Here is an 87139-nt window from a genome sequence, read left to right as displayed (position 1 = left end):
ACCTTGTACGTGACCTTGAGCACCGGCGAGTAGATCGAGTCGACCGGGATCCGGCCGATCTCCTGGCCGACCTGCTTGTTCTGGACGGCGGAGACATAGCCGCGACCGCGCTCGACGGTCAGCTCCAACTCCAGCTTGCCCTTGCCGTTCAGCGTGGCCAGGACCAGGTCGGGGTTGTGCACCTCGACACCGGCCGGCGGCGCGATGTCCGCGGCGGTGACCAGGCCGGGCCCCTGCTTGCGCAGGTACATCACGACCGGCTCGTCCTGCTCGGACGACACCACCAACTGCTTGATGTTGAGGATCAGGTCGGTGACGTCTTCCTTCACGCCGGGCACGGTGGTGAACTCGTGCAGCACGCCGTCGATGCGGATGGACGTGACCGCCGCACCCGGGATCGAGGAGAGCAGGGTCCGTCGCAGGGAGTTGCCCAGCGTGTAACCGAAGCCGGGCTCCAACGGTTCGATCACGAACCGGGAACGACATTCCTCCACGATCTCCTCGGTCAACGAGGGTCGCTGAGCGATCAGCATGAGGTATTGCCTCCAGTCTTCGCCACCCACAATTTGATGCCGTACCACCGGACGGCAACCCGATGTCGGTAGGACCTAGAGTACGGGCGATGCGGATCACTGGCCGCATGCCTCGCGCAGACTGTGGACGACACTGCGTCGACCGGCAGGTCGGCCTGGTAGTCGTCGTTGGTGAGCGCGTCGTCAAGCACAGCAATGTCCAGCGGACGAATGAGTTCACGCGTGCGGATGTTGACGACGGAGCCCACCCCCTGGAGTCGCGGCCGTAACGCATCGCTCAGCACCGTGGCGGCCGGTGGCACGGCCAGCCCCAGCCCTGTCGACGGCAGTGTGCCACTCGGACCGACGAAATGCCGTGGAAATGCGGCCGCCCGAACCCGGCAACGCCCTGGGCTGCAGCCCGTCCGCACGCTCCCGGGGACTCCGCACGTGACGCAGCGCCGCGCCGATCGCAACCCGGGCAGGGACCGGCGAGCCGGTGCGCTACTTGCGGGGTTCGGTGGGGGCGTGCGCGGGTCTCCGGAAGTCGGAGGACGGCGCGGGCCGGCGCAGCTCCCACGCGACGGTGGGCGGCGCGGCCGCGGCGAGGACGAGCAGGGGGATCCACGCGATGTGCGGCAGGTCCGTGAGGAAGACGACCAGGACGGTCATCGACACGGCGAAGCCGAGCATGCCGGGGAGATCGATCCGGGCGGCGAGTCGAGCCCGGCCTCCGAGGCCGATCCGACCGAACAGCACGCGGATCCTGCCCCGCACGGCGACGATTCACTGACCGACGCCGATCCCGACACCGCAAACGAGGCTGACCTGGCCGAGCAGGCGCGCGTCGGCACACTGGACGAAGACGATGACCGCCCACAGCCGGTCAGCGGCCACTGCTTCGCGCGGGACCGGCGCCCCGCCCGCCGTCCACCGTCAACTCCGCTCCCCCGCCCGCGGATCGGCCGTGCTCGCGGCCAAGCAAAAGAGCAGGCACCGCTCCACGTCCCGTGACGGGTGCGCATCGCCGGTGCGGCAGTAGGCTGAAACGGTGACTCCCCTACCGGAAGGCTCGTCGCCACGGATCGGCGAGGACGACCGCGATGCGGCCGTGCGGCGCCTGCAGCAGGCGTACACCGAACAGCTCATCTCCCATGAGGAGTTGGACGAACGCCTCGACCAGGTGCTCTCCGCCAGGACGCGCAGCGAGCTCGTGTCGGCCCTGGCTTCGCTCCCGGAGGAGGACCCGGGCACCGCGTCGGCGATCGGCGCCATCAGCGGACGGATCAAGCGGCGCGGCGCATGGCGGGTACCGCGGAACCTCAAGGTCGATTCCGCCTTCGGAAAGGTGCGTCTGGATCTGTCCCGGGCGATCATCGAGCATCCGGTCGTCGACATCGAGCTGCAACTCGGCACTGGTGGGGCCAGGATCACGGTGCCCCGCGACGCGGTCGTTGACGTCGAGGGTTTGCAGACCACGTGGAAGGACCTGCGCTACAAGGCCCCGCGGGATCAGCGACCCGGCGGGCCGCGGATCCGGATCTCCGGGGCCCTGGGGTTCGGACGGTTGGAGATCCGCCACGCGCGGCGTTGAGCTCTCTGAGGGGCCGCCGGGCTGCGCTCCCGCGCCTAGGGCGCTTCTGACGGATCTCCGCGGAGGCAGGAGCGGCGTCTGGTGCGTGCGATCGCAAGGCGCCGGGATGTCTTCATAGCGGAGCTATGGGGGCATTTCGGCAACGCCGCGGGGGCCCCCGCGCCCTTAAGGCGTGGGGGAGTGCGTGCCGGACGCCGCGACGCCGCGGAGATCCGTCAGAAGCGCCCTAAGGTCGAGGCATGCGCATCGTCTCCCTGTTGCCGGCGGCCACCGACATCGTGGCCGAACTCGGTCTGGCTGCCGACCTGGTGGGCCGCACCCATGAATGCGACTGGCCGCCGGAGGCCGTCGCCGGGGTTCCCGTCGTCACGGCCGCCGACTTCTCCGCGGACGACATGACCAGCCGGGAGATCTCCGACGCGGTGGGCGGCGCCTCCCACTCGGGTTCCTCGCTCTACGCCCTCGACGCCCAGGCCCTCGGCGCCCTCGCTCCGGAGGTGGTCCTCACACAGGACCTCTGCGAGGTGTGTGCGGTGTCGTACGGCAGCGTCTCCCGGGCCGTCCGGGTGCTGGAGGCCGACACCAAGGTACTGAGCCTGGAACCACGCACCCTGGGCGACGTGTTGGACTGTCTGGTCACCGTCGGCACGCTGTTGGGTGTTCCCGAGCGCGCCGAGCGGCGGCGGGAGGAACTGCGCGCGCGTCTGACGAAGGTGGAGCGACTGACCGCCGGCCGACCGCGACCGCGTGTGGTGGCCATCGAGTGGCTCGACCCGCTCTGGCCCGCGGGACACTGGGTGCCGGAGCAGATCACCTGCGCGGGCGGCTCGCCGCTGCTCGCGGCGCCGGGCGAGCACACCAGGCCGATGGAGTGGAGTGCGGTACGCGCCGCGCGCCCGGACGTCCTCCTCGTCTTGCCCTGCGGCTTCAGTCCCGAACGCACGTTGCGGGAGCGCGGTCTGCTCACCGAGCTGCCTGGCTGGGACGCGTTGCCCGCCGTGCGCGGGGATGCCGTCTGGGTGCTCGACGGTCCCGCCTACTTCAACCGGCCGGGCCCCAGGGTGGTCAGAGGTGCGGAGGTCCTGGCCCACGTGCTGCACTCCGTTGAGGCGGGTGCTCCCGTGACGGCGGGTGAGGCGATCCGTCTGTCCGCAGCCGGGACCGCCCGCTCCGGCACGTGAACCGACCCGACCGGCCCGTATCGTTGCCTTCCCGCTCGCAGCCCGCACCCCGAACCGAGGAGGACCGATGCCGCAGGAGCCGATGACGGCGGTCCTCCGCCGCGCCGCCGCCGTGGGACCGTTCTTCGCCGTGCGGACTGACGCCGGCACGCCGCGGGACCAGGGCTTCCTCCCGCTGTCGGAGCTGTATCCCGGGGGCTCCGTACCGGCGTTGCGCAACCGGGTGGAGGCGGTGGCCGCGCGGCTCGGTACGGCGGAGCGTCGGGTCGCGGCGTCCCTCGTCTACCAGGGGCTCGCCGGTCGCCTGTGGTCGATCGCCCTCGCACCGGCGGTGCTGGCGGGGCGTGTCCCCGATCTCGGCGGCGATGCCCTGTGGTGGCATCCGGAGCGGAGCACTCCGGACGAACTCTGGCTCCCCTCCCCGTCCGCGCTGCCGTCGGCCTCTGCGGAAGCCCGGGAGGAAGACCTGAAGGGGGGCTTGGGGGAAGGCGTGGCGGAGGAACTGGCGGGGCGGCTGCGGGGAGCCGTTCTGCACGGTCATCTGGTTCCGCTGCAACGGGCCGTCATCGCGGTGTCCCCGATCTCTTCCCCTCTGCTGTGGGGCAACGCGGCCTCGGCACTGGTCGGTACCCTCCGGGTGTTGATGGGCTGGTGCCGCCAGGAAGGCGACGGGGAGGCGGCGGAGCGGGCCGTGACGCTGACCGCATCCCTGCTGGATGATCCGCTGTTGCGCGACACGGGCACGCTGGATCCCGTCGGTCCCGGGTTCTCCCGACGGAGTTGTTGCCTGTACTACCGCGTTCCGGGCGGAGGATTGTGCGGAGACTGCGTGCTGCGGCGGAGCGTTCGGTAGGGCGGCGGCCCCCGCCGAGCCCGGCTCGTCGGCCCCCGCGCCGGCCCGCCCGCCAGCGGGTTGGACCGCCGGCGATAATCGACCGATGACCACCATCGAACGCCCCGTTCCGCCCCTGAACGTCGACGAGCGCACCACGCTCGAAGGTTGGCTCGACTTCCACCGCACGACGCTCGCCATGAAGTGCGAGGGTCTGGACGATGAGCAAGGCGCCGTCGCTTCGGTGCCGCCGTCCGGCTTTACTCTGACGGGCCTCGTCCAGCACATGGCGGAGGTGGAACGGAACTGGTTCCGACGGGTGTTCGCCGGCGAAGAGGCCCCGCCCCTCTACGACCCGCAGGCGGATCCGAACGGGCCCGACGGCGGCTTCGAGTTGGCCGAGGGCGCCACTTTGCGCGACGCTCTCGCCACCTGGCGTGCGGAAATCGCCCGCACCCGCGAGCTCTGCGCCGGCCGCGCCCTGACGGACACCGGTCGCTTCATGGGACAGGACGTCAACCTCCGCTGGACCTACGTCCACATGATCGAGGAGTACGCCCGCCACAACGGCCACGCCGACCTGCTCCGGGAGCGCATCGACGGCGCCACCGGGGTGTAGCTCCGATCAGACCGCGTTGCCAGGCACGCCGCCAGCGACCGGCTACGGGAGCCGGTCGACGGGGCGAAGGTCGTCTGGCGCGGCGCTGTCGTCGACGGCGTGAGCGAGACAGCCAAGTCCCGTCCTGTGGAGGTCAATGTGCAACTGTCCGACCTGCGGGTCTACTTGGCCGTCGCGCGCACTGGCGGCATCACCAGAGCCGCTCAGGAACTGCACACCGTGCAGTCGAACGTCAGCGCCCGGATCCATGCGTTGGAGAAGGAGCTCGGTGCTCCGCTGTTCCGTCGGCATGCTCGGGGCGTGGCGCTGACGAGCGTGGGCGAGCGGCTGCTGCCGTACGCGGAGCGCATCGTCAGACTGGTCGAGGAGGCGCGGCACGTCATCGGGGACGAGGCGGATCCCAGTGGGCCGTTGCGGATCGGGTCCATGGAGACCACGGCGAGCCTGCGGCTGCCCGGTGCCCTCGCCGCGTTCATCGAGGACTGCCCGCGCGTCGACCTGTCGCTGGCCACCGGGTCGACCGAGCGGCTCGTACGGGACGTGTTGGCGTACCGTCTCGACGGCGCGCTGGTCAGCGGGCCGGTGCGGCAGCCCGGCCTGGTGGAGACGCCGCTGTTCGAGGAGCGCCTGGTCCTGCTCACGGCCCCTCGGGCCACCGACCTGGACGCCGTGCTGACCGATCCCAAGATCCTTGTCTTTCGGACCGGTTGCTCCTATCGGCGGCGGTTGGAGAGTGTCCTGCGGGCGCGGGGCGCGGTTGGCGTTCGCTGTATGGAATTGGGGACGCTGGACGGCATCCTCGGCTGTGTCGGGGCGGGTATGGGAATCAGTCTGCTGCCCGCCTCCGTCGTCGAGCGGCACGCCGCCCGCGACCAGGTCCGGGTGCACGAGCTGCCGGAGGAGGAGGCGGGCGCGCAGACCGTCTTCGTCCGGCGCGCCGACGCGCCGCCCCTGCCCGCGCTGGCACGGTTCCTCACGCATGTGCAGGCGGTGGATCCGGGGCCGCCCGTCCTGCGCGCGGTCGGGAGCCCGCAGCAGCGGGTGGTGCGCCGGCCCGATTCCCGTTGAGCACAGGAGAGTTCACTTCGGGCGATGGCTCCCATCACCAGCAATCGTTGGATCTGAAGTCCCGGCGAACCTACTGTCCCTCTTGACGCCGCATCGCCCGCCGCGCGGCCAACGGGCCGCCGCCCGACCAAAGGGGATTTCGCCTTGCTGACGACGCGCTTCACCAACGCCCTCGGAATCGAGCACCCGGTGGTGCTCGCCCCCATGGACTTCGTCGCCGGGGCCCGGCTCGCCGTGGCGGTGTCCGCCGCGGGCGGGCTCGGCCTCCTCGGCGGCGGCTACGGCGACGAGCGGTGGTTGGAGGACCAGTTCGCCGCCGCGGCCGGCACCCGGGTGGGGTGCGGCTTCATCACCTGGAGCCTGGCCCGCCGTCCCGGACTCCTCGACGTCGCCCTGGAACACCGACCCGCCGCCATGATGCTGTCGTTCGGCGACCCGGCGCCGTTCGCCGACCGGATCCGCGCCGCCGGCGTGCCACTGGTCTGCCAGGTCCACACGCTCGACCAGGCCCGGCAGGTCCTCGATGCCGGCGCGGATGTCGTCGTCGCGCAGGGCGGCGAGGCCGGCGGGCACGGCGTGGGCACGCGCTCGACGTTCACCCTCGTACCCGATGTCGCGGACCTGATCGCCGACCGCTCCCCCGACACACTGCTGTTGGGCGCCGGTGGCGTGGTGGACGGCCGCGGGCTCGCCGCCGCGCTCGCCCTCGGCGCGGACGGCGTCCTGGTCGGAACCCGGTTCTGGGCGACGGAGGAGGCGGTGGTCTCCGATGGCGCCCAGGCCCGCGCGTTGGCGGCCGGCGGCGACGACACCGTGCGCACCAGGGTCTACGACATCGTGCGGCAGTACGACTGGCCGGCCGAGTACGACGGGCGCCTGTTGCGCAACCAGTTCATCGACCGGTGGCACGGCCGGGAGTCCGCGCTCGACGCTCATCTTGCCGAGGCCGCCGCGGAGTTCAGGTCCGGCGTCTCGCAGGAGGACTACGACATCGCGGGGGTGATCGTCGGCGAGGGGGTGGGCCGGGTCGGGGAAATCCTGCCCGCGGGAGAGGTGGTGCGCCGGATGACGCGGGATGCCGCCGCCCGGCTGGGCCGCTAGGCCCACGGGCCGCGCGGTCACTGCGTCCGCACCGCCCCACGCCCCGGACCGGATGCCTACGGATACGCACGCGACTGTCAGGGAGCCTGGCGGTCTCGCCGCAACGGGTGCCCGGAGCCGCGCTACTGTGCCCGGGTGAGTCTTTACGTCGTCATAGGATTCGGGCCCGCGGGGGCGGCCACGGCGCGGCTGTTGGTCGAACGGGGTCACAAGGTACGGGTCATCACCGCGTCGGGCCGGGCCGCCGAGCCAGGCATCGAGCACCTCGCGTTGGACGCGTCGGAGCCTGAGCGGCTCGCCGAGGCCGTGCGGGGCGCCGCCGCGGTCTTCGGTTGTGCCGCGCCTCCTCTGCCCCGTTGGGCGAGTGACTGGCCGCCGCTGGCCTCGGCGTTGTGCGCGGCGGCCGAGGCGACCGGGGCCGTTCTGGTCATGTTGGGCAACCTCTACGGCTACGGCCCGGTGGACCGGCCCCTGACGGAGGAGCTGCCGCTGGCCGCGACCGGCCCCAAGGGGCGGGTGCGCGCGGCCGTTTGGGAGCAGGCGCGGGCGCTGCACGAGCAGGGCCGGATCAAGGCGGTCGAGGTGCGGGCCTCGGACTTCTTCGGGCCCGGGGTGACCGACGGCGGGCACCTGGCCGCGCGGGTCATGCCACGCCTGCTGCGCGGCAGGCCGGTCTCCACGTTGGGGGATCCGAACGCCCCGCACGGCTGGACCTATCTCCCCGACGTGGCGCGGGCGTTGGTCGAGATCGCGGGCGAGGAGCGGGCGTGGGGGCGTGCCTGGCACGTCCCCACGGCGCCCGCGCTGTCCGTCCGGGAGATGGTCGACCGCCTCGCGGCCCGCGCGGAGACGGGCCCGGTCGCGGTGCGCCCGCTGTCCCCGGCCGTGTTGGGCCTGGTGGGCGTGTTCTCCCCGCTGATCCGCGAACTCAAGGAAACCCGCTACCAGTTCGACCGCCCGTTCGTGGTGGACGCCAGCGCCTACGAGGCGGAGTTCACGGTCCGCGCCACCCCCTTCGACGAGCAGATCCGGGCAACGGTGGACTGGTGGCGCGCCCGCGTGGCTGCCGCAACCACCTGATCGCCCACGCGCTGGCCCAGGCGGCGGGCACCGCCTGGGCCTGTTCGCCGTCCCCGGCCGGCAGGCAATGCTCGCTCAGGCTTGCCCGGTCTCGAAGCGGGAGATCTTGTCGCCGGCGACCGTGAAGCGCCATGCGGTCCGCATGGCGCCCCAGCGGTCGTTGGTGTAGTTGGCCACCAGGGCGGTGCCGCCGTCCGCCACGGATTCGACGTCCATCCGGCCGTTGCTGCCGAATGCCTCGCTCTGGAGCCAGTTGCGCAGGTCGCGGTCGGTGCCGTCGTCGCTCATGGTCGCGTCCGGTGTGAGCAGGTCGAAGAGGCCGTTGCTGTCACCGGTGTTGAGCGCATCGACGAACTTCGCGACGACCGGGTCCAAGTCGTTGAGGGGCATGATGCCGTGCCTCCAAGGGTGCGGAAATTGGCGCCCTCCTTAACGAACGCCTGACCGCGAGGTCACCCGGCGTCGCCCTATTCGGTGGCGTCACCGAAAGTGGATACCTTCGTCTGAAAAGTGATAAGCCGCCGCCCCCCGACCCCTCGGCCGACTACCGTACGGATACGTCCTGCTGCCCAGTGCAGTCATCCGAGGAGGAATCCGTGTCTTCGCTCTACGACCCCCAACACGCTCCCGTCGGCGATGTGGGCACGGCACTCATGATGATCGACTCTCGACTGAAGAGCATCCACGACGGCAAGACCGGGACCGATCCCGAGCAGCAGGAGCTGATCGACCAGTTCACCGCGTCGCTGGGCCCCCAGGGGGCCCATGACGTGTTGGACGGCGCGTGCACGCTCATCTACGTGTTCATGACGTGGCTGCAAAAGGCACACCAGGACCACGACAAGGACGTCATCGAGTACGTGGTGCCCAGCCTCGTGGCCACGATGCGCATGATGCCCAAGAGCGTCCGCCCGGAGGCCATTCCCACCATGGCGGGCCTGGTCATCGCGGCGGGCACCGGTCTGAGCCCCAACCTGTGGCGCAGTCAGTACGGTCACTGGACCGAGGCGGAGATGACTCCCCTGGAAGTCACCGCCTTCCTGCTCGCGGAGCACATCAACCGCATCACCGACGACCCCGACTTCGCCACCCGCATGGTCACCGAGGCACTGTCCAGTGCGGACGAAGCGGACGAAGACGAAGACTGACGCAGGGTTCAGGACGCCTGCCGGCGCGGGGTTCAGATGGTCAGCTCTGTCTGGGCCGGGGGCGTCGCCTTCGTGGGGACGGGGGTGTGGCGGATGTACCACTCGGTGGCCAGCAGTTGTTCCCGGTCGGACGGGGGCAGGGCGGCGAGCCGACCCGGCAGGGCACCGCGCGCCACCTCGGAGCGGTGGGCCAGGACGGCACCGATCTTCTGTTCCGTCCACGGGCGGACGTCGACGGTCGCGCTGATCCACTCGTCCGGGACGCTGAGCGTCGGTCGGCCCTCCCGGACCAGGCGGGGGCCCAACGCCCGTGCGGCAGAGTGCGGATGGGTGGCCAGATAGAGGGCGCTCGGTCGCCAGGGGGCGCCGGCCTCCGGGTAGAGCCGGTCCAACCCGGCGGCGTGCACGGCCAGTACGGCCACCCGGTGGGTGTGGACGTGGTCCGGGTGGCCGGTCATTCCCCCGTAGGCGTCGTGGGTGACGACGATTTCCGGGCGGAACTCCCGGATGTGCCCGACCAGTCGGCGCACCACCTCGTCGAGCGGGGCGTCGCAGAAGCGGGGGCTGTTCGGGGCGGATGCGGGCACCTTCGCGTCGGCGTAGCCGAGCAGTCGGGGTGCGCCGGCGCCCAGGATGCGCAGCGCATCGGCCAGTTCCGCGGCACGCCGACTGCCTTCCGTCCAGGTCGCGGTGACGACCGCGGTGCGGGCTCCGCCGGCCGCGTGGCGGGCCAGCACACCGCCCGCCGACAGGGACTCGTCGTCCGGGTGCGCGAAGACCGCCAGGAGGCTGGGAGGACGCATGGCCGGATCAGCTCCCTCTTTCTGCTGCTCGACCTGCGAATCAGGTTGACCTTGGGGCAGGTTGACCTTCGGACCAGGCCAAGCTGTGGGCCTGGTCAGGCTACCTCCCCTCCCCTCGGGCGATCGTTGTGAACGCTGTCCATGCCCGATGCGGATGGTGATTCCCGGGTGGGGGAGCCACAATTGGGGTGGACGGGATCGATGGCGCCGGACGGCTCGGGGACGGTACCGGCGGGGTGTGCGGATGGCGCGGACGGTCGTCGCGGGGACTGTGAGGGGAGCGGGGCGTTCCCGAACCCGCTCCCGTCTCCCTGAGGGAGGGACAGCCGCATGACTGCCGAAGCAGCCGCCCGGCGCATTCTGGCGCAGGTGCAACGGGTCGAGAGCGATGCCGAAGCCCTGCGGTGGTTCCTCGGTCCGGAGGCGGCTACGGCCGTCGACGCCGTGCGGGCCGATGCGGTGTTACCGGACGGCTCGGTCCGGGCGTTGGCGGTCTTCGCGCTGGCCTACGCCGACTGGTGCCGCTTTCTCGCGGGTGGCGGGCGGGATCGGGCGGCGCTCGGCTCGGCCGTGGTGTCCTTCGCGGGGCTGGGCACGCCCGAGCACGCGCCCCCGGCGCTGCATCCGCTCCTGGACGCGCTCGCCGGCCGGCCCGTGGATGCCGACCCGCTCCTGGCGTACGAGGCCGGTGTCGGGGCCCTGATGGTGCATGAACAGGGCCGGCACCCCATGGCGTTGCAGGTGGCCGAGACGCTGTTGCGGCAGGCCGTCGCCGGTTTTCCGGCCGGGAGCGCCGAGCAGGGCACCTGCCTGTCGGACCTCGGGCTGGCGCTTGTGCACTCCTTCCGGGCGGGTGCCGGGCGGGAGGTGCTGGCCGAGGGCATCGAGCGGAGCCGGGCGGCGGTGGCGGCGGCTCCCGTCGAAGGGGCCGAACAGGCCCGTAGGCACGGCAACTTGGGGTTCGGGCTCCGGTTCCTGGCCACTGCCGCCCATGACCGGGAGGCGGCGCGGGAGAGCGTGACGGAATTGCGGACGGCGGTGCGGCTGAGCACTCCGCAGGACCCGCACGGCCTGTTGCACCGCGCCGCGCTGGGGTCGACGCTGTCCACCACCGCGCCGATCCTCGACGACCCGTCCGTGCTGCCGGAGGCGGTCGCACTGCTGCGGGAGGCGGTCGCCACGGCGGAGCCGAACCCTTCCGCCGCCGTCCTGGCCGATCTCGGCATGGCGTTGATCATGCGCGCCATGGAGGGCGGCGACGACGCGGCCCTGTACGACGAGGGCATCACCGTCTGCCGCCGGGCCGCGGACGCGGCGCCGAACCCGGTCGAGCGCGCCGCGTACCTCACCAACCTCGGCCTGGCCCTCAGGGGGCGGGCCGTCCGCACCGACGGCACCGATGTGCTGGCCGACGCGTACGCGGCCGCCCGCGATGCCGTCGAGGCCGCGCCGCCGGGCCATCCGGTGTACGCCCAGGCGTGCTTCGTGCTCTCCGGTGTGCTGCGTTCCCGCAACGTGACCAGCGGTCGGCTCGCCGAGTTGGACGAGGCCGCGGAGCTGGCGCGGCGGGCGTTCGAGGCCACGGCGGAGCAGGACGTGCGCCAACGAGTGCTGCGTGGCGCGGAGTTGGCGGACCTGATGCGGTTGCGGGCGCTCGCGGGTGGTGTGCCCGGCGGGGTTGCCGACCTCGCCGGGCCGATCGCGCTGCTGCGCGGCCTCGCCGGGGAGGTCCCTGGGCATCCGGAGGAGCGGGCCGAGGTCCTGCTCCAGCTCGGCCGGTGCCTGAGGACCACCGGCCGCAACGGCGGTGCGGTGACGGACGGCTGGAGCACGGTCACCCCGGGCTCCGGCGCTGGCTCCGACCTGGACGAGGCGATCGACTGCTTCCGCGCCTGTCTGACCCTGCCGTCGCCGGGCAGCGGCTTCGAGGCCGCGGTGCGCTTCGACCTGGGGGCGACCCTCGCCAGCCGCGCCGCTCTTGGCGACGCGGCCGCCTGGCAGGAGGGGGCCGACGAGATGCACCGGGGCGTCGCCCTGCTCCCGGAGGGCGATCTGCGCCGCTCGGAGTTCCTCTCCGACCTCGGCGGCATCCACCTCGGGCGGGCCGTCGCCACCGGCACCCCGCGGCTCTACGAGGAGGGGGTGCGCCTGCTGCGCGCGGCGCTGGCCTGCGCGCCCCGCACCAGCCCGTCCGAACGGGCCGTGCGGCACTCGAACCTCGGCGCCGCCCTGGCCACGCTCGGCCGGCGCGACGGGGACGTGGAACTGCTGGCCGAGGCGGTGCGGGCGCATCGCGCGGCCGTCGAACTCACCCCGCCGGACGACCACTTCCGGGTGCACCGGATGGGCAACCTCGGCGATGCGCTGCAACACGTGGCGGAGGTCCGCTCGGACCGGTCCCTGCTGGCGGAGGCCGTCACCGTGCTGCGCGATGCGGTGGTGGCGGCCGGCCCGGGCACGCCCGGTGGGGCCGACACCCTCACCCGTCTCGGGCACGCCCTGCGTTCCCTGGCCCGCTTCACCGGGGAGGCCGGTCCGTTGCGGGAGGCCGTCCAGCGGCACCGGGAGGCGTGCGCGGTGCCGCCCGGGCCGCCGGCTCCCAGGGCGTTGACGGGCCTCGCCAACGGGCTGGTGGAGCTGTTCCGGCACACCCACGACGAGCGGGACCGCGAGGAGGCGTTGGGGCACTATGCCGCCGCCCTCGCCGCCACTCCCGAGGCGTCCGACGAGCGCTGCCTCGTCCTCACGAGTTTCGGGCACGCCGCGTGGGGCCGTGCGGCCGCCACCGGCGACGAGGCGCTGATGGACACGGCCGTCGACCGGCTCCGTGAGGCGGCCGCCACGGTGCCCGCGGGCCATGCGTCACACGGCAACGTGCTGACCAATCTGGGCGCCGTTCTGGCCCAGCGCGCTCAGCTCACCGGCGACCGCACCTGGCAGGCGGAGGCCGTGGCGGTGCTGCGGCGGGCCGTGGACGAGGGTCCGCCGGACGCCTTCGACCGGGCGGGGCTGTTGAACAACCTCGCCGAGGCGCTGCGCGGTTGGTACGAGATCACCGGCGACGCGGCCGCGGCCGACGAGGCGGCCGAGCTGTTGCGCCGGGCGCGGGTGCGGGAGCACGGCGAGCGGTCCGGCCCGCAGTTCGCCGCGCTCAACCTGGGCCTGCTGCTGCAGAGTCGGGCCCTCGCCGGGGAGGGCCCCGGCGGACCGACGATCGCCGAGGCCCAACGCGCCCTCGACGAGGCGGTGTCCGGGTTCGGTGCGGACCATCCCTGGCGCGCGTTCGCCCTGGTCAATCTGGCCGCGACCCATCTGCTCGGCGCCCAGGCCGCCGAGGACGGTGCCGATCCCGCGGTGGCGCGCATGCTCCACCGGGCGGTCACCGCGGCCCGGGAGGCCCTCGGCGGGCTCTCCGAGGGCCACCCCGATCAGGCCCGCGCCCAGTGGATCCTGGCGGCCGCGCAGGAGCGGCTGGCCTTCGTCGGTGCGGACGTCGATCTGGCCGAGGCGGTCCGCCTCGCGCGGGAGTCGGCGCGGAATCCGGCCTCCCCGCTGACCGTCCGGCTGTTGGCGGCCCGTACGTGGGGCCAGGCCGCCGCGCACGCGGGCGCGGACGCCGAGGCGCTCGACGGCCACGCGTACGCCGTGGAGTTGCTGCCGCGCCTGGCGCCGCGCAGCCTCGCCCGCGCCGATCAGGAGGAGCGGTTGCGCGCCAGTGCGGGCCTGGCCGGCGATGCCGCGGCGCTCGCCCTGCGCGCCGGCGACCCCGGCCGGGCCCTGACGCTGCTGGAGCAGGGCCGGGGTGTGCTGCTGGCCCAGGGGGTGGAGGACCGCGCGGACGCCTCGCGGTTGCGGGCCGTCGCGCCCGCGCTCGCGGCCGAGTTCGAGGAGCTCCGCGAGCGGCTGAGCACGCCCGCCGCGCGCCCGCCGGCGCTGCTCGGCCCCTCCGGGCCACCCGCCGTCCCATCCGCCGCGCCGCCGGTCGGGGGCGCGACCGAGAACCGGCACGCCCTGGCCCGCCGCTGGGACGAACTCCTCGCCGAGATCCGGGCGTTGCCAAACTTCGCGGACTTCCTCCGTCCGCCGGCGCTGACCGAGCTGCTCACCGCGGCCGCCGGCGGCCCGGTCGTGATCCTCAACGTCAGCGCCTACCGCTCCGACGCCCTCCTCCTGACCCCCGACGCCGGCATCGAGGTGCTGCCCCTGCCCGGCCTCACACCGGACGCCGTGCTGACCCGGGCCACGGACTTCGTCCAGGGCGTCGACGCGGCGTACGGGGAGCAGGGGGTGCCGCGGGCGGTGGCCGCGATGCGCACCCTCACCGGGGTCCTGGCATGGCTGTGGGACACCGTCGCCGCCCCCGTGCTCGACCGGCTCGGCCTGCGGACCGTACCGGGCGACGGCGAGCCGTGGCCCCGGGTGTGGTGGTGCCCCACGGGCTGGTTGTCCTTCCTGCCGCTGCACGCCGCCGGGCGCGGCGCGCCGGACTCCGGCACCTGGGTCGTGGACCGCGTCGTCTCCTCGTACACGCCCACGGTGCGCGCCCTCCTCCGGGCGCGCGGCCGTCTGGGCCGCGGTGCCCGACAGCGCCCGGCCCCGCTGGTCGTCGCCCTCGCCGACACGCCGGGCGCCCCGCCGTTGCCCGGCGCCTCGGACGAGGCCGCCCTGCTGGCCGAACTGTTCCCCGACGGGCGGCTGTTGGCCGGCGACGCCGCCACCGTCTCGGCCGTTGCCGAGGCACTGCCCGCGCACCCCTGGGTGCACTTCAGTTGCCACGGCGTCAGCGACCTGCTCAGCCCGTCGGAGAGCGGGCTGGTCCTGCACGACGGCAGGTTGACCGCGCAGCAGGCCGCCGCCCAGCGCCCGGGCAGTCCGGAGTTGGCCGTGCTGTCCGCCTGCTCCACCTCCCAGGGCGGCATCATGCTGCCCGACGAGGCGGTGCAGTTGGCGTCGTCCTTCCAACTGGCCGGCTACCCGCATGTGATCGGCACCCTGTGGACCGTCTCCGACACCCTGGCGACCGGCCTCACCGAGGAGTTCTACGCGGCGCTGGCCGAGGACGTGGCCCGACTGCGCCCGCTGGATCCGGCCCTGGCCCTGCACCACCCGGTGCGATCGCTGCGCGACCGCTTCGCGCAGGCGCCGCACCTCTGGGCCGCGCACATCCACACCGGAGCCTGACGCGCCACGCACCCCACACTCAGGGCGCGTCCACTTCCCCGCCTCCCGGTCCGGTCGCCGAGGTGTCCCCCATGGCCGTCCCCGAGGACCCCTGCGGCGGCTCCTCGGGCTCGCTCACCCCGTCCGTGGGCCGATAGGTCCGGCGGGCCGAGAACTGTCTGACCAGGTCCTCCAGCGCCGCGTCATCATTCCTGTCGCTCCCGCTGCTCCCGTTGCTCTCCTTGCTCCCGTTGTTCCCGCTCTCCCGACGCTCCGCCATCGCCATCTCCCTCCCTCTCCCCCACCGCCGGCGGCAGCAGGACTTCCAGCACTTCGACATCGGCGGCCCGTACGTAGACCCCGCCCGTGGCGGGTATCCGCCCGAGGAACCTCCCGTCGGCCCCCATCCGGTACTGCGCCTGCAAGTAGAGGTCGCCCGACTGGGGATAGGCCGACACCGCCGACCGCGAACCCAGCCAACCCCCCACCCACAGCCCGCTCTTGAGCCGCACCCGCACGAAGCAGGACCCGCGGTCGTGGAACAGCGCGTCCCAGGCGGTCGGCGTGGGGTCGTACGTGGCGACCGCGCGCCGGCTCCGCCAGGCACTCTCCGCCCAGGCCGCGGCGGACGGCACGGCGACGATCAACAACAGCGCGGCTGTCCCCGCCCGCCGAGGATGCGCCAACACCCCCGCAACGGGCCCGTGCCCGCCCCCGGCCAACACGTCGACCAGCCACGGTCCGATCGTCAGGGCGTACAGAGCATCAAGCAGCGCGCCCACGGCAACGGCGCGCACCAATCGATTCTGCGGCTCCTGCTCGGCGGCCACACTGCCCAGCAGCCGCTCCCGCACGGCCTGATAGAAGACCCCCGGCAACACCAGCACCAACAGGGTCGTCAGCTGTGCCACCGTCCCCGGAACCATCGGACCCCCGCCCTGGCGTCATCCGCCCCGCTGCACCCGCCTATTGCTCCCAGCATGACGCACACCACTGACACCCGTCATGGCGGACGGGTGAACTGCCCTGACACGTTGACGACTTCCGCACGTCGTCGGCGGGCGGCACGGCAACCACGGGGCTGCCGCCCCGGCCGTCCCGACGCCTGGCCGACTTCGGTGACACCGAGGTCGGCTCCCGCACGATCGGCGCCCTCCGGCTGCCTGACGCGGACGGAAGGAGGCGTATCTTCCCGACGGACCGATCGACAGGTCATCGAGCAAGGCCGACGTTGCCGGGTCGGCCGGAAAGGCACACGCCGGATGCTCCAAGTCCGTCGCAGCACAAACCCACTCGACGCCCAGGCCATCAGCACAAGGCGGCTGGACCTGCTGCCGCTGCGCGTTGGGCACGCCGAGGAGATGGCCACCGTACTTTCCGATCCGGCCCTGCACACCTTCGTCGGCGGCATGCCCGACACCCCGCACACCCTGCGCTCGCGCTACCAGCGCATCACCGCAGGCTCGCCCGACCCGGCCGTCTCGTGGCTGAACTGGGTGATCCGGCTCCGCGCTGAGTCCTGCCTGACAGGCACCGTGCAGGCCACGGTCGGCCCCTCCGGCCCAGGCGCCGTCGCCGAGATCGCCTGGGTGGTGGGGAGTCCGTGGCAGGGAAGAGGCATCGCCACCGAAGCAGCTCAGGGACTCGTCGGATGGCTCGACCGGCAGCCGGTGCACACCGTCATCGCCCACATCCACCCCGAACATCGGGCATCCGCTGCCGTCGCCACTGTCGCCGGGCTCACCCCCACCGACGAATGGCGCGAAGGCGAGATCCGATGGCACCGGAACACCAGACGGAGTCGTCAAGACAACCCGTAGGGCAGGCGGAACGAAACGCGCTTCTCGCGCGCACCTCCTCCAATCCCCCAGTACTGACGGTCACCACGACCGATGACATCACCGACCCGAGACGAGCTCGGCCAAGTGCTGCAGGGAGTTGGTGAGATGCTCAGGGTCGAAGGGCGGGAACTGGATGCGCTCCCGGACGGGCGGCGGCACCGCAGACCAGTCGTAGGTGAGCGTGACCTCGGTCTCTGAGGGACCGAGCGGCGCGAGGTCGTAACGCCAGAACCAGCCGGCGAACTCCAGGCGACCGTCCTCCTTCTCCTGACCCGTCAACCAGCTGATGGCACGCGGCGGGTCGAGCACCTGGACCTTGTTGGCCACCTGGTAGTCGCCATCGGGATGCTTGGCGTGGTGCATGTCCATCCGGAAGACCTGCCCTGCTTCGGTCAACGGCGCCCGGTCGGCGGGTTCCTGGATCCAGCCGGTGCCGTCGATCGCGGCGTGGGTCGTCGGGTCCGCCAGCACCGCGAACACCTTCGCGGCGGGCGCGGCGACAATCAGAGTGGCGCTGAGGTTCTCCTGGTCCACGGTGGGCACGCTCCTTCTCGTCTCATCTGGGACTCCTGCGGGCGCGGAACCGTCGGATCCCCCGCTCCGGCGACAACCTCCCGGCCACGCCCGCCTGTTGATCCCCAGCATGACGCACACCACTGACAACCGCGGTGGCGGCCGACGAGCCGCCCGGGCCTCCGGCCCGGCGCACCGTGCGGCGACGCGGCCGTGCGCCGGGCGACTCGGGCGGGCGGTTAGTGGGGGTAGGCGTCGGTGATGCAGGTGTCGGAGTCGCGGACGGCCCACTCCAACACCTTGGTGCCGTCGATCCGTTCCAGGACGAAGGTGTCGTCCCGGTACCAGATGGCCTCGCTCATCCGCTTGCCGGACGGGTAGCTGCGGGAGACGGTCTCGGTGCGCTGAGTGGATTCCGAGGTGCTGGAGCTGGTGGTGACCTGAAGTTGGTGGCTGACGGTCGCGCTCAGCGAGGCGGTGAAGCCGTGGAAGCTGAAGCCGGCATTGGCGGTGACCGAGATGCCCGTGGTCGACTTCACCTCGCTGGCGTTGGTGGTGGTCAGACCGACCTTGATCTCCTGGGACTTGGTGTACGTCGAGGCGCCGCTGTGCTCGTAGTAGTAGACCAACTTCCAGGAGCCGTACCGCTTGAGGAGGTAGTAGGGCGAGCGCCGGGCCCGCTCCTCTCGGCTCATGCCGGGGTCGTCGACCATGGGGAACGGCAGGGCCACCTGGCCGATCAGGACGCGGTCGGTCGTCGACTTGGTGGGCCGACGGAAGTCGGTGAGACGGATGATGTCGCCGATGTCGTCGGGGTCGGTGTCGACCTGGTCGAGATCGAGGATGGTCTTGTTCTCGTCCTCGACCTCCAGGTCCCACACCTGGCAGGCGGCCGGGTTGTCCTGAAGGTAGTACTGGTCGGCCTTGGCTCCGCTGTCGCTGTTGTTGCCGGCGAGGTTCACATACAGGCCGCTGCGCTTGTTGACGATGTGGTAGCCGCCTCCGGGCGCGTCACGGAGCATCCAGGACTGGGCTCCCAGGCGGTCCGCCTGGAGGGGGTACTGCTCGATCCTCTTGGACGGGTCGGTGCTGTTGTCCCGGACGCTGACGACCTGACCGCTGTTCTTGTTGGCCAGGAGGACGCTGCCCTGGTCCAAGGGGAACAGATGCCAGGTCTGGCTGGCCCGGTAGTTGTTCGTTTGGAGCGTCCAGGTATCCAGGTCGGCTCCTTGGTTGGTGCCGTTGCCCGCGACGTTCAGCACCAGCCCGGAGCGCCTGTTCCTGATCACATAGCTGCGGCCGGCCGTGAAACCCATCAGGTACCTCCTCGTTTCGCCCTCCCGCCCGACGGAACGCGCCGGGCGCAGCCAATCACTCCCCTGCTCACCCGCACCACAAAGAGCTAAATCGCGCCAATCGCAAAATTGAACACATATAGGGTGCGACTGTCTGGATTCGAACCGGAGAGCCTCCACCGGGGCTGGATGGCTCGGGCATCGCCTCCACTGCGTCGTCCACGGGCTCCGCGGCCGACTCCAACTCCGCAGGTTGCGGTGCCACCACGGTGAACGAGCGGTCAGGGACCGTGGCCCGCTTCCGGGTGTTCTCCGCGCTCCGGCGCGACGGTCCGGGAGTCCTGATGACTGGCGCGGGCCGGTCGGCCGACACCCACGCCCACGCCGGGCACCGTTCCCCCGTCCCGTCGCCGGACGAGTCCGCGACGTCGTTCAGGGCCTGCGGCCGTGGAAGGTGCGGCGCAGGTCGTTGACCCAGGCGTCGGGGTTCTCCCAGGGGATGAAGTGGCCACCGTGGTCGTGGGCGTTGACGTTGACGTGGTTGAACCAAGCGGCCTGCGGGCCGGTCCTGAACGCCCGCACGCGGTCGTCGGCGGTGTGGATGCCGGGCGGGTTCTCGTATGTGACGAAGGTGAGGCCGACCGGGGCCTGCACGACCGGGGCGCGGTCGTGGGCGGGGGTCCAGGGGTAGCGGTTGGCGTTGGCGTAGTAACGCATCGACGTGGCGATGGAGTTGTTCACCCAGTAGATCGTGGCGTGGGTGAGCAGGTCGTCCCTGGTGAAGACGGACTCGATGTCGCCGCCGTGGTCGCTCCAGGCGTTCCAGCGCTCCAGCAGCCAGGCGAGCAGCCCGGCGGGTGAGTCGCTCAACGCGTGGGCCAGGGTGGCGCCGTCGAGCATGTGCACGGCGAGGTGGGACGCCGAGCGGTGGTCCATCTCGATGATGCGGGCGCGGACGTCGGCGGGCTGGTCGTCGGTGAGGGGCCGTTTCTGGGCGAGGTCCCAGGCGCGGGGGCCGTTGAAGAAGTCGAGCGGCAGCCCGGAGCCGATGTGGATGCCGTACAGCTCGTCGGCGTACTTGTGGCCGAGCTGGCTGGAGACGATCCCGCCGATGTCGCAGCCCCCGGCGGCGTACTTCTCGTATCCCAGGGTCTCGGTCATCAGGGTGTGCCAAAGGTCGGACACCTTCCAGAAGTTGACGTCCGGGAAGCCGGTGAGCGGGCCGGGGAATCCGAAGCCGGGCAGGGACGGCACGATGACGTCGAACGCGTCGGCGGGGTCACCGCCGAACGCGGCCGGGTCGGCGAGCGGGTCGATCACCTTCGACCAGTGCCAGAACGTCCAGGGCCAGCCGTGGGTGAGGATCAGCGGGATCGGGCGGGGACCGTGACCGGGCTTGCGTAGGAAGTGCACCGGGACGCCGGCGACGGTCACCTGGTAGTGCTCGTAGGCGTTGATGGCGGACTCGGCCCCGCGCCAGTCGTAGCCGTCCCGCCAGTAGGCGACCAGCTCGCGAAGATAGCTGTTCGGGACGCCGTAGGACCAGTCCTCGTTCCCCTCGTCCAGCGGCGGACGGGTCAGCGCGAGGCGTGCGCGCAGGTCGTCGAGGACCTCGTCGGCCACATGGATGGGGGTGGGCTCCAGGGGGGAGGGGAAAGCGCGCGGGGTGGTCATGGCGTGGCGTGGTTCCTTACTGGACGGGGGGAAGTGGTGCCGTTGGCCTGCTGAAGGGGACAACTCCCGCCTCAGCGCCCTGAATTCCGACGTGGAGCTGATCGCGTTCACGCGATGCTACGTCGATACGTGGCTACGCCGACCGTGCCCCGTGCGTCCTTGAGGACGACGTAGCCCCGTTACGCCCCGTCAGGGCGCCATCGGCTTCGACCTGTTCAGTGGTGGTTCGGGCGCGCGAAGTGCGCGGTGCGTGCCGGTCCGGCGTAGCGCAGCAGTGCGCCCAGCCCGTCGTTCAGGGCGAGTTGGTGCTGCGGTACCACCACGAGGTTCGCGCCGGTGCGTACCGCGGCCCGGATCACGGCGGCGCGTGCGGGCCCGGCGTGGAAGCCGAGCGCGCCGTAGGGCTCCCGGGCGGCCTCGGGCAGGTCGCTCGGCGTCGCCCCAGCGTCGGCCTGGGCTTGTGCCGGGAAGCTCATGGGCTCGTTGACCAGTAGGGCGCCGACTTGGGAGCGCCGTAGGGCGGTCACGACGTCGGTCAGGCCCTCGACGGCGCCGTGTCCGCTGGTCCGCCGGGCCAGGAACAGGTCGAGCCGGGCCAGGTCCGCGGAGCGCAGCTTCCCCTGGAACACCTCGGCCAGTGCCGTCTCCATCAGTGCCCTACCGGGCGGGGCCGGATATCCGTCGCCGTCGGTGGTGACCAGGCGCCGGCGCCACCGTTCGGCCAGCCGGTCGGCCAGCACGTTACGGGCCCAGGGGATGCCGCCGAGCACGATCGCCTCGGCGTCGCCGCGCCTGGCCAGTTCGGCGATGCGGTCGGCGATGGGCCGGGCCCCGTCCAGCCAGCCGACGGCCGGTCCGCGCATACGGTGGCAGTCTCCGGGCGCGACGGCGCTGCTCGGCCACGCTCCGGCCTGGAACACCACTTCCAGCCGGTCCGGGGGCTCGTCCTGCGGGCCCGGCAGGCTGTGCACGGTGGCGGCCACGTACCGGATGTCCGGAGCACACTGCAGCGCCAACGGCATCAGGTCGGGCAGCGCACCGAAGGTGGCCTGGTCGCGCGCCGGTGGCTCGGGCAGCTCCTCGGTGAGTACCACCTGCCCGCCGTGGGCGACGATGGCCTGCCCGTGCCGTCCGGCGATTTCTCCGTCACAGCCGGCGACCGCGGCCACGGCGTCCACCGTGGCGGCGTCCGCGCCCTGCTGTGTGAGTTCCGCGCAGACCTGCCGTCGGCGGAGCGCCAGCGTCCGTTCCGATGCCTCGGTGTCCCGCGAGGTGTCGAGATAGGCACAGGCATACGGTCCCCCGGTCGCGTACACCGTGTTCAGGAAGCCCAGTTCCACGATGCCTCTCCGTACTGTGCTCTGCCGCTACCTGCCGTTTCGTCCCTCCCAGTACAGCCCTGGGACCGCGGGCTCGCGCGCCGAGGCGGCTCGTGCCTGGTGAGGGGGCTTCGGGCCCTCGGGCCGGGTGGCCGCCGAGATGCTCCGTCACCGTCCGTGAGAACATTCCCGGCGGTGTGCTTTGATTCCTGTGCGTTGCCTCTTCGCCGGGCCTCCGCGCACCCGCATGGGTTTGTCCGCTTACCTTCGCTTGTGTTTCTTTCTCCGCTCGCTTCTGTGCTTGAACTCTGTACTCGATGTACTCGATGCCCATCCTGGAGGGGACGATGTTCGCGATTTGCCTGGGTGACGACGGCGCGGAGCTGCGTCGGCTGGAACCGTGGCACGCCGAGGAGTTCCTGACCCACATAAACCGGGGCCGGGAGCACATCGGTCAGCACATCGGGATGCCGGACGCTGTCACGGACCTCACCACGAGCCACTCGTACCTCCAGGCGTACGCCGAGAAGGCGGCGGCCGACGCGGGGCGGATCTACGGCATCTGGACCGAGGGCAAGCTGGTGGGCGGCGTCCTTTTCCGGACGATGGACGTCGCGCTCGGCACCGCCGAGGCGGGCTGCTGGCTGGAGCCCTCGGCGGTCGGCAAGGGGCTGGTGACCCGGGCCGCCCGCGTGATCATCGACTGGGCCGTCGAGGAGCGGGGCATCCACCGCGTGGAGTGGCTGGTCGCGACGGCGAACGAGGCCAGCATCGCCGTGGCGCGACGCCTGGGAATGACCAAGGAGGGCGTGCTACGGGAGGTCTATCCGTACCGGGGCAAGCGGCACGACATGGAGGTCTGGTCGGTGCTCGCGCCCGAGTGGCAGGCGGGCAAACAGGCGCGTTGAGGTGCGTCCGGGCCATGGTGCGAGCCCTTGGCGCCGGTCATGAACGGCGGGCCCGGATCAGGGCGTTCAGCAGCCCCGCCGGGTCGTGCAGGGGGCGGGCGCCGTCGGTGACGACGCGACGCGTGCCGGGGTCGACCGGGTCGGTCCGCGCCCACTCGGAAGAGCCGATGTTGACCTCCACTTCCAGTCCGGAGGCCAGCGCGTAACGCCGTTCGCTGATGGGCCCCCAGGCCCGCGTCCGCACCAACTCCCCGAGGGCGAGCCCGTCGGCCCAGGTGTCTTCGACGTATCGCGACCGGTCCGTCGTGAGCAGGACGATGTCGACGTCGGAGTCGGCACGCGCGGCGTTGCGGGCGTGCGACCCGACGAGGAGCAGGCCGACGATGTCGGGGCGACCCGTGGCCCAACGCGTGATGCGGTCGGCGATCTCCCGCATTTCGGCGGCGCGTTGCGGGGCGGGCGCGCTCCGGTCGCCCTCTGATCGTTCGGCGCGGTACGTCACTCGGGCTCCCGGGTCCTGGTCCTTCCTGAGGTCGACCTCCACCGCATACAACCACGGGTTGACGAGGGACCAACCCGAGGTCTGACGACGAACCGGAACGTCAACGACGCCGTCACGACCTACGCCGATCGTCCGGTTTGGAACTGCGCACCAGCAGCAAGCCGACCCACCATCGACCGTAGTCGGAGCCGACCCTAAATGGCCGCTGCAGCCCCGTGGGTGGCACATCGAGGAAGATCGCGCCCGGCTACGAACCCGCCACCCGCACATATCGACACACGCACCCGCGCCAGATCCCTGCTCATTCGCTTCCCCCGCCTGCAGTTCAACTCAACGTGACCCGCCACCGAGGGCTTCTGTCCCGGAACGTCCCGCAACGCGTGACCGCGCTGTCGATGCGCTGGTCATTCCAGCCGAGCCTGTCTGCCAACGACGACATCGGCCACGGCTGCCTGACGTTCCACGGGCCGGGCACCTACACCTTCAACGGCGATGACGGCTCCGTCACCGTGAAGGTACGAGACTAACGATTAAAGGGTCGCTCAACGACCCTTGGGGGCTGGGGTGTTAAACACGCGCCCCAGCTCCTGCACGTCCCCACTTCCGCAAGGGGTGAGCCAGTAAACTCACGCTTCCACACGGGAATGGAACCAACCGTCATCAGTGGTGGATTACCGAGCACGGCCAAAATCGCGGATGATTTCCTTCATTCCAGAGAAGTTCGCCTCTCTTCTACAGGCTCCACACCGACTTCCCCCCTCTCCATCGCCATATATTGCTCACCCTGCAATCCGTCACGCTGCGCGATCCAGAAATGTTGATCAGGGCCCTTCTCGGTGGCCGCTGCCCCGGCGACTTGTAGCAGCCTTCGCAGGCCGGGCCGTCGCTACCGATCGGCTCCACCGACCTCCTCAGTAGTCGCCTCGGACTCCTGGCTCTGACCTCGGCCAACGAGTAGCACCCGGTGTCTTGCGAGCGCGCCCTTCGTGAACTGTCGCGGCACGGTCTCGCCTCGGTCCAGGTGCAGGTACACCGTCGGGCGCGGCACGCCGAACAGGTCGGCGATCTGCTGGGCGGCCTTCTCTCGTACGCCGCACAGCTGTTGGGCAGGTGCGGCCTGGTCCTCGGTGAACTTCGGGCGGCGTCCGCCGACCCGGCCCGGGATCGTCAGACCACCAGGCGATCAGGCACGACGTGCCCAGAACAGGGCGTGCCCGCCGTCGCCCTCCGGTAGGAAGTCCTCCCGTTCGACCGTGAGGCCGGCGCCGGAGATCCACTGACGGTAGGTGGGGGCGTCCGCGTGGCTCCACCACAAGTGCCGCCGCTGCCGAGCCAGTTGCCCTCGGTGCCCGTCCAGTCGTCGGATCCGGTGGGGGCCACGAAGCACCCTCCGGGGCGGAGCCACTCGGCAGTGCTGCGTAGCAAAGGGGGTTGCTCGGCCAGCGGGATGTGGATCAGCGCGTAGAAGGAGACGACGGCGCCGTACGCCTCGTCATAGCGGTGGGACGCGGCGTCGTAGCCGCGCCGCACGATCTCCTTGGGGTCTTCGCTTGCCATCCGCGAGACGTTAGTTGCCGCCCGCCGCCACTGCTTTGAGTTCTTCGAGCAACTCCCGGATGAGGTCCGCGATTTCCCGGTCCGTGTCTTCGCTGATCCACCGTTCGAAGGCGACCTTGAAGACCGCCATTCCCGTTTCTGCGGTCAGGCTGGCAGTGGGGTCCTTGACACCGCGCTGACGCAGGGTGTCGGCCAGGGCGGCGGACAACGAGGCCAGTTTGATCAGCTCGCGCTCCTGGAGCTCCGGGTTGGCGACGATGACGGACTGCCGCCGCAGGACGCCGTCCCGTCGCCCTCGGAACTGCGCGGCGACGGCATCGAGGGCCGCGGCCATCGCGTCGATCGGCGCCGCGGTGTCGGGCGCTTCGGCGACGGCGTGCACGAAGAGATCTTGCAGGGAGCCGGCGTTGGCGAACAGGACCTCGCGCTTGTCGGCGAAGTGCCGGAAGAACGTCCGCTCCGTCAGTCCCGCGCGCTTGGCGATCTCCGCCACGGTGGTCTGTTCGTAACCGTGCTCGTTGTAGAGATCCAATGCCGCCTGTTCAAGCCTGCCGCGTGCGTTGGGCTCCCATCGACTCATGTTCCGCATCCTACGTGATCACAGCGAGGCAATGACAGTGACTGACATCGGTGCTACTGTCGATGTCAGTGACTGACATCGATCCGTCCCGTGGCCGCTCCTGCGTGCCTCGGGGCGATTGAGCACCAGGAGGTCTTCTCATGCGCGTATTCGTCACCGGCGCTTCCGGCTTCATCGGTTCCGCCGTCGTTCCCGAGCTCATCGGCGCGGGCCATCAGGTCGTCGGACTCGCACGTTCGGACGCCTCGGCCGAAGCGTTGACTGCCGCCGGTGCCGCGGTGCACCGCGGCTCCCTTGAGGATCTCGACAGCCTGCGCGCCGGCGCCGCGGCCGCCGACGGAGTCATCCATCTCGCCTTCATCCACGATTTCTCGCAGCACGAGAACGCCGCGCGCATCGACCTGCGCGCCATCGAGACGATCGGGGCCGTACTGGAAGGGTCGGCCCGACCGCTGGTCATCGCGTCCGGAACGGTCGGCTTGCCCTCGGGACGCGTGGCGACCGAAGAGGACTTCCCCGTACCGGGTTCCGTCGCGTCGGCACGAGGGGCCGCGGCGCAAACCACCCTCGCCCTCGCCGAGCGCGGCGTCCGCTCCTCGGTGCTACGGCTCCCCCCGTCGGTCCACGACGAGGGGGATCACGGCTTCATCCCGACGCTGATCGGCATCGCCCGCGAGAAGGGCGTCTCCGGATACATCGGCGACGGCTCCAACCGCTGGTGCACCGTTCACCGACGCGACGCCGCACGGCTGTTCCGTCTCGCGGTGGAGCAAGCGCCGGCAGGGTCGGTGCTGCACGGGACCGCGGAGGAGGGCGTGCCGGTCCGCACGATCGCCGAGCTCATCGGGCGGCATCTCGGCGTCCCGACGACCTCCGTGGCCCCCGACGACGCGGAGCGGCACTTCGGCTGGCTGGGGAGGTTTCTCACGGCCGACGTGCCGACGTCGAGCGACAAGACCCGCGCACTCCTGGGATGGCAGCCGACCCACCCCGAGCTGATAGCCGACCTCGAACAGGGCCACTACTTCCGGACCGACCGCCCGTCTCCGCAGTAGCGATAGGGACAGGCGGCGCCTCGACGGCCGGGTTCATCGCCTCCCACGCGGCCCGAGCCCCTTGGGGTGCGTGGGAGGCGGATCGTGGCGTGGTGCGTCAGTTGGTGCAGGTGTCGAGCATGGAGGACACGGCCTTCTTCTCTGCGTCGGTCGTGGTGAGCTTCCAGATCGACTTGATGTGGGTGTAGTCCTTGGCGTAGGTGCACCAGAAGGCGTGGTTGGTCGGCTTCCAGTCAGCCGGACCGCTGTCGCTCTTGGAGCTGTTGGAGGACTCCGAGGCGATCAGCAGCTGGGGGTCCTTCAAGTCGTTGCCGAACGCCTTGCGTTGGTCGGCGGTCCAGCCGTCGGCGCCGGAGCGCCAGGCTTCGGCGAGCGGGACCATGTGGTCGATGGTGGCCTGGGCGACGTTGGTGACGGTGGCATCGTCGTACGCGGAGTACCACGAGCCGCTCGACGGCTGACAGCTACCGGGCTTGTCCTGGACGTCCTTGCCGTCGCGGGCGAGGACCTCTTGGCGGGTGGTGCAGCCGTCGGGCTGCTTGGCCCATATGGAGAACTTGTCGCGGGCGTAACCGTCCATGGAGTGCGGGGCGGCCACCTTCAGGGCGGCCAATTCGGCGCGGATCGTCGACGTCGACGGCGGGGCCGGCGGATCAGCCAGCGCCGGAGCGGCGGTCACACCGACAATGATCACGGCAGCGGCCGACAGGCCCAGGGCAGCGCGGGGCATCAACGTCTCCTGAAATGTGGGGGGTTGGAGAGACACTCTTCGAGGAAAGCGCAGCGGCCACGCCCAGCGCTACGCGCGTTGAATGGACATGACAACACCTTTTCCTTTTCATTACCTTCCCTTGAACAACTGGTCGGTGTCGTGGGCGAGTCTCGGCCACCCCAACTCGTTGTACGGTGGCAACCGTTGAGTGGCACCGAAAGCCCCCGCAACGACCTTCCCGACGGACAGACGCACCCGGACCATTGACGCATCGAAGGGAGTGGGCCCGAGCCATCAACTACCGCATCGGCAGAAGCTCTTCCGGTGGCAGTTCCCTGCCGAAGCCTGCGACCGGAGAGAGCCACGCCGCACCGTGCTCCGGCGGCGGGCGGTCAGCTCGGCACCCTGGTACGGGCGGGGTGGCCTCGGTACGGGCGGTACGGGCGGGGTAGCCTGCTCACCCAAGGGGCGTCGACGCCCAGCCACCACCTCCGCCTTACCTCCACTCCTGAAGCCTCAAGGCCCTGAGCACGGCCGGCAGGGTTCGCGGCACTCTTCATCGCGGGGGATCACCAGCGACCACCAGGCACCGCCAGTCTTCACAGGCCGGCATCGGAGCAAGTTCAAGTTCCGTGGAGTTACGGTCGGTTGCCTGACGATCGATCCTCGGGAGTCGCGAGCACGGGCGTGGGCCGGACCCTTGCTCGTTGCTCCGCCGCGGACCGGCCGAAAGGGTACTCAGGACTTCGGCTCCCCCTCGCGTGAACCGCCAAGATCAACGACCGGGTCGTCCGCCACGCAGGGCCCTCACGGCATCGGCCAGGTCGGTAGTGAGGCGCCTGGCCAGGGCGGGTGAGAAGTCGCGGCGGATGACCAGGCGGGCGACGGCGAGGTCGGTGCGGTTCGGGGGCAGGGTGTAGGCGGGAACGAGCCAGCCGCGGCGACTCAGTTGGTCGGTGACCTCCGCCACGGTGAACGGGGCGTCGTCCCGCGTGGTGAAGGCGACCACGGGCAGTTGGGTGCCGCGGGTGACCGTGCGCAGGCCGTCGAGTTCGTCGATGCGGTCGGCGAGGGCGCCCGCGAGGTCGCGACAGTGCTGCATGATCTCGCGGTAGCCCTCCTGCCCCAGCCGCAGGAACTGGTAGTACTGCACGGCGATTTGGGCCGCGGGCTGGGTGAAGGTGAGGGTCTGGCTGGCCACCGCCCCGCCGGTGTAGTCGACCTCGAAGCCCAGCGCTGCGGGGACGGCCGCGGCGTCGCGCCAGACCAGCCAGCCCAGCCCCGGGTAGACCAGCCCGTACTTGTGTCCGGAGGTGTTGATCGACACCACTCGGGGCAATCGGAAGTCCCACGGCAACTGCGGTTCCAGGAACGGAGCCACCATGCCGCCGGAGGCCGCGTCCACGTGCACCGGTACCGCGACACCGTCCCGCTCTTCCCGGGCGTCCAGAGCCGCGCACACCGCCTGCACCGGTTCGTAGGCGCCGTCGAAGGTGGTGCCCAGCACGGTGACGACGCCGATGGTGTTCTCGTCGCAGAGGTCCGCCGCGGCCTGCGGGTCGATGACGAACCGGTCACCCTCCAGCGGCACCTTCCGGGCCTCTACGTCCCAGTAGGCGCAGAACTTCGTCCAGCAGACATGGACCGCGGTCCCCATCACCAGGTTCGGCCGTTCCCCTCGTTCGCCACGACGGGCCCGCCACTGCATCAGCATCGCCAGGCCCGCGAGCATGCACGCCTCACTGGACCCACCCGTCGCCACGCCGGGTGCCACATCCGGATCGGGCGCGTGCCACAGGTCGGCGAGCACGGCGATGCAGCGCCGTGACAGCTCGGCCGTGCGCAGCGGCTTCACCCCGTCGACGGTGTTGCGGTTGGCGTACTCGGCCATCAGCGCGTCGGCCTCTGGCTCCATCCACGTGGTGATGAACGTCGCCATGTTCAACTGCGGGTCCACGTCCGGCCGCAGCTCGTCCCGCACCGTACGGCTGGCTTCGGCGGCCGACATCGGCTCCTTCGCGAGACGGCCGCCCGGGAGCTCTCCCAACGCGGCAGCAGAGGGGAACGACGACAGACCATTAAGCACGGCGGTGCCTCCTACACAGGAACACAGGAACCCAGGAACAACAGACGTGGACGCGGGGGGATGGAAACGGGGATGAGGATGAGGATCGAGGGGCGAGGGATTCGATGCGGACGGCTGCCTGGGTGGCCCCGAGGAGGCCCGTGCCGAGGTCGGGGCGACCTTCGACGGGCGGGACCGGTGGCGGGCCTCATCCGCATTTCGCCCGCCGATCATAGGAGGCGCGCGATGCGTGAATGAACAAAAAGGGCCAAAGCGCGCATTGGCGGCACGAACCGCTCGTCAGGCGGCACTTCGGCGCGCGGTCACCTCGATCTCGATCTTCATGCGGGGGTCTGCGAGGCCGCACACCTGCATCGTGGCGGCCGGCCGCACCGGACCGAAGTGGCGGCGGAGTACCGGCCAGCAGGGCTCGAAGTCCTCGCGTTCGGGGAGCAGGTAGCGCACCCGCACCACGTCGGCGAGGGTGCCGCCGGCCTCCGCCAGTGCGGCTTCGATGTTGCGCAGGCACTGCTCGGCCTGCGTCACCACGTCGTCGGAGATGGTCATCGTGGGGTAGTCGAAGCCGGTCGTCCCGGACACGTGCACCCAGTCTCCGTCGACCACGGCGCGGGCGTAGCCGATCTGTTCCTCAAAGGTCGAGCCGCTGAGGATCGCACGTCGTCGCTCTGTCATGTGCCAAACCGTAGTGGGACCCGCCGACGGCGCCGCGGGCGACCCCTCTCGTGCGAGCGCGAGCCTGCCGCACGTGACGGGCCGGCCACTTCGGCGACGTCGCTTCAGGGATGCGCGGATTCAGGGATTCGGGGGTTCAGTGATTCGGGGGTTCGGGAAGTTGGAGATTCGGAGAGAGCTCCGGCGCTGATCACGGCGACATAGAGGTATAGAGGTATATCGAGATATGCCGAACCCCCGCCGGAAGACTGGCCCGGCGGGGGTTCGGTAGGCGTTCCAGCGGTGCGATCAGGGGCGCTTCGCGGGAGTGCGGACCGCGCCCTCGCCGCCGGCGAGTTTCCATTCGTGGTTGAGCGGGCCGAGCGGGATGCTGCGTTCGAAGAGGGGGGTGCCGAAGATGTTCAGGTGGGCCCACAGGTCGCCGGAGAGGTCGACACCGCCGTAGGCCGCCCACTTTCCGACGAGGGAGCCGGTGCCGTTCGACGATCCGGTGGCCGTGCCCGAGATTTCGGCGCGCAGGTAGGGGGCCAGTTTGCCGGTGACGCCGACGGTGCCGTACAGGCCGACGCTGGCCTCCGCACCGAGGGCCGCCTTGACCTGTCCGGCGGCTGTCGCGGTGGCCGTCAGCGGGGTGCCGTGCATGTCGGCTTGGGCGAGGGGGGCCCAGCCCTTGGCGTGACTGTAGGAGCCGCCGACCTGGAAGTGACCCTTGATGTCCTGCTTGACGTCGACGCTTGCCTTGCCGTCGGCGTCGATTTGGAGGTAGCAGGTGAGGTCGAGGTTGACCACGACGGGGACGACGCCGCCGATCCAGACGACGGGGTCGGAGTGGAGCTTGGCGAACGGCAGTCGGATGGTTTTGCCGCCGGCTGCCTGGCCCTTGAGCTCCCATTGTGAGGCCCAGTTGCCGGTCAGGCCCACCGACGCGGTGCCGGGGGTGCCGGTGGTGGTGCCCTTGCCGTCGTAGGAGAAGTCGACTTCGGGCTTGAGTTGGACGAAGCCGGTGGCGGAGGCGTCGGCGGTGCCCGCGGGCGTCTGGACGGTGGGCAGGGCGGCGCTCACGTCAAGGCGCAGGTTGCCCAGCGGCAGGTGGGCGCCTTCGGGGCCGAAGCGGACGTTGCCGGTCTTCGCCCAGGAGACCTGCACGTGCGGGGCGATGGGTTCGACCTTCATGGTCGAGGGGTCGACGGGTATCCGGCCCTTGGCGGCGGAGCCGCCGAGCAGGGCGCCGAGCGTGGCCGGCGTGGTCTTGACCTCCGTGCCCTGCTCGGTCTTGCCCACCACCTCGGTGACCTTGGCCAACGCGCCGCGCGGCGCACCGGGAACGGGGGCGCTGGCGAAGACGTCACCGACCGCAACGGGCGCCGGAGGCTTGGAGGTTGAGGGCGACGGGGTGGAGGGCTTGGGCGTCGGGGTCTCCCCCTGGCCCTTCCCGTGGCCCCCGTCCCGGTTTCCGTTTCCGTGCCCTGTTTCGTCGGTGCCCTTCGGCGGGGTGCCGTGAGCCGGCCCGGCGATGACGGCGCGGCCGCTCTTCGCGTCGAAGGTGACGATCTTCAACGACGACTTGGCCGCCGGTCGGCCACGCATGCCCGGCTTCGCCACGGCGCTGGGCGCGCCCGAACCGGTGGGCGCCGCCGCGTCGGTGGGCGCCGCGGCCACCGCGAGCGGCGAATCGGCGTCCGCGCTCTCGGCGGTGATCGACGAGTCCCTGCCGTCGCCCTTGCCTGCCGCGGGGGTGTCGGACGACCCCTGCGAACACCCGGTGACGACGAGCAAGGACGTGGCAGCCAGGGCCGGCAAAACGGCACGTCTGACGGTCTTGAGCACAGTTGGCCCCTCAGGAGCATGGTGTGGGGGAGGCCGGAGGAAAGCGACACTCCGGCCACGCGATCACTCGCGGGATAGTTGGCATGATCGTGGCACAACTCGCATGCACACAAGATCAATCAGCCGGCCATCTCGCGATGATCTTGGTCACATCGGCGCTGAGGGGAAGCGCTCCGATGAGCCCCCGAAGGCACCACGGCTCGGGGTCCGCACGGTGCCGCCCGGCGCGGGCGGGCTTCCCCGCCCGCGCCGGGCACTGCGTCACGCCCGTCGGTGTCGCATCACGTCACGGCACCAGGAGCACCGTCAACCGCCGTGGTCCATGGACGCCTTGGACCCGGATCATCTCGATGTCGGCGGTGGCGGAGGGGCCGCTGATCCAGGTCAGCGGCTTGGACGGGTCGAGGTGACCGATGGCCTCGGGCATCGCGGAGTGCACCTGGGACTCGCGGACGACGCAGACATGGAGGTCGGGCAGCAGGGTGGGGGCGCGCCTGCCCTGGCCGGGGCCGCCGTCCAGGACGAGGGTGCCGGACTCGGCGATGGCGGCCGCGCAGGTGGTCACCACCGCGTCGGTGGCGTCGAGTTCGGCGTGCGTGAGCGGCGGGGCGTCGCGGCGGACCAGGCCGTACCACTGGGCGAGCCAGGCGTCGGGCAGTCCGGCGGGGGCGACGGTGGAGCGCGCCGCCGTCAGAGCGTGGGCCACGGCCGCCGACAGGTCCGCGTCGGCGACGCGGCGCACCTCCGCCCCGTATTCCGTCAGTCGCTCGATCAGCAGCGCGAGGACGCCTTCGTGCTCCCCGGGTGCCACCGTGGGAGCGTGGCGCAGATAGGAGCGGGGGGTGGGGGTGGGGTCTCGGGGCAGGTCGGCGGTGGCCTGGCGGATGCGGCGCAATACGTTCTCGCGCGAGCTCACTTGGTGCCTCCTTCGGTCCGCTTCCACCAACTGCGGAAGGACTCCTTGGGGATGTCGGGCAGGGTGCGGCTGTCGGTCCAACCGTGCAGCGGGCCGGGCAGGTTCATGTCCTTGGGCAGGAGACGGCCCGCGGTGCCCGCGGCCTTGACGGCGGCGTTCCACAGCGGGCCGTGGTCCATGACGCCCTCGACGGCCTTCAGGGCGACCCTCTCCGCGCGGTGCTTGACCTTCGCATCGCCCTCGGCGACGTCGTGGCGCAGCTTGAGGAGGACGTCGGTGAAGCGGATCTTGACCGGGCAGACCTCGTTGCAGGCGCCGCACAGCGAGGAGGCGTACGGCAGGGAGGCGGTCTGCGGGTCGTCCGCGCCCTTGAGCAGGGGGTTGAGGATCGCGCCGATCGGACCCGGGTAGACCGAGCCGTAGGTCTGGCCGCCGGTGCGCTCGTAGACGGGGCAGATGTTCATGCAGGCGCCGCAGCGGATGCAGCGCAGTGCCTGGCGGCCGACCGGGTCGGCGAGCGCGCGGGTGCGGCCGTTGTCGACGAGCACCAGGTGGAAGGCGCGCGGACCGTCGCCGTCGGTGACGCCGGTCCAGGCGCTGGTGTAGGGCGCCATTCGCTCGCCGGTGGCGCTGCGGGCCAGGAGTTGGAGGTAGACCTCCAGGTCCCGCCAGGTGGGGACGACCTTCTCGATGCCGACGACGGAGATCAGGGTGTCGGCGAGGGTGAGGCACATCCGGCCGTTGCCCTCAGATTCGACGATGCACAGGGTGCCGGTCTCGGCGACCATGAAGTTCGCGCCGGAGACGGCGACCTTGGCCTTGAGGAACTTCTCGCGCATGTGCAGCCGGGCGGCCTCGGCGAGTTCCTCGGGTTCGTCGGTGAGGTTCTCGGGAGCGGGTCGGCCGTGCTTTCCCATCTCGCGCGCGAAGATGTCGCGGATCTCGCTGCGGTTGCGGTGCAGCGCCGGGACCACGACGTGGGAGGGCAGGTCGTCGCCGAGTTGCACGATGGTCGCGGCGAGGTCGGTCTCGCGGGCGCTGATGCCGGCCTCCTCCAAGGCGCCGTCGAGCCCGATCTCCTCCGTCAGCATCGACTTGACCTTGACGATCTCGGTCTCGCCGGTGTCCTGGACGAGGCCGGTGACGATGCGGTTGGCCTCCTCGGCGTCGGCGGCCCAGTGGACGGTCCCGCCGGCCGCGGTGATCTTCTCCTCGATCCGCTCCAGGTACGTGTCGAGGTGGGCGAGCACGTCGTCCTTGAGGGCGGCCGCGGTGTCCCGCAAGTCCTGCCAGTCCGGGCGCTCTTCGACCAGTGCGGCGCGTTTGGTGCGGATGGTGTGGGTGGCGCGGCGCACGTTCGCGCGCAGTTGTTCGTCGGCGGTGGCGGTCTCGGCGGCCTTGGGGAAGGTGGGCCAGCCCATGAAGGTCCTGCTCATCGCAGTGCTCCGTGCTGTGCCACCGGCACGTCCGCGAGCGGGCCGTCGGCCTCGGTGCGGGCCAGGATCTCGACCAGGTGCATGGTGCGGACGGCGTGGCCGTCCTTGGTGAGCCGGCCGCCGATGTTCATCAGGCACGAGTTGTCGACCGCGGCCAGGACGTGGGCCCCGGTCTCCAGTACGTGCCGGGCCTTGTCGCCGTTCATCGCGCCGGAGACGGCCCCGTTCTTGACCGAGAAGGTGCCGCCGAACCCGCAGCACTCCTCCTGCGCGGGCAGTTCGACGAAGTCGATGCCCCCGACCGCGCGCAGCAGGCGGTAGGGGCGGTCGCCCAGGCCCATCGCCCGCAGGCTGTGGCAGGTGGGGTGGTAGGTGACACGGTGCGGGAAGTGGGCGCCCACGTCCTCCACGCCGAGGGTGTCGGTGAGGTACTGGGTCAACTCGTGGACGCGCGGGGCGATTTCGCGCACGTCGCGGAGCAGTCCGGCGTCCCCGGCCGCCTCGGCCGCGCTCTCGTACGCCTCGGAGGGGAGCCCGCCGCAGGAGGCGGAGGGCACGACGATCTCGTCGTACTCGCCGAAGACCTCCACGAAGTGGCGGGCCAGCTTCGCGGTCTCCTTGCGGTAGCCGGTGTTGTAGTGCATCTGCCCGCAGCAGCTCTGGTTCGGGGGGAAGTCCACCGCCACGCCGAGCCGCCGCAGGAGGGTCACGGCCGCCTGGCCGGTGCCTGGATAGAGCGTGTCATTGAGACAGGTCACGAAGAGGGCGGTGGGCATCGCGTCTCCTTGTTCAGCGGGGGCGGGGAATCGGGTATCGGGGGCGGCTTTCGTGGGGTGCGGTGGCTGTGGGGGCCTCCGGAGGTCAGGGCGATCGCGGCTCGACAAGGGCGTTCTCGGGCTGGCCAGCGGCTCCGGCCAGCCCGTGCCCGCCAGGCGCCACGCCCGCCGCCCCGCTCCCCGGCCAGCGGGCCGGCGAGGGAGCGGAGGGGCGGACATTCACCATGATGGACGTAAGCATAGACGGAAGGTTAGGTGGATGCATGCGGCGAGGGGGCACAATGGGGGCCATGACACCGTCGAAGCCGACAGCCGACCGCGCATACGCCCACGTCAGGGAGCGTCTCCTGGACGGCCGCTACCCGGGCGGCGAGCTGCTCTCCGAACGCGGCGTCGCCACCGAGCTGGGCCTGTCCAACACCCCCGTGCGCGAGGCGTTCCTGCGCTTGCAGGCCGAGGGGTTCCTGCGCCTCTACCCCAAGCGCGGCGCACTGGTCGTCCCCGTGACGCCCGGCGAGGCGCACTCCGTCCTCCAGGCCCGGCTGCTGATGGAGCTCTTCGCGCTGGACGCGCTGGCGGCGCGCGGGCCGGAGGCGATGCGCGCGGCCGCCGAGGCGCTGCCGCAGGCCGGGGACGCCGCCTCGGACGACGCCTCGCCCAAGCGGGCGCTGGACGTCGCCCGCGCCTTCCACACCCAGCTCGTGCAGGCCGGCGGCAACCCCGTCCTGGCCCGGCTCTACGAGAGCCTCTGGGACCAACAGATCCGCATCGCGGCCGCCTCGACCGCGGGCCCCGGCCACGCCGCCGACGACCTCGGCGAGCACGCCGCCATCACCGAGGCCATCCGCGCGGGCGACGGCCCCGCCGCCCGCGAACTGCTCACCCGCCACGTCTCGGCGGTCCTCCAACGCATCGGCCTCACCGGCGGCTCGACCCTGCTGCCCCCTGTGGCGTGGTCCGCCGCCGGGCGGCCGGCGCGTACGTGACGGGCCCGGCCGGATCATGAGCGGGCCGGGCAGCCCCGCGGCAGCGAAAGACAGCCCCTTGCGCGACCCATTACGCGTCCCTCGGACACGTCCTAAATTGGAGGGAGGGAAATACTTGGTTGAGGGCAAGCACATATCTCCCGTTGGGAGTGAGGTCCTGTGGAACACAAATGGGTCGCCCTGTCGAACACCACGCTGGGCGTGCTGATCGCCTCCATCAACATGTCGATCATGCTGATCGCGCTGCCGGACATCTTCCGCGGCATCGGTGTGGATCCGCTGAACCCCGGCAACACCGGGCTGCTGCTCTGGTTGATCATGAGCTACCTGGTGGTCACCGCCGTCCTGGTGGTCAGCTTCGGCCGGCTCGGCGACATGTACGGCCGGACCCGGATGTACAACCTGGGCTTCGCGGTCTTCACCTTCTTCTCCGTGCTGCTGGCGGTCACCTGGCAGCACGGCACCGCGGGCGCCCTCTGGCTGATCGCGATGCGGCTGTGCCAGGGCGTCGGCGGCGCGATGCTGATGGCCAACTCCAGCGCGATCCTCACCGACGCCTTCCCGCCCTCCCAGCGCGGGTTGGCGCTCGGCCTGAACCAAGTCGCCGGGATCGCCGGCTCGTTCGCCGGGCTGGTGCTGGGCGGGCTGCTCGGGCCGCTGAACTGGCGGCTGGTGTTCCTGGTGTCGGTGCCGTTCGGCCTGTTCGGCACGGTCTGGGCGTACCTGAAGCTGCGGGACACCGGTATCCGCACCCCGGCCCGGCCCGACTGGTGGGGCAACCTCACCTTCGCCGCCGGGCTCATCGCCGTGCTGACCGGGATCACCTACGGGATCCAGCCCTACGCCGGGCACACGATGGGCTGGACCAACCCGGCCGTGCTCGCCGCGCTGATCGGCGGGGTCGCCCTGCTGGGGCTCTTCTGCTTCGTCGAAACCCGGGTCCCGGAACCGATGTTCCGGCTCGGGCTGTTCCGGATCCGCGCCTTCACCGCCGGGAACCTCGCCAGCCTGCTCGCCTCCCTGGGCCGCGGCGGCCTGATGTTCATCCTCATCATCTGGCTCCAGGGCATCTGGCTACCCCGGCACGGCTACGGCTTCACCGAGACCCCGCTGTGGGCCGGCATCTACATGCTGCCGCTGACGCTGGGCTTCCTGGTGGCCGGGCCGGTCTCGGGCTGGGCCTCGGACCGCTTCGGGGCCCGCACCTTCGCCACCGGCGGCATGCTGCTGGCGGCCGGCACCTTCGCCGCCCTCCAGGCCCTGCCGGTCGACTTCGGCTACCCGGCCTTCGCGGTGATCCTGCTGCTCAACGGCGTCGGCATGGGGCTGTTCGCGGCGCCCAACCGGGCCGCCATCATGAACAGCCTGCCCCCGGACCAGCGCGGCGTCGGCGCCGGTATCAGCACCACCTTCCAGAACTCCGCCATGGTGCTGTCCATCGGGATCTTCTTCTCCCTGATGATCACCGGCCTGGCCAGCTCGCTGCCCACCACGCTCACCAACGGCCTGACCACACAGGGCGTCCCGGCCACGGATGCCGCCCGGATCGCCGCGCTGCCACCGGTCGGCGTGCTCTTCGCCGCCCTGCTCGGCTACAACCCGGTCCAGACCCTGCTCGGCCCGCAGGTCCTCGGCCGGCTCGCACCGGACCACGCCGCGTACCTCACCGGCCGGGACTTCTTCCCCCAGTTGATCTCCCAGCCGTTCGCTCACGGGCTGGCCATCGCCTTCGACTTCGCCATCGCCGCCTGCCTGATCGCCGCGTTCGCCTCCCTGCTGCGCGGCGACCGGTACGTCCACGACGACCGCACCCGGGCGAACGCCCGCGCCCCGCGCCCGGAAACCGCCGGCGCCACGGCGGCGGCCACGGCTACGGGCAGGGCCACTGCCGCCGAACGCCCCGCAGCGCCGCCACCGGACCCCGGCGGGCCACCAGTTACCCCGTCTCCTCCCCCGCCCCCACACGACACCGGGAGACCGGGATGACCGACAACCTGCCTGCCCCCGGGGCCACTTCGGCTGAATCGACCGAAGCCGCCGAACCCGCGGAACTGGCCGGCCGGTTGCGCGCCGTCCTCCAACAACTCCTCCCGCTGCTCCGCGGCCAGACGACGCACCCCGACCTCACCCCCAGCCGGCACGCCGCGCTGGCCGTGCTCGCCGCCCACGGCCCGCTGCGCATCAGCGAAGTCGCCACCCGGATGAACATCACCGTCTCCACCGCCTCCCGGATGGTGGACCTCCTCGGCGGCAGCGGCTGGATCACCCGCCGCCCCGACCCCGCCGACCAACGCGCCAGCCTGATCAGCCTCAACGCCACCGGGGAGGTGCTGCTCACCGCCGTACGCCGCGAGACGGCCGGCGTCCTCGCCGAGGAACTCGCCCACATGGCACCCGACGAGCGGCGCCTCCTCCATGACGCGCTCCCAGTGCTGGAGGGACTGACCGAGTCCCTGCGCCAGCGTCCCGCATCGAGGTGATCGGGGCGCCGTGCATCCGCATGCCGTCCTCGTGGCGGGTCAGAACGCACGTGATGCCGCGCGGCTTCCGGTGACAGCCGTCGTCGTCACCGCACCCGACGGACGTCACCCAGTCCGGTCGTTGGGCGTCGTACATCGCAATGAAGGCGTCGAAGATCGTCTCCGGTGCGGCGTCGATGACACGCTCGACGCTCAGCGCGTGCCCGTCGTGGTGAGGTGCCGATGCCCGCTGGTCACTGCTCACGAGAACCCCCCTGTCTCAGTACGTGTTCACCCGTGTCCCTGCCGGTCCAAGAGATCGGACTCCGCACGACGGCACTACTCATCGCCGCTGGCGAGCCCACATTCGGCGAGCCTCGGAGACGCGGCCCGCCGCGAAGAACCGGCCGATCCCCCAATCCCGCCTGGAGATCGGTCGGATCGAGCCATGAACCCGCGCATCCGTCGATCCCTGCGGCGCCGATCGCTCCCGGCCTCCTCCCCTCGTGATCAAGCTCACCACACTCGGCGGGGCACGGCCCCGCTGGCAGCGCGGTGCGCGGGTAGCCTCCACGGCAACGCGTACCGGGTGGGCACCCGCCGCCCGTAGGAAGGGAGCACCAACGTGCGTATCGCGGTTCTCGGCGCCGGCGGCGTCGGCGGCTACTTCGGGGCCCGGCTCGCGGCGGCGGGCGCCGACGTCACCTTCGTGGCCCGTGGCCGGCATCTCGAAGCCATCCGGCGCGACGGGCTGTTGGTCCGCAGCTCGTTGGGTGACGTCCGCACCGCGCCGGACCGTGTGGTGGGCGGCGTCGACGAACTCGGGCCCACGGACCTGGTCCTGATCGCCGTCAAGCTCTGGGACACCGAGGAGGTGGCCCAGCAGCTCGCGCCCCTGGTCGCCCGGGGGACGGCCGTGCTGTCCCTGCAGAACGGGGTGCAGAAGGACACCGTGCTGCGGCGTCATCTCCCCGAGCGGGACATCGTCGGCGGCGCCTGTTTCATCGCCGCCCACATCGAGGAGCCCGGCGTCGTCGCGCACACCGGCACGCTCCAGAAGATGGTGTTCGGCCCCTACCACTCCGACCGGCGGCCCCTGGCCGAGGAGTTGCTCGCCGCCTGCCGTGCCGCCGGTGTCGAGGCCGAGGTCAGCGACGACATCGCCCGGGTGATCTGGCAGAAGTTCGTGTTCCTGATCGGCCTCTCCGCCACCACGGCGGCCGTGCGCCGGCCGATCGGCGTCATTCGGGACGATCCGCGCACCCGGGCCCTGCTTCGTGACGTCATGGCCGAGACGGTGGCGGTGGCCCGGGCGTCGGGGGTGGCGCTGGACGAGGGGTTCGTCGACGACCGGTTGGCCTTCGTCGACACCCTGCCCGCGGGCATGACCGCGTCCATGCACCACGACCTGGAGAGCGGCAACCGCCTGGAACTGCCCTGGCTCAGCGGTGGAGTTGCCGACATGGCCGCCGCACTGGGCATCGCGGTGCCCCGCAACCAGACCATCGCCGATGTGCTCGCCCCCTACGTGCTCGGGACGCCGCGGGGCTGACGTGGCCCGGCGCGGCGGAGTGCCGGCGGCTCAAGCGGTCTGCTTCCGGGCCGGATTGAGGCGGTCGGGGCGCAGGAGCCCGGGCGGGCTCGGGCCGCCGCTGAGGTAGCGGTGGCCTGGTTGTTCAGGTGGCGTGCCAGCCGGACCAGCGGGTCACCGTCACCGCCACGACGGGGCCTTCCGGCGGGCGTTCCGCGTACTGCGTGCGGTACTTCTCCGTCAGGAGTCGCACGTGGCGGGCGGAGGGTTCCGCGTCGGCGGCCGGCGGCAGCACGGTGGCCGTGCCGTCGGCCCGTGCCCACCACAGATGGTCCCAGTCCTCGTCGTATTCGTCGACGAGCAGGGAGACCGCGGGGTTGGTGCGGAGGTTGGCCAGGCGTTTGAGCGCGGTGGTGCGCTTGGGTTTGTGGTCGACGGCGAAGGCGAGGGTGTTGCCGGTGAGGGCGAACACCACCGGCACCAGGTGTGGGCGGCCCTCGGCGTCGACGGTGGCGAGGCGGGCGACGCGGGAGTCCACGAAGCGCTCCCGGGCCCGCTCGGCCGTCATCGTCGGCACGACTGCCCCGTCCGCTCCCCCGTCCGTCTCACCGGAAGCGCCCCGCGACCTCGGCGAACCGGTCGAGGTGTCCCAGGGTCTCCGGCTCGGGGACCGTCGGTAGGTAGAACAGCAGGCGTTCGACGTCGAGTTGGGTGTAGCGCTCGATGACGTCGGGGTCCGAGGGGACCGCGTAGACGGTCACCGGCACGTCGCGGCCCGCGGTGCTGCGCAACCGCTCGATCTGCGGCCCCAGTTGGTCGGGCGAGGCGCTGTTGGCCAGCCAGGCGTCGCCGAGGGCGGCCACCCTGGGGAAGGCGCCCTCGCCGCCGCCCACGTAGATGGGTGGGTGGGGCCGTTGGACCGGCTTCGGCCAGGAGTAGACGGGGGCGAAGTCGACGAACTCCCCGTGGAACTCGGCCTTCTCCTGTGTCCACAGTTCCCGGACGGCCTGCAGTCGTTCGTCGACCAGGTGGCCGCGGGTGCGCGGGTCGGTGCCGTGGTTGGCCATCTCCTCGCGGTTCCAGCCGATGCCGACGCCGAAGATCGCCCGCCCGCCGGAGACCAGGTCCAGCGAGGCCACTTCCTTGGCGGTGGTGATCGGGTCCCGCTGGACCACCAGCGCGATGCCGGTACCCAACAGGAGCCGCTCGGTGACCGCGGCGACCGCGGCGAGCGCCACGAACGGGTCGAGGGTGCGGTAGTAGATCTCGGGGAGCTCGCCGCCGCCCGGGTACGGGGTGCGGCGGTCCACGGGGATGTGGGTGTGTTCGGCGATGAACAGGGAGTCCAGTCCCCGCTCCTCCAGGGCGGGCCCCAGCGCGGTCGGCGCGATGCCCTGGTCGGTGAGGAAGGTCGAGACACCGAACTTCACAGCGGCTCCTTCGGTTTGCGGATCCTCGGGGCGCGGTGCGCGGCCCCTGGCGAGGTACCCCGGCCCGGCCCCGGGCCAACAGCCCGCCCCGCCAACCGGGCGATCGGCGTCGAGGGGCGAGGAGCGGTGTGGCGCCCCGTCGGCGAGGCCGTGTGGTCAGTCCGTGAGGTAGTCGTGGACGGGGTGTACGGGGGCGAGGGTGAGGTCGGTGAGGATGTGGCTGGCCGAGACGACCTCCAGGACGGGCAGGTCGGCCAGCGGCGCCATGACGTGGGCGTTGAGTTGGAGGCGGGCGGGACCGGTCCAGGCGCCCTTGACGGTGATGTCGGTGATCTCGGTGCGGACCAGGTCGCAGACCCGTAGCGCGCCGGTGTAGTCGGGGACGATCTTGACGGCGTAGGTGGGGACGGTGATCTGTTCGCGGGCCTGTGCCGGGTCGAGGGGCTCCCACTTGTAGGGCGTGGTCGCGGTGGCGACGCGCTGGCTGCCGTAGTCCAGGGTGCCGACGAGAGTGCCGTGTTCGACGAAGAGGGCGGGGCTGCCGGTGGTCTTGGGGTAGGCGCTGAGCTCCCGGCCCGCGGCGGTGGCGCCGAAGTTGTCCAGGTGCATGGCGTGCAGGTATTCGCCGTGTTCGGCGCCGTGGCAGACGGGGATGGCCTGTCCGCACTCCAGGTAGGGGCCGAAGCCCTCGACGTCGCCCATCTTCATGATCTCGAAGCGGACCAGTGGTTCGTCGATCTCCAGCGGTTCGGGTACCGCGGCGCGCAGCGCGTCGGGGTCGGTGCGGTAGACGACGTTGAAGTATTCGCGGTCGGTGAAGCGAGTGGCGCGGGGCGGGTAGACGGGCGTGGTCAGCGGGGTGCCGAGGTGGCGGCGGACGTCTGCGGGGCGCATCGGGACTCTCCTGGGTCGGTGGCGGGGTGGGCCGCCAATTTGCATACACTATGTATCGGATACATTGTGTATCCGATGGCCGGTTGCCGCAAACCCCGTGGCGGCCCGCCCCGGAACGGCGCCGTCGGCGCCACCGCACAGGAGGAAAAGCCATGTCGTTCACGCTTCCCACGGACATCCACCATCGGCCGGTCGCCGTCATCGGGGCGGGCACGCTGGGCCGGCGCATCGCCTTGATGTTCGCCACCCGCGGCGGTCGGGTCCGCGTCTACGACCCGTCGGCGGAGGCCGGGCAGGCAGCCCGGGAGTACGTCGCGCAGCACGTGGCCACCACCGCCGCCGGCGTCGAGGGCGGTGAGCCGGGTACGGCGAGCGCCACCACGGATCTGGCCGCGGCCCTGGCCGGTGCCTGGCTGGTGGTCGAGGCGGTGCCCGAGCGCCTGGAGCTGAAGAAGCAGATATTCGCGGAGCTGGAGGCGCTCGCGGACGCCGATGCGATCCTGGCGAGCAACTCCTCGTCGTACCCGGCCAGTCAGTTCACGGACCGGGTGACCCGCCCCGAGCGCGTGCTGAACATGCACTTCTACATGCCGCCCCGCCAGCCGGCGGTGGACCTGATGTCCAGCGGCCACACGGACCGGGCGGTGATGGACCTGCTCCTGGCGGAACTGCCGCACTACGGCGTCTTCCCCTTCGAGGCGCGCCGCGAGAGCACCGGCTTCATCTTCAACCGCGTCTGGGCGGCCATCAAGCGCGAGTCCCTGTCCGTCGTCGCCGAGGGGGTGTCCACGCCGCAGGAGGTGGATGCGATGTGGCGGATCAACACCGGCCTGTCCGCGGGCCCGTTCCGGGCGATGGACCAGGTCGGTCTGGACGTCGTCCTGGACATCGAGAACCACTACGCGGCGGAGAACCCCGCCCTGCCCGCCGGGCCGCGCGAGCTGCTCCGGCGGTACGTGGACGCCGGCCACCTGGGCGTGAAGTCCGGGCGCGGCTTCTACGACGACTACGCTCGGCAGGACTGACCGCGATCGACCGCCGCCCCGAGGGCGGCACCGAAGGACCCCGCCGTGCCCAAGTCACCCACCAAGCGCCGCCCGCTGACGCGCGCCGCCCTCACCGAGAGCGCCTGGGCGCTGTTCACCGAGAAGGGGTTCCACGCCACGTCGATCAGCGACATCGTGGAGCGCGCGGGGCTGACCCGGGGTGCCTTCTACTCCAACTACCGCGACAAGGAAGAGCTCTTCCTCACCCTGTACGACACCCACACCGACCGGCTGTTGGCGGAGCTGAAGGACGCCGCGGAGCATCCGGAGGCGGGCAAACACCCGCTGGTCCAGCTCCAAGAGCGGATCGCGGGGCGGACCCGGCAGGAGCGGCAGTGGTTCCTGGTCTCCATGGAGTTCACCCTGCACGCGGCGCGCAACCCCGCGGTCGCCGAGCAGCTCGCGGTCCATGAGGAGCGTCTCACCGAGGGCCTGACCGAGGTGCTGTCCGCGGCGCTGGCCCGGACCGGTGCCCGGCCGGCCGTTCCCGCCGAGGAGTTGACCCGCCTGCTCGTCGCCCTCTTCGAGGGTCTGACCGCCCAACGACTCATCCACGGCACCGCACATCGCACCGACGACCTCGTCCCGCGCGTCATCCACGCGCTCACCAGCCCCGCGCAGCCCGCCGGGAGTGGCGGCGAGGACGCCGGGACATGACGGGCGGGGTCGAGCCCCAACGGCGCCTGGGCGGCGGCGTGTACGCCAAGTCGGTGCCCGCGCACCAGGATTGAGGGGCCCGCGCGCCGTCGCGGCCGCCGACCGGCGCATTTTCGTGCGAACACGCCGGGGCACACGACGGGTTCACAAGCGCACAACCTCGTAAGCTCTTACGTAACGCAAGATTGCGGCTCCCCCAGTGGAACCGCCAGTTCTCCGCGTTTCACGAGAGGGGCTCCAGATGCAGACCATGGAGGAGCGTCCGCCAACACCCCGCCGATTCCCCAACCCGTGGCGCCGTTACGGCCGGCTCGTCGCCACCAACTTCCTGCGCGGCGCGTCCTACACGCTGGGCACCGCGGTCATCGGCCTGGCGATGTGGTGGGCGCAGAACCGCTAGTGCGGTAGCCCGGCCCGGGTCGGTCAGTTCACCCGCCGGTCCTCCAACGGGGCCGCGCACAGCCCCGTTTCGGCGGTCTGGGGCAGGTGCGGGGTGTGGTTGACCAGCCGGGCGGAGTTGCCGACCACCGCGATGCTGCTGGTGTTGTGGAGCAGCGCGGCGAGCACCGGATTCACGGTGCCGCCGGCGCCGGCGATCAGACCGAGGAGGTTGACGCCGATGGCGAGACCGTAGTTCTGGCGGACCACCCGCAGGGTGTGGCGGCTGAGTTCGACGACCGCGGCGACCTGCCGCAGGTCGTCGCCGGGCAGGGCGATGTCGGCGGTCTCCAGCGCCACATGGGACGAGTGCGCGCCCATGGCGATGCCGACGTCGGCGAGGGCCAGGGCGGGGGCGTCGTTGGTGCCGTCGCCCACCATCGCGACGGTGTGGCCCTCCGCCTGGAGGTCGCGGATCAGTTGGAGCTTGCCCTCGGGCAGGGCGTGCGCGTGCACCTCGGTGATACCGAGGGTGTCAGCGACGACCTGGGCGGTCTCGGGCGCGTCGCCGGTGAGCAGGACGAGCCGGGCGACGCCGAGTTCGGTGAGCTGCCGGACCACGGTGGCGGCGCCGGAGCGCACCGCGTCGGAGACGCCGAGCAGGCCGATCAACTCCTCGTCGTGGGCGATGCAGATGACCGTCTCGCCACCGGCGCGCAACTGTTCCGTCCAGCCGTGGGCCTCGTCGGTGAGCGCGACGCCGTGCCGGCGCAGCAGGGCCGGGCTGCCCACCAGCAGCCGGGTGCCGTCGAGTTCGGCGCGCATGCCCATGCCGAGGACGACCTCGCACGCCTGGTGGAGGGGCGCGCGCAGGTGCTGCTGCTCGGTGTGCGCGACGATGGCCTGGGCCAGCGGGTGGCGGGCGTGCAGCTCGCCGGAGGCGGCCAGGCTCAGGACCTGGTCGGCGGTGTGGCGGGCGCTGAGGGTGACCACGCTGGTGACCAGTGGGCGGCCGAAGGTGAGGGTGCCGGTCTTGTCGAAGACGACGGCGGTGACCCGGCCGACGCCCTCCAGGTGGGTGCCGCCCTTGATCAGGGTGCCGCGCCGGGCGCCGTTGCCGATGGCGGCGCTGATCGCGGTGGGGGTGGCCAACCCGGCGGCGCACGGGCAGGCGACCAGCAGCATGGTCATGGCGCGGCGGGCGTCGCGGGTGACGGCGTAGGTCAGCGCGGCCAGGGCGAAGGAGACCGGGACGAAGCGGCGGGTGAAGCGGGTGGCGACGGTCTGGATCGGCGCCCGGTCGGACTGGGCCTCCTCGACCCGACTGATGATCCGGCCGACGGTGGTGTCCGCGCCGACCGAGGCGGCCCGCACCGTCAACGACCCGGAGGTGACGATCGTCCCCGCGTACACCTCGGCGCCCGCGCGGGCGTAGACGGGCAGCGCCTCGCCGGTGATCGCGGCCTGGTCCACGAGGGCTTCACCACCGGTGACTTGGCCGTCGACCGGGATGCGGTGGTGCTCGTAGACGGCGACGACATCGCCGGGGGCGACCTCCTCCAGCGCCGCCTCGACCTCGACGCCCGCCTCCCGCACCAGCCAGACCCGCTCCTCGCCGACGGTGAGCAGGTCCGCGATGGCGCGCCGGGTGCGGCGCAGGGTCAGGGTCTGGAGGAACTCGCCGATGTTGAGGAGCCAGAGGACGGTCAGGGCGACCACGTTCTCGCGCAGCACCAGCGAGATCACGGTCGCGGCGGTGACGAGGGTGTCCGTCCCCGGGTGGCCGCGGCCGCGCAGGGTCCGCAGGGCGCCGCGGAAGAACGGGACGCCGGTGAACAGGGTGATCGCGCTGAGGAGTCCGGAGGATCCGACGGCGAGGCGGGGGCGGCGCAGCAGTCTGCGCACCGCCACGGCGGCGAGGACGGCGCCGCCGACCACGAGCCGGGCCAGTTCGCCGGTGGAGGAGTCGGGGGTGGAGCGGGTGGGTCTGGCGGGCGCGGCGGCGGGCGGGGCGTCTTGCAGGGCGGCGACCAGGCGGTCGACGTCCAGCAGGTCCGGGGTCATCCAGATCACCACGCTGCCGGTGCGCGGGAAGATCCGCAGGGCCCGGAATCCGCGCAGACCGGCCAGCCGCTCGTCGACCAGGCCGGCGCTGCCGGGCCGGGCCCGCACCCACGGCACGGTCAGCCGCGCCCTGCCCGCGGCGACGGAGCAGACCTCCACCCCGGACATGGTCAGTGCTCGTGCCCGTGGTCGGGCTCGGGTCCCTCGGTGGCGACCGCGGACGGCGGCGGGACCTCCTCGCCCAGTGACGTGCGTGCCTCGGCCAGGACGTCACCGGCCTTGAGGCGGGCCTCCTCGGCTGCCGCCGCCAACCACCGCCCCGCGACGATCCCGCCGGCCACGGAACCCACAACTGCCTTGCGGACGGCGGGCTTCGCCCCGGGCAGGTGCTTGGCGGCGCCCTTGACGATCAGGGCGCCCACCACTCCGGAGACCGCGTGGTGCGCGAGGCGTCCGGCGACGGTACCGGCGAGCGCGGCGGGGTGCATCTGGGGACTCCTTCCGTCCGTACCGGGTCCTTCAAGTGTGCGACCGGACGGCGTCGCGCGGCGAGCCGGGCCCCCTCGCCCCCGGCCGGCGCGCGGTGCGCCGGGCCGCCACCAGGCGGCAGCCGAGGTAGAGGGCGAAGGCGATGGTGGTGACGTAGGGGCTGACGGGGACGGTGCCGCCGAGCGAGAGCAGGATGCCGCCCTCCATCGCGCACAGCGCGAAGACCACGCTCAACACGGGCAGCAGCAGCGGCGAGGCGGTGATCCGGGCCGCCGCGGCCGCCGGGGTCACCAGGAGGGACAGCACCAGCAAGGCCCCCACGATCTGTACACACAGCGCCACGGCCAGTCCCAACACCAGCATGAACGCCAGGGACAGGGCCCGGACCGGAACGCCCCGCGCCGCTGCCACTTCGGGGTCCACGCTGGCGAAGGTCAGCGGCCGCCAGACGATCGCCAGCGCGAGCAGCACCACCAGCGAGGTGCCGAGCAGCCAGGCGGTCTCGGGTGTGCTGACGGCGATGATCTGGCCGGTCAGGATGCCGAACTTGTTGGCCGCACGGCCCTTGTAGAGCGACAGGAACAGCACGCCGAGGCCGAGGCCGAACGGCATGATGATGCCGATCACGGCGTTCCGGTCGCGGGCGCGGACGCCCAGCAGGCCGATCGCCCCGGCCGCGATCAGGGAGCCGGCGATCGATCCGGCGACGATGTTCACCCCGGCCAGCAGCGCCGCGGAGGCGCCGGCGAACGACAGCTCGCTGATCCCGTGCACCGCGAACGGCAGGTCCCGCATGACGACGAAGACGCCGGCGAGCCCGCCGACCAGTCCGAGCAACACCCCGGCGAACAGGGAGTTCTGGACCAGCCCGAGCAGTTCGCCGTAGTGGTCGAAGTTGATGATCTGTGACCAGAACCCGGTGCCGCCCGCCCCGTCGGCGAGCAGCGCGCATCCGGCCACCGGCCCGCTCACGACTCCGCTCCCCCGCCCGCCGCGGTAGGCCCGTCGCAGTGCACGTGCCCCGCGCCCTCCTCGGGCGCCCCGACCACCACGATCCGGCCCCCGGCCCGGACCACGTCGATCCGGGTGCCGTAGAGCTCGGTCAGCGCGTGGGAGGTCATCACCTCGTCCGGCGGCCCGATCCGGTGCCCACCGCGGGCCAGGTAGAGGACCCGATCCACCAGCCCCAGCACGGGGTTGATCTCGTGCGTCACGAAGACCACGGCGGTGCCGGCGGAGCGGCGCCGCTCGCCGACCAGGTCGGTGACGGTGCGCTGGGACCGCAGGTCGAGGGAGTGCAGCGGTTCGTCACACAGCAGGATGCGCGGGTCGGTGGCGAGCGCCTGCGCCATCCGGACGCGCTGCTGCTCGCCACCGGAGAGCTGGCCGATCGGGCGGTCCGCGAACGCGCCCGCCCCGACGGCGTCCAGCAGTTCGGCCACCCGGCGGTGGAGCCCGCGCCGGGCCAGCGGTGGCCCCCAGCGGTGTCCGTCCAGCCCCAGGCGCACCAGGTCACGGGCGCGCAACGGGGTGTGCGCGGGCTGGAGGGTGTGTTGGGGCACGTAGCCGAGTCGCGCATCGCCGCTGCGGGGCGGTTGGCCGAGGACGGTGAGGGTGCCGCCGGTCAGCCGCTGCCGGCCGAGCAGCACCCGCAACAGGCTGGTCTTGCCCGAGCCGTTGGGGCCCAGGACGGCGAGGAACTCCCCGGGGCCGACGTCCAGGTCGAGGGCGTGCCACAGCACGCGCTCGCCGTACGCCAGGCGCGCCTGCCGTAGGCTGATCACCGGCGCCGCGGCACTGTCGCCCGGGCCGGCCCGCCGGTCCGTGGCTCCCGGGAGCGGTGCGTGGAACTCCGCGCGTCTCAACGCCGCTCCAACGCGCCCGTGATCGCGGCGATGTTGGCCGACATCCAGCCGAGGTAGTGCTGCCCCGGAGGCAGGGTTTCGGTCACCGGAACCACCGGTACGCCGTTGCCCTTTGCCGCCGCCTCGACCTTCTCCGACGGTGGCCCGGACGTCTGCGCGTTGTAGACCAGCACCTTGACGCGCTTGCCGGTGAACAGCGCGAGCGTCTGCTCCAGGGTGCGCGCGGAGACGTCGTTGCCGTCCTCCACGGCCCGGCTGAAGTCGGCGGGCGTGACGTTGTGCAGCCCCATAGCCCCGGTCAGGTAGAGCGGCAGCGGTTCGGTGACCGCCACCTTCGCACCGCCGTGCTCCGCCTTGATCCGGGCCTCGCGCCGCTCCAACGCCGTCAACTCGCCTTGGAACGCCGTCGTGTTGTGCCGGAAGCGTGGCGCGTCCGCGGGGTCGGCCTTCGCCAGGGTGCCGGCGATCCGCTCCGCCAGTTTCCCCATCGACGGCAGGTCGTACCACACGTGCTCGTTGAGTTCACCGCCCGTTTTCGGGGTCCTGCCGGACACCCGCACCGCGTCGATGACCGTCGGCGAGGGGTTGGCCGCGCCCTGCAACAGCCTGCCGACGAAGTCGTCGTAGCCGCCGCCGTTCTCGACGACGAGCCGCGCCTTGGACAACTCCAGGCGGTCGTAGGCGCTGGCCTGGTAGGAGTGCGGGTCCTGCGCCGGGTCGCTGATGATCGAGTAGACCGTGACCTTGTCACCACCGATGGTCTGGACCAGATCCCCGTAGACGTTGGTCGAGGTGACGACGCGGACGGGGGCGCCCGACGAACCACCGTCCTGCGTACCGGAACCAGCACCGGACGAGGCGGCGCACCCACACGCCACCACGAGGACGACGGCCAAGGAGACAACCGGACCCACGAGGCCAACCGGGCCGCGCACCAAGTGCATCCGCATCGCGGCCTCCCGTCGCACGGAGAGCCGAAACGGTTTTCGGTTCATTATCGGCCCGTCCCCGCCGGGCCTCCACCGCAGGCCGGGCGGTTGTCCACAGGGCCGGACGCGGAGCGCTCGGGTACGACACAATCGCCGCATGCTGACAGTGGGTTCCGTAGTGCTGGGCGTATCGGACGTGCAACGCGCTGCCGCGTTCTGGACCGCGACGCTGGGATACGTCCCGCGCGAGGAGATAGCCGACGACTGGGTGGTCCTGGTACCGGCGGAAGGGACCGGCGTCCAACTCTCGCTCGGGCTCAGCGAGACGCCCGTGCAGGAGCTTCCGCGGGTCCATCTCGACCTCTACGCCGGGGATGCGGCGGATCAGGCCGCCGAGGTCGAGCGCCTGCTGGGCCTGGGCGCCCAACGCGTCGACTGGGCGTACTACCCGGACGACGCCGACTTCGTGGTCCTGGCCGACACCGAGGGCAACCGCTTCTGCGTCATCGACACCGGACGGCCCTGAGGACGCCTTGCAGCGCGGACGCCGGTCCGGCACCCCCCCCGGGCTCAACGGTGCAACTTTTTGCCCAGGTCACCCCACCCCTAGGATGGGGAGATGACCGATACCGCGAGTGAGCGCGCACCGCTGGGTCGCCGCGAGCGCAAGAAGGCCGCCACCCGCCAGGCGCTGGCCGATGCCGCCCTGCGGCTCTTCGCGGAGCGGGGCTACGACGAGGTCGGCATCCGGGACGTCGCGGAGGCCGCCGACGTCTCGACCACCACGCTGTTCAAGCACTTCCCGAGCAAGGAAGCGCTGGTCTTCGACGAGGGCGACGAGATCAGGGCCGCGCTGCTCGCCGCCGTGCGCGAGCGCCCGGCGGGGCAGTCCATCCCCCGCGCGCTGCGCGACCATGTCCTGCGCGCCCGGCTCCCCAAGGGAGCCGACGCCGATCCGCGCTTCGTCCAACTCCTCGAACTCGTCGACGCCACCCCGGCGTTGCGCGCCTACGCCCGGCAGATGTGGATGCAGCACGAGATCGATCTGGCCGCGGCGATCGCCGAGGAGAGCGGCGCGCCCGCCGACGACCCGACGTGCCGGGCACTCGCCCACTTCGCCCTAGAGGCGCGCGACCTCGGCCACGGCGGCCCTGACCCCGAGGCCGCCGTCAACGGCGCCTTCGCCCTGCTCGAACGGGGCTGGTCGGGCGGGCAACGGGACGCGGCGAGCTGACCAGCGGCGGTCGGCCTCGGGCCGGCGAGCCGGGCCGTGCTCGGCTTGGTCACAGTCGAGCGCCGGGCCCGGCGTCAGCAGACCGTGCCGGGCCGGGCCGCAGTCGCTCGCAGCAGGTCGCGTAGCAGACCGAAGTCGATGGCCTGTGTCCTGCGGAACCGCAGACATCCCTTGCCCATGTCCTGCCCCGCCAGCCGTTCGGCGAACGCCTCACGCACATCACTGCGCATCAGGTAGAACGAGACGTACTGCTTCTGGCTGGCGAAGGCGATCTCGGCGACGCCGTCCCGCTCATATGCGGGCATGCCGTAGGCCATGACCTCCGTGAAGCCTGTCAGCTCCTGGCGACACAGTTGCCGCAGCTCAACCAGGGCGTCCTTGCGCTCATCGGGCACCTCGGCCAGATAGCCGTCTACATCCTTCGCGGCACTTTGCACCATCCCGAGAGGTTATGTTGCCTTCGCGATCGTGAGCAAGGCTTCCAACGCCCCCGGCACCGAGCCCGACCCACGCCGACCGGCGCCGTGAGGTGCACGATGCCAACTCCCCCACGGCCAACGGCCCGTCACCACGCAGGCATCCGCCTCATCCACGCCGCGCGGTTCGCCCCTCGGCCCGCTCCTCGGCCCGTCGGCGTCGGTACTCCGCCGCCCTGGCCTGGTAGTTCCGGTGTTCCTGGGCGTGGTCCGGCGGGAGGTGCGGGGCGTCCTGCGGGGTCGTGGCGAAGAACCGTTCCAGCCCGGCGTTGGCGCCCGCGGCGAATTCTCCGGAGCGGGGGAACATCGTCGCCTCGTAGCGGGCGAGTGCTTCCTCGACGGTGGCCTCCTCGTGGAGGGCGTGCGCGAGTTCCGCGCCGTCGAGCAGGGCGAGGTTGGCGCCGTGGCCGCCGAAGGGCGCCATCAGGTGGGCGGCATCGCCGATCAGGGTGACGCCGGGGACGCGGCCCCAGGTCAGTGGGGCGGGCAGGGCCCAGAAGGAGCGAGGGACGTAGTCGCCGTCGTTGTCGGTGAGCAGCGGGCGCAGGTCGGCGGACCAGCCGCCGAACTCCCGTAGCAGGAAGGCCCGGACGGCCGCGCGGTCGGCGAGGTCAAGGCCGGCCCGGACGTGCCAGTCGGGCTGGGCGCGGAACGCCACATAGCCGCGGACCACGCCGCTGCTGTTGCGTTGGACGATCACCGCGCGACCGTCCCCGTCGGTGGCGAACAGATGCCCGTTACCGACGAGCGCGGCGACCTCCGGATGCCGGGCGTCGACGTCGTCGAACCGGACGTCGAGGAAGGCGACCCCCAGATAACGCGGCACCGCGTCGGTCAACAGGGGCCGCACCTTCGACCAGGCGCCGTCGGCCCCAATGAGCAGATCCGCCTCGGCGGTCGCGCCGTTGGCGAACTCCAGGCGGTGCACCCCGCGGTCGATCGGTGTCGCCTGGACGAGCTTGTGGCCCCAACGGACGGTCCCGGGGCGCACGTTGGAGTGGAGCATGGCCCGCAGTTGCCCGCGGTCGATCTCGGGCGCGGCCGCGTCCCCGTCGTCGGGGACGAACGCGGCGAGCACGGTGCCGTGGTGGTCGCGGCGACTCTTGGCCTGCCCTTCGAGGCGCGCGAACGCCATGAAGGCATCCATCAGCCCGGCGTCCTCCAGGGCGATCTGGCCGGAGTCGGCGTGCAGGTCGAGCGTCCCGCCGGGGTCTCGGGAGTCCACGGATTCGTCCGCGTCGTAGACGGTCGGCTCGATGCCGTGGTTCTGGAGGATGCGTGCGCAGAGCAGCCCGGCGGGTCCGCCGCCGATGATCGCGATGCGTGGATTGGCCGTCGTCATGGGGTCCCTTCCCTAGGCGCAGGTGTAGCGCCTCTCGGCAGGCGCTGGTGTAGCGCCTCCTCCTTCACCGTAGGGCCAACGAGCACAAAAGTGCAACAGCTCAACTTTTCCACTTGGTCAACCTTTACCGCCCCGCGACACCACCTCTCCCCAACTCCACCTGATCAGGCAATATTGACAATCCAGGTTGAACATATTTAGCGTGCAGAGCATGAGCGAACGTCGCGACGACCTCCGGACAGAGCAACTCCGCATGCTCATCGAGGCGATGACGCTGCCGGACCAGGCGGCACAGGCATGACGGGACCCGCCATACGCCCGCACGCAGCGCGCCGCACCGCGGACCACGGTGGATCCGGCTTCGACCGGAAGTTGATCGCCCCGATGGTCCTGGGCACGATCCTGAACCCGGTCAACTCCTCGATGCTCGCCGTGGCCCTGATCCCCATCGGGCAGTCCTTCGGCGCCCCGCCCGCGCAGACCGCCTGGCTGGTCTCCGCGCTCTACCTCGCCACCGCCGTCGGCCAACCGGTCATCGGGCGGCTGGTGGACTCCTACGGACCCCGCCTGCTGTACCTGATCGGCACCACACTGGTGGGCATCGCCGGCCTGTTGGGAGTGTTCGCCCCCACCTTGGACGTACTGATCCTCTCCCGCGTTCTCCTGGGATTCGGTACGTCGGCCGCCTACCCCGCGTCGATGTTCCTGTTGCGCGCCGAATCGGACCGCACGGGCCTGAAGAGTCCCAGCGGCATCCTCGCCACGCTGTCCGTCTGCGGTCAGGTCATCGCCGTCGTCGGCCCGACCGTCGGCGGGTTGCTGATCTCCGCGGGCGGCTGGCATCTGATCTTCGGCATCAACGTGCCGCTGTCCGCCGCCTGTCTGGTGCTGGGCGCGCTGCACCTGCCGCGCCTGGCCACCCTCAAGGAGGTCAGCGGCGTCCGTCCCGCACGGCGGACGGACGTCGCCGGGATGGCGCTGTTCGCGGCCACGCTCACCGCCTTCATGCTGTTCCTGATGGACCCGCGGGTCGGCACCTGGTACCTGCCGGTGCTCGGCACGGCGGCGGGCACCGCGTTCGCCGTGCGGGAACTGCGCACGCCCGAGCCGTTCGTCGACCTCCGGGTCCTGCGCGGCAACGCCCCACTGCTGGCCACCTACGGCCGGCAACTGCTCGCCTACACCACGTCCTACGCCTTCCTGTACGGCTTCACCCAGTGGCTGGAGGAGGGGCGCTCGCTCAGCGCCAAGGCGGCCGGGTTGCTCCTGCTGCCGATGTCGGCGGTGGCCGTGGTGATCACCGCGATCACCGGCCGGCGCGCCGCGGTCCGCGGCAAGCTGGTCGTCGGAGCGGTGGTCCAACTCGTCGGCTGTACGGCCCTGTTGTTCGCCGACTCGGCAAGCCCCCTGTGGCTGCTGGCGCTCATCGCCGCCGTCGTCGGCGTCCCGCAAGGGCTCAACGGCCTGGCCAATCAGAACGCGCTGTACGCCCAGGCCGATCCGGCCCGGATGGGGTCGTCCGCCGGGCTGCTGCGCACCTTCACCTACCTCGGCGCGCTCGCGGCCTCGGCCGCCAACGCCGCCTTCTTCCGGCACGGCGTCACCACCGACGGCCTGCACCACCTGAGTTGGCTACTGCTCGTCGCCGCCGCACTGTTCCTGGTGGCGAGCGTCGCCGACCGCTCGCTGCACCGCATCGGCCGGTCCGGGGATACGACAGCCGATGTTGATCCCGAGGCCGATGACGTCGGCTCGTCTCCCGGGAGTCGGGCGGCCGGCCGTTGATCGGCATCCGGGCCCGGCCCAGGTCCGTGCCTCCGCACCATCCCACGCCACACGAAACACCCAAGTACCAGCAATCAGCCAAGTACACGCAATCAGCAAGCAGTTCACGTAGCGAGAGAGACCCCACCATGACCGTCAGCACCCTTGACCCCAAGACCGCCCTGGTCGTCATCGACCTGCAGAACGGCCTGCGGGGCGTGCCGGGCGCCCCGTACTCCCTGGGCGAGGTGATCGAGCGGAACGTCCAGCTCGCCGACGCCTTCCGCGCCCGGGAGTTGCCCGTCGTCCTGGTCCGCGTCAGCTTCGCCCCCGACGGCTCCGATGTGGTTCCGGGCCGGACCGAGGAGCCTCGCCGCTCCCAGACCCCGCCCGCCGGCTGGGACGAGATCGTGCCCGAACTCGCCGGCCACGCGGGGGACATCACCGTCACCAAGCGCAACTGGTCAGCCTTCTACGGCACCGACCTCGATCTTCACCTGCGGCGCCGGGGCGTCACCCAGATCGTGCTGACGGGGGTGGCCACCAGCATCGGCGTGGAGTCCACCGCCCGCACCGCGCACGAGCACGGCTACCACCTCACTCTGGCCACCGACGCCATGACCGACCTGGACGCGGACGCCCATCAGCACAGCATCGGCAGGATCTTCCCCCGCCTCGGCGAGCGCGGCACCACCGAGGAGATCCTGGAACTGCTCGCCAAGACCCACGGCTGATCCTGGCGTTGGGCGGCTGCCCCTGGCTTCCCCCAAAGTCCGGGAGGGCAGGGGCGGCCGCTACGCCCGTTCGTCGAGGAGGCCGGCCACCAGGTCGTGGGCGTAGCCGGCTTCGAGAGGACCGGGGCGGAACAGGATGCGGTACATCATCGGGGCCACGACGTGGTCGAGGACCACGTCGACGTCGGGCGTCCGCTCGCCCCGGTCGGTGGCGCGGGCGAGGATGACGTCGATCTGGTCGGCCGCGTAGGCGGAGCACTGGCCGGCGTTGCTGCCGTCCGGGTCGCCGAGCAGTGCGTCGCGGATGTAGGCGCGGCCGGGCGGCGACGCCATCTCGTCGAGGAAGTGCTCCGCCCACGTTCGCAGGTCGGAGGCGAGGTTGCCGCGGTCCTCGGGCGGAGACTCCGGGCGCAGGCGCTCGACGGCCACGTCGGAGAGCAACTCCCGCAGATCGCCCCAGCGCCGGTAGATCGTCGACGGGGTGACACCGGCCCGTGCGGCGACCAGCGGCACGGTCAACGCGTCGCGGCCCAGCTCGGTTTCGAGTTCGCGCACCGCGGTGTGGACCGCTTCCTGGACGCGGGCACTGCGGCCACCGGGGCGCACCATCGGTCGGGGACTCATACCATCACCCTAAGCCCTTAACGCAAAACTCTTGCGTCTAGTGGGCGTGGGGCGCGAGCGGCTCGCCCGTCCGGCCTCACGCCGCCACCGGGGCGAGCGCACGGGCCGGCTCGGACTGCTCGTAGGCGTGGCCGGCCCGCAGCAGCACGGGCTCCCCGAGAGGCCGCCCGAGCAACTGCATGCCGATCGGCATGCCCGCCCGGTCGTGGCCCACCGGTATCGAAAGCGACGGCAGTCCGGTGACGTTGGCGGGCGCGCAGAGCCGCACATAGGCGTCCGAGACGCTCTCGACCGTGCCGTCGGGCCAGGAGATCGTCTCCTGGTCGGCCGGTACGGCGGTCATCGGGACGGTCGGGGCGGCGATCACATCGACCTCTGTCAGCAGGCGCTCCCACTCCTGGCGCATCAGGGTGCGGGCGCGCTGGGCACGTACGTAGTCGCCGGCGGGCATCAGCGTGCCGGCTTCGAGGAGGATGCGGACGTCGTCGCCGTAGTGGTCGGGAGCGGTCCGGAGGGTCTGCTCGTGGTAGGCGGTGGCCTCGGGGACCATCAACCCCCAGTGGGTCGCCTGGATATACCGGGTCAGGGGAATCTCGACCTCGACGAGCCGTGCGCCGAGCGCCTCCAACTGGCCGACGGCGCGCCGGACCGCGGCCTCGACGTCCGGATCGACCCGGTCGAAGAAGTAGTTCCGGGGGACGCCGACGCGCAGTCCTGTCAGATCGGTGCCGCTGGGCGGGAGGTGTTCGGCGAGGGACGTGGTCAGAGAGGCGGGGTCGCGCGGATCGGGGCCGGCCAGCGTGGACAGGACCAGGGCCGCGTCCTCGACGGTGCGGGTGAGCGGGCCGACGTGGTCCAACGACCAGGAGAGCGCGGTGACTCCGCGCCGCGGGACCAGGCCGTACGTCGGCTTCAGGCCGACGATCCCGTTCAGCGCGGCGGGTACCCGGATCGATCCGCCGGTGTCCGTCCCCAGGGCGAAGCCGGCGGCTCCCGCGGCCACGGCGACGGCCGAGCCACCGCTGGAGCCGCCCGCGGTCCGGCTCAGGTCCCAGGCGTTGTGGGTCTGAGGGGTGGTCAGTCCGTAGGCGAACTCATGGGTGTGGGTCTTGCCGACGAGCACCGCTCCGGCCGCCGCCAGGCGTGCGGCGACCGTGCTGTCCTCGTCCGCGCGATGGCCGCCGCGGACCCGGGAACTGGCCGTGGTCGCCATGCCGGCGACATCGATCATGTCCTTTATCCCCATGGGGATTCCGTGCAACGGGCCGCGGAACCGGCCGTCCGCGGTCTCCCGTTCCGCCGCGCGCGCCGAGCGGCGGGCCCGCTCCGCGGTGACGGTCACGTAGGCACCCAGTTGTGGCTCGACCTGCTCGATGCGGTCGAGCACGGAGTCGACCAACTCGACGGGCGACAGCTCCCGGGCGCGGATCGCGTCCGCCGCGGCGGCGAGGGAGAGCTCATGCGGCTGCATCGGACTTCTCCTCCCCCACGCGGTAGGAAGCGGCGGGCGGGACATCTGCGAAATCCAGCTCCCGCAGGGTCGAGACGACGGCGTGGATGTGGGCGGCGACGGCCGCCACCGCGTCGTGGCGATCGTCGGGCAGCGGAAGCCCGGAGCGGGCGGCCCAGCGGGCGGCCTCCGGAGGCGTGAGCGTGGCGGCAGGCAAAGGCATGGGGGCGTCTCCTGATCGTTCCGTCGCTCCGTTGCATGGTGTGCGGGCACACCCACAATCAAAAGCTAACTGTTTGCTTTAACCGACGATAGCCTCTACTCTCGACTTAACGCAAACGGATTGCTTTTAGTTTCCCGCTCGCGCCCCGCTCCACGCCGGCACGACGAACCAGCCGGACAGAGCATGGAAGAGCGAGAAGGAAAGGACGCATGATGCGCACTCCCCCCACTACCGAAACCGCCGGCCGCACCGGTCCCGCCATCCCCTCGTGGACCGTCGGCGACCTCACCGTCCACCGCATCGACGAGACCCGCCTGCCACAGGAGACCGGCCCCTGGCTGCTGCCGAGTGCCACACCGGAGGTGGTCGACGAACACGACTGGCTACGCCCCGACTTCGCGGACGAGGACGGCATCCTCCGCCTCTCCACCCACAGCTTCGCCCTCACCGTCGGCGGCCTGCGCGTGCTGATCGACACCGGGATCGGCAACGGCAAGACCCGCGCCAACCCCGCCTGGCACGACCTCCACACCGACTACCTGGAGCGCCTCACGGCAGCCGGTTTCGCCCCCGAGAGCGTCGACCTGGTCATCCTGACCCACCTGCACGCCGACCACGTCGGTTGGAACACCCGGGCGCAGGGCGGCACCTGGGTCCCCACCTTCCCCAACGCCCGCTATGTGGTCTCCCGAGCCGAGCGGGAGTTCTGGGCCGGGTACGCGATGGACGAGCCGCGCCGGCAGATGTTCCGCGACTCGGTGCTCCCGGTCGAGGAGGCCGGGCTGCTCGATCTCGTCGACGTCCCGCCCCAGGGCGTCGAGGTCGCCACCGGGCTGCGGCTACTGCCCACCCCCGGGCACACCCCGGGCCATGTCGCGGTGGAGATCAGCAGCCAGGGCGCCACCGCGCTGGTCACCGGCGACTGCACCCACCACCCCGTCCAGTTCGCCGACCCGGCCATCGGCAGCTGCGTCGACATCGACCCCGCCGAGGCCCTGGCCACCCGCCGCGCGCTCTTCACCGCACTCGCCGGCAACGAAACCCTCGTCCTGGGCACCCACTTCCCCCCACCCACCGCCGGCCGCGTGGTCCCCACGGGCACCACCTACCGACTCGCCCCCGTCCCGCCGAGCGACATAGCCCTCGGGTGACCTCCGCTCCCTGGCCTCAAGGCCGGGGGCGGCCACCACACGGCCCCGACCAACCGCCAAGAGGCAGACCCTTTCCTCCAGTTCGGTATCCGTGCGGTTCGATCCACTGGCCGACCGCGTGGATAGCGTTGTTGGCCGGAGAGCGGGGGCGGGATGCGGGTACCCGCCGTTACGCCGCGCGGCTTCGGTTGACTGATCTCTCCCTACACGACCGATCTCTCCCCACACGTCCGGCTCCGTGTGCTCAGCTCCGCGCGTCCGACTCCGCGCGTCCGGCTCCGTGCCCGGAGACACGTGTGGTTCGGCCCTACGGCCGGCCGCGAATGCGGAATGCGGAATGCGCCGCTCTCAACTTCGCGCTCTGCCGCGGGGCTTGGTCCCTATGGCCGGCGCCCCCGGGAGTGCGCCGACAACCGGCCAAGGCCGCGCGCCCTTGTGCGCGCGGCGGTTACAGGCGGTCGACCAGGTACTGGGTGGCCAGGCTGGTGACGGACACCACCAGCCACAGGCAGCCACCGAGCAGGAGTGGTGCGGCGCCGGCTCGGCGCAGTTTGGAGGGTTGGGTGGACAGGCCGATCGCGGAGAGGGCGACGGTGATCAGGAAGACCGCGAGCGTGCTGAGCGGACCGTGCACCGCGGAGGGGATGAGGCCGGCGGTGTTCACGGCCGCCAGGGCGAGGAAGCCGGCGAGGAACCACGGCACCAGCCGACCGACGCGCACCCGGCCGGGAAGTTCCTGCCCCGAACCGGCGGCGCCGGCACCGGCGTCGGCCATCCGCGCGCGTCGGCGGGCGAGGGCGGCGAGGCCGAGGCAGATCGGAATGATCAGCAGTGTGCGGGCGAGCTTGACCACCACCGCGTAGTCGGCCGCCCCGCTGCCGTAGGTGGTGGCTGCCGCGACGACCGACGACATGTCGTTGACCGCGGTGCCGGCGAACAGGCCGAAGGCGTGCTGACTCATGTCCAGCAGATGCCCGAGGACGGGGAAGGCCAGCACCGCGGCGACGTTGAAGACGAAGATCGTGGAGACGGCGTAGGCCACCTCCGCCTCGGCCGCGCCGATGATCGGTGTGACCGCGGCGATCGCGGAGGCGCCGCAGATGCCGGTGCCCACGCCGATCAGGGTGCGCAGGTCGCGGACGACGCCGAGGCGGCGTCCGATGAAGTACGCCGCCGCCAGGCAGGCTGCGAGGGACACGATCATCACGGGCAACGAGCCGACACCGACCCGCAGCACCTGCCCCAAAGACAGTTGCGCGCCCAGTACCACCACCGCGGTCTGGAGCACTCCGCGTCCGGCGAAGGCGATGCCCGGTCGCATCCGGTCGCCGGGCCGCGCCAAGACCGCCACCAGCACGCCCAGCACGATCCCGATCACCGGTCCGCCGATCACGGGCGCCAGTCGACCCAGCACGGTCGCAACCAGAGCGACGGCGCCGGCCAAGGCGAGCCCGGGCAACCGGTCGGCGAGGGCGGCGCCGCGCCATCGAGCGGTGGCAACGCGGGGCAGGCGGATGGTCTCCGACCGGGTGGGGCTGGCGTCCTTCATGATCACCACTCTGGGCCGCCCCGCGCTCGCTCTGTAGCCCTTGATCGAGCAGGAGCTCATAGCCCTGGCGTATGACCGACACATACGCTACGGCTGTGACAGATTCCCCCACGTCAGATCGCCCTGCCCCTCCCCTTCCCGCTCACCTCCCCCTGCGCACACCCGACCTGGAGTCGCTGCGGCTCCTCGTTCTCGTGGCCGACCTGGGGAGTCTGGGCCGCGCGGCCGAGCGGCTACGGATATCCCAGCCGTCCGCCAGCCGTCGACTGTCGACGCTGGAGCGTGGGCTGGGGCTCGTGTTGGTCGACCGGACGCGGCGCGGCTCCCGGCTGACGCTGGCCGGGCAGGTCGTCACCGGACATGCCCGCAGCGTCCTGGACGAGTTGGACGGGCTGCTCGCCGGAGCTGGCAAGCTGCGCGACCGGCGGGAGGCCGAACTGCGCGTCGCGGCGAGCCTGACCATCGCCGAGTACCTGCTGCCGGTCTGGATCAGCGAGCTGCGCGGCCGCCGACCGGAGTTGTACATCGGGCTGCAGGTGACCAACAGCGAGCACGTGCCCGAACTGGTCGAATCGGGCGAGGCCGACGTCGGGTTCATCGAGGGTCCGCACCTGTCCCGGGTGATGTCCACGCGGCAGGTGGCCGAGGACCGGCTCGTCGTCGTGGTCGACCCCGGTCACCCGTGGGCGCGACGCCGCGAGCCGCTCTCGGCTCGGGAACTGTCCCGAACGCGGCTGGTGTTGCGGGAGAGCGGCTCCGGCACGCGCCAGACCCTGGACCGCGCCCTGCACCTGGCCGGCCATGACCGGGCCCGGCCGTTGGTCGAGCTCGGTTCGACGGCCGCCGTGCGTGGCGCGGTGATCGCCGGCACCGGGCCGTCCGTCCTGAGTGAGCTGGCCGTCCGAGGAGACATCGCCGAAGGCCGCCTGACGGGCGTCGACGTGGCGGGCATCGATCTCACGCGCGATCTGCGCGCGGTCTGGCCCACCGGTCGACGGCTGGTGGGACCGGCGGCCGAACTGGTCATGGTGGCACGGCAGGAGAACGCCGGCTGAGCCTCGCCACACCGAGGTGGTGTGCAGGTGACCTTCTGGTGGGCCTCGGTCGAGTCCTGTGCCGGGCGGGCCGGGTGGGCCGGGCAACGAGCTGCGCACAGCACGGTTGACCGGGGGTCGCGGCGCGCCCTCCGCACAACACGGCCGCCCTCGCGCCTGGCCCGCGGAGCGTGCTCCGTCCGGCCGTTGCTCGCCCGCGCTGCTGGGGCACTGCGGCCAAAAGCGGCCGCTGCCGGCGTGATGGGACAAGGCGTCAGCTTGCCGGAGTCCGATCCCGGTCGGTGTGGGCCTGGTCCGGTTCGCGTACCAGGCGGGTGGCTGCGAGGGAGAGGACGGCGGCGGCGGTCGCGACCCAGGGGGCCAGGCGGACGCGTCCGGCGTCGGCCAGGGCTTCGGCAAGGAGAGGAAAGGTCCCGCCGAAGAGGGCGACGGAGAGGGTCAGGGGCAGGCCCATGGCCACCACGCGGATGGGTACGGGGAAGAGGCGGGCGAAGAAGACGTTGGCGGTGGCGAGGGGGCCGGCCAGGCAGGCCAGGACGAGGGTCGCCGCGATCCACGGCGGAAGGCGCCCTGCGCCTACCGCCGCGTAGGCGGGGACCGTGGCCAGCGCGGTGAGCAGCAGGCCGACGCGGAAGACCGGCCGGGCGCCGACCCGGTCCGCCAGCGCTCCGGTGGCGGCCATCATGACGAGGAGGATCAGCAGCGGCGCGACCATCGCCGTGGTGCTCAGCGCGTCGGCCGCTCCTCCGGTGTGCCGTACGTACTCCGGCAGGTAGGTGATGGTCAGGTAGTAGCCCGAAGTGAGGCCGGCCGTCATGAGGAAGACGGCCGTGGCGTTGCGTCTGACGGGGTGCCAGGAACGGGCGTCCGCTCTGCCCCCGCGCTGGCGGCCGGAGCGGGCGAAGGCCAGGAATTCCGGGGACTCCGCGGCCCAGCAGCGAACGAGTGCGGCGGCGGACCCGAGCAGCCCGCCCACGGCGAATCCGACCCGCCAGCCGCCCTCGCGCAGCCCCTGCGGCCCGAAGTAGGCGAGTAGACCCGCCAGCGCCAGGTAACACAGCATCGTGCCGAGGATCACGCCGCCGTAGGCGATGCCGCTGTAGAGCATCCGGCGCCCCGGCGGAGCCGTCTCGGTCACGTACGCGGCCACGGTGGAGTTGTCGGCGCCCGCGACCAGGCCCTGGAGGATGCGCACCAGCACCAGGAGCGCCACCGAGCCCACGCCGAAGCGGCCGGCGGTGGGCAGGGCGGCGAGGGCGAGGCTGCCGGCCGCCAGTACCACCATGGAGAGCAGCATGAGCGCCCGGCGGCCTTGTCGGTCACCGAACCGGCCCAGCAGCACGCTGCCCAGTGGCCTCGCCAGGAAGCCCACGGCGAATCCGCTGTAGGAAACCAGCGTCCCCGCCGCACCGGGCGCGACCAACTGGCCGGAGAAGTACGGGACCAGCAGCGCGTAGAGCGTCCAGTCGAACGTATCGACCACGCTCCCCGCGGTGGCCGCCCACAGGCTCCGGCCTCCTGCCGTCCGCACGTTCCCGCTGCCCTCCTGCCTGTCGGTTCCCGCCGGTTCCCGCAAGACGCCCCGCGCCTCCCTCATCTGCCCGTTTTCCGTGCGCGCGTCCCCCTTGCTCCAACTCGACATCGGCGAACGGCCCGTCAACCTGAAGTCCGGGAGCGCAGTGCGCGGGAGCGCGCGGCGCTTGTGTGGTGGTGATGGGGGCGAGCGGGCGTGTGCGCACGGGTGAGGAGCCGTTCGGGAACTGTGGGAACTCGTGACGCGACACGGTTCGTGGGCGTCGCCGACGGATCAGTGAGCAGACGGGTTCGGGGAGGGCTCCGTGCGTGTCGTCGCGGGTCTCCCGACGCTTCTCGGCCGGCCGGACCGGTGCGTGAGAATCGGGTGTCAGAACGGCAGTGCGCGGTCTGCGTAGGCATGCATCGGTTCGCTCCTCCCCGGCTCCGTCCGCAGGCCGTAGTCGTGGAGTCCGAGCCGCTCGGCAACCGCGCGGGAGCCGGTGTTGTGCGCGAGGATCCAGGCGATCACGGGCAGCTCGGGGCCGTGCTGCCCGGCGACGCGGAGGGCGGCGCGGCTGATCTCCGTGGCGTAGCCCTTGCCCCAATGGGCGTGCCGTCGGCGGCGCCGCGCCGGCACGGTCGAGATCGGCAACGCCACCGCTCCTACCTCGACTTGCGACTCCTCGTGATCAACCTCGGCTTCCGCTGGCGGAGTTGGTGCGCGGAGACCAACGAGTGAGTCCCAGATGACACCGCGTGAGCCCCAGAGCACCACACCACCATCCTCACCCGCATCACGACTCTTCTCGTGCACCGACCATTGACACCCGCAACCAGTTGATCAATCATGACTCTTGGGAATAAGGAACAAAATATCGAGTATTTTCGGCCCCGCTAGGACAGTTGGCCGCGGCAGCGATCCCTGGATATCGCCACCGTGGCGCAAAAGCGAGCACCTGGTGGGTGGCGGTTGTGGCCCTTCGACACTCCGACGCCCCCTGCCGGCTGGGCACGGGCTCAGCCCCCCGTGCCGGCGGCGTTTCGTGCGCCAATGGCCGGTTCGGCACCGCCCGTTGGGTGGCGTGCGGGCACTTCGAATGTCCTCCCCCACAGAGGAAAGCGATGGTTCTCCCGGTGACACAGACCTTCCCGCACCCGAACGGCGTCCCCTCCGAGCGAGCGGTCCGGCCCGGTGCCGCGGCGCCGGGTGAGGGACCGCCGCAGCCGCTGTCCTTCGCCCAGCAACGCCTTTGGGTGTTGGACCAGTTGGAGGGGGCCGAGGCGGCGTACAACGAGATGGTGGTGCACCGGCTGCGCGGCCCGTTGGACGCGGTGGCGCTGGCCCGGGCGCTGGACGCGGTGGCGGCGCGGCACGATGTGCTGCGGGCCCGGATGGTCACCGTCGACGGCGAGGTGTACCAGGTCGCGGGTCCGGCCGATGCCGGGTATCCGCTGGTCACGGTCGACCTGTCGGGCGAGGCGGATCCCGAGGCGCGGCTGGCGGAGGTGCAACGGGCGGAGGCCGAGGCGCCGTTCGAGCTGGGCGTCGGGCCGTTGGCGCGGGGTCGGCTGGTGCGCTTGGCAGCGGAGGATCACGCGCTGTTGTTGACGATGCATCACATCGTGTTCGACGGCGCGTCGATGGTGGTGATGATGCAGGAGTTGGGGGCGCTGTACGCGGCGTTCCTGGGCGGCGCCGAGGCTCCGTCGGAGGTGTCGGGGGCGCCGGAGCTCCAGTATGCGGACCATGCCCGGCGGCAGCGGGAGTGGGCGGCGGGGCCCGAATGCGCCGCGCAGGGGGCTTACTGGCAGGAGCAACTCGCCGGCGCGCCACCGTTGTTGGAGGTTCCGGCGGACCGACCGCGGCCGCCGGAGCAGGATCACCGCGGAGGGCGGGTGGCGCTGCGGGTCGACGCGGAGGTGACCGCGGCGCTGTCCCGGCTCGCCCGGCGGCACGGTGGCACCCTCTTCGTCGCGGCGCTGACCGGCTGGTCGGTGGTGCTGTCGCGGTTGACCGGCCAGTCCGACATCGTTGTCGGAGCCCCGGCGGCGAACCGGCGTGGTCGGGCGGCCGGCGAGGCGATCGGCTTCTTCGTCAACTCGCTTGCGCTGCGCACGGATCTGTCCGGGAGCCCGACGGTCTCCGATGCGCTGCGGCGGGTGCGGGCCGTGGTGCGGGGCGCCCTGAAGCACCAGGACGTGCCGTTCGAGCGGGTGGTGGAGCTGGTCAATCCGCCGCGCAGTGCCGCGCACACGCCGCTGTTCCAGACGATGTTCGCCTGGACGCCGTCCCGGCGGGGGCTGTTGGACTTGCCGGGAGTGGCCGCGGAGCCGCTGGAGATCCCGTTCGCGGCGGCCAAGTTCGACCTCGCGCTGTCGCTGGCGGAGGAGGACGGGTGCCTCGTCGGGCATCTCGACTACGCCACCGCGCTGTTCGATCACGTGACGGCCGAGCGGTACGCGGGGTATCTGCGGCGGGTGTTGGGCGAGATGGCCGCCGCGCCGGAGCGGGAGATCGGCGATCTGACGCTGCTGGGCGAGGCGGAGGAGCGGCGGTTGGTGGCCGATTGGGACGCGACGCGCGGAGCGGGTGCCGTGCCGGCGGCGGCTCCTGGTGGGCTGGTGGCTCGGTTCGACGCGCAGGTCGCGGAGCGTCCCGGTGCCACGGCGGTGGACGCCGCCGGTCGGCGGCTCGACTACCGGTCGTTGGCGCGTCGGGCGGGGCGGCTGGCACGGGCGTTGGTCGAGCGTGGGGTGCGGCCCGGTCAGGTCGTGGGTGTGCACGCCGGGCGGACGCCGGAGTTGGTGGTGGGTGTCCTGGGCGTGCTCAAGGCGGGTGCCGCGTTCCTGCCGCTCGATCCGGGGCAGCCGGCCGAGCGGCTGGCCGCGATGGTGGCGGACGCCGATCCGGCCCTGGTGTTGACCGATGTCGCGGACGCCCCGGATGCCTGGCTGGATGTGCGGGCGGTCGAGGCGGAGGCGGGGTCGGACGGGGCGCCGGAGGTGGTGGCGGGGCCCGGGGACCTCGCCTACGTGCTCTACACGTCCGGGTCGACGGGGCGGCCCAAGGGCGTGGCGGTGACCCACGGCAGCCTGCTGAACCTGTTGGACACCTGGCTGGACCGGTTCGGGGCGGTGCCCGGCGAGGCGGCGTCGGCGTGGTCCGGCATCGGCTTCGACGTCGCGGTCCAGGAGTTGCTGCTGCCGTTGACGACGGGCGCGGAGCTGCATCTCGTGCCCGACGAACTGCGGGCCGATCCCGAGGCGTTGTTGGGGTGGATGGGCGAGCGGCGCATCGTGCAGGCGTATCTGCCGCCGACGTATGTGCGGTGGATCGACGAGGCGCCACGGGAGCGGTTGGCGGGGCTGGTGCTGCGGCAGTTGCTGACGGGGGTGGAGTCGCTGCCCGAGCGGGCGCTGTACCGGATGGAGCGGGCGCTGCCGGGCCTGCGGATCTGTTACGGCTACGGGCCCACCGAGGCCACCGTCTACAGCACCGTTTACACCGATCCGCAGCCGCTGGACCGGCCGTGTCCGATCGGTCGGCCGCTGGGCAACACCCGGCTGTACCTGCTCGACGACCGGCTGCGGCCGGTCCCGCCGGGCGTCACGGGCGAGATCTGGTTGGGCGGCGCGTCGCTGGCGGAGGGCTACTTCCGGCGCCCCGATCTGACCGACGAGCGGTTCCGGGCCGATCCGTTCGTGCCGGGCGGGCGGATCTACCGCACCGGTGACCTGGCGCGCCGACTGCCCGACGGCAATGCGGAGTTCCTGGGCCGTCGGGACGACCAGGTCAAGCTGCGCGGCTTCCGGATCGAGCCGCGCGAGGTGGAGACGGCGCTGCTGGCGCTGGACGGGGTGCGGGAGGCGGCGGTCCTCGCCGACCGGGACGACGCCGGGGAGTTGCGACTGGTGGCCGCCCTCGGCCGGGGCGGGCGGGCGTCGCGCCCGCCGCAGGAGTGGCGCACCGCGCTGGCCCGACTACTTCCGGACCACATGGTCCCCGCGGTCTTCGTCGAGCTTCCCACCCTGCCGCTGAACCGCAGCGGCAAGGTGGACCGGGCGGCGCTGCTGGCGGCGGTGCGGGCGGTGCCGTCGCAGGTGAACACCGTCGCGCCGCGCGATCACGTGGAGCTGGCGCTGCACCGCATATGGCAGGGCGTGCTGCTGCGTCCGTCGATCGGCATCGGCGACAACTTCTTCGCCATCGGCGGCACTTCGGTCTCCGCCATCAAGGTGGTCTCGGCGATCCGGGCGGAGTTCGGCGAGGTGCTGCCGGTCCGGGACATGATGACGCACCCGACGATAGAGGCGCTGGCCGGGCGGTTGCGATCCGGTGCGGCCGGGCAGCCGCAAGGCAGTCTGATCGAGTTCCGGGCGGGTACGGGACGGCGGCGGGTGGTGTGCGTCCATCCGGCGGGCGGGACGGCGTTCTGTTACCTGCCGCTGGCGACGGCCCTGCCGCCGGAGGTCGGCGTGTACGGCGTGCAGTCGCCGGGGCTGAACCCCGGGGAGACGCCGCTGCCGTCGGTCGGGGCGATGGCCGAGGGGTACCTGCGGCTGATCGGGGTGCGCGAGGACGAGTCGCTGGTGCTGTGCGGGCTCTCGTACGGCGGGTTGATCGCCCATGAGATGGGGCGGCTGTTGGCGCGGTCGGGGCACCGGCGGTTCAGCGTGGTGCTGTTGGACACCCGGAGCACCGACGACCCGGTGGAGCGCGCGGCGTTCGCGCCGGTGGACGCGGCGGAGTTCCGCGCGAAGCTGGTGCGGTTCAACGGGATGTACCCGGGCATCGAGGACGCCCAGATCGATCGGTACTTCCGGATCTACAACCACAACCGGATGACCGCCCGGGACTACGAAGTCCCCTTCTCCCCGGCCCGGTTGGTGTTCGTCCAGGCCACCGAGGAGGGTGACGAGGCGGCGGTGCGGGGCGCGGTGGAGTTCTGGGAGCGGCGGGCCGGTGGCGGTCTGGTGACCGAGCCGGTGCGCTGCGGTCACTGGGACGTGTTGGAGGGCGACCAGGTGCCGCGGGTGGCGGAGCTGATCGTCGGGGAGTTGGGGCGCTCGGCCGCACCACCGCCGTCGGGCCCGGCCCCGGCCGCGAGCTCCTGTCCGGGTGGGGCGGCGTGATGGGGGCGGCGGCCGGGGGGTCGGCGGAGGTGACGGGCCTGGCCCAGGGCGTGCACGCGCAGGCCCTGCGCACCCCGGGGACGACCGCGGTGTGTGACGGGAAGGTGTCCTTGGACTACGCGGCGCTGGACGCGGCCGGCGCCGCGGTCGCCGAGGAGCTGTGCCGCCGGGGGGTGCGTCCGGGGCAGGCGGTGGCGGTGCAACTGCCGCGGTCCTGGCGGCTGGTCGCGGTGATGCTCGGCGTGTTGCGGCTGGGCGCCCGGGTGGTCCCGCTCGATGCGCTGAGCCCGCGGGAGCGCCGGCGGCACATCCTCGCCGACGCGGACGCCGTGGTCCTCGTGCACGGCCCGCGACGGCCCGACGGGCTGCCGGAGGGCGTTCTGCCGCTGGCCGCGGACGGGTTGCTCGCCGGGCGGGAGGATCTCCCGGCCCCGCAGCGTCCGCCGTTCACCGGTGCGCCGGTCTCGTTCCTCTTCTACACGTCCGGAACGACCGGGCTGCCCAAGGGCGTTGAGGTGCGGGACGCGGGAGTGCTGCGGCTGGCCCGGCCCGGCTATCTGGAGCTGACCGCGGGCGCCCGGTTCGCGTGCCTGTCCAATCCGGCCTTCGACGCGCTCACCTTCGAGGTGTGGGTGCCGCTGCTGACCGGCGGCACCTGTGTGATCGTCGACGACGCGGACGTGCGCGACCCGGAGCGGCTGGCGGCCGTGCTGGTGCGCGAGCGGATCGACACGCTGTTCGTCACCGCGGCGCTGTTCAACGCCGTCGTCGACACCGCGCCCGGCTGCTTCGCCGGCGCCCGGCAGGTGCTGATCGGCGGCGAGCAGCTCAACGCCCGGGCCCTCCGCGGCTGGTACCGGCACAACCCCGGCGCCCCCACCGCGCTGCTCAACGGCTACGGGCCGACGGAGACCACCACGTTCGCGGTGTCCTACCGGGTGCCGCGCGACTTCGCCGGGGACGTGGTACCGATCGGGCGTCCTCTGCCGGGGACCGGTGCGGTGGTGGTCGCCGACGGACGGCGGGTCGCGGTGGCCGGGGAGGTCGGCGAGCTGTGCCTGTCGGGCTCGGGGGTGGCCGCCGGGTACCGCAACCTGCCCGAGGAGACGGGGCGCCGCTTCGTCCGGCTGCCGTGGTACGACGGCGGCCGGGAGCGGCACTACCGCACCGGCGACCTGGTGCGGGCGGACGCCGACGGGCTGTTGACGTACGTCGGCCGGGTCGACCGGCAGGTGAAGGTGCGGGGCTTCCGGATCGAGCCGGGCGAGTTGGAGCGGCGGATCGTCGCGCATCCGGCGGTGCGGCGGGCGCATGTCTGCACCCGTCGGGCCGGGGCGGACGGCCCGTACGAGCTGCTGGCGTTCCTGGTGGCCGACGACGGGCTGTCGTACGCGGAGTTCGAGCGGCACCTCGCCGACGGGCTGCCCACCTACATGCGGCCGCACCACCTCTTCCTGGTCGATGAGGTGCCGCTGACCGCCAACGGCAAGGTCGACGAGACGGCGCTGCTGGCGCGCGCGGAGCGGCCGTGGCGGCGCCCGGCGGGCGGCCCGTCCGCGGTGGTCACGCCGTGGCAGCGGGAGGTGTTGGGGCTGGCCGGTGCGGTGCTGGGGCTGCCGGACGTGGCGCCGGGTGACCGGTGGGTCGCGGCCGGCGGCGACTCGTTGAAGGCGCTGCGGTTCTGCTTCGAGGTGCGGCGCCGCTGGGGCTGCGAGCTGGACCGGGGGCTGGTGCTCGGCGGCGATCTCGCGTCGATCGCCGAGGCGGTGGCGACCGCCCGCGGCGCCGAGGGCTCGCCGTACCCGGCGGTGCCGCCGCCCTCCGGGGCCGAGCGGGCCCCGGCCACCAGCGAGCAGCAGCGCCTCTGGCTGCACCAGCAGCGCTCCCCCGGCTCCCGCGCCTACCACGTGGGCCAGGCGTTCCGGCTCGACGGAGTGGTTGACGCGGCGGCGCTGCGACGTGCGCTGCGGGGGCTGGTGGCGCGTCATCCGGCGCTGCGGACCGGCTTCGAGGCGACGCCGGAGGGGCTGTGCCAAGTGGTGGGCGCGCCGTACGACCCGTGGACCGAGCCGTACCGGGTGCCGGTCGACGAGGAGGGCCAACGCGCCTTCGCCGCCGAGTACTTCGCCGAGCCCTTCGACCTGGCGAGCCCGCGGATGCTGCGGGCCTGTCTGCTGCCGGACGACGGCGGCGGGGTGCTGTTGCTGCAGCTGCACCACATCGCGGTCGACGGCTGGTCGCTGAACGTGCTGTTCCGCGAGCTGTCGGAGGGCTGTGCGGCGCCCGCTCCGGAAGACGGGGTGCCGGTCGAGCCGCCCGCCGCCGGGTTCACACCGCTGGACCACGCGCACTGGCAGGCCGCGTGGCACGCCCGCCCCACCTACCGCACCCGGCGCGCCGAACTGGCCGCGCACTACGGGCGGTCTGCGGAGTCCGGGGAGCCGCTGCTGCCCGCGCGGGCGCTGCCGTGCCCCGAGGCGCGGCTGTTGCACACCCGGCTCGACACGGTGCGCCGCACCCACGTCGACCGGCTCTGCGCGGAGCTGGGCCTGACCCGTTTCCAGGTGCTGCTGGGCGTCTTCGCGTGGGGCCTGTACGCGGTGACCGGCCGCACCCGGCCGCGGATCGCCGCGCCCGTCGCGGGCCGCCCGGTGCCCGAATTCGCCGACGGCGTCGGCATGTTCGCCAACACCGTGCTGCTGCCGCTGGCCGTCGCGCCCGGCGAGGGGCTGCGGGCGCAGCTGCTGCGCTGGGGCGCGCAGGTGCGGGAGGTCCTGGACCGGCAGGACGTGGCGTTCTCCGACGTCCTGGAGGACCGTGCGGAGCGGGGCATGGACGACGGGGCGCCGTTCGACGTCCTCTTCGTCCAGGAGAACACCGACTTCGCGGCGCTGCGGCTGCCGGGCTGCACCGCCCGTCCGCTGTGGTGGCCGCCGTCCGAGGCGAAGTGCCCGCTGACGCTGTCCGTGGTCGCGTACGCGGACGGCCTGGAGTGCGTGTGGGAGTACGCGGCCGACCACTTCGGGGCGGACGAGATCGCGGCGCTGGACGGGTTGTTCCGGCGGGGCGTGGACCTGCTCGCCGCCGGCGGTGCGGACACGGCCGACGAGTTGGCCGCCCCCTACCGCGCCGCGCTGCCCGACCACGGCCGCGGCCCGGCCTCCCGTCCGGCGTACCCGACGGTGGCCGAGGGCTTCGCCCGGCAGGTCGCGCGCACCCCGCACGCCCCGGCCGTGGACGACGGGGCGGGGACGGTGGACTACGCCACGCTGGACCGGTACGCGGCGGTACTGGCGGCGCGGTTGCGGGCCGCCTTCCCGGTGGCGGACGGGGCCACGGCCCGGGTCGCGCTGTATCTGGAGCCGTCGCTGACGCACGTGGTGGCGCTGCTGGCGCTCGCGCGGCTCAACCTCACGGCGGTGCCGCTCGATCCGTCGTACCCGCCGGCGGTGCTGAGGCAGGTGCTGGAGCAGGCGGAGCCGCTGTGCGTGGTGGTGCCGCCGGAGGGTGCGCGGGGTCTGGACGCGGTCGATCCGGAGGGCCGCACCGTGCGGTACCCGGTCGCACTGTCCGCGGACGCGCCCGCGGAGCCGTTCGTGCCGCACGCAGGGGCCCGGCCGCTCTACGCGCTGTTCACCTCCGGCTCCAGCGGTACCCCCAAGGGCGTGGAGGTCTCCGACCGGACCCTGTGCAACCTGCTGACCTGGCAGGCCGCCGACGGCGGGCTCGGGGCGCCCGCGGCGACCCAGCAGTTCTCGATGCTCTCCTTCGACGTGTCGTTCCAGGAGGTCTTCGGGACGCTGTGCGGCGGTGGCACGCTGCACCTGATCGGCCCCGGACTGCGGCAGGACCCGCCCGCGCTGCTCGCGCAGTTGGAGTCGTCCGGCGCGCAGCGGATCCACCTGCCCTACGTCGCGCTGCAACTGCTCGCCGAGCACGCCGTCCTCCTGGGCCGCTACCCCGCGAAGCTGCGCGAGGTGGTGACCGCCGGCGAACCGTTGGTGTGCACCGACGCGATCCGTCGCTGGTTCGCGGGGCTGCCCGGCACCCGGCTGTTCAACCACTACGGGCCGACCGAGACGCACGTGGTCGCCGCGCTCTGCCTCGACGGGGACCCGGCACTGTGGCCCGAACGCCCGGCCATCGGGCGGCCGGTGGCCGGCGCGGTGCTGCGGGTGGTCGACCAGGACGGGCGGCCGGTGCCGCCCGGCTGCCCCGGCGAACTCCTCATCGGCGGCACCATGGCCGCCCGCTGCTACCTCGGCGCGGGCGACGGGGGCGCCGGGAACCCGCTCAACACCGAACGGTTCACCGAGCTGCCGGGCTCGGGCCTGTGCTACCGCAGCGGCGACCGGGCCCGGTTCGACCGGGACGGGCTGCTGCACTACCTGGGCCGCGACGACGCGCAGATCAAGCTGAGCGGGCACCGGTTGGAGCTGGGCCAGGTCGAGGCGGCGCTGCTGCGCCACCCGGAGATCACCAATGCCGTGGTGGTGCCCGACGGCGACGCCCTGGTCGCCTGCTTCGAGTGCCGCGCCGACGCCCCCGCCGCCGACGGCCTCGCCGCCCATCTGGCGACGCTGCTGCCCGCGTACGTCCGCATCGCCCGCTTCCGTAGGCTGGCGACGCTGCCGCGCACCCCCAGCGGCAAGTTGGACCGGGCGGCCGCGCTGCGCGCCCCGGGCGACGACATCGCCGGCGGGGCGACGGACGCCCCCGCCCTGTCACCGCGTGAGCGCCAACTGGCCGCGCTGTTCGAGGCGGTGACCGGCACGGCCATCGCCCCCGACCGGAGCTTCTTCGAGGCGGGCGCCTCCAGCCTGACCCTGATGCGCTACCACCTGCGCTGCGCCAAGGAGTTGGGGACCCGCTTCACCGTCGCCGACCTCTTCGAACACGTCACGGTGCGGACGCTGGCCCGCTTCCTGGACGTGACGGCGGGAGAAGCGGAGGCCGAGGACACCGCGACGCCTCGGTCGGAACCCGCCCGCACGCCCGCGTCCGTACCGTCGCCCGCCGCCGACGCCTCGGACACCCCTCCTGCGGGCGAGCCGATCGCCGTCATCGGCATGGCCGTTCGACTGCCCGGTGCGGTGGATCTGGCGGCCTTCTGGGAGCTGGTGCGTACCGGCGCCCGCGGCATCGAGCACTTCGACGCCGCCGACGGGCTGGTCGGGGCGCGCAGCCAGATGGCCGGGCTGCTCGACTTCGACCCGGACCACTTCGGGATCAGCCGGGCCGAGGCCCGGCTGATGGACCCGCAGCAGCGCCATCTGCTGATGTGCGCGGCGCAGGCCCTGGCGCACGCCGGCATCGCCGACCCCTCGTCCGGTCCCTCCTCCGGTCCCCGCACCGGTCTGATCGCGGGGGCGGGCGAGAGCACCTACTTCCAGTCGATGCTGCGGGAGGCGGACCCCTCCGCGCTGCCGGACGGCTTCCGGCTGGCGCTCCACCACGAGAAGGACTTCCTCGCCACCAAGGCCGCCTACCACCTGGGGCTGACCGGTCCGGCCTTCACCGCCCAGGCGGCGTGCGCCAGTTCACTGGTGGCCGTGCACCTGGCGGCGGGGCTGCTGCGGCAGGGCGACGCGGACGTGATGCTGGCCGGCGGGGTGCTCGTCGATCCGACGCTGAGCGGCGGCTACCGCTACCAGCCACAGCACATCTTCTCCGCCGACGGCCACTGTCGCCCCTTCAGCGACGATGCCAACGGCACCGTCGGCGCCAGCGGTGTCGGCGTGGTCGTGCTCAAGCCGCTGCGCCACGCCCGGCGCGACGGCGACACCGTCTACGCGGTACTGACCGGCTCCGCCGTGAACAACGACGGCTCGGAGAAGCTGGGTTACAGCGCACCGTCGCTGGCCGGGCAGCGTGAGGTGATCCGGGCGGCCCTGCGGCGCAGCGGCCGGACCGGCACCGACCTGTGTTACGTCGAGGCGCACGGCACCGGCACCCGGCTCGGCGACCCGGTCGAGATCGCGGCGCTGCGCCAGGCGTTCGGCGTCGCCGAGCCCGACCGCTGCGCGCTGACGTCGGTCAAGAGCCAGTTGGGGCACCTGGGTGCGGCGGCCGGCGTGGTGGGGCTGATCCGGGCGGTGCTCAGCGTCCACCACGGCGTGATCCCGCCGCACGCCGACTTCCGCGCCCTCAACCCGCACATCGACCCCGACCCCACCCCGTTCCACTTCCCGACCACCGCGTCCCCCTGGCCGGACGGGCGTCCCCGGGTCGCCGCGGTCAGCAGCTTCGGTATCGGCGGGACCAACGCCCATGTGGTGCTGGAGGGTTCGCCGGACGCCGGGCCGGAGCCCGTCGAGCCCCACGGCCCGCTGTTCCTCTCCGCCTCCAGCGCGGCGGCGCTGCGCACCGACGCCGAGCGGATCGCCGACTATCTGGCGGCCCACCCGCAGGCGTACGGGGCGGTGCTGCGACACCTGCGGTCCGGGCGCCCGGCACGCCGCTGGCGGGCGGCCGCCGTCTGCCCCGACGCGGCATCCGCGGTGCGATGGCTGCGCAGTGTGGCACCCACCCGGCCGGTCACGGTGGCCGCCGACTCCCCGGCGCAGACCCCGGACGAGGCCGTCGCCGGCTGGCTCGTCGGAGCGGCCCCCGCCCCCAACACCGGCCCGGCGCCGGCTCCCTGGGACTTCCCGCCGCCCGCCTTCGACCTGGCGGAGTACGACTTCCCGCGCGCCCGCGCCGACACCCCGCCCCCCGCCCCCGACGAGGGCCCACGACGGCTCGACGAGGCGGACTGGCTGAGTCAGCCGCACTGGGTGCGGTGGTGCCGGGCCGGTTCCGGCGGCCGGGTGCGGGCGGCCCGCCGGCTGGTGCTGGTCACGGACGGCCCGGTGCCGGCCGCCGCGCTGCGGGAGTTCGCGGACGCGTTCGCCCGGGTCGTCCGGGTCACCACCGGGGCCGTCTTCGCCGACCGCGGAGACGACGTCTTCGAGGTCGATCCGGCGGACGTGGCCTCCTGGCGGCAACTGCTCGACGCCCTCGGCCCGGACGAGACCATCAGGCTCGACAGCACCGACTGGCTGCACGCGCTGCCGCTCGGCGTCACCGGACCGGTCGGCCGGGCCGCCCTGGAGCGCGCCGAGCGGGCCTGCCTGGACTCCCCCGCGGCGCTGGTCCAGGCACTGGCGGACGTCCCGTCCGGGTTCCGGCCCCGCCTGTGGTGGCTGTCGTACGGGGCGCAGCCCGTCGAAGGCGGCGTCGAACGGCCGGAGTTGGGGCTGCTGGCCGGCGTCGCCACCGTCGCCGGTCAGGAGGGCGCGGCCGACGGACGGTGGCTGGACCTGCCCGGCAGCGACCCGGCCGACTGGGCCGGTCCGCTGCCCGCGCTGCTCACCGCCGGGCCGCCGCGCGCGCGGGTGCCGGAGCGGTTGGCGCTGCGGCACGGCCACTGGTGGCACCCGGTCGTCGCGCCCCTGCCCGCCGCCGCGGGTCCCGCGCCGCAACTGCCCGCCGACGGCGACCACGTGGTGCTCGGCGGCACCGGTGGCATCGGCACCCATCTCGCGGCCTGGCTGCTGGAGCGGACCGGCGGCCGGGTGCTGCTGCTGTCCCGCCGACCGCACCTGCCACCGGCGCTCGCGCCCTGGGCCGACCGCGTCGAGCTGATCGAGGGGGACCTCGCCGACGCCGACGGGTGCGATGACCTGCTGGCCCAACTCGGCGCCCGTACCGCGCGCCTGGCCACCGTGACGCACGCGGCCGGCGTGCCGACGGGCGGGCTCCTTGTCCGGCGCCCCGCCGCCGCGCGCGACCAGCGGGCGAAGCTGCACGGCGCGCTGCTCATGGAACGGCTGATCGCGCGGTACTCCCCCGCGCTCGCCGTGTACTGCTCGTCGATGTCGGCCCGGCTCGGTGGGATCGGGCAGTACGACTACGCCGCGGCCGCCGGCCTGTTGGACGGCTTCGCCCACTACCGGCCGGACGACGGCACGACCGCGCGGCTCGCCCTCGACTGGGACGTGTGGCGCGAGGTCGGGATGGCGCTCCGCGTCCCGGCGAGTGACGCCCGGCACCGCGCCCACCTCGCGGTGGGCCTGACGACCGAGGAAGGGCAGCGGGTCTTCGGCCGCGCCGTCGCCCTCCAACTGCCCCAACTCCTGGTGTCCACCACGGACATCGAGCAGTCCCGCGCCTTCTACGCCGGACCCGTGCCGCCCCCGAACGCCCGGGACACCGCCACACCGGCACCGCCCCCTTCAACACCCCCGGTCACCCAAGCCCCCCAACCAACCACCAGCCCCACCACCCCGGCCGCACTCCTCACCGACTGGCTGCGCGACTGGCTGGACGCCGACCCCCTCGACCCCGACGCTCCGCTGTACGACCTGGGCGCCGACTCGCTCACCCTGCTGGACCTGATCAGCGTGGTCAAACAGCACTACGGCGTCGAGGTCGACCTGGCGTTCTTCGGCCCCCGGGTCAGTCTCAACGACCTGTTGGCCCACCTCGCGGCGGACCGGGCCGAGGGCGCACCCGCCGACGCGGTGCCGCTCGACGTCTGGCAGGAGGGCACCGGGCGGGAGGTGGTGTGCCTGGTGCACCCGGTCGGCGGCGACATCCAGGCGTACCGGTCGTTGGTCTCCGCGCTCGACGCGCGGGCGACGGTCTGCCTGATCGCGGACCCCGCCCTGCGCGACCCGTCCGCGGCCGCGCCGACACTGGCCGAACGCGCCCGTCGCTACCACGAGGCGCTCGACCGCCGGTTCGGCGACGGCGCCTGGAACCTGCACCTGACGGGTTGGTCCTTCGGCGCCTGGACGGTGGTCGGCATGGCCGCGCACGCCGAGGCGGCGGGCCGTCCGGTGCGCGGCGTCCATCTGCTCGACCCCCCGCCACCGGACTCCGGTCCGCACTTCCAGGGCTACGACGACCAGCAGTTGGAGCGGGTCTTCGCCCACGAACTGAGCTCGGCGCGCGGCGCGTTCACGGGCGGGGCGCAGGCGTACGCGCGGCGGCTGGCCCAGTGTTGCCGGGCGAACCTGGCGAGCATGGTGGACCACCGGTTGCCGCGCCTGACGGCCACCCCCGCCCGGGTGTGGCTGGCGCAGCACCCGACGCCGGGTCTGCCCGCCCCGCTCTCGGCCGCCGACCACCAGGCGCTGTGGCGCGCCCACCTCGCCCTGCCCGCTGACTGGCGGCAACTCCCCACCGACCACTACGGCATCGTCCGACCACCACAGGTGCACGCCGTCGCCGCGGCGCTCAACGCGGCGCTCGACGCCGCCCCCGCACGCCCCTGACCGACGTCCTCCCCCACTCACCGAAGACCGAAGGAAGTCAGCACATGGAGCAGTACGAACTCGACGCCCTCAAGCGCCTCACCGGCCGGCCCGCAAGGGACTACCGGACGATCGGGGTGGACCCGCTCACCCCGGTCATCGGCGCCGAGGTCTCCGGCGTCGACCTGGCCGGGGAGCTGCCGGCAGAGCAACTCGCCGAGCTCAAAACCGCGTTCCTCGACCACCATGTGCTGGTCCTGCGCGACCAGGACATCTCCCCCGAGGACCACAAACGCTTCGCGGCGCACTTCGGCGAGCTGCGGCCGGTGAACCCGCCGCCGGTCGACGGCGACCCGTACGTCCTGGAGATCGTCACCACCCCCGAGTCGGGGAACGTGGCGGGCAACGGCTGGCACGCGGACGGCACCGCCGACGCCGAGCCCTCGTTGGGGTCGATGCTGCACATCCTGCGCATCCCCGAGGGCGGCAGCGGCGGCGACACCCTGTTCGCCAACATGCACCTGGCCTACGAGCTGCTCTCCCCGACGCTGCGCGAACTCCTCGACGGGCTGACCGCAATCCACGACGGCCTGCTGGCCTTCCGGGGCTACACCGTGCCCGAGGGCTACGAGGTGCCCAAGAACGAGCACCCGTTGGTGGTGCGCCACCCGGAGACCGACCGCAAGCTGCTCTACGTCAACCCGGCCTACACCGACCGCATTCCGCAGCTTTCCGAGAGGGAGAGCCGGACCCTGCTCGACATGCTCTTCCGCATGACGGCGGAGCGCTCGCTGCTGCACTGCCGGGTCCGCTGGGCCCCCAACACCCTGGTGTTCTGGGACAACCGCTGCGTCCAGCACCACGCGACGTACGACTACCACCCGCTCACCCGCTACGGCCGGCGCGTGGCACTCAACGGCGGCCCGTTGAAGGGCTGATGGAGACGCGGGGCGCGGAGCCGTTTCGGGGGCGCCGCGCCCCGGGCCGCGGCGCAGGAGTATTTTCCGCGTTACGGCACGGAGCCGTAGGGGTCGCCGGCGAACGAGGCAGGGCACCATGGAGCCAATGCCGTCGACCGTGTCGTCACGCTCGATCGACCCCCGCCCGGAAGGAAGAGTGAAGACATTGTCCCATCCCGAAATACGCCGGTACCTGGCTTCCGTCCGGCGAGCCACCTCGGCCCTGCCTGCCGGCCGTCGCAAGGAGCTGATCGACGACCTGACCGAGCACATCCAGGTCGCCTCGGCCGAACGTCCCGGCGAACTGGCCGCGATCCTGGCCGAGTTGGGCGACCCTGACGAGATCGCCTCGACGGCCCTGCGCAGGTACGGGACGGCAACAGGCCGCCGCGGGGCGCGCAACCCGCAGCTCATCGTGACGCTCCTCGCCCTCGGATCGATACTGGGCGCGCTCAGGCAGGTCCCGCACCTGGGCCAGTTGGCCCTCGTCGCGATGGTCGCCGGCGTGGTGGCGCTGTGCCTGTCGCCGTGGTGGACGGCCCAACAGAAGTGGATCGCCGTCGCCTGGTTGGTGCTGCCGAACTGGGTCCTTGCCGCTCTGCACGGCACGGTGGCCGGTTTCGGTCACGGAGCCGAGATCGCCAACACCCTTGTGGCAGTGGCGATCCGCGCGGCCGCTCTCGTATGGCTATGGCGCCGTCGGGTGGCCCCCGAGCCCGGGCGGAGCCGGCTCCGCCTCCCGCGCTGGGCACTGGTCCTGTGCTGGTCGGCGACCGGACTCGTCGTCGCCCTCGAAGTGGTCGTCTGGCTCGGCACGTTCACGCTCTCCGGCCACCTCCACGAGGTCAAGGGCTCGACGTTCTCTCCTTGACGTCTCCGCCCAGAGGCGACTCGGGGGCGCCGGGAACCGTTCCCCGGCCCTGGTGAAGCTGCCGGGGAACCCTGCTCCCCACGAGTCGGGCTCTGCCCCGACCCGAGTCCGGCGAGGTCGCCTCAGTCCTTCACCTCGCTGGTGGCCATCGCCGAGACGGTGAGGTCCTCGGCTTCCGGAAGCGCTTCCACGTCGACGCCTCGCACCTGGGACAACTCGTGTTTGAGTGCGGCGAGTTCGGCGCCGCCGGCCATGTGGTTGGTGAGCTCGTCCAGACTGACGTCGTCCCGGGAGGCGTTCAGTTCGATGGTGCCCAGGCGCAGGACGCTGAAGTGGTCGCCGACCATGTAGGCGTGGTGCGGGTTGTGGGTGATGAAGATGACGCCGAGGCCGCGGTCGCGGGCGGCGGCGATGTATTTCAGCACCACGCCGGACTGCTTGACGCCGAGGGCGGCGGTGGGCTCGTCCAGGATCAGCACCCGGGCGCCGAAGTACACGGCGCGGGCGATGGCCACGCACTGGCGCTGGCCGCCCGACAGGGTGCCGATGGGCTGTTCCAGGTCGTCGAGGATGATGCCCATGTGGCGCAGTTCCTCGTCGGCGGTCTTCTTCATCGTCTCGATGTCGAGCCGGCGCAGGGGCCAGGGGCCCTTGGTGATCTCGGAGCCGAGGAAGAAGTTGCGCCAGACCGGCATCAGGGGGACGGTCGCCAGGTCCTGGTAGACGGTCGCGATGCCCCTGTCCAGGGCCTCGCGCGGCGTGGAGAAGCGCACTGGCCGCCCGTCGACGGTGAACTCGCCCTCGGTGTGCTGGTGCAGGCCGGAGATGATTTTGATCAGGGTGGACTTCCCGGCGCCGTTGTCGCCCAGGACGCAGGTGACCTGGTTGGGGAACACCGTGAGACTCACGCCGTGCAGAGCGCGGATGTTGCCGTAGGACTTGCCTGCGTTGCGGAGCTCGACGACCGCCCCGTCCTTCTTGGGGGCGGCGCCGGTGGGCGCGGTGAGGTGGGTGGCGGTGTTGTTGCTGGATGTCATGAGGGTCACCTCCTGGTCGCCGACTGGCGGACCCACAGATTGATGAGCACGGCGCCGAGCAGCATGACCCCGAGGAACGCCTTGAACCAGTCGGGGTTCCAGCCGGCGAACACGATGCCCTGGTTGACCATGCCGAACATGAAGGCGCCGAAGACGGGGCCGATCGCGCTGCCGGCGCCACCGGTCAGCAGGCAGCCGCCGATGACCGCGGCCGCGATGTAGATCAGCTCCTGGCCGACGCCCTCGCCGGACTGCACGGTGTTGAAGGTGAAGAGCTGGTGCATGCCCACGAACCAGGCGCCCAGGCCGACCAGCATGAACAGCGAGATCTTGGTGAACGTGACGGGCACGCCGACGGCTCGCGCGGAGTCCTTGTTGCCGCCGACCGCGAAGATCCAGTTGCCGTACTTGGTGCGCAGCAGGACCCAGGTGGCGAGGGCGGCGAAGGCCAGCCAGTAGAAGACGGTGATCTTCACTTCGATGCCGCCGACGTTGAAGGACGACGCGAAGATCTTCCTTGCCTGGTCGAAGCCGTCCATGCGGCTGATGTCGTCGGTCGCCACGTTGGTGGTGACCAGCTTGGTCACCGCGAGGTTGACGCCCTGAAGGATCAGGAAGCTGCCCAGGGTGACCAGGAAGCTGGGCAGCCCGGTCTTCATCACCATCCAGCCGTTGAAGAACCCGACCGCCAGCGACACCAGCAGCGCGACGATCACGCCCATCCACACGTTCATGGTGAGCTGGTAACTGAGCATGCTCGCGGTGAGCGCGGAGGTGACGACCGCGACACCGGACGACAGGTCGAACTCGCCGCCGATCATCAACAGGGCCACGGGCAGCGCCATGATCCCGATGGTCGACGACTGGTACAGGACCGTCGCCATGGAGCTGCCGTCGCGCAGCGGCGGGGCGGCGATCAGGAAGAAGACGTAGACGGCGACGGCGCCGAGGAAGACACCCACGTCGGGGCGGGCCAACAGGCGGAATACCAGGGGCCGTTCGGCGGTACGCCCGTCGGTCTGCTGCGGGCCCGGGGCCGGCGGTGTGGTCACCGCCGGCTCGGCGTGCTGGGTCATGCTCATCATCGGGTGCCGTTCGCGGCGAAGCCGGCGACCTTCTCGACGTTGCTCTTGTCGACGAAGGCCGGACCGGTCAGCACCGGCTGCTCGCCGCCGCCGCTGTGGTTGCCGTTGTTCTTGTAGAGCGACAGGGCGTCGACCGCGAGGTAGCCCTGGAGGTAGGGCTGCTGGTCCACCGCGAAGGAGATGGTGCCCTTGCTGATGGCGTCGGTGAGTTGCTTGTTGAGGTCGAAGGTGGCGACCTTGGCCTTGCTGCCGGCGTCGGACGCGGACTGCACGGCGGTCAGCGCGATCGGGGCACCGAGTGTGACCACCTGGTCTATCGCGGAGTCCTGCTTGAGTTTGGCGGTGATCGTCGCCTTCACCGAGGGCATGTCGGTGCCGTTGACGTAGAGCGTCTGCAGCTTGCCGGAGAAGGTCTTCTTCACGCCATCGCAGCGCTGGGTGAGGGGGACGTTGCCCTGCTCGTGGATGACACAGACGGCGTTCTTGGTTCCGGTCTTGTTGAGCCTGTTGCCCAACGCCTCGCCGGCCACGCTCTCGTCCTGGCCGAAGAACGACAGCAGTCCGAACTCCTTCCAGTTGCTCAGGCCGGCGTTGAGGCCGGTGACGGGTATGCCCGCCCGGTCGGCCTTGGCGACGACCGACTTGAGGGCGTCCGGCTTGGCGAGGGTGACGGCGATGCCGTCGACCTTCTGGTCGATCGCGTTCTGCACGAGGTTCGCCTGGTTGCCCGCGTTGGGGTCGGCGGAGTAGATCAGCTTGACGTTGTTCTTGGCCGCGGCGGCCTCGGCGCCCTTGCGGACGATGTCCCAGAAGGTGTCACCGGGGGCCTGGTGCGAGACCAGTGCGACCGTCATGCGGGGAGTGGTGGCTTTGCCCGCGGAGGCGTTGGCCTCGCCCTCCTCGGACTTCTTTCCCCCGGAACTGCTGGAGCAGCCGGCGAGGGTCAGGGCTGCCGCAGACGTGAGGGCCATCAGGGGGACCACTCTGCGGGAGCGTGCGTAACTAGAACGTTGCATGTCCTGAACCTCACTGCGCGACGGGGGAGGGAAGGGGAAACAGGGCTGCAAGAATCCGGAGACCGACCTCTGTTGCCCGGATTTGAGCCAGTTGCCGTGAATGCGGCGGTTGGCTGGATCAAACCCTCGCTCGCACCTGATGTCAATGCTTTGTTAGGACATCATTTCATTTGGCGCCCCTAGTCGATCATTTCGGAACGAGGTCCGGCGTCTCCACAAGCAAATGAGGCCGCAGGCCAGTTGGCGCAGGCCGAGACGGAGGATGCCGGCAGCGCGGGGCGTTAAGCTCCCGCCTCATGGTCTTGCTGAGCGACCCTCGGGTGCGCAACGTTCCGGTGCTGGAGTGCGGCGAACCTCTGGTAGAGATCGCCGGCGATTCGGGCATCACGCTGGACCCGAGGGAACGGGACGCGGCCGGGGAGTACGGGCGGGTCCGGGCCGGAGTGCTCGAACGCCTCCGCTCGGCGTCCGAGCGGCTCCCCGCGGGCGTCCGCTTCCTTGCCGTCGAGGGCCATCGCAGCCTGGCGGAACAGGCGCGTCGGTTCACACGCTACGAGGATCGCCTGCGCCTCTCGGGCATCACGGATCCGGCCGAACGTCGGCGCCGAACCAGTGCGTTCGTCTCCCCGGTCGAGGTGGCCCCGCACTGCGCCGGCGCCGCCGTCGACCTGACGCTCATCGCCGCGGACGGCGTCGAGCTGGACATGGGCGGACCGGTGAACGGTCATCGCACGGGCGACGAGCGAGCGTGCCCACTCGACGCCCCCGGTTTGTCGGAGGCCGCACGGAACAATCGCGGCCTCCTGGCCCGGTGCCTGAGGGCGGAGGGCTTCGTGAACTACCCCAGCGAGTGGTGGCATTGGTCGTACGGCGACCGCTATTGGGCACTCCTGAGTGGCGTCCGCGCCGCCCGCTACGGACCGATCTGACCCGTCGACCGACACGGCCATGGGCACGGCGGGGCTCCGCCCACCAACCACCAGCGACTTTCGGACATGCCGTTGCATCGGCGATCTCCCGCGCGCGACGCCCGCCTACAGTTCCCCGCATGGCTCTCGCAGACGGCGTTCCGCGGCTGTTTCGGAACGGCACACCGCGGAAAGGCTCGCTGCGGAACAACCCACCACCGCGGTGGGCAACGCCGATTGGCGCTCCGCTCGACCCTCCGTGGCGTGTTGGGCGAGAGGAGCCGGAGAGGCGGGGGTGGCGGACCGTGTGTCGTATCGCCGCGGCTGGTCGTCGGCCGGTGGGTTGTTGCCCTCCAGGTCCTGACCTGCGTCGTCCGGTGCGGGCCGAGGCCGTGCGGAGCTGCCGGTGACGGCGCCCGCGACGCCGGAGCCGGCACCCGACGGACCGGAGTTGGCGCCAGCGGGACCGGAGTTGGCATCCCCACGGCCGGGCACCTCGGTGCTCGTTGCCGGTGCCTACTCCCTGGATCTGGTGTTCCGCGAGTTGGCCGGGCCGGTGGCGTTCGGCTCCGAGGTGTGGGCCGGCGGGCTGGGCATGGTGCCGGGCGGGGCCTTCACGCTCGCGATGGGGCTGCGACGGCTGCGCCATGACGTGGTGTGGGCGGCCGACTTCGGCTCCGATGTGTTCAGTCGGGAGGTCCTCGCCGCGGCCCGCGCCGAGGACCTGGACGAGCGGGCCTTTCGGCACCACGTACGACCGTTGCGGAATGTCACGGTCGCGCTGTCCGGGGCCGAGGACCGGGCGATGATCGCGTACGAAGACCCCGTCGCCGTACGCCCGTTGGCGGAGCTGATCGCCACCTACCGGCCCGCCGTCGTGATGTTGCCGTACCTCCAGTACGGTCCGGAGGTCTCGGCCGCGCTCGATGTGGCCGCCCAGCACGGTGCCCGCGTGTTCATGGACTGCCAGGACTATCCCGGCGACGTCGGGATGCCCGACGTCGCCAAGGCGCTCTCGCAGGTGCAGGTGTTCGCGCCCAACGAGGCCGAGGCGCTGCGGATCACCGGGACGGACAGTGCGGCGGAGGCGCTGGAGATCCTGGCGGATCTGGTGCCGGTGGCGGTCATCAAGCGGGGCGGTGCGGGGGCGATCGCCGCCGAGGCGGGTCGTCGGACCGCCCAGGCGGCGCCCGCCGTGCCGGTGGTGGACACCACGGGGGCCGGTGACTGTTTCAACGTGGGTTTCCTGCACCAGCGCCTGGCGGGCGGTTCGCTCGACGAGTGTCTGGCCGCGGGCGTGGCCTGCGGCACGGCCGCGGTGACCGGCCCCGGGTCCGGCGCCGCGCCGGACACCGCCGGGCTGCGTGCCTGGCTCGCACGCCTCCCGGCATGAGCCGGCAGCACACCAGACAGCTCGATGGCCAGTCAGCGGCGCGAAGGAGCGGGATGTCCGAACAGGCGTGGGACGACGCGGTGGTGGCCCGACCCCCGGATCAGGACGTCCGGGTCCTGGTGGCCGATCTGGACGGCACGTTGCTCGGCGGCGACGAGGGCGCGCGGCGACGGCTGCGCCAGGCGCTGGACCGGCACCCGGACATCACCGTGGTCTTCGCCACCGGTCGCGGACTGCCCTCGATCCGGGCACGGCTGGCCCGTGATCCACTGCTGCCCGTCCCCCGCTGGATCGTCGCGGACGTCGGCGCCAGCGTCATCGACGCCTCGGGGATGACTCATCTCGACGCGCTGGAGGGGGAGTTACGCGCCGGTTGGCCCGGGTCGGAGCCGATCCGGGCGGCCTTGGACCGCTTCCCCCAACTCGTCTACCAGGAGGGCGTGGCGCAGGACGGCCGCTGCTCCTTCTTCCTCTCCCCCGAGCACCTGTCCCCCGAGATCACCGCGGCGGTGCGGCAACTCGGCTGTTCCTGGACCTATTCCGACGCCCGCTTCTTCGACGTCCTGCCCCCGCACGCCGGCAAGGGCCAGGCGGTGCAGCGACTGGCCGACAAGTTGCAGTGGCCGCGGGGCGGTGTACTCGTGGCCGGCGACTCGCTCAACGACCTCTCGCTCTTCCGACTCGGCAGCCACGGCGTGATCATGGGCAACGCCGAACCCGCGCTCCCCGCGCAGGTCCCCGACAGCCCGTTGGTCCACCGCCCGCCGCTGGACGGCGCCGCCGCGATCCTGGACGCCCTGGAACGCCTCGGCTGGGTGCGGCGCACCGCACCGGTCGTCATCGGCTATCACCGTCCGCCGGTGCGCTGGTCGCAGGGACGTTGGCGCCTCCCTGCAAGTCCGAACGGGATACTGCCGACGATGACGTCCGTCCTGGGCGACGGCGCCCGGGAGTTGGACGCGGTATGGGCCGCCGCCCTGGTGGACGAGGAACCCAACACTGCGCGCCCTCCCGTCCCGGCCGCCCCGTCCCTCCCGCTCGCGCTGCTGGGCATGACACCCGAGCGCTGGTCGGGCTACTTCCACGGCGCCTGCAAGGAGACGCTCTGGCCTGCGCTGATGTCCCAACCACAGCTCATCCGGCGCTGCCCGTCGCACTGGTCGGACTACGAGGCCGTGAACGCGGCGTTCGCCAGGCACATCGGCGGGCACGCCGCACGCGGCGCCACGGTCTGGCTGCACGACTACAACCTCTGGCTCGTCCCGGGCATCCTCAAGTCCCAACGGCCGGACCTGACCATCGGCCTGTTCCACCACACCCCCTTCCCCACCCCGGACGTCTTCCGACAGCTTCCGGACGCCGAGCAACTGTGCCGCTCTCTCGCCCGGCTCGACTGGGCGGGCTTCCACACCGCGGCCTTCGCCCACAACTTCCGCCGGCTGCTGGCCGGTACGGGCCGGGTTCCGCGTACCGGCGTCCATCCTCTGGGCATCGACCACGAGGCCGTCTCCACACTGGCCCGGGCGAGGGCCGAAGCCCGCGCGGCGCACTCGCCCACCGGCGACGCGTCCCCGCTCGTCCTGTCCGTGGAGCGGCTGGACTACGCCAAGGCCCCCGTCCACAAGGTCCGCGCCGTCGACGCCCTCCTGGAACGGGAGCCCCGACTGCGGCAGCGACTGCGCTTCCGCCTGGTGTGCCCGCCCGCCGAGCCGGGCATCCGCGCCTACGACGCCACCCGCGCCGAACTCGAAGCGACGATCACCGCCGTCAACGACCGCTGGTCCAGCGGCGGTTGGCGCCCCGTCGAATACCTGCCGCGCGCCCTCCCCTTCCCCGCCGTGGTCGATCAGTACCTCGAAGCCGATGTGTTCTGGGTGGCTTCCCTGGCCGACGGCATGAATCTGGCCGCCAAGGAGTATGTCACCGTTCGCTCCGCCACGGACCGCCCAGGCGTCCTCGTCCTCTCCCGCCACGCCGGCGCCGCCGAGCAACTCGCCCCCGCCGCCCTGCTCACCGACCCCAATTCATGCCAGGACCTGGTCGACACCCTGCATCGAGCACTGTCGCTCTCGCCCGCCGAACGCGCCGCCCACACCGCCGACTTGGCGGCTCTCCTCGACGGCCGGTCACCCACTGACTGGGCCCGCGGCATCCTCGGGGACATCCGCGGCGGCCAGGCGACATCGACCGCGTTGTAGGGTTCCCTCATGTCTGCGTCGGGGGTGGGTTTTCTTGTCTGGTTCGGGCTCGGTTGGTGGTTGTTGGGCACCAGTGCGTTCGACGGGGCCGCGCGGCCGATCCTCGTCGTGATGGGTGGTGCGGCGGCGCTGGGGCTGCGGTTCACGGCTCGGCGCTTCCTGCCGAGACAGGAGGCCGGCTCCCTCCCGCCGGACCGGCGGCGGCGGTTCCGGCTGGTCAACGTGGTGCAGTGGGCGCTGATCGCCGCCGTGGTCGTGGGGTGCGTGAGCGCGGGGGTTCCGGTGCTCGTGCCGCCGCTGGTCGCGGTCGTCGTGGGCCTGCATTTCCTGCCGTTGGTGACGGTCTTCGGGCAGCCGCGCTTCCGGGTGCCCGCCGCCCTGCTGGTCGCGGCCGGGGCGGTCGGCGGAGCCGTCTGGCTCGCCGGCGGCCCGGATGCGGCGGTGCGCCTGGTGGTGGGACTGCTCAGCGCGCTGTCGCTGTGGGGCGTGGCGACCTGGGCGGCCGCCGGCGCGGCCACTGCCGCCGGACGAGCGGCGAGCGGCCCTCCGCCCGACAAGTAAGCGGCGACCAGCGGTGGTTGATGGCCGGCCTCGCTAGGGCGCTTCTGACGGATCTCCGCGGCGTCGCGGCGTCTGGCACGCACTCCCCCACGCCTTAAGGGCGCGGGGGGACCCCCTGCGGCGTTGC

Annotated in this window: 71 protein-coding genes and 1 pseudogene; 34 read left to right on the top strand and 38 right to left on the bottom strand. The window is 72.0% G+C overall.

Annotated elements, in window-relative coordinates; genetic code table 11:
* Together ACIQU6_RS26950 and ACIQU6_RS26945 are read right to left on the bottom strand one after the other, a co-directional pair.
* Window positions 1-533, bottom strand: a pseudogene (locus tag ACIQU6_RS26950) (DNA-directed RNA polymerase subunit alpha); the annotation flags it as partial.
* Between the two features lie 483 nt (window positions 534-1016).
* The gene (locus ACIQU6_RS26945) at window positions 1017-1289 is read right to left on the bottom strand and encodes a hypothetical protein (RefSeq protein ID WP_403484253.1); all 273 of its coding nucleotides are present in this window, start codon (window positions 1287-1289) and stop codon (window positions 1017-1019) included.
* 274 nt (window positions 1290-1563) lie between these two features.
* Between ACIQU6_RS26945 and ACIQU6_RS26940 the strand changes: the two genes are divergently transcribed.
* From ACIQU6_RS26940 to ACIQU6_RS26910, 7 genes are all read left to right on the top strand, one after another.
* A complete protein-coding gene (locus ACIQU6_RS26940) occupies window positions 1564-2106 on the top strand; it encodes a DUF1707 domain-containing protein (protein WP_403484252.1) in 543 nt (180 codons plus the stop codon).
* Window positions 2107-2345: 239 nt separating this feature from the next.
* Window positions 2346-3287 carry an ABC transporter substrate-binding protein gene (locus ACIQU6_RS26935; RefSeq protein WP_403484251.1) on the top strand — a complete coding sequence of 314 codons (942 nt, stop codon included), beginning with the start codon at window positions 2346-2348 and terminating at the stop codon, window positions 3285-3287.
* 67 nt (window positions 3288-3354) lie between these two features.
* The gene (locus tag ACIQU6_RS26930; protein ID WP_403484250.1) at window positions 3355-4140 is read left to right on the top strand and encodes a (2Fe-2S)-binding protein; all 786 of its coding nucleotides are present in this window, start codon (window positions 3355-3357) and stop codon (window positions 4138-4140) included.
* An 85-nt stretch (window positions 4141-4225) separates the two neighbouring features.
* Complete coding sequence (locus ACIQU6_RS26925) at window positions 4226-4738, top strand: DinB family protein (protein ID WP_403484249.1); 513 nt, start codon at window positions 4226-4228, stop codon at window positions 4736-4738.
* Window positions 4739-4837: 99 nt separating this feature from the next.
* Entirely contained in the window at window positions 4838-5806 is a 969-nt protein-coding gene (locus tag ACIQU6_RS26920; protein ID WP_403484248.1) for a LysR substrate-binding domain-containing protein, read from the top strand.
* A 144-nt stretch (window positions 5807-5950) separates the two neighbouring features.
* The gene (locus ACIQU6_RS26915) at window positions 5951-6907 is read left to right on the top strand and encodes an NAD(P)H-dependent flavin oxidoreductase (RefSeq protein WP_403484247.1); all 957 of its coding nucleotides are present in this window, start codon (window positions 5951-5953) and stop codon (window positions 6905-6907) included.
* Window positions 6908-7042: 135 nt separating this feature from the next.
* Window positions 7043-7987, top strand: a complete 945-nt coding sequence (locus ACIQU6_RS26910) for an NAD-dependent epimerase/dehydratase family protein (protein ID WP_403484246.1) — start codon at window positions 7043-7045, stop codon at window positions 7985-7987.
* 75 nt (window positions 7988-8062) lie between these two features.
* Here ACIQU6_RS26910 and ACIQU6_RS26905 read toward each other — a convergent pair whose 3' ends face one another.
* Window positions 8063-8377: a nuclear transport factor 2 family protein gene (locus ACIQU6_RS26905; RefSeq protein ID WP_403484245.1), complete on the bottom strand. Its 315-nt coding sequence runs from the start codon at window positions 8375-8377 to the stop codon at window positions 8063-8065.
* Between the two features lie 206 nt (window positions 8378-8583).
* Here ACIQU6_RS26905 and ACIQU6_RS26900 point away from each other — a divergent pair, with 206 nt between their 5' ends.
* Window positions 8584-9135 (top strand): hypothetical protein, encoded by a 552-nt coding sequence (locus ACIQU6_RS26900; RefSeq protein ID WP_403484244.1) that lies wholly within the window; start codon window positions 8584-8586, stop codon window positions 9133-9135.
* A gap of 32 nt (window positions 9136-9167) precedes the next feature.
* On the opposite strand, the gene ACIQU6_RS26895 is transcribed toward ACIQU6_RS26900, so the two are convergent.
* Window positions 9168-9938 (bottom strand): PIG-L deacetylase family protein, encoded by a 771-nt coding sequence (locus ACIQU6_RS26895; protein WP_403484243.1) that lies wholly within the window; start codon window positions 9936-9938, stop codon window positions 9168-9170.
* 330 nt (window positions 9939-10268) lie between these two features.
* Between ACIQU6_RS26895 and ACIQU6_RS26890 the strand changes: the two genes are divergently transcribed.
* Window positions 10269-15119 carry a CHAT domain-containing protein gene (locus ACIQU6_RS26890; protein WP_403484242.1) on the top strand — a complete coding sequence of 1617 codons (4851 nt, stop codon included), beginning with the start codon at window positions 10269-10271 and terminating at the stop codon, window positions 15117-15119.
* Window positions 15120-15304: 185 nt separating this feature from the next.
* Here ACIQU6_RS26890 and ACIQU6_RS26885 read toward each other — a convergent pair whose 3' ends face one another.
* Window positions 15305-16009 carry a DUF6338 family protein gene (locus ACIQU6_RS26885; RefSeq protein ID WP_403484241.1) on the bottom strand — a complete coding sequence of 235 codons (705 nt, stop codon included), beginning with the start codon at window positions 16007-16009 and terminating at the stop codon, window positions 15305-15307.
* 351 nt (window positions 16010-16360) lie between these two features.
* Between ACIQU6_RS26885 and ACIQU6_RS26880 the strand changes: the two genes are divergently transcribed.
* Entirely contained in the window at window positions 16361-16918 is a 558-nt protein-coding gene (locus ACIQU6_RS26880) for a GNAT family N-acetyltransferase (protein ID WP_403484240.1), read from the top strand.
* Between the two features lie 78 nt (window positions 16919-16996).
* Here ACIQU6_RS26880 and ACIQU6_RS26875 read toward each other — a convergent pair whose 3' ends face one another.
* From ACIQU6_RS26875 to ACIQU6_RS26860, 4 genes are all read right to left on the bottom strand, one after another.
* The gene (locus ACIQU6_RS26875; RefSeq protein ID WP_403484239.1) at window positions 16997-17473 is read right to left on the bottom strand and encodes a polyketide cyclase; all 477 of its coding nucleotides are present in this window, start codon (window positions 17471-17473) and stop codon (window positions 16997-16999) included.
* Window positions 17474-17691: 218 nt separating this feature from the next.
* Window positions 17692-18768 carry an RICIN domain-containing protein gene (locus tag ACIQU6_RS26870; protein WP_403484238.1) on the bottom strand — a complete coding sequence of 359 codons (1077 nt, stop codon included), beginning with the start codon at window positions 18766-18768 and terminating at the stop codon, window positions 17692-17694.
* A 411-nt stretch (window positions 18769-19179) separates the two neighbouring features.
* The gene (locus ACIQU6_RS26865; protein WP_403484237.1) at window positions 19180-20421 is read right to left on the bottom strand and encodes an epoxide hydrolase family protein; all 1242 of its coding nucleotides are present in this window, start codon (window positions 20419-20421) and stop codon (window positions 19180-19182) included.
* Window positions 20422-20636: 215 nt separating this feature from the next.
* The gene (locus ACIQU6_RS26860; RefSeq protein ID WP_403484236.1) at window positions 20637-21761 is read right to left on the bottom strand and encodes a hypothetical protein; all 1125 of its coding nucleotides are present in this window, start codon (window positions 21759-21761) and stop codon (window positions 20637-20639) included.
* A gap of 326 nt (window positions 21762-22087) precedes the next feature.
* Between ACIQU6_RS26860 and ACIQU6_RS26855 the strand changes: the two genes are divergently transcribed.
* Window positions 22088-22648, top strand: coding sequence for a GNAT family N-acetyltransferase (locus ACIQU6_RS26855; protein WP_403484261.1), 561 nt, complete (start codon window positions 22088-22090; stop codon window positions 22646-22648).
* A 37-nt stretch (window positions 22649-22685) separates the two neighbouring features.
* Here ACIQU6_RS26855 and ACIQU6_RS26850 read toward each other — a convergent pair whose 3' ends face one another.
* The gene (locus tag ACIQU6_RS26850) at window positions 22686-23150 is read right to left on the bottom strand and encodes an aminoglycoside 6-adenylyltransferase (protein WP_403484235.1); all 465 of its coding nucleotides are present in this window, start codon (window positions 23148-23150) and stop codon (window positions 22686-22688) included.
* 380 nt (window positions 23151-23530) lie between these two features.
* Between ACIQU6_RS26850 and ACIQU6_RS26845 the strand changes: the two genes are divergently transcribed.
* Window positions 23531-23677 carry a hypothetical protein gene (locus ACIQU6_RS26845; RefSeq protein WP_403484234.1) on the top strand — a complete coding sequence of 49 codons (147 nt, stop codon included), beginning with the start codon at window positions 23531-23533 and terminating at the stop codon, window positions 23675-23677.
* A 640-nt stretch (window positions 23678-24317) separates the two neighbouring features.
* On the opposite strand, the gene ACIQU6_RS26840 is transcribed toward ACIQU6_RS26845, so the two are convergent.
* Together ACIQU6_RS26840 and ACIQU6_RS26835 are read right to left on the bottom strand one after the other, a co-directional pair.
* Window positions 24318-24707, bottom strand: a complete 390-nt coding sequence (locus ACIQU6_RS26840; protein ID WP_403484233.1) for a hypothetical protein — start codon at window positions 24705-24707, stop codon at window positions 24318-24320.
* A 10-nt stretch (window positions 24708-24717) separates the two neighbouring features.
* The gene (locus ACIQU6_RS26835) at window positions 24718-25287 is read right to left on the bottom strand and encodes a TetR family transcriptional regulator (RefSeq protein ID WP_403484232.1); all 570 of its coding nucleotides are present in this window, start codon (window positions 25285-25287) and stop codon (window positions 24718-24720) included.
* Between the two features lie 140 nt (window positions 25288-25427).
* Here ACIQU6_RS26835 and ACIQU6_RS26830 point away from each other — a divergent pair, with 140 nt between their 5' ends.
* Window positions 25428-26342 carry an SDR family oxidoreductase gene (locus tag ACIQU6_RS26830; protein WP_403484231.1) on the top strand — a complete coding sequence of 305 codons (915 nt, stop codon included), beginning with the start codon at window positions 25428-25430 and terminating at the stop codon, window positions 26340-26342.
* A gap of 97 nt (window positions 26343-26439) precedes the next feature.
* On the opposite strand, the gene ACIQU6_RS26825 is transcribed toward ACIQU6_RS26830, so the two are convergent.
* The 7 genes from ACIQU6_RS26825 to ACIQU6_RS26795 form a co-directional block, all read right to left on the bottom strand.
* Window positions 26440-27072: a DUF1524 domain-containing protein gene (locus ACIQU6_RS26825; RefSeq protein WP_403484230.1), complete on the bottom strand. Its 633-nt coding sequence runs from the start codon at window positions 27070-27072 to the stop codon at window positions 26440-26442.
* 757 nt (window positions 27073-27829) lie between these two features.
* Window positions 27830-29353, bottom strand: coding sequence for a glutamate decarboxylase (locus tag ACIQU6_RS26820; RefSeq protein WP_403484229.1), 1524 nt, complete (start codon window positions 29351-29353; stop codon window positions 27830-27832).
* A gap of 66 nt (window positions 29354-29419) precedes the next feature.
* Window positions 29420-29812 (bottom strand): RidA family protein, encoded by a 393-nt coding sequence (locus ACIQU6_RS26815; RefSeq protein WP_403484228.1) that lies wholly within the window; start codon window positions 29810-29812, stop codon window positions 29420-29422.
* A 288-nt stretch (window positions 29813-30100) separates the two neighbouring features.
* A complete protein-coding gene (locus tag ACIQU6_RS26810; protein ID WP_403484227.1) occupies window positions 30101-31639 on the bottom strand; it encodes a hypothetical protein in 1539 nt (512 codons plus the stop codon).
* Window positions 31640-31925: 286 nt separating this feature from the next.
* The gene (locus ACIQU6_RS26805) at window positions 31926-32555 is read right to left on the bottom strand and encodes a lactate utilization protein C (protein ID WP_403484226.1); all 630 of its coding nucleotides are present in this window, start codon (window positions 32553-32555) and stop codon (window positions 31926-31928) included.
* Window positions 32552-33991, bottom strand: coding sequence for a LutB/LldF family L-lactate oxidation iron-sulfur protein (locus ACIQU6_RS26800; protein ID WP_403484225.1), 1440 nt, complete (start codon window positions 33989-33991; stop codon window positions 32552-32554). Before ACIQU6_RS26800 ends, ACIQU6_RS26805 begins: the two co-directional genes overlap by 4 nt.
* Window positions 33988-34767 (bottom strand): (Fe-S)-binding protein, encoded by a 780-nt coding sequence (locus tag ACIQU6_RS26795; protein ID WP_403484224.1) that lies wholly within the window; start codon window positions 34765-34767, stop codon window positions 33988-33990. The genes ACIQU6_RS26800 and ACIQU6_RS26795 overlap by 4 nt, the downstream gene beginning before the upstream one ends.
* 290 nt (window positions 34768-35057) lie before the next feature.
* Between ACIQU6_RS26795 and ACIQU6_RS26790 the strand changes: the two genes are divergently transcribed.
* The 4 genes from ACIQU6_RS26790 to ACIQU6_RS26775 all read left to right on the top strand — a co-directional run bounded on the left by ACIQU6_RS26790 (window position 35058) and on the right by ACIQU6_RS26775 (window position 39764).
* A complete protein-coding gene (locus ACIQU6_RS26790; RefSeq protein WP_403484223.1) occupies window positions 35058-35753 on the top strand; it encodes a GntR family transcriptional regulator in 696 nt (231 codons plus the stop codon).
* Window positions 35754-35975: 222 nt separating this feature from the next.
* A complete protein-coding gene (locus tag ACIQU6_RS26785) occupies window positions 35976-37739 on the top strand; it encodes an MFS transporter (RefSeq protein ID WP_403484260.1) in 1764 nt (587 codons plus the stop codon).
* Window positions 37736-38233 carry a MarR family winged helix-turn-helix transcriptional regulator gene (locus ACIQU6_RS26780; RefSeq protein WP_403484222.1) on the top strand — a complete coding sequence of 166 codons (498 nt, stop codon included), beginning with the start codon at window positions 37736-37738 and terminating at the stop codon, window positions 38231-38233. Before ACIQU6_RS26785 ends, ACIQU6_RS26780 begins: the two co-directional genes overlap by 4 nt.
* Window positions 38234-38837: 604 nt before the next feature.
* Window positions 38838-39764, top strand: coding sequence for a ketopantoate reductase family protein (locus ACIQU6_RS26775; protein ID WP_403484221.1), 927 nt, complete (start codon window positions 38838-38840; stop codon window positions 39762-39764).
* A gap of 124 nt (window positions 39765-39888) precedes the next feature.
* Here the strand turns inward: ACIQU6_RS26775 and ACIQU6_RS26770 are convergent, their stop codons facing one another.
* The 3 genes from ACIQU6_RS26770 to ACIQU6_RS26760 form a co-directional block, all read right to left on the bottom strand.
* Window positions 39889-40311 carry a TIGR03668 family PPOX class F420-dependent oxidoreductase gene (locus ACIQU6_RS26770; protein WP_403484259.1) on the bottom strand — a complete coding sequence of 141 codons (423 nt, stop codon included), beginning with the start codon at window positions 40309-40311 and terminating at the stop codon, window positions 39889-39891.
* Between the two features lie 37 nt (window positions 40312-40348).
* Window positions 40349-41173: an LLM class F420-dependent oxidoreductase gene (locus ACIQU6_RS26765; RefSeq protein WP_403484220.1), complete on the bottom strand. Its 825-nt coding sequence runs from the start codon at window positions 41171-41173 to the stop codon at window positions 40349-40351.
* Window positions 41174-41329: 156 nt separating this feature from the next.
* On the bottom strand, window positions 41330-42067 hold the full coding sequence (locus ACIQU6_RS26760) for an acetoacetate decarboxylase (RefSeq protein WP_403484219.1): 738 nt from the start codon (window positions 42065-42067) through the stop codon (window positions 41330-41332).
* Between the two features lie 152 nt (window positions 42068-42219).
* Between ACIQU6_RS26760 and ACIQU6_RS26755 the strand changes: the two genes are divergently transcribed.
* From ACIQU6_RS26755 to ACIQU6_RS26745, 3 genes are all read left to right on the top strand, one after another.
* Window positions 42220-43092 carry a 3-hydroxyacyl-CoA dehydrogenase family protein gene (locus ACIQU6_RS26755; protein ID WP_403484218.1) on the top strand — a complete coding sequence of 291 codons (873 nt, stop codon included), beginning with the start codon at window positions 42220-42222 and terminating at the stop codon, window positions 43090-43092.
* A 45-nt stretch (window positions 43093-43137) separates the two neighbouring features.
* Window positions 43138-43770: a TetR/AcrR family transcriptional regulator gene (locus tag ACIQU6_RS26750; RefSeq protein ID WP_403484217.1), complete on the top strand. Its 633-nt coding sequence runs from the start codon at window positions 43138-43140 to the stop codon at window positions 43768-43770.
* Window positions 43771-44011: 241 nt separating this feature from the next.
* Entirely contained in the window at window positions 44012-44170 is a 159-nt protein-coding gene (locus tag ACIQU6_RS26745; protein ID WP_403484216.1) for a hypothetical protein, read from the top strand.
* A gap of 23 nt (window positions 44171-44193) precedes the next feature.
* Here ACIQU6_RS26745 and ACIQU6_RS26740 read toward each other — a convergent pair whose 3' ends face one another.
* From ACIQU6_RS26740 to ACIQU6_RS26720, 5 genes are read right to left on the bottom strand one after another with little or no spacing between them, the layout of a single operon-like run.
* Window positions 44194-46380: a heavy metal translocating P-type ATPase gene (locus ACIQU6_RS26740; RefSeq protein ID WP_403484215.1), complete on the bottom strand. Its 2187-nt coding sequence runs from the start codon at window positions 46378-46380 to the stop codon at window positions 44194-44196.
* A 2-nt stretch (window positions 46381-46382) separates the two neighbouring features.
* On the bottom strand, window positions 46383-46700 hold the full coding sequence (locus tag ACIQU6_RS26735) for a DUF1490 family protein (protein WP_403484214.1): 318 nt from the start codon (window positions 46698-46700) through the stop codon (window positions 46383-46385).
* Between the two features lie 31 nt (window positions 46701-46731).
* Complete coding sequence (locus ACIQU6_RS26730) at window positions 46732-47661, bottom strand: metal ABC transporter permease (RefSeq protein ID WP_403484258.1); 930 nt, start codon at window positions 47659-47661, stop codon at window positions 46732-46734.
* 8 nt (window positions 47662-47669) lie between these two features.
* The gene (locus tag ACIQU6_RS26725; RefSeq protein ID WP_403484213.1) at window positions 47670-48566 is read right to left on the bottom strand and encodes a metal ABC transporter ATP-binding protein; all 897 of its coding nucleotides are present in this window, start codon (window positions 48564-48566) and stop codon (window positions 47670-47672) included.
* Window positions 48563-49462, bottom strand: a complete 900-nt coding sequence (locus ACIQU6_RS26720; RefSeq protein WP_403484212.1) for a metal ABC transporter solute-binding protein, Zn/Mn family — start codon at window positions 49460-49462, stop codon at window positions 48563-48565. The genes ACIQU6_RS26725 and ACIQU6_RS26720 overlap by 4 nt, the downstream gene beginning before the upstream one ends.
* Before the next feature lie 190 nt (window positions 49463-49652).
* On the opposite strand from ACIQU6_RS26720, the gene ACIQU6_RS26715 reads away from it, so the two are divergent.
* Complete coding sequence (locus tag ACIQU6_RS26715) at window positions 49653-50021, top strand: VOC family protein (RefSeq protein WP_403484211.1); 369 nt, start codon at window positions 49653-49655, stop codon at window positions 50019-50021.
* Window positions 50022-50114: 93 nt separating this feature from the next.
* Entirely contained in the window at window positions 50115-50729 is a 615-nt protein-coding gene (locus tag ACIQU6_RS26710) for a TetR/AcrR family transcriptional regulator (protein ID WP_403484210.1), read from the top strand.
* Window positions 50730-50803: 74 nt separating this feature from the next.
* On the opposite strand, the gene ACIQU6_RS26705 is transcribed toward ACIQU6_RS26710, so the two are convergent.
* Entirely contained in the window at window positions 50804-51169 is a 366-nt protein-coding gene (locus ACIQU6_RS26705) for an iron chaperone (protein ID WP_403484209.1), read from the bottom strand.
* 145 nt (window positions 51170-51314) lie between these two features.
* Window positions 51315-52547, bottom strand: a complete 1233-nt coding sequence (locus ACIQU6_RS26700; protein WP_403484208.1) for an FAD-dependent oxidoreductase — start codon at window positions 52545-52547, stop codon at window positions 51315-51317.
* A 297-nt stretch (window positions 52548-52844) separates the two neighbouring features.
* Between ACIQU6_RS26700 and ACIQU6_RS26695 the strand changes: the two genes are divergently transcribed.
* Together ACIQU6_RS26695 and ACIQU6_RS26690 are read left to right on the top strand one after the other, a co-directional pair.
* The gene (locus tag ACIQU6_RS26695) at window positions 52845-54332 is read left to right on the top strand and encodes an MFS transporter (protein WP_403484207.1); all 1488 of its coding nucleotides are present in this window, start codon (window positions 52845-52847) and stop codon (window positions 54330-54332) included.
* A 128-nt stretch (window positions 54333-54460) separates the two neighbouring features.
* Window positions 54461-55045, top strand: a complete 585-nt coding sequence (locus tag ACIQU6_RS26690) for an isochorismatase family protein (protein ID WP_403484206.1) — start codon at window positions 54461-54463, stop codon at window positions 55043-55045.
* Between the two features lie 60 nt (window positions 55046-55105).
* On the opposite strand, the gene ACIQU6_RS26685 is transcribed toward ACIQU6_RS26690, so the two are convergent.
* The 3 genes from ACIQU6_RS26685 to ACIQU6_RS26675 all read right to left on the bottom strand — a co-directional run bounded on the left by ACIQU6_RS26685 (window position 55106) and on the right by ACIQU6_RS26675 (window position 57336).
* Window positions 55106-55669 (bottom strand): TetR/AcrR family transcriptional regulator, encoded by a 564-nt coding sequence (locus ACIQU6_RS26685; RefSeq protein ID WP_403484205.1) that lies wholly within the window; start codon window positions 55667-55669, stop codon window positions 55106-55108.
* A gap of 76 nt (window positions 55670-55745) precedes the next feature.
* On the bottom strand, window positions 55746-57140 hold the full coding sequence (locus tag ACIQU6_RS26680; RefSeq protein ID WP_403484204.1) for an amidase: 1395 nt from the start codon (window positions 57138-57140) through the stop codon (window positions 55746-55748).
* A complete protein-coding gene (locus ACIQU6_RS26675; RefSeq protein ID WP_403484257.1) occupies window positions 57127-57336 on the bottom strand; it encodes a hypothetical protein in 210 nt (69 codons plus the stop codon). The genes ACIQU6_RS26680 and ACIQU6_RS26675 overlap by 14 nt, the downstream gene beginning before the upstream one ends.
* Before the next feature lie 218 nt (window positions 57337-57554).
* On the opposite strand from ACIQU6_RS26675, the gene ACIQU6_RS26670 reads away from it, so the two are divergent.
* The gene (locus ACIQU6_RS26670) at window positions 57555-58493 is read left to right on the top strand and encodes an MBL fold metallo-hydrolase (protein ID WP_403484256.1); all 939 of its coding nucleotides are present in this window, start codon (window positions 57555-57557) and stop codon (window positions 58491-58493) included.
* A 448-nt stretch (window positions 58494-58941) separates the two neighbouring features.
* On the opposite strand, the gene ACIQU6_RS26665 is transcribed toward ACIQU6_RS26670, so the two are convergent.
* The gene (locus ACIQU6_RS26665; RefSeq protein WP_403484203.1) at window positions 58942-60042 is read right to left on the bottom strand and encodes a YeiH family protein; all 1101 of its coding nucleotides are present in this window, start codon (window positions 60040-60042) and stop codon (window positions 58942-58944) included.
* A 71-nt stretch (window positions 60043-60113) separates the two neighbouring features.
* Between ACIQU6_RS26665 and ACIQU6_RS26660 the strand changes: the two genes are divergently transcribed.
* A complete protein-coding gene (locus ACIQU6_RS26660) occupies window positions 60114-61097 on the top strand; it encodes a LysR substrate-binding domain-containing protein (RefSeq protein ID WP_403484202.1) in 984 nt (327 codons plus the stop codon).
* A gap of 253 nt (window positions 61098-61350) precedes the next feature.
* Here the strand turns inward: ACIQU6_RS26660 and ACIQU6_RS26655 are convergent, their stop codons facing one another.
* Window positions 61351-62628 carry an MFS transporter gene (locus ACIQU6_RS26655; RefSeq protein WP_403484201.1) on the bottom strand — a complete coding sequence of 426 codons (1278 nt, stop codon included), beginning with the start codon at window positions 62626-62628 and terminating at the stop codon, window positions 61351-61353.
* A gap of 372 nt (window positions 62629-63000) precedes the next feature.
* Window positions 63001-63264, bottom strand: a complete 264-nt coding sequence (locus ACIQU6_RS26650; RefSeq protein ID WP_403484200.1) for a GNAT family N-acetyltransferase — start codon at window positions 63262-63264, stop codon at window positions 63001-63003.
* Between the two features lie 470 nt (window positions 63265-63734).
* Between ACIQU6_RS26650 and ACIQU6_RS26645 the strand changes: the two genes are divergently transcribed.
* The 4 genes from ACIQU6_RS26645 (at window position 63735) to ACIQU6_RS26630 (ending at window position 78814) form a co-directional block, all read left to right on the top strand.
* On the top strand, window positions 63735-67745 hold the full coding sequence (locus ACIQU6_RS26645) for an amino acid adenylation domain-containing protein (RefSeq protein ID WP_403484199.1): 4011 nt from the start codon (window positions 63735-63737) through the stop codon (window positions 67743-67745).
* Window positions 67745-77005, top strand: coding sequence for an amino acid adenylation domain-containing protein (locus ACIQU6_RS26640; protein ID WP_403484255.1), 9261 nt, complete (start codon window positions 67745-67747; stop codon window positions 77003-77005). The genes ACIQU6_RS26645 and ACIQU6_RS26640 overlap by 1 nt, the downstream gene beginning before the upstream one ends.
* 44 nt (window positions 77006-77049) lie before the next feature.
* A complete protein-coding gene (locus ACIQU6_RS26635) occupies window positions 77050-77922 on the top strand; it encodes a TauD/TfdA dioxygenase family protein (RefSeq protein WP_403484198.1) in 873 nt (290 codons plus the stop codon).
* A 178-nt stretch (window positions 77923-78100) separates the two neighbouring features.
* On the top strand, window positions 78101-78814 hold the full coding sequence (locus ACIQU6_RS26630; RefSeq protein WP_403484197.1) for an HAAS signaling domain-containing protein: 714 nt from the start codon (window positions 78101-78103) through the stop codon (window positions 78812-78814).
* A gap of 122 nt (window positions 78815-78936) precedes the next feature.
* On the opposite strand, the gene ACIQU6_RS26625 is transcribed toward ACIQU6_RS26630, so the two are convergent.
* Genes ACIQU6_RS26625 through ACIQU6_RS26615 form a run of 3 tightly spaced genes read right to left on the bottom strand, consistent with a single transcriptional unit; the run spans window position 78937 to window position 81952 of the window.
* Window positions 78937-79851, bottom strand: coding sequence for an ATP-binding cassette domain-containing protein (locus tag ACIQU6_RS26625; RefSeq protein WP_403484196.1), 915 nt, complete (start codon window positions 79849-79851; stop codon window positions 78937-78939).
* A gap of 5 nt (window positions 79852-79856) precedes the next feature.
* The gene (locus ACIQU6_RS26620; RefSeq protein ID WP_403484254.1) at window positions 79857-80933 is read right to left on the bottom strand and encodes an ABC transporter permease; all 1077 of its coding nucleotides are present in this window, start codon (window positions 80931-80933) and stop codon (window positions 79857-79859) included.
* Window positions 80933-81952, bottom strand: coding sequence for a substrate-binding domain-containing protein (locus ACIQU6_RS26615; RefSeq protein WP_403484195.1), 1020 nt, complete (start codon window positions 81950-81952; stop codon window positions 80933-80935). The genes ACIQU6_RS26620 and ACIQU6_RS26615 overlap by 1 nt, the downstream gene beginning before the upstream one ends.
* A gap of 296 nt (window positions 81953-82248) precedes the next feature.
* On the opposite strand from ACIQU6_RS26615, the gene ACIQU6_RS26610 reads away from it, so the two are divergent.
* From ACIQU6_RS26610 to ACIQU6_RS26595, 4 genes are all read left to right on the top strand, one after another.
* On the top strand, window positions 82249-82881 hold the full coding sequence (locus tag ACIQU6_RS26610) for a M15 family metallopeptidase (RefSeq protein WP_403484194.1): 633 nt from the start codon (window positions 82249-82251) through the stop codon (window positions 82879-82881).
* A 385-nt stretch (window positions 82882-83266) separates the two neighbouring features.
* Entirely contained in the window at window positions 83267-84253 is a 987-nt protein-coding gene (locus ACIQU6_RS26605) for a carbohydrate kinase family protein (RefSeq protein WP_403484193.1), read from the top strand.
* A 53-nt stretch (window positions 84254-84306) separates the two neighbouring features.
* On the top strand, window positions 84307-86451 hold the full coding sequence (locus ACIQU6_RS26600; protein ID WP_403484192.1) for an HAD-IIB family hydrolase: 2145 nt from the start codon (window positions 84307-84309) through the stop codon (window positions 86449-86451).
* A gap of 9 nt (window positions 86452-86460) precedes the next feature.
* The gene (locus tag ACIQU6_RS26595; RefSeq protein ID WP_403484191.1) at window positions 86461-87012 is read left to right on the top strand and encodes a hypothetical protein; all 552 of its coding nucleotides are present in this window, start codon (window positions 86461-86463) and stop codon (window positions 87010-87012) included.
* The last annotated feature ends 127 nt before the right edge of the window (window positions 87013-87139 follow it).

It is taken from the genome of Streptomyces sp. NPDC090442 (genome assembly GCF_044769405.1).
GTDB lineage: Bacteria > Actinomycetota > Actinomycetes > Streptomycetales > Streptomycetaceae > Streptomyces.
Note: the sequence above shows the minus strand (reverse complement) of the source record. Positions and strands in the feature narration are given on the sequence as shown.

Bases quoted from the DNA above. Each gene is read 5' to 3' on its own strand.
- ACIQU6_RS26935 (WP_403484251.1), top strand. From the start codon at position 2,346: ATGCGCATCGTCTCCCTGTTGCCGGCGGCCACCGACATCGTGGCCGAA.
- ACIQU6_RS26930 (WP_403484250.1), top strand. From the start codon at position 3,355: ATGCCGCAGGAGCCGATGACGGCGGTCCTCCGCCGCGCCGCCGCCGTG.
- ACIQU6_RS26925 (WP_403484249.1), top strand. From the start codon at position 4,226: ATGACCACCATCGAACGCCCCGTTCCGCCCCTGAACGTCGACGAGCGC.
- ACIQU6_RS26905 (WP_403484245.1), bottom strand. From the start codon at position 8,377: ATGCCCCTCAACGACTTGGACCCGGTCGTCGCGAAGTTCGTCGATGCG.
- ACIQU6_RS26895 (WP_403484243.1), bottom strand. From the start codon at position 9,938: ATGCGTCCTCCCAGCCTCCTGGCGGTCTTCGCGCACCCGGACGACGAG.
- ACIQU6_RS26890 (WP_403484242.1), top strand. From the start codon at position 10,269: ATGACTGCCGAAGCAGCCGCCCGGCGCATTCTGGCGCAGGTGCAACGG.
- ACIQU6_RS26880 (WP_403484240.1), top strand. From the start codon at position 16,361: ATGCTCCAAGTCCGTCGCAGCACAAACCCACTCGACGCCCAGGCCATC.
- ACIQU6_RS26870 (WP_403484238.1), bottom strand. From the start codon at position 18,768: ATGGGTTTCACGGCCGGCCGCAGCTATGTGATCAGGAACAGGCGCTCC.
- ACIQU6_RS26865 (WP_403484237.1), bottom strand. From the start codon at position 20,421: ATGACCACCCCGCGCGCTTTCCCCTCCCCCCTGGAGCCCACCCCCATC.
- ACIQU6_RS26855 (WP_403484261.1), top strand. From the start codon at position 22,088: ATGTTCGCGATTTGCCTGGGTGACGACGGCGCGGAGCTGCGTCGGCTG.
- ACIQU6_RS26840 (WP_403484233.1), bottom strand. From the start codon at position 24,707: ATGGCAAGCGAAGACCCCAAGGAGATCGTGCGGCGCGGCTACGACGCC.
- ACIQU6_RS26835 (WP_403484232.1), bottom strand. From the start codon at position 25,287: ATGAGTCGATGGGAGCCCAACGCACGCGGCAGGCTTGAACAGGCGGCA.
- ACIQU6_RS26830 (WP_403484231.1), top strand. From the start codon at position 25,428: ATGCGCGTATTCGTCACCGGCGCTTCCGGCTTCATCGGTTCCGCCGTC.
- ACIQU6_RS26825 (WP_403484230.1), bottom strand. From the start codon at position 27,072: ATGCCCCGCGCTGCCCTGGGCCTGTCGGCCGCTGCCGTGATCATTGTC.
- ACIQU6_RS26820 (WP_403484229.1), bottom strand. From the start codon at position 29,353: ATGATCGGCGGGCGAAATGCGGATGAGGCCCGCCACCGGTCCCGCCCG.
- ACIQU6_RS26815 (WP_403484228.1), bottom strand. From the start codon at position 29,812: ATGACAGAGCGACGACGTGCGATCCTCAGCGGCTCGACCTTTGAGGAA.
- ACIQU6_RS26800 (WP_403484225.1), bottom strand. From the start codon at position 33,991: ATGAGCAGGACCTTCATGGGCTGGCCCACCTTCCCCAAGGCCGCCGAG.
- ACIQU6_RS26795 (WP_403484224.1), bottom strand. From the start codon at position 34,767: ATGCCCACCGCCCTCTTCGTGACCTGTCTCAATGACACGCTCTATCCA.
- ACIQU6_RS26790 (WP_403484223.1), top strand. From the start codon at position 35,058: ATGACACCGTCGAAGCCGACAGCCGACCGCGCATACGCCCACGTCAGG.
- ACIQU6_RS26785 (WP_403484260.1), top strand. From the start codon at position 35,976: ATGTCGATCATGCTGATCGCGCTGCCGGACATCTTCCGCGGCATCGGT.
- ACIQU6_RS26780 (WP_403484222.1), top strand. From the start codon at position 37,736: ATGACCGACAACCTGCCTGCCCCCGGGGCCACTTCGGCTGAATCGACC.
- ACIQU6_RS26770 (WP_403484259.1), bottom strand. From the start codon at position 40,311: ATGACGGCCGAGCGGGCCCGGGAGCGCTTCGTGGACTCCCGCGTCGCC.
- ACIQU6_RS26760 (WP_403484219.1), bottom strand. From the start codon at position 42,067: ATGCGCCCCGCAGACGTCCGCCGCCACCTCGGCACCCCGCTGACCACG.
- ACIQU6_RS26755 (WP_403484218.1), top strand. From the start codon at position 42,220: ATGTCGTTCACGCTTCCCACGGACATCCACCATCGGCCGGTCGCCGTC.
- ACIQU6_RS26745 (WP_403484216.1), top strand. From the start codon at position 44,012: ATGCAGACCATGGAGGAGCGTCCGCCAACACCCCGCCGATTCCCCAAC.
- ACIQU6_RS26740 (WP_403484215.1), bottom strand. From the start codon at position 46,380: ATGTCCGGGGTGGAGGTCTGCTCCGTCGCCGCGGGCAGGGCGCGGCTG.
- ACIQU6_RS26735 (WP_403484214.1), bottom strand. From the start codon at position 46,700: ATGCACCCCGCCGCGCTCGCCGGTACCGTCGCCGGACGCCTCGCGCAC.
- ACIQU6_RS26715 (WP_403484211.1), top strand. From the start codon at position 49,653: ATGCTGACAGTGGGTTCCGTAGTGCTGGGCGTATCGGACGTGCAACGC.
- ACIQU6_RS26710 (WP_403484210.1), top strand. From the start codon at position 50,115: ATGACCGATACCGCGAGTGAGCGCGCACCGCTGGGTCGCCGCGAGCGC.
- ACIQU6_RS26705 (WP_403484209.1), bottom strand. From the start codon at position 51,169: ATGGTGCAAAGTGCCGCGAAGGATGTAGACGGCTATCTGGCCGAGGTG.
- ACIQU6_RS26700 (WP_403484208.1), bottom strand. From the start codon at position 52,547: ATGACGACGGCCAATCCACGCATCGCGATCATCGGCGGCGGACCCGCC.
- ACIQU6_RS26695 (WP_403484207.1), top strand. From the start codon at position 52,845: ATGACGGGACCCGCCATACGCCCGCACGCAGCGCGCCGCACCGCGGAC.
- ACIQU6_RS26690 (WP_403484206.1), top strand. From the start codon at position 54,461: ATGACCGTCAGCACCCTTGACCCCAAGACCGCCCTGGTCGTCATCGAC.
- ACIQU6_RS26685 (WP_403484205.1), bottom strand. From the start codon at position 55,669: ATGAGTCCCCGACCGATGGTGCGCCCCGGTGGCCGCAGTGCCCGCGTC.
- ACIQU6_RS26680 (WP_403484204.1), bottom strand. From the start codon at position 57,140: ATGCAGCCGCATGAGCTCTCCCTCGCCGCCGCGGCGGACGCGATCCGC.
- ACIQU6_RS26670 (WP_403484256.1), top strand. From the start codon at position 57,555: ATGCGCACTCCCCCCACTACCGAAACCGCCGGCCGCACCGGTCCCGCC.
- ACIQU6_RS26665 (WP_403484203.1), bottom strand. From the start codon at position 60,042: ATGAAGGACGCCAGCCCCACCCGGTCGGAGACCATCCGCCTGCCCCGC.
- ACIQU6_RS26660 (WP_403484202.1), top strand. From the start codon at position 60,114: ATGACCGACACATACGCTACGGCTGTGACAGATTCCCCCACGTCAGAT.
- ACIQU6_RS26645 (WP_403484199.1), top strand. From the start codon at position 63,735: ATGGTTCTCCCGGTGACACAGACCTTCCCGCACCCGAACGGCGTCCCC.
- ACIQU6_RS26640 (WP_403484255.1), top strand. From the start codon at position 67,745: ATGGGGGCGGCGGCCGGGGGGTCGGCGGAGGTGACGGGCCTGGCCCAG.
- ACIQU6_RS26635 (WP_403484198.1), top strand. From the start codon at position 77,050: ATGGAGCAGTACGAACTCGACGCCCTCAAGCGCCTCACCGGCCGGCCC.
- ACIQU6_RS26625 (WP_403484196.1), bottom strand. From the start codon at position 79,851: ATGACATCCAGCAACAACACCGCCACCCACCTCACCGCGCCCACCGGC.
- ACIQU6_RS26620 (WP_403484254.1), bottom strand. From the start codon at position 80,933: ATGAGCATGACCCAGCACGCCGAGCCGGCGGTGACCACACCGCCGGCC.
- ACIQU6_RS26615 (WP_403484195.1), bottom strand. From the start codon at position 81,952: ATGCAACGTTCTAGTTACGCACGCTCCCGCAGAGTGGTCCCCCTGATG.
- ACIQU6_RS26610 (WP_403484194.1), top strand. From the start codon at position 82,249: ATGGTCTTGCTGAGCGACCCTCGGGTGCGCAACGTTCCGGTGCTGGAG.
- ACIQU6_RS26600 (WP_403484192.1), top strand. From the start codon at position 84,307: ATGTCCGAACAGGCGTGGGACGACGCGGTGGTGGCCCGACCCCCGGAT.
- ACIQU6_RS26595 (WP_403484191.1), top strand. From the start codon at position 86,461: ATGTCTGCGTCGGGGGTGGGTTTTCTTGTCTGGTTCGGGCTCGGTTGG.